Genomic DNA, 112944 nt, shown 5'->3' on the forward strand with positions numbered 1-112944 from the left:
GTCGGCGACGGCGACGGCCCACGGCTGCAACTGCTGGCCCCGGCCCGGCCGGACTCGGCGATCGCGCGGTTCCTCGACCGCAGCGGTCCCGGCCTGCAACAGCTGGCGTACACGGTGGCCGACGTGGAGGCGACCGCCGCGGCCCTGCGGTCCCGCGGTTTGCGCCTTCTGTACGACGCCCCCAAACGCGGCACCGCCGGATCCCGGATCAACTTCGTCCACCCGAAGGACGCCGGTGGCGTGCTGGTCGAGTTGGTCGAGCCCGCCGGAGGGGGTACCCCGGTCGGGTGAATCGACCTGACGCGGCCCCGGTCTCCTGGCAGGATCGGGGCCATTGAGCAGGGCCGACGACATCGGCGGCAGGATCGGGATCACCCGAAGCCCCGACTGTCCAGGTGGCGGCGGGACGACACCGGACCGACCGGTGGGCCGGGGCCGTCACCCGAACGGTCCGGGGCCGCGCCACGCTCCAGGTCGAAGCTGATCTACTATGCGGTTCGGATGCCCCCTCGGCTCTTGCATGTCCGCCCCCTTCTCGCCAGGATGGCGCAATGCCCCAGCAGCAGGATCAGAACCTGGCCTTCTTCGAGACCGCGAATTCGCAGCACGACTTCACGGTCGTCCTCCGCGGCTACGACCGTCACCAGGTCGACGGACACATCGGCCGGCTGCTCGCCGCGCTGAACCAGTCCGAGCAGGCCCGCGGCGAGGCCGAGCAACGGATGAACGACGCCCAGCGGCGTCTGCGCCAGGCCGAGCAGCGGCTGAACGCGCTCGAGCAGAAGCTGGCCGACAGCAACAAGCTGCTGGAGGAGAACAACCGGCCGACGCTCTCCGGACTGGGCACCCGGGTGGAGCAGATCCTGCGTCTCGCCGAGGAGCAGGCGAACGACCACCGGAACGAGGCGAAGCGGGAGTCCGAGGGCATTCTCTCCGCGGCCCGCCTCGAGGCCCGGGAGATCACCGACAAGGCCCGCGCCGAGGCCGCCGCCATGAAGGCGACCGCCGAGCGCGAGGCCGGCCAGGTGCGCACCCACGCCGAGCGGGAGGCCGCCGAGACCCGGGTGCAGGCCCGCCGCGAGGCCGACACGCTGCGGTCGGACGCCGACCGGGAGACCAAGCAACTCCGTACCGTCACCGCCCACGAGGTCGCCGAGCTCAAGTCGACCGTGGAGCGTGAGGTCGCGTCGCTGCGCGCCACCGCCGAGCGGGAGATCACCCAGGCCCGGGCCAAGACCGCCCGGGAGGCCGAGGAGAAGCGCGCCGAGGCCACCAAGCTGCTCACCGACGCCCGCGACAAGCGTGACAAGGACCTCCAGGCGCTGGCCCTGGAGATCGCCGAGCGCCGGGAGAAGGCGGAGCGCGAGGAGTCGGAGCGGCACGCCGCCCAGGTCGCCGCGACCCAGAAGATGGTGTCCGAGGCCGAGGAGCGGGCCCGTGCCGCCGAGGACCGCGCCAAGGAGATCGAGCAGCGCGCCGAGGCCCGCCGGATCGAGTCCGAGCGGTACTCCTCGGAGACCGTGGAGAAGGCGCGCGCCCTGGCGGAGAAGACCGTCACCGAGTCCCGCACCGAGGGCAACCGTCTGCTCAGCGATGCCCGTACCGAGGCGGAGCTGACCACCCAGGCGGCGCGCCGCGAGGTCGAGGACCTCACCCGTCAGAAGGACGCGGTCACCAACCAGCTCGGCCAGATGCTGTCCGGTCTCTCCGGCCTGGTTCCGGGGGTCGGCGGTGCCGGCGCTCCGGCGGCCGCCGCCGCCGCTGCCGTGGCCGCCGCCGCCGCGCCTGCTCAGCGGGCCGCTGAGCCGGAGGCCGAGGAGACCGAAGAGGCGGAGACCGGTGACGAGCCGGTGGCGGCCCAGACCAATTCCTGACCCGGCTCTCAGTTTCCTCCGCTTGCGGAGCGGTCCCGGATACGCGACCGTGAACCCGTCGGGCGGCACATGACGAAATCAGGCCGTACCGGAGTTTCTCCGGTACGGCCTGACTCGTTTCGCGCTTGCCTGGGTTTGCAGACCGAGGTCAGACAAATCGCAACTACACGCATGGTCTCTTCCAACCCGGTGTGTATCGACACGCCACGGGACGATGCGTATGTGAGGATGGACAGCATGTCGCACGGCGGTGAAATCTTCGGTCTCGGCGGAGAGGCGGCCACCGAGCCCAGCTTCGAAACGGCCCTCCGGGGCTATGAGAAGAAGCAGGTCGAGCGATACGTCACCCGGGCGGAGAACGAGATAGCCGCCCTCCTCAACGACCGCGAGCAGGCGTATTCGCAGATCCAGGCGCTGAGCGCGCAGATCAAGGGTCTGCAGGCGGAGCTCACCCAGGCCCGGCGCGAATCCGGGATCACCGGCGAGGTGTCGTTCCGGCACCTCGGCAAACGGGTGGAGCAGATCCTGCTCCTCGCCGAGGAGCAGGCCGAGGCGATCAAGGCGTCCGCCACCGACGACATCGCGAGCCGGCTCGCCGAGGCGGAGCGGATCCGGGCCGAGGCCGAGGCGCACGCCCACAACGGCATCCGGGACTTCGAGATCACCCTGGCCGCGCGCCGCGCCGAGGAGGAGAAGGCCGACACCGCGAAGCGGGTCGCCACCGACAAGGCGATCGCCGCCGCGCGGCAGGCCACGGAGCAGAAGCGCGTGGAAGCCGAGGCGACGCTGGGGCGGGCCCGCAACGAGGGCAAGCACATCACCGAGAAGGCCACTCAGGACGCCCAGCGGGCAAAGGCCGAAGTGGACGGCTACGTGCAGTCCACCCGGATGCAGGCCGAGCAGGAGCTCAAGGCGCTGCGGGAGAAGACGCAGCAGGAGATCATCGCGCAGCGCACCGAGGCGGAGCGGGAGCAGGCCGACCTCAAGGCGGCCGTGGAGCACGAGCTGGCGCTGCGCCGGCACTCGGTGATCGAGGAGCTGGGCCAGATGCGGGCCGGCGTCGAGAAGCAGTGCTCCGACCTGCGCAGCGAGGCCGACAAGTACGCCGAGGAGGTGCTGCGCCGCTCCGACGACCAGGCCACCGCCGTACGCAAGGAGATCGCCGGGCAGCAGGAGAAGATCGCGCAGGCCGGCCGTGATCTGGAGGCCGCTCTGGTCGAGACGTCCGGCGCCGAGAAGCGGCGGAACGCCGCGCAGGAGGCGGCGAAGGCGGCCGAGAAGGAGACCGAGCAGGTCGCGCTTCGCCTCGCCGAGGCGAAGCAGGAGCTGGAGGCCGAGCTGAACCGGGCGGCCGAGGCCAAACGCTCCGGCGAGGCCGCCGAGCGGCACGCCGCCGAGGTGCGCCGCCAGGTGCAGAAAGAGGCGAAACGGGTGGCCGAGCTGGCCGCCGCCGCGGTGCTGGCCGCCGCCGCCGAGCCCGAGGACGACGAGAAGCCCGCCGATCCCGCCGGTTCGGAGCCGCCCGCCAAGGTCACCGCCTCGGCGAAGGTGACCGTCCCGCAGGCGAGCCGGGTGCCGGCCGAGGCCGATTGACTACCGGTGGCAGGGGTGGCCCAGCGGCGATAGCCTCAGTTGATGTCCGCCGAGCCACCCGTGCCCGAGGAGACTCCGCCCGTCGAGGAGCAGCCGCCGCAGGTTGAGGAGCGGCCGCCCTTCGGCACGCCCGGTCCCCCGCTGAACCGGCGCAACCCCTTCCTGGTCGGCTTCCTCTTCGGGCTGGGCCTGATCCTGGCGTACACGCTCTTCCTCGGCGTACGCAATGCGGCCTCGATCCTGGTTCTGATCTTCATCGCGCTGTTCCTGGCGATCGGTCTGAACCCGGCGGTGACCCGGCTGCGCGGCTGGGGCCTGCCGCGCGGCGCGGCCGTGGCGGTCGTCGCGCTCAGCGTGGTGCTGCTGCTGGTCGGCGGCCTGGTGGCGTTGATTCCGCCGCTGGTCACCCAGACCACCGAGCTGATCAACAACGCACCCGAGGTGGTGGAGGGCCTGCGCCGCAGCCGGACGGTCAATGATCTGGTGCAGCGCTACGACATCGCGACCAAGGTGCAGGGCGCGGTGAACGCCGGGACGGTCGGCAACGCCCTGGGCGGGGTGGTCGGCGGTGCCCGGCTGCTGTTCGGCACGATCTTCAACATCCTGACCGTGCTGGTGCTGACGATCTACTTCATGGCCGCCTTCGACCGGATCAAGGCGACCGGTTACCGCCTCGTGCCGGCCAGCCGCCGGGAGCGGGTCGCGCTGCTCACCGACGAGATCCTCAGCAAGGTGGGCGCCTACATGGTCGGGGCGCTGGCGATCGCCGTACTGGCCGGGGTGTGCAGTTTCGGGCTGGCGCTCGCGCTCGGCCTGGCCTATCCGTTCGCGCTGGCCGTGGTGGTGGCGGTCTGCGACCTGATCCCGCAGATCGGCGCGACCATCGGCGCCGTCGTGGTCAGCCTGGTCGGCTTCGCCGAATCGGTGACCGCCGGCATCGTCTGCATCGCGTTCTTCATCGTCTACCAGCAGGTGGAGAACTATCTGATCTACCCGCGGGTGATGCGCCGGTCGGTCCGGGTGAGCGACGTCGCGGCGCTGGTGGCGGCCCTGGTCGGGGTGGGGCTCTTCGGCGTCGTCGGCGCCCTGGTCGCCATCCCGATGGTGGCCGCCATCCAGCTGATCATGCGCGAGGTGGCGATCCCTAGCCTTGAGGACCGTTGAAAGCGGCCACTGTCCGGTCGGCATAGGCGCTGGCGTCGCCGGTCTCCATCGGGCCGTCCCAGGTGGTGGGCAGCGGCGTGGGCACCTCTGGCGCGACCCGGCGGACGATCTCGTCGAGCACCTTCTCGGCGTCGCCGACCCACAGGTGCTTGGCGCCCGGCACCGGCACCACCTCGGCCTGCGGGATCGCGGCGAACCGCTCGGCCGCCTCGGCGGGGCGCAGGTAGTCGTCGAACTCGGGGATCAGCGCGGTCACCGGCTTGCCACCGGCCGCCCAGGCCTCCAGGTGCTCCGGCTTCGAGAAGCGCAGCGGCGGGGAGAGCAGGACCGCGCCGGCGATCGCCGGGTCCAGCCCGTACATCAGGGTCAGGTCGGTGCCGAAGGACCAGCCGACCAGCCAGATGTTCGGCAGGTCGGCGAACTCCGCGAACTCGATGGCGGCGGCCACGTCGTAGCGCTCGTCCACCGCCTGCGAGAACGTCCCGCCGCTGGTGCCCCGGACGCTGCTGGTGCCGCGGGTGTTGAAGCGCAGCACGGCGATCCCCGCCAGGGCGGGCAGCCGCCAGGCGGCCTTGCGGTAGACGTGACTGTCCATCATGCCGCCGTGGGTGGGCAGCGGGTGCAGGCAGACGAGGGTGGCCACCGGCTCGCGATCGAGCGGCCGGGCCAGCTCACCGACGAGGGTGACACCGTCCGCGGTGTGCAGCTCGATGTCCTCCCGGTGGGCCGGGAGGATCGAGTTGGCACGGATGTGGTTGCTCATACCGGGATCATCGCCCATGGCGGGGCGCGTTGCGCGATCGCTCCACCCCGGGGGCCCGGCGGTCACGGGCTCGCCAGCAGCCGCTGTGCCAGTGGCGGCGGTCGGTCAGGTCACCGCGGTCGTCCACCGGCCAGGCCACCACGTGCGCCACGCCGGGCCGGATCTCCTGGACGCACCCCGGGCATCGGTAGATCTTCACGGCCGCCGCACCGAACACGTTCCGCACCATGTAGTCACCGTCCTGCCACTGCTGGACGCGGTCCTCGGTGATGCCGGGACGGTCGGGCAGGTCCTCGTCCTTCATGGCGGACCGGGGGCGATTACGGCGGGGGCTCACAAGCTCAAGCGTACGTAGTGACTCACTGGTAACAATCACCCTAGACTCGCGGACATGACGGCTACTCACGTTCCCGGCCTGCCAGTGATCGAGGACGGCTGGCTGATCTCGACCAACCCGGCCACCGGCGAGGAGGCCGGCCGCGTACCGGTCGCCGACGAGAAGGCGGTGCTCGCGGCGGTCGAGCGCGCCCGCGAGGCGGCCCTCTGGTGGCAGGGCCTCGGCTTCGCCGGCCGCCGGACCCGCATACTGCGCTGGCGTTCGCTGATCGTGCAGCGGATCGAGGAGCTGGCCGAACTGACGCACCGGGAGTCCGGCAAGCCGGTCACCGACGGGCTGATCGAGGCCACCGCCGCCGTCGAGCACCTGGACTGGGCGGCCCGCAACGCCAAGCGGGTGCTCGGGCCGCGCCGCGTCCGGACCCGGCTGCTGGTCGCTGAGCACTCCGGCCACCTGGAGTACCAGCCGTACGGCGTGGTCGGCGTGATCGGCCCGTGGAACTACCCGATCGTGACCCCGGTCGGCCCGATCAGCGGCGCGCTGGCGGCCGGCAACGCGATCGTCTTCAAGCCGAGCGAGTACACGCCGGTGGTCGGGCAGTGGCTGGCCGATTCGTTCGCCGAGGTGGTGCCGGAGCACCCGGTGCTCCAGGTGGTGCACGGGCTCGGCGACGTCGGCGGCGCGCTGTGCCGGTCCGGGGTGGCCAAGATCTCCTTCACCGGCTCGACCGCCACCGCCAAGAAGGTGATGGCCGCCTGCGCGGAGAACCTGGTTCCGGTGGTGCTCGAGGCCGGCGGCAAGGACGCGCTGATCGTCGACGCCGACGCGGACGTGGAGGCGGCCGCCGAGGCCGCCGTCTGGGGCGCCATGACCAACGCCGGGCAGACCTGCATCGGCATCGAGCGGGTCTACGCCGTCGAGCCGGTCTACGACCGGTTCGTGGACGCCGTCGTGGCGAAGGCCGGCAAGCTGCGCACCGGCGAGGAGATCGGCCCGATCACCATGCCGAAGCAGCTCGACATCATCCGCGACCACATCGAGGACGCGCTGGCCAAGGGCGGCCGGGCGGTGCTCGGCGGCGCGGAGGCGGTGCAGGCCCCGTACGTCTCCCCCACCGTGCTGGTGGACGTGCCCGAGGACTCGTCGGAGATCCGTGAGGAGACGTTCGGCCCGACCCTCACCATCACGAAGGTGCGGGACGCCGACGAGGCCGTCACGAAGGCCAACGACACCCCGTACGGGCTGGGCGGCGCCGTCTTCGGGAAGAAGAACGCGATCCGGATCGCCCGCCGGCTGCGATCCGGCATGGTCGCCGTGAACGGGACGCTCACCTTCGTCGGCATGGGCAACCTGCCGTTCGGTGGCGTCGGCGAGTCCGGCTTCGGGCGCATCCACGGCGACGACGGGCTGCGCGAGTTCGCCCGGGCCAAGGCGATCACCGTACGGCGGGGCCCGTCCCTGCTCCCGGCGATGACCTTCGAGCGCACCCCGGCCCAGGTGAAGCAGATCGTGAAGGCCCTGCGCCTGCTCTATGGACGGAAGCCTTAGCCTCGAAGGGGTGGCCGATCATCCCGCAGTCGAAGTCCAGGATCTGAATGTCACCTACGGCTCGACCCCGGTGCTGGTCGACGTGGGGCTCACCGTCCCGGCCGGCGCCGGTGTCTGCGTCACCGGCGAGAACGGCATCGGCAAGTCCACGCTGCTGCGCTGTGTGAGCAGCCTCCAGCGCCCGGACTCGGGCGTGATCCGGGTGTTCGGCGGCGAGCCGGGCGACCGTCCCGACTTCTGGCGGGCGGTGGCCACCACGGTCGAGCCGCCCACCTGGTACCCCGGCCTGACCGTCCACGAGCACGCCGAACTGGTCTGCCGGGCGCACGGGCAGGATCCGGCCGAGGCGGGCATCGACGAGGCGCTGGAGCGGCTCGGGCTGGGCGGGCACGCCGACGCCATCCCGCCGTCGCTCTCCTCCGGCCAGAAGCAGCGGCTCACCCTGGCGCTGGTCCTGCTGCGCCCGAGCGCGCTGCTCATCCTGGACGAGCCGGAGCAGCGCCTGGACCCGGACGGCCGGGCCATGGTCGCCGGCATGCTCGCCGACTACCTGGCGGGCGGCGGTTCGCTGCTGCTGGCCAGCCACGACGACAAGTTCGCGGTCGCCTCGGGCGCCGAGATCGTCTCGATGGACATGCTGTGACCGTCGTCGAGCTGCGGCCGGTGCGCCGCTGGATCCGCCGCACACAGTCCGCGCACCGGGATCGCGGGGAGACCGCCACCACGGCGTACGTCGTCGTCTTCTCGATCCTGGTGCTGGCCGCCATGGCCCAGGAGACGCTGGCCGCGGTCTTCAGCCCGCTGGTCCCGGACCTCACCGGCTCCGGGGCGCTGGCCTGGGCCGCCGTGTGCGCCGGCCTGCTCTTCGCCACGCTGCGCCGGCTGGGCCCGGTCACGGTCAGCCGCCCGGCCGCGTACTTCCTGCTCACCGCGCCGGTGAGCCGCCGCCGCCTGCTCTCGCCCGCACTGGCCGTCGCGACCGTCGGCGCGGCCCTGGCGGGCGCCGCCGCGGCGCTCGGCATCCTCGGGAACGCCGCGTCCACCGGCTCGATCGTCCTGGTGGCGACCGGCGCCGTCCTGGGCGTGCTGCTCGCGGTGGCCGCCGCGGCCGCGCAGGCGCGGCTGCGGGCGTCCCGGATCGCCGACACGGTCGCGCGGGTGGCGATCGCCGCCGGGCTGGCCACGCTGGTCGCCGAGGAGGCCGGGTGGACGCCGGCCGCTCCGGGCGGGTGGCCGCCGGCCGTCGTCGTGGTCCCGCTCACCGGGCTGCTCGCGGTGGTCGCCGCCGCCGGCTTCCTTCTGGCCGTACGGGACCTCGCGCGCACCCCGAACGACCAGATCCTGGACTCGGCCAAGACGGCGGGCACCCTGGCCGACTCGGTGTACGGCGTGGAGCCGTCCTTCCTGGCCGACATGCTGGAGCGCCGCTACTGGGCACACCGCCGCCTGCGGTCCACCCCGCTGCCCCGCCGGCTGCCGCCGCTGACCGCCCAGGACCTGCTGCTGGCCCGGCGCCGGATCCCGCGACTGCTCTGGGCGGTGGCCGCCACCACGCTGCCGCTGCTGCTGTCCGGCGCCCCGCCGTGGCTGCTGGCCGGCACGCTGGTGATCGGCACGGTGCTCGCCGCCCGGACCACCACGTCCGCGGTGAAGACCGACGCCACCAACCCGGTCCTGCTGCGCCTGCTGGGCCTGACCTCACGCCGGGCGATGTGGCAGCGGCTGTGGGTGCCGGCCGCGCTGGGCACGGTCTGGGCCACCGTGGCGCTGGGGCTGCTCCAGCTGACCGGCGCGCTCCCGCCCGGCCAGTGGTGGCCGCTGGGCCTGGCGCTGGGCCCGATCGGCGCGGTGGCCGCTCTGCGGGCGGCCCGGGCCGGTCTGGTCCGCAACGACCTGCTGCCGGTGGACACGCCGATGGGCTCGCTCCCGACCGGCCCGATCCTGAACGCCTTCGCCGGTCTGGACCTGCTGCTCCTGGCCCTGCCCACGGTGGTCGCCCTGGCGACGGCCGCCCCGGCGACCCTGAGCCTGCTGATCTTCCAGGTGGGCCTCGGATACCTGGGCGTGTATGCCTACCTGACGTTCACCACCTCACCCGACCGGGTCGAGCTGGCGGCCCGGTCTTAGAAGAGGGTGAGTTCGTCGCGCTTCATGCCGCGCAGGGCGTCGTAGTCGACGACGACGCAGCGGATGCCCCGGTCGGTGGCCAGCACCCGGGCCTGTGGCTTGATCTCCTGGGCCGCGAAGACGCCCTTGACCGGGGCGAGCAGCGGATCCCGGTTCATCAGTTCGAGGTAGCGGGTGAGCTGCTCCACCCCGTCGATCTCCCCGCGCCGCTTGACCTCGACCGCCACCGATCCGCCCTCGGCGTCCTTGCAGAGCAGGTCGACCGGCCCGATGGCGGTCATGAACTCCCGGCGGACCAGGGTGAAGCCCTCGCCGAACGTCTCCGGGTGCTTGGCCAGCAGCTCCTGGAGGTGCGCCTCGACGCCGTCCTTCTGGAGGCCGGGGTCGACGCCCAGCTCGTACGAATAATCCTGGAAGACCTCCTCCAGGGTGATCCGCAGCTCTTCGCCGGCCTTGTTCACCACCTTCCAGACGCCCGGCGCCTCCTGCAGCTTGCAGGGCGGGCTCATCCAGTTGAGCGGCTTGTAGGCACGGTCGTCGGCATGGATCGACACCGACCCGTCGGCCTTGACCATCAGCAGCCGCACCGCCGGGGGCAGGTGGGCGGAGAGACGGCCGACATAGTCCACGGAGCACTTCGCGATGACCAGACGCACCCAGCGACGGTACCTGAGGCGTACCGGCGCCGGGCGAGCGGCACGAGCACGGCGATGCCATGCTGAGATCGTGCTCGAAGCATTGACCGGTACCGGTCTGGCCGCATCGGCCGGCCTGAACGCCTACATCCCCCTGCTCACCATGGGCCTGCTGGCCCGTTACACAGATGCCATCGAGCTGCCGTCCAGTTGGGCCTGGGTGTCGAACGGCTGGACCCTGACGATTCTGGCGGTTCTGCTCGCCATCGAGGTGGTCGCGGACAAGGTGCCGATGGTCGATCACGTCAACGACGTGGTGCAGACGTTCGTCCGGCCGACCGCCGGTGGTCTGGCGTTCGGGGCCGGCTCCTCCTCGGAGACGGTGACCGTCGCCGACCCGGGCGCGTTCTTCGGGTCACACCAGTGGGTGCCCATCGCGGCGGGTGTGGCGATCGCGCTCTGTGTCCACGGTGTGAAATCGGCGTCCCGGCCTGTGGTCAATGCGACCACCGGCGGGCTCGGCGCCCCGGTCGCCAGCACGGCCGAGGACATCGGCAGCGTCATCATGTCGGTGCTGGCCATCGTGCTGCCGGTGCTCGTGCTGGGTGTTCTCGGGGTGCTGGTGTGGGCGGCGGTCTGGGTGGTGCGCCGGCGTCGCCGCCGCAAGCGTGAGCGGATCGGGAGTGTCGAGACCCGTCACCTGTTTGGTTGACTTCTCGGGTGCCCGCGATCGCCGTACCCGCCTTCGCCCTCGCCTGGTGGTTCGCCTGTTACCTGATCGGCCGTGATCCGGACCGGGCCAGCCTGCGCTGGCAGGCGACGGCCCTCGTGTCCTACGCCCTCGGGGTGGCCGCCTGGACGCTGGCCCCCGGCTCCGACGCCGCCGAGGTGCTGCTCTGCATCCCGGCGCTGTGCTGGGCCGGCGCGGTGGTGTCGCTGCTGCCGCTCACCCCGGCCGAGCGCCGCCCGGTGGACCGCGGCGCGCTGGCCCTCGGCGCCGCGTTCCTCCTGATGATCATCTTCCTGCCGCAGGCGGGCCGCCTCGTGGTGCTGGCCCCGCTCATCGGTGGGCTGACACTGCTGTGGCGGTTGCGCGCCCAGGTGGTGCCGCGGATGATCCCGGTCGCGCTGACCGTGATGGCGGTGCTCTGCACGGGCGCGCTGGGCCTGCTGCTGTTCACCGCCGGGGGCGCCCGTGCCGCGATCGCCGCCCTGGGCCTGGACCTGCTGGTGGTCGGCTACCTGGTGGCGGTGTCGCACGCGGCCGAGGCCGGTGAGCGGTTGCGGCCCGATCTGCGCCGTGCGATGGCCGCCGGGCTGGCCGTGCTGGTGCTGGCCGGGATCCCCGCGGCGGCCACCATGTTCCTGGTCCCGGAGCACGACGGGGTGGCCGCGCTCCAGTTCCTGGTGCTGGCGGCCGGGGCCACCCTGGCCGGGCTGGGCGCCCAGGTGCGCCGGCTGCTGGACCGGCTGGCGCTGGTCGGCGAGGACCGGCTGCGCTCGGACCGGGCGGCCCTGTTCCTGAACGCGGACGCGCTGCTGCGCCGCCGCGAGCGCCGGCGGCTGCACACCGTCGGCGAGACCGAGTTCCTGCGGATGACCCGGCGGGCGCTCACCGACTTCGGCGACCTGAACCGGCTGGCCCGCAGCCCGCTGACCGATCTGCCGTCGGTGGAGCGGCGGCTGGCCGGGAAAGAGGACCAGCCCCGGGCGCGGGCCCGGGAGCTGCGGGCGGTGCTGCGGGAGTGCGTCTCGGCGCTGCGCCCGCCCGGCCCGTTCGGCACGACCGACGACTGGCGGTACTACAACGTGCTCCAGTTCTGCTGCGTGCTGGGGCTGAACCCGTACGCCCGGCGCCCGAAGACCGAGGGGATGAGCCGGGAGGCGCGGCTGGCCGTGGACTGGTTCCGGCGGTATGTGCCGGAGGCGGTCACCAAACAGTGGGTCCGGGAGGCCGCGATGATCGTGGCCGAACGGCTGTGGTCCGAGGTCGCCACCAGGCAGCCGGAGCTGCCCGCCACGCCGGGCGAGATCACGACACGCAACCGGTAAGCGGATAAAAGCCGTAAAGATGGCTAAAATCGCCCACCATGGACGCCGGGGTAACGCGTGGGTAGCCACCGCAACGCGCTGGTCGCCGCGATCCGGCAGGAGCTCGCCGAGGCGCGGGGCACCGCCCGTGCCGTCCTGGCTGCCGCCGAGTCGGCCCGGGGCGAGGCGGAGCAGCGGCGACGGCTGGTCCGGGAGGCGTACGCCACCTGCCTGAGCCGTCTCGCCGAGGCCCGGGAGGCGACCCGCGCCGACATCGAGGACCGCTACCGCGGCGAGGCCACCCGCCTCGCCGGGCACCTGCGCGGGCTGGCCACGGTCAGCGCCACCGGGGCCGCCGGGGCGCCCTGGAAGCTGTGGGCGCCCAGCGAGCCCACGCCCGGCCGGTCACCCGGCCTGCTGCGGATCGGCACCATCAGCTTCGACGGGGCGGCCCCGCTGCCCGGCCTCGTCCCGCTGCTCGACGTGGCGCACCTGCACCTGAGCGGGCCGCCCGCGATCCTGGACGAGGTGATCAGCGGGCTGCTGCTGCGGGCCCTGGGCAGCACCCGGCCCGGCGAGGTCGAGCTGACCGTCTACGACCCGGAGCGCCTGGGCGGCACGCTGGGCGCGTTCGCGCCGCTCGGGCCACGGATCGTCGGGCCGGGCGGGCTGACGGCGCTGCTCGACGAGATGGTCGAGCACATCTGCTCGGCGGCCGTACGGGAGTCCTGGCGCCTCGTGGTGCTGCTCGCCGACCGGGCCACCACCGACGAGATGACCCGGGCACAACGGGCCCAACTCGACCGCATCGTGCGTACCGGGGTGGGCCGTGGGGTGCACCTGGTGGTCCGCGGGCTGGAGCTGGAGGACCATTCGGCGGTCGAACGGATCGTCGTGGTCCGGGACCGGGTCGCCACCTGCGCCTCGCTGGGCCGGCTGGAGATTCAGCTGGACCCGCCGCCACCCGCCGAGCGGATCGCCGCGTTCTGCCGGGAGACCGCCGGGCGGCTGTGCGAAGGCCCGCCCCCGGCCCGGCTCGCCGACCTGGAACCGGCCCGCACCTGGGCCGAGTCCTCCCGGTACGGCCTGATCGCCCCGATCGGCGACAGCACCGACAGCTGCCTGGTCGAGGTGCCGCTCGGTGAGGACACGCCGCATGCCCTGATCGGCGGCCCGGCCGAGTCCGGCAAGACCAACCTGATCCACACCTGGCTGGGCTCGCTCGCCACCCGGTACGGCCCCGAGGAACTGGCCCTCTACCTGCTCGACTTCACCGAAGGCGAGTCCTTCGCCCGGTACGTTCCCGGCCCCCGCGACCCGAGCTGGCTCCCGCAGGTCCGGCTCACCGGGGTGAACGTGTCCGGCGACCGCGAGTTCGGCCTGGCCATGCTCCGCCACCTCGGCGAGGAGCTGCGCACCCGGGCCCAGGCCGCCAAACGTCACGACACCGACCGGCTGTCCGGGCTGCGCGGCGCCGACCCGGGCGGGCACTGGCCCCGGATCGTCGCGGTGATCGACGAGTTCCCGGCACTGCTCGGCGGCCGCGACGGGCTCGCCGACGAGGCCGCCGAACTGCTCGAGGACCTGGCCCGGCGCGGCCGCCCGCAGGGCATCCACCTGATCCTGGCCTGCCAGGAGGTGTCCGGCATCCAGGTGCTGTGGGGCCGTCCCGGGCTGATCGCCCAGTTCACCCTGCGGATCGCCCTGCCCAAGGCACGGCGGGTCCTGGCCGACGACAACCTGGCCGCATCGGTCATCCCCCGCCACCACGCCGTCGTGAACCCCGAATCCGGCCTGGCCGGGGCGAACCGGGTGGTGCGGCTGCCGGACGCCGGGGACCGGACCGCCTGGCGGGCCGTCCAGCGCCGGCTGTGGCGGTCCCGGCCCTCCGGCTGCGAGGAGCCGCGGCTCTTCGACGGGAACGCGGTGCCGCGGCTGCCGTCGGCGTACCGGCCGTCCGGGCGGGTGCCGTCCGCCGACGCCCCGGTCGGATCCTCACCGGGCGCGGTGCTCGGCGAGCGGATCGACGTGGCGGCCCATCCGGCCCGGCTGCGGCTGGGCCGGATGCCCGGCCGCAACCTGGCGGTCCTCGGCACCCGTACGGACGAGGCGTGTGACGTGCTGGCGGCGGCCGCGCTGTCGCTGGCCGCCCAGGGGCCGGCCCACTTCAGCATCGTCTGCCTGGAACCGGCCGCCGAGCGGGCCGCGGCCCGGCTGGTCGCCGAACTGCCGGCCGCCGACTGGTACGACTCCTCGGACGTCCACTTCGGCCCACCCGCCTCCGACGTGCCCCGCTACGTGATCGGCTACGGGCTCGACGCGGCCGGGCCACCGCACCGGCCGGCCCTGCGCACACTGCTCACCGACGGCCCGGAACAGCGGATCCACGTGCTCGGCTGGTGGCGGGGCGTCAACCGGCTCCGGGACGACCTGGGCGGCCGGTTCGACCCGATCGGCGCGTGGGTGGCACTCGACGTCCACGGCTCCGAACTGGCGCCGCTCCACCCGCAGCCGGGCGGGCCGCTCTGGTACCCGCGTCCCCGCCGGGCCCTCTTCTTCGACCGCTCGGTGCACCGCACGCCCGAGGTGATCATCCCGTACGAGGTGAACAGTGACCACACGTGACCGCCAGCCGCTCGGCCGGGACTACCAGCTCATGGTGAGCGCGCTCGCCGACGTGACCCGCCGCCGCGACGCCGAGGTGGCCGAGGCCGAACAGGCCTACCAGGACAGCGCCACCCGGGCCGCCGGCGAACTGGCCCGCGCCGAGAGCGACGCCCTGGCCGCCGACCGCTGGGCCGGCGCCGCCGCCGCACAGGTCCTCGACGTCGACCGGGAGGCCGGCCGCCTCTGGGAACAGCTCCGCCGCGCCGGCGGCCTCCGGATCCGCGCCCTCGGCGAACTCCCCGAACCCGCCCCGGTCGAGGCCATGCCCCGGATCGCCCTGCAACGCCGCCCGGAACCCGGCGAGGACGTGATCGCGCCCGGCCGGCAGTCCCCGCGGGTCCTGCTCTCCCGCGCGGCCGACCGCATCGACGTCACGATCCGCCCGGCCGGCAACGGCGTCCTGCCCCGCTGGGTACTCCCGCTGCTCCCCCTGGCTGGCGGGCTCGCCGCCGCCCTCACCGGCCTGATCGCGGCCGGCCTGGTCACCTTCGGCGACGAGGTGGTCTGGGGCGGCCCGGTGATCCGCGGCCTCGGCTGGCTCACCTTCCTGGTCGCGCCCTCCGCGGGCGTCCCGCTGGCCGCCTACACGGCCCACAGCCGCCTGCACGCCCGCCTCGACATCGGCGGCATCGGCCTGACCCTGCTGGGCGGCATGGTCGCCGCCACGGCCCTCTCCCTCTCCTTCGCCACCACCCGCTGAAACCCCATTTCCGGTACGCGCGACGTCGTCCCGCCTCATCTGTCCCGTCCCGTCCGGTCGGCGCGATCTCGCTGCCCGCTCCGTCCTTTGCCGCGCCCGCCGGGCGTAGATCGGTGGCCGGCCCGGCCCCCTCTTTGCCGCCGGTCACGGCCAGGGCGTCGACTCCCGCCCTCGGCGGTCCGGGTCACGCTGGGCGGTTGGCCGCGGTGTCGCTTCCCAGGCACCCGGCTTGCCACTCGCGGCCGTTACGCCGGTCACCGTGGGCGGGTGGTCACGGTGTTGCTCGCCAGGCATCCAGAGTGCCTGCTCTCGGCCGTAGCGCCGGTCACCCCGGGCAGGTGGTCGCGGTGCTGCTTCCCAGGCATCCGGGTTGCCGCTCGCGGCCGTTACGCCGGTCGCCCTGAGCTGGTGGTCACGGTGCTGCTTCCCAGGCATCCGGGTTGCCGCTCGCGGCCGTTACGCCGGTCGCCCTGAGCTGGTGGTCACGGTGCTGCTTCCCAGGCATCCGGGTTGCCGCTCGCGGTCCTTGCGCCGGTCACGGTACTCGTCATCCGCGGTCCCGCTAGGCTCAGCGGCCGCACACGACCGTCCTCCCGGCGGGCGGGGTTTACACGGTCGGGCTTCACCACAGGTGGGTGCACACGGTCGGGCTTCAGCGTGGGTGGGTGCACACGGTCGGGCTGTCGAAGCCGTGGTGGCCGCACACGCAAGCCGCTGCGTGCGCGGCCACCACCGCTATAGAGCAGGTAGGCGACCACGACATCACCAGCGTGTGCGCACACCCCGCCCATCGCCGTGACGGCCGCCCACCCGGCGGCTTTTGCGCCCGCTCACCCCACAAACCCGCCTGGCCGACACTCCGTGTAAGCGAGAGGCCCCGCCCACCGGCCCTTGTGGAGGATCGAGATGGGCGGAACAGCACCGATGTACCACGCGCCTCCACGCACTCACCGCCATGGTCACGGTGGGTGACTCCGGACGGAATCCCGTGGCGCGACCGGCGTCAACCGCAACCACCCACCAACCATGACCGGCGTGACGGCCGGAAGCAGCGTCCCGGATGCCTGGCGATCACCACCGCAACCACCCACTCCGGCGCGACCGGCGTCACGGCCGCAAGCAGCACCCCGGATGCCTGGCGATCACCACCGCAACCACCCACTCCGGCGCGACCGGGCGGCACCTGCGGGAGTGTCCGACCGATCTACGCCCGGCGGGCGCGGCACAGGCCCGAGCGGGCAGCAAGCACGCGCCGACCGGACGGAACGGCCCTGATGAGACGGGGACGGCGTCACGCGTACCGGGAAGGGGCGGAAGCGACCGACGGACCTCGACCACGAAAGGTCTCCCGGTGCGCTTGTCGAGGTGTGTCCGTACCGCGAGCGTGCCGGGCCCCGCTCAGCGAGACCCGGCACTCAGATTGCGACTGAAAAGGATCAGTAGGAGTAGAAACCCTTACCGGTTTTGCGGCCGAGGTCGCCGGCCTGGACCATGCGCTGGAGCAGCTCCGGCGGGAAGAACTTCTCGTCGGCGGTGTCGCGGTAGATGTTGCTCGCCGCGTTGAGCATGACGTCGAGGCCGGTCAGGTCGACGGTGGCGAGCGGGCCCATCGCGTGACCGAAACCGAGCTTCATGACGGTGTCCAGGTCGGCCGCGGAGACGACACCCGACTCGACCAGCTTGATCGCCTCGACGAGGATCGCCGAGAAGAGCCGGTTGGAGACGAAGCCGGCGACGTCGCGCTTGACCTCGACGCAGGTTTTGCCGACCTCTTCGGCGTAGGACCGCGCGGCCGCGAGGGTCTCGTCCGAGGTCTGGTAGCCACGGACCAGCTCGACCAGCTTCATCATCGGGACCGGCGAGAAGAAGTGGATGCCGACGACCGATTCCGGCCGGCTGGTGACGGTGGCGATCTGGGTGATCGGGATGGCCGAGGTGTTGGTGCCGAGGATCGCGCCGGCCTTGCAGATCTTGTCGAGGGCCTTGAAGACCTCGTGCTTGGCCTCGATCTTCTCGTAGATGGCCTCGACCACGACGTCGGCGTCGGCGGCCGCGTCCAGGTCGGTGGTCGGCGTGATCCGGGCGAGGGTGGCCTCGACATCCGCCTCGGCGATCTTGCCCTTGGCCGCGAACCGGCTCAGCGAGTCCCTGATCGCGGACATGCCGCGGTTGAGCGAGGCGTCGTCGACGTCCCGCATGGTGACCTGCCATCCGGCCTGCGCCGATACCTGGGCGATGCCGGAACCCATCAATCCGGAACCGATGACCGCGAGACGACCCGCCATGCTCACTCCTTCGTTAGCGCCGAGGCGCCGTCAGCTTAACGCAGGTTCAGCACCGCCCCCGATCAGGGCGAATCGCCGGAATACCGGGAATCACGATGCCAGACTGTGCGTATGGCCACGAGCGACGGCTGGTACCTCATCGGACCGTTGATCGCCTTCGGTCTGGTCGGCTTCCTCGGCGCGGTGTTCTGGCGCATGGGCCTGCAGCCCACCGACTCCCCCGGAAGGCCGGGCCGGGACAGGTACGCGGACGGCCTGGCGATCTTCGGAGAGCGGGACGACTACGGCCTGCTCTTCCCGGCTGCCGTCACCGAACACCCGGAGGTGGCCGACGAGATCCGGCGGCTCCTCGCCGATGCGGGAATCCGTGCCACCACGGCGATCCGGCGCGACGGGCGGGTGAGTGTCCTCGTCTTCTGCGAAGAGGTCGAGGAGGCCCGCCGGCTCGTCGGCTCCTTCTAGAAGTCGAAGGTCGGCTCCGGCACGTCGGTGCGCTCCACCTCGACACCCAGCCGGGCCAGGTCGGCCACGAAGTCCGGATAGCCACGGTCGATGTGGTGCACCTCGCCCACCTCGGTCACCCCTTCCGCGCAGAGCCCGGCGATGACCAGCCCCGCCCCGGCCCGGATGTCGGTGGCGCGGACCGGCGCCCCGGAGAGCCGGTCGCGGCCGTTGACGACCGCGTGGTGCCCGTCGGTACGGATGTCCGCCCCCAACCGCACCATCTCGTTCACGAACATGAACCGGCCGTCGAAGATGTTCTCCGTGATCAGCGACGAGCCCTCGGCCACCGAGGCCAGGCCCAGCGCCATCGGCAGCAGGTCGGTCGCGAACCCCGGGTAGGGCAGCGTCACGATGTCGACGCCGCGCGGCCGCTCGCTGGTCCGCACCCGGAAGCAGTTGTCCCCCGGCTCGATCGTCGCGCCCGCGGTCGCCAGCTTGTCCAGCGCGATGTCCAGGAACTCCGGCCGCACCCCGCGCACGGTCACGTCGCCACGGGTCATCACCGCCGCGTACGCCCACGTGCCGCCGACGATCCGGTCGCCGACCGTGGTGTGCCGGACCGGCTTCAGCGGACCCTGCACACCCTCGATCACCAGCGTCGACGTGCCGGCGCCCTCGATCCGGGCGCCCATCGCGTTGAGCATCTCGCAGATGTCGACGATCTCCGGCTCCCGGGCCGCGTTGTCGATCTCGGTGACGCCCTTGGCCAGAACCGCGGCCATCAGAATGTTCTCGGTGGCGCCGACGCTCGGGAAGTCCAGCCAGATCTTGGCGCCGTGCAGGCCACCGGGCGCCGACGCGATCACGAAGCCGTGCTCGCCGGAGATCTCCGCGCCCATCCGGGCCAGGCCGGAGACGTGCATGTCCAGGCCACGGGACCCGATCATGTCGCCGCCGGGCAGGGCGACCCGCACATACCCCCGGCGGGCCAGCAGCGGGCCGAGCACGCAGATCGACGCGCGCAGCCGCCGGACCAGGTCGTAGTCGGCCTCGCTGCCCGGCTCGGCGGGCACGTCGATGACCGCCTCGGTGCCGTCCAGCGTGACGTCGCAGCCGAGCCGGCGGAGCACCTCGGCCATGATGGCTATGTCGGTGATCCGGGGAACGTTCGCCACCACGCTGCGCCCCTCGGCCAGCAGCGCGACCGCCATCAGTTTGAGCGCCGAGTTCTTCGCGCCGCCCACCATGACGTCACCGGCGAGGCGAGCCCCGCCCTTCACCCTGATCACATCCACGCGGGCAATGGTAGGAGCCGTGGCCCACCCGCGCCTCGTAGGGTGGGGCCCATGGCTGTGCATCTCACCCGCATCTACACCCGGGCCGGCGACACCGGGCAGACCCAGCTGGTCAACAACGAGCTGGCGCCGAAGACCGCGCCACGGATCGCCGCCTACGCGGACGCCGACGAGTGCAACGCCGCGGTCGGCGTGGCGCTTGCGCTCGGTGAGCTGCCCGAGGACGTACGCGCGGTGCTGTCCGCAATCCAGAACGACCTCTTCGATCTGGGCGCCGACCTGGGCAACCCGGTGGCCGAGAACCCGCCGTACCCGCCGTTGCGGATCACCGAGGCGTACGTGACCCGCCTGGAGAAGTGGTGCGACGACTACAACGAGCGCCTCACCCCGCTGGACAGTTTCATCCTCCCGGGCGGCACCCCCGGAGCGGCCCTGCTGCACGTCGCCCGGACGGTGGCCCGCCGCGCCGAACGCACCGCCTGGGCCCTCTACGAGCAGGAACCCGACCGCACCTCGGACCTGCCCCTGAAATACCTGAACCGCCTCTCCGACCTGCTCTTCATCCTCAGCCGGGCGGCCAACCCGTCCGGCGACGTCAAGTGGGTCCCCGGCGGCGAAAACGCTCGATGACCGGCGGCCTGCACCACGTCGAGATCTGGGTGCCCGACCTCGCCGGCGCGCTGCGGCCGTGGTCCTGGTTGCTCGGCGAGTTGGGCTGGACACCGTTCCAGGAGTGGCCGGCCGGCCGCTCCTGGCGGCACGGCAGCCTGTACCTCGTGTTGGAGCAGTCCCCCGCCCTCTCCGGAGACGCCCACGACCGTCTCCGGCCAGGCCTCAACCACCTGGCCTTCCACGCCGGCCCACCCGACGAGGTGGACCGCCTCGCCACCACCGCGCCCGCACACGGCTGGTCCCCGCTGTTCGCAGACCGCTACCCGCACGCGGGCGGCGCGGACTGCTACGCGGCCTACCTCGAAGACCCGTGGGACTACGAGGTGGAGTTGGTCGCTTCCGCCTAGAACCTTTCCCCGGTACGCGGCGAGCCGCCCCAAAAGCACCGGCGACCGCCCCGCCCGCTCCACGCGAGCATCTGCCGGGTCCCGACCGTGCCGCGCCCGCCGGGCTGAGATCGACACTCCCGCAGGCCCGGCCCGACGCTCCCCACCCACCTGCGGCCGCTTGCGCCGGAAACAGGTGCCCGTTTCGCCCGCTTTGCATGCCGACGTTGCGCGATCTTGGTCGATTTGGCACCCGAAACGGTGGTAAATCGACCAAGATCGCGCCGGGTGACGCGCCACGGCGGCTAGCGCAACTCGCCTTCGATGGTGGTTACCGCGTGGCCGCTCAGTAGGGTGCGGTCGCCGCGCAGGGCGACCCGGACCGTGCCGCCGCGTGGGGAGGCCTGGTAGCCGGTCAGGTCGGTGCGGCCGAGGCGGGCGGCCCAGAACGGGGCCAGGGCGGTGTGTGCGCTACCGGTGACCGGATCCTCGTCGACGCCGACGGCCGGGGCGAAGAAGCGGGACACGAAGTCGTAGGCCGGATCGTCGGACGCGGCTGTGACGATGACGCCGCGGCGGCTCAGCCGGGCCACCGCTTTCAGGTCGGGGGCGACGGCCCGAACCACCTTCTCGTCGGCGACCTCGACCAACAGATCGTCTGTGGAGGGCCCCGTGTGGTGCACCGAGACGATCTCGGCACCGAGGGCGGCGACAAGCTCCGGGTCGATCGGGCGTTCCGCCAGCGGGGCGGTCGGGAAGTCGAGGGTGATCAGACCGTCCGGAGTCCGCACGGCGGTGAGGATGCCGCTGCGGGTCCGGTAACGGATCGGGGTGGCCGGGTCGATCACGTGGCTGATCGCCAGGGTGGCGTGCCCGCACAGGTCGACCTCGGCGGCGGGGGTGAACCAGCGCAGGGCCCAGTCGGCATCCGACCCGGGCGGCAGCGGGTGCGCGAAGGCCGTCTCGGCGTGGTTGACCTCGGCCGTGACCTGGCGCATCCACTCCTCGGAGGGGAAGGCGTCACCGTCCAGAATCATCACCCCGGCCGGCGCGCCGGTGAACGGGCGGTCGGTGAAGGCATCGACGATTCGGATCCGCATGGACTCAAGCTACGCGATGCGGCGGACGCGGTGGGGGCTCAGCTCTCCAGCGGGCGGGGGCCGAAGACCGTGCGGCCGCGGAGGCTGCCCGGGTCGCGGGGTGGGCCGGCCTCGAGCCAGGACAGGAAACCGGTCACTGTGGTCTCCGCCATGGCGATCTCCACCTCGGCCTCCGGTGTCCGGCAGCGCAGGACCACCCAGTGCGCCGGCATGGTGAGGCGCTCCGGTCCGGCCGGCAGGCGCCGCTCCTCCACCGTGAGGGCCCGCCGGTCGAGCACCCGCTTGGGGCGGATCGCCAGGCTGAACATGCGGTGGAACCGGAGCTCGTCGCCGATGAACTGGCCGAGCCCGGGCGACCAGCCCCGGCCGGGCACCATCGTGGTGGTGCGCACCTGCACGCGAATGGTTCCGCCGCCGACCATGAGCAGGCGGCGGCGGAAGAAGATGGCGAAGAGGAGCGCGAGCAGCGCGACGACGCAGATCCCGGAGCCTTCCAGAATCCGCATCGCCGGTGTCAGCGAGACTCGGGGGTGGCGGCTGTGGCGCTCTCGGCGAGCACCGTCACACCGTTGGCGTCGATGGAGAGGAACCCACCGGCCACGTCGTAGGTCAACTGCTCACCACCGGCGAGCTTGACCCGGACCTGGGAGGGCTCGGTCAGCAGGCCCAGCAGCGGCGAGTGACCGGGGAGCACACCGATCTCGCCCTCGGTGGTGCGCGCGACGAGCATCTCGGCCTCGCCGGCCCAGACCTTCTCCTCGACGGCGACGACCTCGACGTGCAGCTGGTTGGCCACGCTGTCTCCCTTTGACGCTGCGATTCCGTTCGGGTGAAGTCTAATCGGCGGCGAACACCGATGTGGTACGGGGTGGGCAGGTCAACTCTCGCGGGCCACGTATTCCGGATGATCAAGGAGGAAGGCGCCGATCCGGTCCTCCTGAACCGCCTTGAAGAACTCCTCGCTGGACGGGTCCAGCTGCTCTCCGAGGTACTTCCCGTTGGAGTAGAGGCCGCCACCGGGGAGCTTGACCAGCGTCATGTCGTCGGTGTCGATGCTCTGGAGGGCCAGACCCCAGTCGATGACGCTGTTGCCGCCGCCGTCGAAGGTGAGCGAGTCACCGGCCGCGTCCAGCACCTTGAGCAGCTTGGTGGGGTCGGTCACCACGTCCTTGCTCATCGCCTGCTCGGCCATCGCCTTGATGAACTGCTGCTGGTGCCGCTGACGGTCGTAGTCGCCGTTGGGCAGTCCGTACCGCTGGCGCACGTAGTCCAGCGCCTCCCACGCCTGGAGGTGGTAGGTGCCCTTCTCGTAGACCTTCCGCGGACCGGTGTACGGATGGTCGCAGCCACCGTTCTGGCAGCCCGCGCGCTTGGGCCGGGCCGTGCCGTCGGGCTGGAGGTGCTCGGACTCGACGGTCTGGTCGATCGTCATGGTGACGCCGCCCATCGCCTCGACGATCTTCTTGAAGCCGCCGAAGTTGATGATCGCGCCGGCGTCGAAGCTCCGGATCCCGGTGACGTCGCCGACCGTCTCGGCGAGCAGTTGGAAGCCCTGCCCCACGTCGTGCCCGCCGTTGCCGGTGGCGCTGCCGAACGACATCGCCGAATTGATCTTCGCGGTGGTGCCGTTGAAGCCGGTCTTGGAGAAGGCCGGGATCCGCACGTACAGGTCGCGGGGGATGGAGAAGAGGAACACCTGGTCCATCGTCGCCGGGATGTGCGCCACGATGATCGAGTCGGAGCGCGGGGCCTGCGTGTCGTCGCGCGGGTCGATGCCGGCGAGCAGGATGTCGAGCGGGCCCTCGATGTCGGCCGCTTTCCTGGTGGCGCCGGGCGCCGGGTCGCCGATCAGGGTGCCGGGCGCATCGATGCCGTTGGTGTATCTGGCGAGCAGGGCCTTGCCGGAGACCAGCACACCACCGCTCACGACCATCAGCATGCAGCCGGCCCCGGCACAGAGCCGGGCCCACAGCGGCGCACGCCGGCCCTGGAAAGACTTCGCCACAGGAATCCCAACTCTGCATCCCCGGCGTGGCCAGGGGATCAGCGAATGCGCGGCCCAGCATACCCGCGCGACCTGATGACGGCCGGGAACCGGGAATCCCCGGAAAGCGCGAAGGGCCGCGCCGGCATATGCCGGCGCGGCCCCACAGCGTGCGGGCTGGATCAGCCCTTCATCAGCTCGTGCGCGTTCTTCTCGAGGTCCTCGAGGCCACCGCACATGAAGAAGGCCTGCTCGGGGAAGTTGTCGTACTCACCCTCGGCGATCTTCTTGAAGGCCTCGATGGTCTCCTTGAGCGGAACCGTCGAGCCGGGAACACCGGTGAACTGCTCCGCCGCGTAGGTGTTCTGCGACAGGAACCGCTCGATACGACGGGCCCGGGCGACCGTGACCTTGTCTTCCTCGGACAGCTCGTCCATACCGAGGATGGCGATGATGTCCTGCAGGTCCTTGTACTTCTGCAGGATCCGCTGCACCTCACGGGCGACCGTGTAGTGCTCGGCGCCGACGAACTCGGGCGCGAGGATCCGCGAGCTGGAGGCCAGCGGGTCCACGGCCGGGTAGATGCCCTTGTCGGAGATCGACCGCTCGAGGTTGGTGGTCGCGTCCAGGTGGGCGAACGTGGTGGCCGGCGCCGGGTCGGTGTAGTCGTCGGCGGGCACGTAGATCGCCTGGAGCGAGGTGATGGCCTTGCCCCGGACCGAGGTGATCCGCTCCTGGAGCTGACCCATCTCGTCGGCCAGGGTGGGCTGGTAACCCACGGCCGACGGCATACGGCCGAGCAGGGTGGAGACCTCGGAACCGGCCTGGGTGAACCGGAAGATGTTGTCGATGAAGAGCAGCACCTCCTGGTTCTGGACGTCCCGGAAGTACTCCGCCATGGTGAGGGCGGTCAGGGCGACCCGCAGACGGGTGCCCGGCGGCTCGTCCATCTGGCCGAAGACGAGGGCGGTCTTGTCGAGAACGCCACCCTCCTCCATCTCCAGGATGAGGTCGTTGCCCTCACGGGTGCGCTCGCCGACGCCGGCGAACACCGAGGTGCCACCGAAGTTACGGGCGACCCGGATGATCATCTCCTGGATGAGCACCGTCTTGCCCACGCCGGCGCCGCCGAACAGGCCGATCTTGCCACCACGCACGTACGGCGCGAGCAGGTCGAGCACCTTGATGCCGGTCTCCAGCATCTCGGTCTTCGGCTCGAGGTCCGCGAAGGGCGGGGGCTGGCGGTGGATCGACCAGCGCTCCTGGATGTCCAGCGTCGACGGGTCGACGTTGAGCACCTCACCGAGGGCGTTGAACACGTGGCCCTTGGTCACGTCACCGACCGGCACCGAGATCGGCGCGCCGGTGTCGCTGACCTCGGCGCCCCGGACCATACCGTCGGTCGGCTGCATCGAGATGGCGCGGAGCAGGTTGTCACCCAGGTGCTGGGCGACCTCCAGGGTCAGCTTCTTGGTGCCGCCGGAGAGGGTGACCTCCACGTGCAGCGCGTTGAAGATGGCCGGCATGGCGTCACGGGGAAACTCGACGTCGACGACCGGGCCGATGACCCGGACGACGCGGCCGACAGCGGTCTCCGCCTTGGTGGGCTCAGCTACAGCAGTCATCACACATCACTTCCCGCCGCGGCCAGCGCGTTGGCGCCGCCGACGATCTCACTGATTTCCTGGGTGATCGCAGCCTGCCGCGCGGAGTTCATCTCGCGCGTGTACCGCTTGAGGAGGTCGTCGGCGTTGTCCGACGCGCTCTTCATCGCCCGACGGCGCGAGGCCGACTCACTGGCCGCCGAGTCCAGCAACGCCGCGTAGAGACGCGTGTTGAGGTACTTCGGCAGCAGCGCGTCGAGCAGCTCGTCCGCCTCCGGCTCGAACTCGTAGGCCGCCTTGAGCTCGGAGGACTTCTCCTCCTGCTGCTCGACCTGTACCGGCGCGAGAGGCTTCGCGTTGGCGGTCTGCGTCATCAGAGACTTGAACTCGGTGCTCACGATGTGCAGCTCGTCGACGCCCTCGATGTTCTCCGGGCCGAACGTGCCGTCCGCGTCGGAACCGGCCTCGAACGCCTCGATCAGGGCGTCGCCGATGCGCTTGGCGTCGGCGAACGACGGGCGCTCCGAGAAGCCGGTCCAGCTGGCGGCCACCGGCCGGCCGCGGAACCGGTAGAAACCGAAGCCCTTGCGGCCCACGATGTACACCGCGACCTCCTTACCCTCCGACTTCAGCTGAGCGATCAGCTGGTCGGCGGTACGGATGGCGTTGGCGTTGTAGGCGCCGGCCAGGCCCCGGTCACTGGTGATCAGCAGGACACCCGCCCGCTGGACACGCTCACGCGCGACCAGCAGGGGGTTGTCGACCGACGCGTTGGTCGCCAGGGCGCCCAGGACCTTGGTGATCGCCTGCGCGTACGGCCGGGAGGCGTTCACCCGCTCCTGCGCCTTGGCGATCCGGCTGGTGGCGACCAGCTCCTGCGCCTTGGCGATCTTCTTGGTCGACTTGACGGTTCGGATACGCCGCCGCAGCGCCTGTACCTGACCGGCCATGCCTAGCTACCGCTCTCGGTGGAGCCGCCCTGGAACACCTTCTTGAACTCGACGACGCCGGCCTTCAGGCTCTCGACGTTGTCGTCGCTCAGCAGGTTCGTCGACTCGATCGCGGTGTAGACGTCACTGTTGTGCTGCTTGAACCACTGCAGGAACTCCTGCTCGAAGCGGCGCACGTCAGCGACCGGAATGTCGTCGAGCTGCCCGGTGGTGCCGGACCAGATCGAGATGACCTGGTCGACCGTCGAGTACGGCGAGTACTGCGGCTGCTTGAGCAGCTCGACCAGGCGGACGCCCTTCTCGAGCTGGGCACGCGACGCCCGGTCCAGGTCGGAGGCGAAGGCCGAGAAGGCCTCCAGCTCACGGAACTGGGCCAGGTCGAGACGCAGCCGGCCGGAGACCGAGCGCATCGCCTTGACCTGCGCCGAACCACCGACCCGGGAGACCGAGGTGCCGACGTTGATGGCCGGGCGCACACCCGAGGCGAACAGGTCCGTCTCGAGGAAGATCTGGCCGTCGGTGATCGAGATGACGTTGGTCGGGATGAAGGCCGAGATGTCGTTGGCCTTCGTCTCGATGATCGGCAGACCGGTCATCGAGCCGCCACCCAGCTCGTCGGAGAGCTTGGCGCAGCGCTCCAGCAGGCGGGAGTGCAAGTAGAAGACGTCACCCGGGTACGCCTCACGGCCCGGCGGGCGGCGCAGCAGCAGCGACACGGCACGGTACGCCTCGGCCTGCTTCGTCAGGTCGTCGAAGACGATCAGGACGTGCTTGCCGTTGTACATCCAGTGCTGTCCGATGGACGAGCCGGTGTACGGGGCGATGTACTTGAAGCCGGCCGGGTCGGACGCGGGCGCGGCGACGATGGTCGTGTACTCCAGCGCGCCCTGCGCCTCCAGGGTGCCCCGGATGCTGGCGACGGTGGTGGCCTTCTGGCCGATCGCCACGTAGATGCAGCGGACCTGCTTGTCCGGGTCGCCGGAGTCCCAGTTCGCCTTCTGGTTGATGATCGTGTCGATCGCGACCGTGGTCTTACCGGTCTTGCGGTCGCCGATGATCAGCTGGCGCTGGCCACGGCCGATCGGCGTCATGGCGTCGATCGCCTTGATACCGGTCTGCAGCGGCTGCTTCACCGGCTGACGGGCCATCACGTTCGGCGCCTGGAGCTCGAGCTCGCGGAAGCCTTCGTTCGCGATCTCACCGAGACCGTCGATCGGCTTGCCCAGGGCGTCGACCACGCGGCCCAGGAAGGCGTCGCCGACCGGGACGGAGAGAACCCGGCCGGTGCGCTTGACCGGCTGGCCCTCCTCGATGTTGGCGTAGTCGCCCAGGATCACGGCGCCGATCTCGCGGACGTCGAGGTTCGCCGCGACACCCAGGGTGCCGTCGGCGAATTCGAGCAGCTCGTTCGCCATCGTCGAGGGGAGACCCTCGACGTGCGCGATGCCGTCACCCGCGTCGGAGACGATGCCGACCTCTTCACGGGTGAGGTCGGTCGTAGCGGACGAGACGTAGCGCTCTAGCGCCCCCCGGATCTCGTCCGAGGAGATGGTCAGCTCGGCCATCCTCTGCCTTCTCTGTCTAGCTCGGGACGTCACCGCCGCCGAGGGGGCTTCTCGATGGAAATCGAGGGGAAACGACTATTTAGCGAACGCCTGCTTGGCCTGGTTCAGCTTGCGCAGGACCGTGCCGTCGTAGAGGTCGGAGCCGACCCGGACGCTGACACCACCGAGAACCGACGGGTCCACGTCCACCTTCAGCGAAACCTCGCGGCCGTAGAGGGCGGACAACTTCGCGGTCATGGACTGCTCGTCGGCGTCGGTGAGCGGCTTGGCAACCGTCACGTACGCCACCTCGCGGTCCCGCTTCGCGGCGGTCACCTCGACGAGCCGGGTCAGCGAGGCCTGGAAGCCACGACCACCGAAGCCGGTCAGCGCCACCTCGGCGAGCCGGCCCGTGGCGCCGTGCACCTTGCCCTTGAGCAAGTCCTGCACCAGCTTAACCCGCGGTTCGACCGGCGCACTGGCGTCACTGAGTGTGACGGCCAGCTGGGAGTCGCCGGAGACGATCTGGCCGAACCGGAACAGCTCGTCCTCGACGTCGGCCAGCTTGCCCTCGCGGTCCGCCGAGGCGAGCAGGGCGTCCACGCCCAGCCGCTCGGTGGCGTCGAGGAGCTCGGCCGGACGGGAGAAACGGCCGGCCACCAGGGCGGCCACCGCGTTCACCGTGGTCTCCGAGACCTTGCCGGAGAGCAGCGACCGCAGCAGGTCGGCACGGTCGGAACCGGGCCGGGACGGGTCGGTCAGCGCCCGGCGCAGCCGGGGCTGGGCCCGCAGCAGGCCGGCCACCGACAGGATCTCGTCGGCAACCGTCGCCAGCTGCGGGGCCGTCGCCGCTGTCGTGCTCGCGGCGAGCTGGTCCGACGCCTCGCCGTAGGCCTCGCGGCTTACGCTCGACGCCATCAGCGCTGTCCCGCCGTGTCGAGGTCGGCGATGAACCGCTCGACAGTGCCACGGGTGCGCGCCTCATCGGCGAGAGCCTCACCGACGATCTTGCTGGCCAGGTCGACCGCGAGCGTGCCGACCTCGGACCGGAGCTCCCGGACGATGGCCTCGCGCTGGGCGGTGAGCTGCTCGTTGCCGGCCGCGATGATGCGGTCCGACTCCTCGCGAGCCTTGGTCAGCACATCCTGCCGGATGCCCTCGGCGTCGGCCCGGGCCTCGTCGCGGATGCGAGCGGCCTCGGTCCGCGCCTCGGAAAGCTGCGCCTTGTACTGCTCGAGCAGCTGATTTGCCTCGGCCTGCGCGGTCTCGGCACGCTTGATGCCGCCCTCGATCGCGTCGACGCGAGCCTTGAACGTCTTCTCCATCTGCGGGAAGACGAACTTCATCAGCACGAAGCAGAGCACCGCGAACGCGACGGCGCCGACCACCATCTCCTGCCAGACAGGGACGATCGGGCTGTGCTCGGTACCCTCGGCGAGAATCACTTCGATCATGGGAACCTCCTAGTCGAGGTCGAAGATCAGTTGCCGGCCCAGATGAAGCCGAACGCGATGCCCAGCAGGGCGAGGGCCTCGATGACGGCGAAGCCGATCCAGACGTACGGCAGGGTCAGGCGGGACGACTCGGGCTGACGGGCGGTCGACTGGATGTAAGCCGAGAAGACCAGACCAACACCGATGCCGGGGCCGATCGCAGCGAGACCGTAACCGATGGCGGCGGTGCTGCCCTCAACGGCGGCGACAAGGTCCATTGCTAATTCCTCCTGGTATCTCGCGTGACTGTCACGCGGGACGACAACGGGGTGTTACTCGTTCGGTACTTGCTCAGTGCTCGTCGGCGAGCGCGCCCTGGACGTAGCTCGCGGTCAGCACCGTGAAGACGTAGGCCTGGAGGCAGATCACCAGGAACTCGAGCATGGTCAGCGCGATGGTGAGGGCCCAGGAGAGCACCGAGACCGGCGCCAGCCAGCCGTTCGCGCTGATCATCGCGAAGCCGCCGAGCGTGAAGACGAGCAGCAGCATGTGACCGGCGAACATGTTGGCGAACAGACGGACGGCCAGCGAGAACGGCCGGACGATGAAGTTCGAGAACAGCTCGATCGGGACCAGCAGCGGCAGGATGAACCACGGCGCCGGCGGGACCAGGGCGTGCTTGAAGTACTTGAAGAAGCCGTGGTGCCGGATGCCTACATAGATGAACATCACATAGCTGATCACCGCGAGAACCGCCGGGAAGGCAATGTGCGAGTTCGGCGACATCTGCACGAACGGCACGATGCCCCAGAAGTTGTTCAGGAGGATGAACATGAACAGCGTCGTGAGGTACGGCGCGAAGCGGATGCCGGCCGGGCCGATCATGTCGACCGCCACGTTGTTCCGCACGAAGCCGTAGATGCTCTCCGCGAGCCACTGCCCCTTTGTCGGGACGAGCTGCGGCTTCCGGTTCGCCGCCAGGAAGAAGACGATCAGAATGGCGACCGTGAGCCAGACCAGCAAAGTGATCTTGGTGAACCAGTAATTGTCGTGAGCGCCCCACGGCAGGATGCTGGGCAGGTAGAAGTCCTCGACGCTCGGCGGGAACGGAACATCCGCTGCGAGGACGATCGACTGACCGGTCACCGTAGCCCTTTCCTGTCAGGCGCCGAGACGGCGCACGATGAGGTACACACCACCGGCGACGCCGAGAACCGCGCCGATTCCGGCGAAGATGCCCTCGGTTTCGAAGACGTAGTGGTCGACCAGCCAGCCGATCCCGCCCCACACGAGAATGCCCGCGATGAGGTAGGAGACCGCGGTCATGCCCACACCCGTGTCGGGAGGTGGGTCCGAACCGTTGTCACCGCGCGATTCGTGGGGAGGTTTCTGGCCGGTCATGACGGCCCGAACGATATCAGCAGGAAACACGAAGCTAAGCGGGACCCCCCGCACAACCGCAGTTGTCCAGGCGTCAGGGGTCTCGCAACTGTCTGGACACGGTACTCCTGTCGCGCCAAAACGGAACACGGCACGTGCTCCGGGGTCACCGGATCGTGGCGGCTTGACCGTTTCCCACCAACCTGACCAGGGACTATGCGGTGCTCTAGATCACTTTCGCGAAGTCCGCCGGTACATCCACCAAGCCTGAACCCCGGTCCAGACCACGACCCCGGCGACGATCCCGTATCCGAGCGGAAGACGTCCCGGCCAATCGGACGTGACCCCGAATGCCAGGATTATCCCTAACAGGGTGTATTTCACCACATAGGTAAGCAGCCCGAGAGGCATCAGCAGAGCCGGCCGTACGGTGTCCGCCCACGCGATCACCAGCGTGGACATGCTGTAACTGACGGTCACGACCAGAACCCCGGCGGCCGCGCCCAGGGCGCCCTGCGGTCCGCCGTAGAGGAAACCGGCGGAGGCCGCGCAGAGCATCAGCGCCGCCGAGACCGCCGACAGGAACGGCAGGTGCTCCACCCGCCAGCGCGGATCCGCCGCCACCTGATTCACCACGACCTCCCTCGGCGCCCGCTCACCGAATTCCGGCTCGATGGGCGGCGCGCCACGCTACCACCCACGTCACCTATCCGCCCCAAAACGCCCGTTCAGGGGACCGTTCCGGAATTCTCACCGGGAATTCGCCAGCAATTCGGCGTCGAGTGGATAGGGCGGAAAAGCGCCGACGATTTCCTGGACCTCGGCCGCCACCTCGCGCAGCGCCGCCGCGCCGGCCCCGGTGTCCGGGTCGATGGTCACCGCCCGGCCGATCAGACCGGCGATCCGCCGCATCTCGCCCTCCCGCATCCCCTGCGAGGTGACGCTCGGCGTCCCGATCCGGACACCGGAGGCCACGGCGGGACGCTCCGGGTCGTACGGAACCGCGTTCTTGTTGAGCGCGATGCCCGCACGGGCGCAACGCGCCTCGGCCTCCCGGCCGGTCACGCCCAGATCGCGCAGGTCCAGCACGGCCAGGTGGGTGTCGGTGCCACCGGTGACCGGGCGCATCCCCTCGGCGGCGAGCCCGGCGCACAGTGCCCGCGCGTTGCGGACGGTCTGGTTCGCGTACCCCCGGAAGTCGGGGGTGCCCGCCTCGCGGAAGGCGACCGCCTTGGCCGCCACGGCGTGCATCATCGGGCCGCCCTGCGCGAACGGGAAGACCGCCTTGTCGATCCGCTGGGCCAGCTCGGCCCGGCACAGGATCATGCCGCCGCGTGGCCCGCGCAGCGCCTTGTGGGTGGTGCCGGTGATCACGTCGGCGAACGGCACCGGCGAGGGCACCGCCCGCCCGGCCACCAGGCCGATGAAGTGCGCCGCGTCGACCAGCAGGTACGCGCCCACCTGGTCGGCGATCTCCCGGAACCGGGCGAAGTCGATCAGGCGGGGGTAGCTGGTGGCGCCGCAGATGATCAGCTTGGGCCGGTGCGCGAGGGCCAGGTCGCGGACCTCGTCGTAGTCGATCTCCTCGGTCTCCGGCGTCACCCGGTACGCGATCGGGTGGAACCACTTGCCGGAGAAGCTGGCCTTGCTGCCGTGGGTGAGATGCCCACCGTGCGGCAGCCCCATGGCCAGGACCACGTCGCCCGGCTCGGCCAGCGCCGCGTAGGCCGCCAGGTTCGCCGACGTGCCGGAGTGCGGCTGGACGTTGGCGTGCTCGGCCACGAACAGGTCCAGGGCCCGCTCCACGGCGAGCCGCTCGGCCCGGTCCACCTGCCCGCAGCCGCCGTAGTAGCGCTCCCCGGGGTAGCCCTCGGCGTACTTGTTGGCGAGTGTGGAACCGAGTGCCGCGAGCACCGCCGGTGAGGTGAAGCTCTCGCTCGCGATCAGCTGGAGCGTGTCCCGCTGGCGGGCCACCTCTTCGACGAGCACGTCGGCGATCTCCGGATCCTCGCGTTCCAGCGCTGCGAAGTCCGGCCCCCAGAAGGTGCTCACCCTGGCCTCCCGAGCTCGAGGAGCCTGCCGGTCCCGAGCATATTGCTTCGGAGGGTCACTTTGTGGGCACACTCAGCAGTCATGTTGTGCTTGGTCACCGGAGCCACCGGATACATCGGCGGGCGGCTCGCTCCCCGGCTGCTCGACGCCGGGTACGACGTCCGCTGTCTCGCCCGCGGCGCCGGCCGTCTCCGGGACGTGCCGTGGGCCGGTCGGGTAGAGGTCGCCGAGGCCGACCTGTCCGACCCGGCCACCCTGCCGGCCGCGTTCGAGGGCGTCGACGTGGCCTACTTCCTGGTCCACTCGCTCGGGCGCAAGGACTTCGAGCGGCTCGACCGGGAGGCGGCCGGCAACTTCGCGGCGGCGGCGCGGGCGGCGGGCGTACGCCGGATCGTCTATCTCGGCGGCCCGGAGCCGCCGGCACATGAGCGACCCTCCGCTCACCTGCGTTCCCGGGCCGAGGTGGCCCGCATCCTGCTGGACAGCGGGGTGCCGACCGTGGTGCTGCGGGCGCCGGTGATCATCGGCTCCGGGTCGGCGTCCTTCGAGATGCTGCGCCATCTCACCGAACGGCTTCCGGCGATGGTCACGCCCCGGTGGGTGAGCAACCGGATCCAGCCCATCGCGGTACGGGACGTGCTGCGCTACCTGATCGGCGCGGCGGCCCTCCCGCCGGAGGTCAGCCGCGGCTTCGACATCGGCGGCGCCGACGTGCTCACCTACGCCGAGATGATGCAGCGGTACGCCCGGGTGGCCGGGCTCCCCCGCCGGGTCATCCTGCCCACCCGGGTGCTCAGCCCGTGGCTGTCCGCCCACTGGGTCGGCCTGATCACGCCGGTCCCGAACGCCATCGCCCGCCCGCTGGTGGCCAGCCTCGTCCACGAGGCGGTGGCCCGCGAGAACGACCTGGCCGCCCTGCTGCCGGGCCCCGAGCCGATGGGCTTCGACGAGGCGGTGCGCCGGGCCCTCGGCAAGATCCGCGACGCCGATGTGGAGACCCGCTGGTCCAGCGCCGCCGGCCGGGACGCCGCCGCCGAGCCGCTGCCCACCGACCCGGAGTGGTCCGGCGGCACCGTCTACGTCGACGAGCGGTCCCGCCCGGTGGACGCACCACCCGACCGGTTGTGGCGGGTCATCGAGGGCGTCGGCGGCGAGAACGGCTGGTACTCGTTCCCGCTGGCCTGGTCGGTGCGCGGCTGGCTGGACCGGCTGGCCGGCGGCGTCGGGCTGCGGCGCGGCCGGCGCGACCGGCACCGGCTCCGGGTCGGCGAGGCCCTGGACTGGTGGCGGGTCGAGGAGATCGAACCCGGCTCGCTGCTGCGGCTGCGCGCCGAGATGCGGGTGCCGGGGCGGGCCTGGCTGGAGATGCGGGTGTGCCGCGGCGAGGACGGCCGGAGCGTCTACCGGCAGCGGGCCGTCTTCCTGCCGCGCGGGCTGGCCGGGCACCTCTACTGGGCGTCGGTGCTGCCCTTCCACGGCATCGTCTTCAACGGCATGGCCCGCAACATCACCCGGACCGCGGAGACACGCTAGGCCTTTCTAGGCCGCCGCGCGGCTCAGACGATCGCGTACGGCCAGCCAGTCCTCGGTCTGCGGCGGCTCCTGCACCAGGATCGTCGCGACTCCGGCGTCGTCCAGGCGGTGCAGGGCGGCGTACAGGTCGGCGGCGTACTCCCGCGGGTCGGCGGAGAGGACCTCGGTGCCGTCGCTCCCCTCGTACACCAGGGTGGCGATCGGCTCGGCCAGGCCGGACCGGTCCACGTCCCGGACGTCCTTGCACAGGATGGCCCGGGCGCGCGGCGCGTAGTGCCGCCGGCTCATGCCCGGCGAGGGGCGCGCCACGCCGTCCGCGGTCTCCGACTCCGGCAGGGCGATCGTCCCGGAGGCGTCCCGCAGGATCCGCAGGCCGAGAGCGCCCGGCCGGAGCAGTCGTGGCACGTCACCGGTCACGTCCAGGACCGTCGACTCGATGCCCCACGAGCAGGTGCCGCCGTCGAGGACCAGCGGAACGTCGGGCAGGCTGCGGACCACGTGGCCGGCGGTGGTCGGCGAGATGCCCTCGGACCGGTTCGCGCTGGGCGCGGCCAGTGGCAGGCCGGAGGCCCGCAGCAGGTCGAGGGCGACCGGGTGGGCCGGGACCCGGACGGCGACGGTGTCGTCGGACGCGCCGATGCCGGGCAGGTGCGCGGCCCGCCGCACGACCAGGGTCAGCGGGCCGGGCCAGAACCGGGCGGCCAGCTCGTCCGCCCGGTCGGGCCACTCGTCGGTCAGTTCCCGGGCCGCGGCCACGTCGGCGACGTGCACGATCAGCGGGTTCCAGGTGGGACGGTTCTTCAGCCGGTAGATCTCGGCGACCGCCTTCTCGGAGAAGGCGTGGGCGCCGAGCCCGTAGACGGTCTCGGTGGGAAAGGCCACCACCGAGTCGGCGCGCAGGATCTCGACGGCCCGGCGCAGTCCGTCGGCGTCGGGCTGAATCACCGTGCTCATGGGAGGAGCAAGGCGGCGAGCGGCATCGTGGTGTCCTCGATCTCGTCGGCCACCCGCTGGAAGGTCTGGTCGCCACGGCCCCACGGGTCGTCCAGGTCGTCGGCGGCCTGCGGCGCCTCCGGCCCGCGCAGCGTGGAAACCTGCTCGACGATCGCGACACCGCGGGCGTGCACCGCCTCCGGCTTCGCCTCGGCCGGCGGCAGCCCGGCGGCGTTGACCGCGCCGAGCAGGCGACCGAACTCGCCCAGTACGAAGGTGCGCTCGGCCGCCTCGGGACGCAGCGCCACCACGTAGTCGTACTGGTCGGCGGTGGCCGTGAGGATCAGGTCGGCGTCGTCGATGAAGTCGCCGCGCAGCTTGCGGGCCAGGAAGTCCTCGTCGGTGCCGCGGCGGGCACGGACCAGCCGGGCGGCCGGCGGGTTCATCTCCTCGCCCTCGTGCCAGCCGCCGGTGCCGGCGCTCACGCTGCGGATCAGCGTGCCGCCGTCGGCGTCGCCGGCCCGGTCCCGGACCGCCCGGGCCAGCAGGCGCTCCGCCATCGGGGAGCGGCAGATGTTGCCCATGCAGACGTGCAGAACGGTGAACGGAGGCAAATCAGGCCTGCCCATCGATGATGTCCGGAACCACGTCACGAAGCTTCTCGAGCGGGATGGCGCCGGCCCGCAGCACCCGGGGCAGATCGCCGGTGACGTCGACGATCGTGCTCGGCGCCGGGTCGGCGGCCGGGCCGGCCTCCAGGTAGACGCGAACCGTGTACTCCAGCTGGTCGCGGGCCTCCTCGGCGGTCAGCGGCGCGGGCGAGCCGATCTTGTTGCCCGCGGTGACCGCCATCGGGCCGACCTCGCGCAGCACCTCCAGCGCCACCGGGTGCAGCGGCATCCGCACCGCCACCTGGCCGCCGGTGTCGCCGAGATCCCAGGTCAGGCTGGGCGAGTGCTCCACGATGATGGTGAGCGCGCCCGGCCAGAACGCGTCGGCCAGCTCCCGGGCCGCGCGGGGCAGCGAATACACCAGCCCGTCCAGGGTGTGCCGCGAGCCGACCAGCACCGGCGGCGGCACCCGGCGGTCCGAGCCGCGGGCGTGGTGCAGCTGGTTGACGGCGTGCGGGGTGAACGCGTCGGCGCCCACGCCGTAGACCGTGTCGGTGGGGATCACCACGAGCTCGCCACTCTTGGCCGCCTCGACCGCGGCGGCGATGCCACGGTCCCGGTCCGTGACGGTGGAGCAGTCGTAGAGCATCACGGGATGCAGTCTGCCATGCGCCTAGCCGGTCTCCCACCGGCGGCGGGCGGTCGCGTAGCGGGGACGCTCGGTGAGATCGTCGTGCGCGGCCACCTCGACGAAGCGGCCGTCGGCCCGCAGCAGCGCGGGCACCGACTCACCGTGCGCGTCGTCGTGCTCGATCCCGACCGAGCCACCCGGCTTGAGCAGGGCCGCGGCCAGCTCGATGACCGGCCGGATCACGGTCAGGCCGTCGCCGCCGCCGAAGACCGCCTCGGCCGGGTCGTGACCGGCGACCTCCGGCGGGACCGGGGTGCCGTCCGGCACGTACGGCGGGTTGCACAGCAACACGTCCACCGCACCGTGCAGTTCGGACAGCAGTCCCGGGTCGGTGACGTCCCCGGCCACCACCTCGATCACCGGATGGGCGGCGGTGTTGCGGCGCAGCCAGGTCAGCGCGGCCGGTGAGCGTTCCACGGCGATCACCCGGCCGGCCTTCGTCTCGTCGGCGATCGACACCGCGATCGCGCCGCTGCCGCTGCACAGGTCGACCACGACGGCGCCCGGGTCGGTCCGGGCTACCCCCCAGCCGGCCAGCAGCTCGGTCTCCGGGCGCGGTACGAAGACGCCGTCCCCGACCGCCAGCTCCACGTACCGGAACGCGGCCGTGCCGAGCAGGTGCTGCAACGGGATCCGGCCGGCCCGCGCGGCGACCAGCTCCCGGAACCGGTCCACCTCCGCGGCCCGGATCGAGTCGATCAGCAGCAGGCGCCCGCGCGGCACCCCCAGCACGTGCGCGACCAGCAGCTCCGCGTCGACCCGTGGGGAGGAGACCCCGGCCGCGGCGAGGTCGGCGGTGGCCGATGTCAGGACCGGCGCCAGACGGGCCCGATCCGTGCCTTCGCGGGGGTGTTCGTGTCGCGGTGTCACGGCATAATCATGGGACGTCGCGCACGCGGGGTAGCGGGCGACCCGCCGAGGCCGTGGGAGGCGCCTGGTGAGTTGGTTGGACCAGCTCGCGGAACACGTCGAGGACCTGCGCCGCGCAGGACACCTGCAACAGAACGGGCAGTCCGCGCAGGCGCTGCCGATCCTCGACGCCGTGCTCTCCTCCGCCTCCGACCCGACCACCCGGGCGTACGCGCTGGTCCAGCGTTTCGGCGCGCTGATCAACCTGGGCCGGGTGGCCGAGCTGGCGGTCGCGATGGCCGCCGCCGCCGAGGCGGTCCGCGAGGTGCCCGACCCCTATCTGCGCGGCCAGATGCACGCCTTCGCGGCCCTCGGCGCCCACCTGCAGAGCAACCTGGACCGCGGCGTCACCCACCTGGTGCAGGCGTCGCGGGCGCTGGCCGCCGTCCCGGAACGCGACTCGGAAACCGCGTGGGGCTGGCACGATCTCGCCATGGCGTACTCGTACCTGGGTTTCCACGGCCAGGCGCTGATCGCCATCGAGCAGGCCCGGGAGGTCGGCGCGGCGGCCGGCCTGGCCTCCGAGGTGTTCGCGGCGCCCGGCATCCGGCTGCGCAACGCCGTGGCGCTGGACCATCAGGGCGACACCGACGGCTGCCTGCGGGTGCTGCGCGACATCGACGCCGAGCTGTCCCGTTACGTCGCCACCGACCAGCTGCGCCCGGGCAGCCGGGCGGTCTACGGCTACGCGCTGGCCCGCCGCGCCGCCCTGGGCGAGCCGACCGGCGCCGACGCCGCCCGCTGGCTGACCGGCGGCGGCGACAGCGTCCGGACCCGGGACCTGCGGCATCTCGGCGCGGTCTGCCTGACCATCGCGGGCGGCCGGCCGGAGCGGGCGCTGTCGATGCTCCAGGCGGTGCCGGTCTCGGCCGAGGTGCTGGGCGCGCCCGAGCCGGCCCGGCTGCGCAGCATCTGCCACGCCAGCGCCGGCGACCACGCCGCCGCGCACGCCGCCGACCGGTACGCGTTCCGTCTCGCCGCCCTGCGCATCGACCAGCTCCGCGACGGCTATCTGGACGGTGTCGCCGCCCGGCTGGACGCCCAGGAGACCCACCGCGACCCCGGCCGGTACGGCGACGAGACCCTCACCGACCCGCTCACCGGGCTGCCCAACCGCCGCCAGCTGGAGCGGTATGTGGACACCCTGCTGTCCCGCGGCGAACGGGCCGCGGTCGGTGTCTGCGACGTGGTCGGGTTCACCTCGGTCAACATGCGGCACGGCCGGCACTGCGGAGACCTGGTCCTTCAGCGGATCGCCGGGGTGCTGCACCGGGTGATGCGCCGCGGCGACTTCGTGGCCCGCTTCGCCGGCGACGAGTTCGTGCTGGTCCTGCCGGGCGCCGGCCCGCACCAGGCGGCCGAGGTGTCCCGCCGGATCGGCGCGGCCGCGACCGCGGAGAACTGGCAGGCCCTGGTCCCGGGCACACCGATCGGGCTGGCCTCGGGCTGGTCCGAGATCGGCTCCCACGGCCGTGGCCTGAGCGCCGCGCTGGCGGCCGCCGCGGCGAGCCGAAAGCCGACGTGACCGTGATCGAGCTGGGCGACGTCAGCAGGATTCCGGCCGAGCCGCCGGACCCGGAGCCGGCGCCCGAGTTCCAGCGGGGCACCGTCCGCCGTCTCGTGCTGATCGGCCTCTCCCTGCTCTGCGCCGTGCTGCTGAGCGCCTCGGTGCCGCCCGGCCCGGCCGGGTTCCGCCGGCTGTGGTCGGTCCCGTTCGGCCAGGCGGACACCATGGCGATCCGCGGCGATCTCGCCTTCGTGCACCGCGCCCGCCCGGGCGGCGCCGAGCTCACGGCGTACGACCTGGCGACCGGTGAGGTCCGCTGGGTCCGGGTGACCGGCGGCCAGGTGAGCTGGCTGAGCGGCGGGCAGAACGAGGAGGTGCTGCTCATCCCCGGGAACGAGCAGACCGTCGAGGTCCAGTACGACGACGGCAGCCGGGGAGTGGAGATCTACGGCGGCACGGTCACGGCCCTCGACCCGGCGACCGGCACGCCGCTGTGGAAGCACGCCGGTTTCCAGGAGTGGGCCGACACCCGCGGCACGGTCCTGCTGTACGAGTACGACCGAGACGGCCTGGCCGCGGTCCGGGTGGTCCGGGCCCGGGACGGCGAACTCCTCTGGGAGCGCCGCCTGGAGAACGCACAGTCCGCGATGCTCCAGGTCGACGGGTCGGCCCCGGCGCACGTGGTGCTGATCTCGGCGGACGGCGGGACGACCGTGCTGCGCTACGCCGACGGCGGCACCGTGGTGGGCCGCCGCCTGCCGTGGACGCCGCTGCGGCCGTCCACCGGCCGGGGCAGCTCGCTCTTCACGGCGACCGGTCTGGTCCTGGTCACCGAGAACCTGGCAGAGCATCACGCCAAGGTCACCGCGTACCGGGTGGGCACCCTGGAGAGGCTGTGGGAGCGGGAGAGCGACGAGAACCCGTACGTGCAGGACTGCGGCCCGGTGCTCTGCCTCGTCGCCGGCACCGACATCATCGCCCTCGACCCGGCCACCGGCACCGAGCGCTGGCGCCGGCCCGGCCAGGTGAACGTCGGCTCCCTGCCCGGTGACCGCATGCTGATCAGCGACGCCGGTGACAACGCCCAGCAGACGGTCCTGCGCTCGGCGGACGGCCGGGTGCTCGGCTCCGGCGGCCGCGGCACCGTGGTCCACTACAACAGGGAGGACGGCAGCATGCTGCTGTCCCGGGCGCTGCCGCCGGACTACAACCAGGCCGTGCTGCGCCGGCTCGACCTGGTCACCGGCCGATCCGCGGTGCTCGGCATCATCCCGATCAGCCGGGACGGCTTCTGTGACGGCGACGGCCGCTACATCGGCTGCCGCGACGGGAACGACATCACGTTCACTGCCGTCGGCTGAGCTCCGGGTCCCCGGCCAGGCGGGCCGCCCGGTCGGAGGCGGCCAGCGCTTCCAGCACGCCGTCCAGCTCACCGCCGAGGACCAGGTCCAGGTTGTACGCCGTGTAGCCGATCCGGTGGTCGGTGATCCGGTTCTGCGGGAAGTTGTAGGTGCGCACCCGCTCGGAGCGGTCGACCGTACGGACCTGGGCCTTCCGGGCGTCACCGGCCGCGGCGTCGGCCGCCTCCTGGGCCTGTGCCAGCAGCCGGGACCGCAGGATGCGCATCGCCGACTCCTTGTTCTGGAGCTGGCTCTTCTCGTTCTGGCAGCTCACCACGGTCCCGGTGGGCAGGTGCGTGATCCGGACGGCGGAGTCGGTGGTGTTGACCGACTGCCCACCCGGGCCGGACGACCGGTAGACGTCGATCCGCAGGTCACCGGCCTGGATGTCGATGTCGACCTCTTCGGCCTCGGGCAGCACCAGCACGCCGGCCGCCGAGGTGTGGATGCGGCCCTGCGACTCGGTGACCGGGACGCGCTGCACCCGGTGCACGCCGCCCTCCCACTTCATCCGGGACCAGACCCCGTGGCCGCCCTCCGGCACGCCCCGGGTCTTCACCGCGACCGAGATGTCCTTCACACCGCCGAGGTCCGACTCCTGTGAGTCGATCACCTCGACCACCCAGCCGCGGCGTTCCGCGTACCGGGTGTACATGCGCAGCAGATCGCCGGCGAACAGCGCCGACTCCTGGCCGCCCTCGCCCGCCTTGATCTCGATGATCACGTCCTTGGCGTCGCTCGGGTCGCGCGGGATCAGCATCTCGCCGAGCTTCTCCTCCAGCGCGGGCAGCGTGGCGGCGACCGCCTCGACCTCGGAGGCGAACCCCGGGTCCTCGGCGGCCAGCTCCTTCGCGGCGGCCAGGTCGGCGCGTGCGGCCTCCAGCTCCTGGTGCGCGGCGTTCAGTGGGGCCAGCTCGGCGAACCGGCGGCCGACCCGCCGGACCAGCGCCTGGTCGGAGTGGATCGAGGGGTCCTCCATCCGCCGCTCCAGGTCCGCGTACTCGGCGAGAAGCGTGCTCAAACGGTCGTTGCTCATCGAATCTCTCCAAGTCGTCAGAAGAAGCGGACCACACGCGAACGGCGCCCGCCCCGGAAACCGGGACGGGCGCCGTTGACGCGGTTACTTCTTCTTCGCGGCAGTGACCTTGGCGTACTTGGCCTGGAACTTCGCGACCCGGCCCGCGGTGTCGAGGACGCGCTGCTTGCCGGTGTAGAACGGGTGGCAGGCGCTGCAGGTCTCGACGCGGATCTCCGCGCCCTTCGCGGTGCTGCGGGTGGTGAAGGTGCTGCCGCAGGAGCAGACGACCTCGGTGGTCGTGTACTCGGGGTGGATGCCGCTCTTCATGTCTTCTCGGTCCCTCTCGATGATCGGGTCGCCGGGTCGCCCCACTGGTGTGGCAAGGCGTGAACCGGAACCCCTACTGGCCGATGTACCAGTCTGCCATGCCTCCCGTACCGGCCGGAAATCAGGAGGCGCAAGCGGATTCATGCTGGTTAACGTGTGCGTCCCTCCGTTCATTCCAGCCCCCGGGAAGGCACCCCATGACGCTGCTCCACGACGTCCTCGATCCGGTCGAACTGACCGAGGCGATCGGAAACGGACTGATCCGGACGCAGCGCCATCCCAGCCTGCCGTTCGTGATCTACAACTACACCGAGGCCTGCCAGTACAGCGGCGCCTGGACGCCGATCACGCTGGCCTGCCGTGGACTGGTGGTGGACGCCGGCGGCCGGATCGTGGCCCGGCCGTTCCGCAAGTTCTTCAACCACGACCAGGCGCAGGCTCCGGCGCTCGATCCGGGCGCCCGGGTCACGGTGACGGACAAGGCCGACGGCAGCCTCGGTGTGATCTATCACGACGGCTCCGGCTACGCCGTCGCCACGCGTGGGTCCTTCGCGTCGGATCAGGCACTGCACGCCACAGACCTTCTGCGTACGCGGTACGCGTCCTTCGTACCCCCGATGGGTTTGACCGTGCTCGTGGAGATCGTCTACCCGGGCAACCGGATCGTCGTGGACTATCAGGGCCTCGACGACCTGGTGCTTCTCGGGGCGGTCGACATCGCCACCGGCCGCAGCTTCGGCCCGGAGGCGGTGCCTGGCTGGCCGGGCCCGGTGGTCGAGACGTTCGGTTACGCGACGCTGACCGAGGCGCTGGCCGCTCCGCCGCGCGACGGCCGCGAGGGCCTGGTCGTGCACTTCACGGACGCCGACCAGCGGGTGAAGATCAAGTACGCGGACTACGTCCGGCTGCACCGTCTGGTCACCGGGCTCACCCCGCGCAGTGTGTGGGAGCTCCTGGTCACCGGCGGCGACCTGGACGCCATGCTGGAGCCGCTGCCGGACGAGTTCCACGTGTGGGCGCGGGGCGTCGTGACGGAACTCACCGCGGAGGTCGAGGCACGGGCGGCCGCGGTCGAGGCCACCTACGACGAGATCGTCGCCGGGCTGCCGGACGGCTGGGGCCGTAAAGAGTTCGCGATCGAGGCGATGCGCAGTGGGCACCGCGCCGAACTGTTCCTCCGGCTGGACGGCAAGGATTACCGTCCCGGCCTGTGGCAGCGGGTCCGGCCGGCCGGTTGAGGGATATGGGATGACACGACTTCTGATCACGCGCGGCCTGCCGGCCTCCGGCAAGACGACGTTCGCGCACAAGCTCCAGCCCGGCGTGGTCCGGGTGAACCGCGACGACCTGCGCCGCATGCTGCACGGCGGCCGGCTCTACACGCAGGTGGCCGAGGGCCAGGTCACGCACGCCCAGCGGGCCGCCGTGGAGGCACTGCTGCGGGCCCGGGCCAGCGTGATCGTCGACGACACGAACCTGCGTGCCAAGACGGTCCGCGAGTGGGCCGAGATGGCGGCGCGGTTCGAGGCGTCGTTCGAGGTGCACGACTTCACCGACGTGCCGGTCGACGAGTGCGTGCGGCGTGACGCCGAGCGCCCCGAGGGCGACCGGGTCGGCGAGGACGCGATCCGCCGCCTGCACGACCGCTATCTGGCCGGGAAGAACCTGCCGCTGCCGGTCCCGTTCGTCGAGCGGGGCGGGCCGGGTGTGGTCTACCGGCCCGATCCGGAGCTGCCCGAGGCGGTGCTGGTCGACATCGACGGGACAGTGGCGCTGATGAACGGCCGCAGCCCGTACGACTGGCGCCGGGTCGGCGAGGACGAGCCCAACCCGGCGGTGATCGCCGCGGTCCGGGCGATGCACGCCGCGGGGCACGCGATCGTCTTCTGCTCCGGGCGGGACGCGGTGTGCCGCCCGGAGACCGAGGCCTGGCTGGACCTGTACGTCGGGGTCCCGTACGAGGCGTTGTTCATGCGTGCCGAGGGCGACAGCCGGAAGGACTCGATCGTCAAGCGGGAGATCTTCGACCGTGAGGTCAGGGAGCGCTGGCGGATCGTCGGAGTGTTCGACGACCGTCAACAGGTGGTACGCATGTGGCGGCAGCTCGGCCTGACCGTGTTCCAGGTGGCGGAGGGAGATTTCTAGGGTGAAATACCCGCGGACGTTCCATCTGCCCGGCTCACCGGGAGCGACCGCCGACGACCGGATTCAGCATGATCTGTCCTGGTTGGATGGCGAGCTCGTGGTGACCGAGAAGATGGACGGCGGGAACCTCACCTTCACCCGGGACACCATGTTCGCCCGCTCGCTCGACTCCGGCACCCACCCGTGGGACCGTCCGGCGAAGGCGCTGTGGGCCATGACGGCGTACCGGATACCCGACGAGTGGCGCGTCTGCGGTGAGTCCATGTGGGCCCGCCGCAGCGTCGCCTACACCGATCTGCCCGGTGTCTTCCTGGTCTTCGGGATCTGGGACGAGACGGACACGCTGCTCGGCTGGGACGACACCGTCGATTGGGCCCGTCGCCTGGAGCTGCCCGTCGTCCCGGTCCTCTACCGGGGCGGCAGCCTCTCCGAGGCCCGTGCCGCCTGGGCCGCCCAGCGCACCGAGGACGACTCGGAGGGCTTCGTGGTCCGCGCCACCGGCCGCATCCCAGCGTCCGAATTCGATCACAAGGTCCTGAAGTGGGTCCGTCCCGGCCACGTCCGTACGCCCGCCTCCTGGCGTCACCGCGACGACTTCCCGGTCAACGAGTTCGCCTGAGACTCATCCCCGGTAGGGGCACCGCGAGCCGTGGCGGGCCAGGTCGGCGGCCTCGTCGTCCAGGTAGAAGGCTGGCCGCTCGTCGAACTCGTCGTAGTAGCGGTGGAAGACCGGGGTGATGCCGCCGGAGATGGGCGGGACGATCCAGCTCCAGTCGGCGGGGACACGGCGCCCGGCCTTCTCCTCGTTGCGCAGGTGGGTGATGAAGCGCTGCGACTCGGTGTGGTGGTCGCTGATCTTGACGCCGGCGCGCTCGAAACTGTGCAGGACGGCCCGGTTCAGCTCGACCAGCGCCCGGTCCCGCCACAGCGTGGACTCCCGGCTGGTGTCCAGGCCCATCCGTGCGGCGACCACCGGCAGCAGGTTGTAGCGGTCGGCGTCGGCGAGGTTCCGGGCGCCGATCTCCGAGCCCATGTACCAGCCGTTGAACGGGGCGAGCGGATAGTGCACGCCGCCGACCGTGAGCCGCATGTTGGAGATCGCCGGTACGGCGTGCCAGCGCAGCCCCAGCTCGGCGAACCACGGATGGTCGGGGTGGCTGAGCGGCACCTCCCGGATGGCGCGCTCGGGCAGCTCGTAGAGGCGCACCCCGTCGCCGGGCGTCTCGATCACCAGCGGCAGCACGTCGAACGCCTCGTCCTTGCCCTGCCAGCCGTAGCCGCGGACGGCCTCGGTGAACTCGATCATCCGCGGGTCGCCGACCGTGCCGCCGGCCTCGGTCCGGTACCCGGCGTAGCGGATGAGCTGCTCGTTCCAGATCCGGGCGTGCTGCTGGCCAGGCTGGGCGGGGGCGAAGACGCTGATCACCGGGCGAATCTGCCCGCTGCCGGCGGCCTGGAGGTGCTGCACCAGCAGCGAGTAGATCTCGTCGGCGGTACGGGCGCGCCGGCGGTCCAGCACCAGGAGGCTGCGCCAGTAGAGCCGCCCGATGCACCGGCTGGCGTTGCGCCAGGCCATCTTCGCGCCGTGGGCCAGCTCGTCCGTGGTGTGCACGTAGCTCCCGGTCGCGGCGATCTGCGCGCGGACGATGGCGAGTCGCGGCTCGACCGGTCCGAGGCGGGGGTTCTCGGTGTAGCAGCGCCGCAGGAAGTCCTCGGCCTCGCCGGGATCCACGGGTGAGCTCGGGTCCCAGGGTTCCGCCGGTTGGTCCCGGTAACCGGGCACGATCATCGAGCTCCTCCGGATTGTCGAGGGATGGGGATACCGGAGGTTCGCACGACCCCGTAGCGGGCGAATCAGACAAGGTGTGCGACAAAAGCGGAGCGGCCCACCCGATTGGGTGGGCCGCATCACATTTGCTCTGTTATTCGCCAGGCGTCGACTTGGCGATCTGCATCAGGAACTCGATGTTGGTCCGGGTCTGCTTGAGCCGGTCCATCAGGAGGTCCAGAGCCGCGCCGGACTCCAGCGAACTGAGCACCTTGCGGAGCTTGTGGATGATCGCCAGCTCCTCCTTGCCCAGCAGGATCTCTTCCTTACGGGTGCTGGAGGCGGAGACGTCCACGGCCGGGAAGACCCGCTTGTCGGCGATCTTCCGGTCCAGCTTGAGCTCGGCGTTACCGGTGCCCTTGAACTCCTCGAAGATGACCGTGTCCATCATCGACCCGGTCTCCACCAGCGCGGTGGCGAGAATGGTCAGCGAACCGCCGTTCTCGATGTTGCGCGCCGCGCCGAGGAACCGCTTCGGCGGGTAGAGCGCGGTCGAGTCGATACCACCCGACATGATCCGGCCGGAAGCCGGAGCGGCCAGGTTGTACGACCGGCCGAGCCGGGTCACCGAGTCGAGCAGCACGACCACGTCGTGGCCCAGCTCGACCAGCCGCTTGGCCCGCTCGATGGCGAGCTCGGCGACCGTGGTGTGGTCCTGCGGCGGACGGTCGAACGTGGCCGCGATGACCTCGCCCTTCACCGTGCGCTGCATGTCGGTGACCTCTTCGGGCCGCTCGTCCACGAGCACGACCATCAGGTGGCACTCGGGGTTGTTGCGGGTGATCGCGTTGGCCAGCGCCTGCAGGACCATCGTCTTACCGGCCTTCGGCGGGGAGACGATGAGCGCGCGCTGACCCTTACCGATCGGCATCACCAGGTCGATGATGCGGGTGGTGAGGATGTGCGGCTCGGTCTCCAGCCGCAGGCGCTCCTGCGGGTAGAGCGGGGTGAGCTTGTAGAACTCGGGACGGCGGCGGGCCTCGTCCGGCTCCATCCCGTTGATGGTGTCGAGCCGGACCAGCGGGTTGTACTTGTCCCGCCGCTGCCCGTCGTTGCCACCCTCACGCGGGGCGGAGCGCACCGCACCGGTGACCGCGTCACCGCGGCGCAGACCGTACTTCTTGACCTGCGACATCGAGACGTAGACGTCGTTCGGCCCGGAGAGGTAGCCGGTGGTGCGGACGAACGCGTAGTTGTCCAGCACGTCCAGGATGCCGGCCACCGGGACGAGCACCTCGTCCTCGGCCACGTGCGGCTCCCGGCCCTCCCGCTGGCCGCGGTCGTCACGCTGGCCGCGGTCGTCACGCTGGTCGCCGTCACGGTCCCGGCCCCGGCGGCGGTCCCGGAAGCGGCTGCGCCGGCTCCGGCGGCCACCCTCGTCGTCGCTGTCGTCGTCGTGACCCTGGTCACCACGACCCTGGTCACCACGACCCTGGTCACCACGACCCTGGTCACCACGGCTCTCGGCACGCTGACCACGGTCGTTGCCGCGGTCCTCGCGCTGCTGGTTGTCACGCTGGCCGTCACGCTGGCCACGCTGCCGGTCCCGGCTGCGCTCACCGCGTTCCGGCCGGTCGCCGCGCTCGGGACGCTCGGTGGTCTCGACCGCGGGCGCGGGGGCCTCGGCCGGGGCCGGAGCGGCCTCCACGGCCGCCGCCTCCGGCTCGCGCGGGGCGGTTTCCCGGGGCTCCCGGGAAGCACGCTCACGGCGGCTCCGGGCCGGGCGCTCGGCCGGAGCCGACTCAGCGGGTGCGGCTGCGGTTTTGGGCGCCTCGACCGGGGCGGCCTGGGCCGGGGCCGGCTGCGCGGGGGCGGCGGCAGCCTCGGCGCTGTTGGTGCGCGGGCGCGGGGCCGGCTCGGCCGCGGGCGATCCGCCGCTCTGGCGCTCGGTGATCGCGGCGATCAGCTCGCCCTTGCGCATCCGGGCGGTGCCGGAGATGCCGAGGGAGGCGGCGAGGCTCTGCAACTCGGGCAGCAGCATCGCGGACAGCCCGGTGCCGCCCCGGCGGCGCTTCGTAGCGGTCGCGGTGGTGCCGGCGCCGTCAGCGACGTCAGAAACACCCGACGTCACGTCGGTGGTGTCGCTCAATGGATTCCTTCCGTCGGAAAAAGCCCGAGTTCACCCGGAACTGCAGCCTGGGCCGGGTGCCCTCGGAACCCGCTTCGCAACAGCGGCGCGGGAGTTAGTGCAGCACGGCAGCTCGACCGGTATCCCTGCCCGTCAGGCTTGACGGGTAGGTCTCGGCGAGTGCAGCGATCCATGGATGCTGCCCGGCGTTTGCCTTGATGAGAGTTGAGAAAGGCCGTAGGCCAGAAACCTCGGGGGTGCGCCGAACCGCAGAGATCGCTTGCTTCGCGGCTGTGCTAGGTCTTGAGCGTAGTCAACTCGTGCGACCTGCGGCAACAGGACCCCGCTCGGCGTGTTCCACCATACCCCCTTTCACACGAGCACCGGCGTCATCCACGCCCAGCACTTCGCTGTGCCAGTGCGCACCCGGCACGAAATCGGCCGGGACCTCGGTCAACGCGAGCACGGTCGGGCCCGCTCCGCTGACCACGGCGGCCACCCCGGCCGCCCGGAGGGCCGCCACCAGGGACGCCGATCCCGGCATCCCCGGAGCGCGGTAGTCCTGATGCAGCCGGTCCTCGGTGGCCGGGAACAGCAGGGACGGATCCATGGTGAGCGCGTGCGTCAGCAGGGCGGCCCGCCCCGCGTTGAACGCCGCGTCGTGGTGCGGGACCTCCGGCGGCAGCGCGGCGCGCGCGGACGCCGTGTACCCCAGCTCGGAGGGGATGAAAACGGTGGGGCGCACACCGGCGGCCGGGGTCAGCGAGACGGCACGGGCGCCGTCCGGCTCGGTCCACGCGACGGTGAAGCCGCCGAGCAGGCAGGGCGCCACGTTGTCCGGGTGGCCCTCGAGCCGGGCCGCGATCCGCAGCGCGGCCGCGTCGTCGATCAGCTCGAGACCGCCTCTGATCAGGCCGCGGGCCAGCTGCACGCCGCCCACGATGGCCGCCGAGGAGCTGCCCATGCCACGGGCCTGCGGGATCCGGTTGACGCACTCGACGGCGACGCCCGGCGGCCGCTCGCCGGCCTCGTCGAAGGTCGCCAGCATGGCCCGCACCACCAGGTGGTCGGGGCCGGTCGGCAACTCGCCCGCGCCCTCGCCGTACACCGTGACCGTGTAGGAGTCGCCGGTCACCCGGGCGGTCAGGTCGTCGTACAGCGTCAGCGCCAGGCCCAGGGCGTCGAAGCCGGGGCCGAGGTTGGCGCTGGTCGCCGGCGTGCTGACGGAGACCGGTTCGGTGACGAAGGACAAACCCATCGCCACATGCTAGGGGCTGATCATTCCGGGGTTGGCTCCCCGGTCCCGGTAATCCCGAATGTCGGCTCGGTGGAGGGGCGGAGCCGCCGGGTGGCCAGCCACCATCCGATCGCATAGGTCAGGGTGATCGACGCGCACCCCGCGATGATCCACCGCTGGTCGACCCGGTCGATGACGGCGCCCGCGGCCAGCTGGCTCACCGCGATGGCGACCGTCGCCAGCATCATGTCGGTGGCGAAGACGCGGCCGCGCAACTTGTCGGGCACCTCGCCCTGGAGCGCGAAGTTGGACAGCACCCAGTTGCTGCCGCCGGCGAAGTGCGCCACGAAGACCAGGGCCAGCGTGAGCGGGAACCACGGCGCGAACGCGACACCCAGGTAGCCGACGCCGTACAGGCCCATGGACAGGGCCAGGCCGGGCAGCAGCCAGGACGGGCGGGTCAGCACCGGGCGCATCACCAGCGGCCCGATCAGGGCGCCCAGGCCGCGCAGCGCGAACAGCAGGCCGACGCCCAGCGCCCCGGCCCCGTGCGCCGCCGCGATCAGCGGGAACACGGTCAGCACCCCGTTGCCGAGGCCGACCGCCGACTTCACCGTCACGAGAGCCCGCAGGCGGGGGCGCAGGGCGATGTGCCGCAGCGACTCGAGCAGGGCGGTCATGGCCCGGGCCGGCTCGCCGTCGCCGCTGCGCGGCGCCTGCATCGGACGCCGGATCAGGGCGGTCAGCAGGCTTCCGGTGAGCAGGCAGACGGCGGTCACGGCAAAGCAGGCGTACGGGCTGAAGACGCTGCTCACCACGCCACCGAGGGACGCGCCAACCACGGTCATGGTGCCCCACGCGGAGCCGGCGACGGTGTTCGCGGCCGGCAGGTCGGCGGGGTCCACCAGGTTGGGCAGGGCGGCCGACGCGGCCGGCGAGTAGAACGCCTTCGACACCGCGATGGCCCCGACCGCCACCAGGGCGAGCGGGGCGGTCGCCGCGGAGCGCACCGCGAACAGCAGCAGCACCGACACGAAGGCCGCGGCGTTCGAGACGATCAGGATCCGGCGGCGGTCCACCCGGTCGGCGACCGTGCCGGTGAAGGGCAGCAGCAGCGCGAGGATGCCGGTGTCCACGGCCAGCACCAGAGCGCCCAGCTGGCCACCGCCGGTCAGCTCCGGCAGCAGCACGAGCAGCGGCACCATGACGAACCAGTCCGCCCCGAAGACCACCAGCTCAGCGGCGAACAACCGGCGGAAGTCCCGGTTACGGGTAAGGACCGAGAAGTCTGCTGGCACGTACCGAAGTGTAGATACGCCGATGCCCGGCCGCGGTGGGCCGGGCATCGGTTCGGATCTCGCCTACTCGGCCGGGTTCGCCGGCTTCCGCGGCATCTTCAGCACCTCGAACTGGTCGGTCAGGCCGCGCAGCGCGGACTTCCCACCGGTCTCCGGGACCTCGTGCGCACCGCCGCTGGAGTCCGGCGCCACACCGGCCGGCACCAGGTCGTCGACGGGCTTGTCGGCGGCGTGCTTCGGCTCACCGGCGGCCTGTCCCTTGATCAGCCGCTTCGCCTGCCGCTTGGCCCGGCTCTTCTCCTTCCGGTTCTCCACCATGGTGTAGAGGGTCGGCACCAGGATCAGGGTCAGCAGGGTCGAGCTGACCAGGCCGCCGATCACCACGATGGCCAGCGGCTGGGAGATGAATCCGCCCTCGCCGGTGAGGCCCAGCGCCATCGGGATGAGCGCGAAGATGGTGGCGATCGCGGTCATCAGGATCGGCCGCAGCCGGTGCCGGCCACCCTCGATCACCGCCTCCTGCACGCCGTACCCGGCGGCCCGGTAGTGGTTGATCAGGTCCATCAGCACGATGGCGTTGGTCACCACGATGCCGACCAGCATGAGCACACCGATCAGGGCCGGCACGCCGAGCGCGGTGCCGGTGATCAGCAGCAGGATGATCGCGCCGGTCGCCGCGAACGGGATGGACACCAGCAGGATCACCGGCTGGATCAGGCTGCGGAAGGTGGCCACCATGATCACGAAGACGATCGCGATGGCGGCGAGCACGGCCAGGCCGAGCTGCCCGAACGCCTCCTGCTGGTCGGCGCTGACGCCACCGACGGCCCACTCGGCGCCGGCCGGCAGGTCGAGCTCCTCCAGGGCGGCGGTCAGGTCCTGGTTGATCTCGGTGAGGTTGTCGCCGGTGACCGTGCCGGTCACGGTGACGGTACGGCTGCCGTCCACCCGGTTGATCTCGACCGCGCCGTCCACCTGCTTGACGTCGGCGACCTGGTCCAGCGGGACCACGCCGCGCGGGGTGGTGAGCGGAACGGCGCGCAGTGCGGCCGTGTCGGTGGGCGCCGTGCCGAACGAGATCACCACGTCCTGGGTGGTGCCGTCGACGTTGATCTGACCGGCCGGGGCGGACTGGAACAGCGCCGCCACGTTCTGGGCGATCTGCGCCTCGGTGAGGCCCACCTGCGCGGCGGCCTTGCGGTCCACCACCACGTCGAGACGCGGCACGCTCTCGGCGAGCGAGGTGTCGATGTCGGCGACCCCGGCCACCCCGGCCATCGCGGTACGGACCTGCTCGGTGGCCGTGGTGAGGACCTCGTTGTCGGGGGCGGTCACCGAGACGGACAGCTGGCTGCTGCCGAGGCCGGAGCTCTCCTGACCGATCTTGATCTCACCGGCGCCGGACAGCGCGTCGAACTTCCTGTCCAGCTCGTCGGAGATCTCCGCGGCGTCCGCGTCCTCCTCCAGCGCCACGTTGTAGCTGGCGGTGCCGGCGCCGCCGCCACCCGCGAACGGGTTGGCCGAGCTGCCGCCGACGGTCACCTGGTACGTCTTGACGCCGTTCTGGTCGGCGAGGATCGCCTCGACCTGCTTGGCCGCCTCGTCGGTGGCCGCCAGGCTGGTGCCGGCCGGCATCTCCTGGCTGATCGTGATGCTGTCCTGCCCCGACTCGTCGAGGAAGTTGGTCTCCAGCCGGGTGCTCAGGGCGAACGTGCCGATCAGCACCGCGATGCCGATGAGCACCGTGGTCCAGCGCTTCGTGGTGGCGAACCGGATCACCGGCAGGTAGCCGCGCTGGAGCGGGCTGCGCAGCTCCTTCTCCTCGGCGGCCTTGCGGATCGCCTCGGTGTCGGCGCCGGCCGGCGGCGGCTTGAGGAACCAGTACGCCAGCACCGGCACGATCGTCAGCGACACCACGAGGGAGGCCAGCAGGGCCACCGTCACGGTGATCGCGAAGGACGAGAAGATCTGCCCGACCAGGCCGCCCACCAGGGCGATCGGCGCGAACACGGCGACCGTGGTGAGGGTCGAGGCGACCACCGCGCCGGCCACCTCACGAACCGCCGTGAGGATGGCGTGGACCTTCTCCTCGCCGTACTCGAGATGGCGTTTGATGTTCTCCAGGACGACGATCGAGTCGTCCACCACCCGGCCGATCGCGATGGTCAGCGCGCCCAGGGTGAGCAGGTTGAGGGTGTAGTCGCCGACCCAGAGCGCGATCAGCGCGATCAGCACGGACAGCGGGATGGACACCGCGGTCACCAGGGTGGACCGGACGCTCATCAGGAAGATCAGGATGACCACGACCGCCATCAGCAGGCCGAGCAGGCCCTCGGTGGTGAGGCTCTCGATCGAGCGCTCCACATACGGCGCCTGGTCGGTGATGACGGTCAGCGTCGCGCCGGACGCCTTCTCCAGGTCGAGCAGCATGTCCCGGACCTCGTGCGAGATGTCCACCGGGTTGCCGTCCGGCCGTGCGGTGACCGCGATGCCGAGGCTGTTCACCCCGTCGGTCCGGGTGTACGACTCCGCGGGCGGCAGCTTGCTCTCCACGGCGGCCACGTCACCGAGCCGCACCGGCCCGCGCGAACCGGTCAGGTAGACGTCCTTGAGCTGGTCGACGGTGGTGATCGGGGTGCCCACCTGCACGGTCAGCGACTTGTCGCCCTCGACCACGGTGCCGGCCGGGATGGAGACGCCGTTGGCCTGGAGCACCGTGGTGAGCGAGGCGGGGCTGACCCCGGCCGCGCCCATCTTCGCCATGTCCGGAGTGATCACCACTTCCAGGGCGCGGGCGCCGGTGACCTGGGTGTCGCGGACACCCTCGATGCCGTTGAGCTCGGGCACCACGGTCTCGTTGAGCGCGGCGAGCAGCTCGGCCTCGTCCTTGTCACCGGACGAGGCGGCCAGCACGATCGCCGGGATGTCGTCGGTGCCGCCCGCGAAGACGGTCGGGTCGACGTTCTCCGGCAGCTGCTGCTGGATCCGGTTCACCGAGGTGGTGACCTGGTTGACGGCGGACTCGATGTCCGTACCGAACTCGAAGAGCACGACGACGCTGGACACGTTCTCGCGCGAGGTCGAGGTCACGCTGTCGATGCCGTCGATGCCCTTGACCGCGTCCTCGATCGGCTTGGTCACCTGTTCCTCGACCGCTTCCGGCGAGGCTCCGGGCAACACCGCGCTCACGAACGCGGCGGGCAGCTCGATCGAGGGGAAGAGCTGCTGCTTGAGGGACGGGATGGCGTAGAGCCCGAAGCCGCTGATCACGATGGCGATCAGGGCGACGAGACCTCGGTTGGCAAGACTTAACCGTGTCAGTGCTGACATGGGGGCTCCCCCGAGAAAGGTTCGGTCGATACTGATAGTTTGCATGACGCGAACAAATGGTTTTCGCCGGGGTTCCACTGGTACCGTCCGAGGTCGGATGGACCCGTACCGGCCATCAGCACGTCACAAGAGGAGCACGCGGTGGGCGAGAAGGAACAGCTCATCGCGGACATCATGGGCGCGCAGATCCGGATGGAGCACCTGTTCGCCGGAGACCGGTCGGATCCTCTCTTCTCCTCGCACCTGACCATGTCGCAGCTGAAGATCATGCTGCTGCTGGCCCGGCGCGGCACGATCGCCGGCGGCGAGCTGGCCCGGCTGGTCGGCGTGGGAGCGGCCGCGCTCAGCGGCATGATCGACCGGCTGGTCGTGCAGGAGCTGGTCACGCGCACGGAGGACGTGCACGATCGGCGGGTTCGCCGGATCGGGCTGACCAAGGCGGGCACCGAGCTCATCGACGGCATCATCACGGCGGGCGCGGCGAAACAGCGCGAGCTCCTCAGCCGTCTCTCAGCCGAGGAGCTCGCGATCGTCGCTCAAGCGATGGAACTGCTGCTCCGGGAGGCGGCCGCGTGCCCGCCCCCGGAGCCCGAGGACTAGGCCAGGTCCAGCGCCTTCGCCGCGATCAGCGCGTCGTTCGCGATGACGGTCGGCGACGGGGCGGTGGAGATCGCCCACTCCGGGTCCTTCAGGCCGTGCCCGGTCACCGTGCAGACCACCCGGGAACCGGCCGGGATCTTCCCGGCCTCCGCCTGCTGGAGCAGACCGGCCACGCTGGCCGCGCTGCCCAGCTCGACGAAGACACCCACCTCGCGGGCCAGCAGGCGGTACGCGTTCAGGATGTCCCGGTCGGTGACCGCCGAGATCAGGCCGCCCGAGGCGTCCCGCGCGTCCAGCGCCTTGGTCCAGCTGGCCGGGTTCCCGATCCGGATCGCGGTGGCGATCGTCGACGGATTCTCGACCACCTTGCCGTTCACGATCGGCGCGGCGCCCGAGGCCTGGAAGCCGTACATCTTCGGCAGCCGGGTGCTGTTCCCGGCCGCCCGGTCCTCCTGATAGCCCATCCAGTAAGCGGAGATGTTGCCGGCGTTGCCGACCGGCAGGCAGTGGATGTCCGGCGCGTCACCGAGCGCCTCGACGATCTCGAAGGCGGCCGTCTTCTGGCCGTGCAGCCGGAAGATGTTCACCGAGTTGACCAGCGCGACCGGGTAGTCCTGGGACAGCTTCGAGGCGAGCGCCAGGCAGTCGTCGAAGTTGCCGTCCACCTGGAGCAGCCGGGCGCCGTGCACGAGCGCCTGGGCCAGCTTGCCCAGCGCGATCTTGCCCTGCGGCACGAGCACCGCGCAGGTGATGCCGGCGCGGGCCGCGTACGCCGCCGCGGAGGCGCTGGTGTTGCCGGTCGAGGCGCAGATGATCGCCTTGGCGCCCTCCTCGACGGCCTTCGACACGGCCATCGTCATGCCCCGGTCCTTGAACGAACCGGTCGGGTTGGCGCCCTCCACCTTGAGGTAGACGTCGGCGCCCGTGCGCTGGGACAGCACCGGCGCCGGCACCAGCGGGGTGTTCCCCTCGTGCAACGAGACCACCGGGGTGGCGTCGGTGACCGGCAGCCGGTCCCGGTACGCCTCGATCAAGCCCCGCCACATGGCCGTACTCCTCACTCGCGTGTCAATCTTCGGGAATTTCCGGCCATTATTCAGGACGGTGGCAGACAGCCTCTACGTTGTTCCCGTCCGGGTCGCGAACGAAGGCGCCGTAGTAGTGCTCGTGGTACTCCGGGTGCAGGCCCGGCTCGTGCAGCACCTCGGCCCCGGCCTCGACCGCGGCCCGGAAGAAGGCGTCGACCGCGGACCGGTCGGCCGCGGCGAAGGCGATGTGGCTCTCGCGGAAACCCTCGCCCTCGTTGAACTCGCCGATCCAGAAATCCGCGTGGTCCGAGCCGTACCCGATCGCGACCTTGAAGTCCATCAGCCGGCTGCCGCCCAGCGGCGCCAGCACGGCGTCGTAGAAGGCGGCGCTGCGCGACAGATCGGCGCATTGGAACCCGACGTGGTCCAGCATCAGCCGGCCCCTCCCTCGACACGCAGCACACTGGCGATCGACCGGACGATGTCCAGCCGGGACAGCGAGTCCACGGTCGCGGCGAGGGCCGCGTCGGGCGCGCTGTGGGTGACGATCACCAGCTTCGCGTCGTCCGCCCGGCCGGACTGGCGGACCGTCGCGATGGACACCTCGTGCTGGGCGAACACCCCGGCCACGCTGGCCAGGACGCCCGGCTTCTCGGCCACGTCCAGGCTGATGTGGTAGCGGGTGAGCGACTCGCCGATCGGGCGGACCGTCAGCTTGGCGTAGTTGCTCTCGCTCGGCGCCCGGGCCCCGGTCAGCCGGTTGCGGGCCGCCGCCACGATGTCGCCGAGCACCGCGCTGGCGGTCGGGCGGCCACCCGCGCCGCGGCCGTAGAACATCAGCGGCCCGGCCGCCTCGGTCTCCACGAACACCGCGTTGAAGGCATCACCGACGCCGGCCAGCGGGTGGCTGAGCGGGATCATCGCCGGGTGCACCCGGACGCTCACCGAATCGGCGCCGCGCTGCGCGATGCAGAGCAGCTTGATGGTGCAGCCCATCTCCTTGGCGCTGGCCATGTCGCCGGCGGTCACCGCGGTCATGCCCTCACGGAACACGTCGGCGGCGGTGACCCGGGTGTGGAACGCCAGCGAGGCGAGGATGGCGGCCTTGGCGGCGGCGTCGAAGCCCTCCACGTCCGCGGTCGGGTCGGCTTCCGCGTACCCCAGCTCGGTGGCCTCCTCGAGGGCCTCGTTGAAGCCCGCGCCGGTGGCGGCCATCGAGGAGAGGATGAAGTTGGTCGTGCCGTTCACGATGCCGGTGACCGCGGTCACGCGGTCGCCGTGCAGCGACTCGCGCAGCGGGCGCAGCAGCGGGATCGCCCCGGCCACCGACGCCTCGTAGTAGAGATCGGCGCCGCCCTCGGCGGCGGCGTCGTGCAGCGCGCCGCCGTCCTCGGCGAGCAGCGCCTTGTTGGCCGTGATGACGCTCTTGCCGGCCCGGAGCGCCTCGACCAGCCAGGTCCGGGCGGGCTCGATGCCGCCGACGACCTCGATGACCACGTCCACGTCGTCGCGCTTGATCAGGCCGAGGGCGTCGGTCGTGAACAGCGACGGGTCGACCGGCAGGTCGCCGCGCTCACGGCCGGGACGCCGCACCGCGATGCCGGCGATTTCCAGAGGGGCGCCGATCCGGGCGGTCAGGTCCTCCTGCTGCTCGTGCAGCAGACGGACGACCTCGGAACCGACGATGCCGCACCCCAGCAGGGCGAGGCGGACCGATTTGGCGGGGCTCATCCAACATCCAATACAAGCAGGTCGTCCTCGGTCTCCCGCCGCACGATGACGCGTGCCGCGCCGTCGCGCACCGCCACCACGGGTGGCCGAGGAACGTGGTTGTAGTTGCTGGCCATACTCCGGCAGTAGGCGCCGGTCCCGGGGACCGCAATAAGATCTCCGGGCTGCACGTCGGCGGGCAGGAATTCATCCTTCACGACGATGTCCCCGGACTCACAATGTTTTCCCACCACTCGGGCCAGCATAGGGGTCCCGGCGCTGCTGCGATTGGCGAGCGTGGCGGAATAGGAGGCGTCGTAAAGGGCGGTCCGGATGTTGTCGCTCATGCCGCCGTCGACACTCACGTAGGTCCGGATGCCATCGACGTCCTTGACCGTCCCCACCTCGTACAACGTGAAGACCGACGGGCCCACGACGGCCCGCCCCGGCTCGATCGACAGGTGCGGCTTGCGCAGCGACGCCAGCTCGCACTCGGACTCGACGATCTTGTTGATCCGCTTCGCCAGGTCTCCAGGGGTCGACGGATCGTCCTGAGTGGTGTAAGCGATACCGAATCCACCGCCGAGGTCCAGCTCCGGCAGCTCCACGCCGCGCGCGTCCCGGATCTGCGCCTGGAGCTCCAGGATCCGCCGGGCGGCCACCTCGAACCCACTGGTGTCGAAGATCTGCGAGCCGATGTGCGAGTGCAGGCCGCGCAGGTCCAGCGCGCCCTCGTCGAGGATCTGCGCGGCGGCCGCGAACGCCGCCCCGCCGGCCAGCGAGAAGCCGAACTTCTGGTCCTCGTGCGCGGTCGCGATGAACTCGTGGGTGTGCGCCTCGACGCCGACGGTCACCCGGATCAGCACGCCGGGCCGCTTGTTCAGCTCGCCGGCCAGGGCGGTCAGGCGGTCGATCTCATGGAACGAGTCGACGATGATCCGGCCCACCCCGGCCTCCAGGGCCCGGCGCAGCTCGCTCTCCGACTTGTTGTTGCCGTGGAAGCCGATCCGCTCGGCCGGGAACCCGGCCGCCAGCGCCACCGCCAGCTCGCCACCGGAGCAGACGTCGAGGAAGAGCCCCTCCTCGTCGATGATCCGGACGACGGCCTTGCAGATGAACGACTTGCCGGCGTAGTAGACGTCGGCCCCGGCGAAGGCGGCCGCGAAGTCCCGGCAGCGGGCCCGCAGATCGTCCTCGTCCAGCAGGTACGCCGGGGTGCCGTAGTCGGCGGCCAGGTCGAGGACGTTCACGCCGCCGATCTCCAGGGACCCGGCCGCGGTACGGTTCACGGTCCGCGGCCACAGCTGCGGCACGAGGGCGTTCACGTCCTCCGGGCTACGCAGCCAGGCCGGCCCGCGGCTGCCGAGGTCACCGTGCAGGGCCCCGGCCTCGTGTGCGCGCATGCTCTACATCCTCTCCGGCGCGGAGACCCCGAGGAGGGCCAACCCGTTGGCGATCACCGTACGAGTGGCGTCGTTGAGCCACAGCCGGGCACGGTGTCCGTCGGTGACCGGGTCGTCGGCGTTCTTGGGCGTGATCCGGCAGGCCGGCTCATCGTAGAAGCGGTGGTAGGCGCCGGCGATCTTCTCCAGCAGCCGGGCGACATGGTGCGGCTCCCGGTGCTCGGCCGCGAAGGCGACGGTCTCCGGGTACTCGCCGAGCGTCTTGAGGAGCTCGTTGTCCTTCTCGTTGTCGAGCAGGTCGGCACGGAAGTCGCCGGGCTCGCCGCGGGTCACACCCAGCGACTCCGCCTGCCGGGCGGCGCTGGCCGTCCGGGCCGCGACGTACTGCACGTAGTACACCGGGTTCTCCCGGCTGGCCCGGGTCCACAGGTCGATGTCGATGTCGATCGGGGAGTCCGAGGAGTAGCGGGCCAGCGCGTACCGGGTGGCGTCGACGCCCAGCGCCTCGACGAAGTCCTCCAGGGTGACCACGGTCCCGGCCCGCTTGCTCATCCGCACCGGCTCGCCGTCACGGACCAGGTTGACCATCTGGCCGATCAGGATCTCCAGGTTCTTCGCCGGGTCGTCGCCGAAGCACGCGGACATCGCCTTCATCCGGCCGATGTAGCCGTGGTGGTCGGCGCCCAGCATGATCACGACCCGCTCGAAGCCGCGCTTGCGCTTGTCCAGGTAGTAGGCGCAGTCGGCGGCGAAGTACGTCCAGTCGCCGTCGGACTTGCGCAGCACCCGGTCCTTGTCGTCACCGAAGTCGGTGGTGCGCAGCCAGGTCGCGCCGTCCTGCTCGAAGATGTGCCCCTGCTCGCGCAGCCGGTCCAGGGCCTCCTGGAGCTCGCCGCGGTCGTGCAGGTCCTTCTCGTTGAAGTAGGTGTCGAAGTGCACGCCGAACTCGGTCAGCGACTTCTTGATCTCGGCGAACATCAGGTCGACGCCGACCCGCCGGAAGGTCTCCTGCGCGGCCTCCGGATCCTGGGACAGCACCTCCGGCTCGACCTTGACCACGTCGGCCGCGATCTCGGCGATGTAGGCGCCGCCGTAGCCGTCCTCCGGCGCCGCCTCGCCCTTGGCGGCGGCCAGCAGCGAGCGGGCGAACCGGTCGATCTGCGAGCCGGCGTCGTTGAAGTAGTACTCCGTGCCGACGTCGGCGCCGGCGGTGCGCAGCACCCGGGAGAGGGCGTCGCCCACGGCGGCCCAGCGGACCCCGCCGATGTGCACCGGACCGGTCGGGTTGGCCGACACGAACTCCAGGTTGACACGCTCTCCGGCGAGCCGGTCGGTACGCCCGTAGGCTGAACCGGCGAGCACGATGTCGCGGGCCAGCACGCCGGCCGCGGCGGCGTCGAGCCGGATGTTCAGGAAGCCGGGACCCGCGATCTCCACCGATTTGACGCCGTCCCGGCGGCCCAGCTCCTCGGCCAGCGCCGCGGCCAGCTCACGTGGGGCGACCCCGACCTTCTTGCCCAGTTGGAGGGCGAGCGTCGAGGCGTAGTCGCCGTGCTCGGGGTTACGTGGCCGCTCCATCGTCGTCGTGGCGGGCAGCGCGCCGACGTCGAGTCCACGCGTCTCGAAAACGGCACGAGCGGCTGAGAGAACCGTGTCAGCAAGGTTGGCGGGAGTCACTCAACCATGCTATCGGGGGTAGACTTCGTCGTTCGGCGGCCACCCGAGCCCCGCCCCTCCCCATTCAGACGAATCGACGAGGCACGATGAGCATGAGCACGCCGGGGCCCGAACGGGTCCCGTCCACCGTCAAGGTCGACAAGACCACCGGCCAGGGCAAGCCGCCTGCGGCGAGGTCCGGCGCGAGCCGGCCAGGGGGCAACCGGCCCGCCGGAAAGGGCGGGAAGGGCGGAAAGGGTCGCAAGCCGGTCACTCCGGTCAAGGTGGCCGGCGGACGCAACTGGGGACCGATCGCGGTCGCCGGTGTCGTCGTCCTGATCGCGGTCGGCATCATCGGCTGGGGTGTCGTCGCATCGATCCAGCAGGAGAAGAAGCAGTCCGTGCCGTGGGCCGACCGGGCCGCCGCGATCGCCGGCATCACCAACTTCCGCGAGTCGAACCCGGATCTGGTGAAGGGCAGCCAGCACAAGAACGGCAAGCTGTCGTACGAGCAGCAGCCCCCCGTCGCCGGTGAGCACAACCCGAGCTGGCAGAACTGCAACGGCGTCGTCTACTCCGAGCCGATCGCGAACGAGCACGCGGTGCACAGCATGGAGCACGGCACCGTCTGGGTGACCTACAAGCAGGGCCTCCCCGAGGACCAGGTGGAGAAGCTGGCCGACCGGGTCGAGGGCAAGGAGAAGCTCATGCTGAGCCCGGTGCCCGGCCTGAGCAGCAACGTCTCCCTCCAGGCCTGGGGCTACCAGCTGAAGGTCGACTCGGTGGACGACCCGCGGATCGACGAGTTCATCCAGTCGCTGCGGATCAACGCGTCGATCGAGGGCCCGACCGCGGCCTGTGACGGCGGCGTGTCGGCCACCGGCGTCGTCCCGCAGAGCTGACCTTGTCCACGGAGAAACGCCGCTTCGGCTACTGGCTGCCCGCGACCCTGGTGGTCGGCCTGCTGCTGGGCGTGGCGATCGGATTCCTGATCCCCCGCGGCGAGGACCTGCCGGCCGACGACTCCGCAGAGGCCGGCTTCGCCCGGGACATGTCCACCCACCACTCGCAGGCCGTGGAGATGGGCATGATCGCCTACACCCGCGCGACCAACGACGAGGTCCGGATGATGGCCCGCGACATCGCTCTCACCCAGCAGGGTCAGATCGGCATGTTCCAGGCGTGGCTGCGCGAGTGGGATCTCCAGCCGACCGGCTCGAAGCCGGCCATGTCGTGGATGCCGGGCGGGGCGGAGAGCGTGAAGGACGGCCTGATGCCCGGCATGGCCACCCCGGAGGAGCTGAAGCAGCTCCGGGAGGCCACCGGTCTCGACGAGGACCGCCTCTTCATGAAGCTGATGATCAACCACCACCTGGGCGGCATCCACATGGCCCAGGAGGTGGTGGAGCTGAGCGACGACCCGGAGGTCGTCGAGTCGGCGAAGCTGTCCATCAACAGCCAGCAGCGCGACCTGACCGACATGCAGGATCTCCAGAAGCGGCTCGAAACCGCCTCCTGACCTGTGCTTACCGATGGGCCGCCGGCATCACGCCGGCGGCCCGCCGTGTTTTCGCGATACCGATTGGCCGGGGCCTCCGGAGCCCTGCTAGGCTCATCCTCACTGAGCCCCCGTAGCTCAGGGGATAGAGCGTCGCCCTCCGGAGGCGAAAGCGCAGGTTCGAATCCTGCCGGGGGCACTTAACAAACCTGCGCACCACCGTAAGGCCCGCTGCCGTCGCAGCGGGCCGTTTGCGTTGTCACAGCCGGCAGGATCGGCTGAACGCTCATGTCCGCTCACTTAGGACGTGTTCCGGGGAGTTGGACCAGTACAGTGCGTAGTTGTCGACGCGGTCCGCCCCGGCTGCGCGGGAGGTAGGTCGACGCGCCGCGTAGAGCGCCTGGAGGAGTCCAGCGACCGGCGCGGACGGACGTGGCCGACCACCACCATCCCGCCCGTCCGCGGGCATCCGCGCAGAAAGACTCGTCATGCCGACCAGCACCGTCGTCGTAGGATCCACCGTCGGGCTGCACGCCCGGCCCGCCGGCATCATCGCCGCCGCCGTCAACGAGATGGGCGAAGAGGTGAGCCTGGCCATTCCCGGTGGTGATCCGGTCGATGCCGGCTCGGCGATGCTCATCATGGCTCTCGGCGCCGCCCTGGGAGACAGCGTCGAGGTCTCCAGTCCGTCGCAGTCCGCGCACGACAGGATCGCCGCTCTCCTCGCCCAGGACCTGGACGCCTGACCGCGGCCGGCGCATGAACGGGCACAGGTCCTCCGCCCTGGGTGATGGCGCCGATGGTCGCCACCGTGGCCGAGGCGGCGACCTTCGCCGGCCGGGTCCGCCGGTACGGCCTGACCGCCGCGCTCAGCCGGCTGACGGAATGAGCAGCCGGCCGGTCGCGCCGAGGGCGGCGGCCGCCTGGGAGACCTGGCCGGCGTCGGTGACGAAGGAGGCACCCGGGTCGTCGCCGGATCCGAGGGCCACGCGTGCCCCGGCCCCGGCGACGCGCCGCTTCGCCGACAGGTGGATCGCGTCCACGCCGGCGGCCGTCAGCGCCGGGATGTCGTCCAGGCGGACGCCGCCCCCGGCCATGATCTCGATCCGTCCCGCGGACTGGTCCGCCAGGCCGGCGAGCTCGCCGGCCGCCTGACCGGCGGCGGCCTTGCCGCCCGATGTCAGCACCCGGTCGACCACGCCGAGGTCGAGCAGCTCCGCCAGGGCGTGGGTGACCGAGGCGACCTGGTCGAACGCACGGTGGAAGGTCACCGTCACCTGTGGGGCGCTCTCCCTGGCGGTATCCGCCAGCAGGCGCAGCGCGGCCGTGTCGACGTCGCCGTCGCCGGTGAGGGCACCCACCACGACCCCCTGGGCGCCGGCGCGGCAGACCGCCCGGACCTCCGCCGCCGCGGTGGCCAGGTCGTCGGCGTCGTAGACGAAGTCCCCCGGCCGCGGGCGGATCAGGACGTGCACCCCCTGCCACGGATGGCCGGCGTCCGGCACGGGCGAGGCGAGTTCCGCGAGGCCGGCCAGCGTCGTGTCCAGTAGCCCGGCCGACGGGGTCAGGCCGCCGACCTCGAGGGCCGCACACAGTTCGACCCGGTCGGCGCCGCACCGGTACGCGGTACGCGCGCCCTGGGCGGAGGTCACCGCGATCTCCAGAGCCGTCACAGTGGCCGCCTTTCACGAAGATCCGATGCCCAGCAGCCTAGTACCCATGCCGGTCAGGTGCGGCATTTGAGCAGGTCAGGGCAGGTTCAGCCGGCCAGCCAATCGGTTGCGGCCGCCAGATCGGACCGGGGGAAATGGCGCACCTCGCCGGGGATGGTCCGGCCGAAGACCGTCAGCGCACGGGTCACCCACTCGGCGTCGGCGACCAGCGCGATCCGCTCCCACAGCGAGTGGTGCCGCAGGGCCGTCCCGAGCCCGAATTTCAGGTCCTCCCAGAACGCCCCGGGCTGGAACCACCCGCAGTCGTCGTCGACGACCACCAGTAGACGGACCCGCCAGCCCTCCTTCAGCGCGGCCCGGGTCCGCGGGAGGAAGACCGTACGGTATTCCTCCCGCGTCACCGATCCGGCGAACCGGAAGCCCAGTACGGTCTCCGGCAGGTCCGGCAGAACCTCGATCATTACTTCTCCCCGGCCGCGACGACGTCCTTCTCGATCTCGTCGGTGTCGGCCTGCAACTCCCGGGTGGCGGTCTTCTCGGCATTGGCCATCGCCTGCTCCACCTTCGAGCCGATGTCCGCGACGGCGATCACGACCAGGCCGGCCTGGCCCTCGTCCAGGTATTCGCCCAGTTCCTTGAGGTCGTGCCGGCTCAGCCCGGCCGCGGCGTGACCGGCCAGCGCCCCGAGGGCCACGCCGCCGGCCGTGCTGGCCGCCAGCAGCCCGCCGCCGATCGCCGCGAACGGGAACAGCGCCACGACGAGCCCGGTGGCCAGGCCGAAGCCGCCGCCCACCACACCGCCCACACGGGTCGGCGTCTCGTGCTGTTTGACGATCGTGGTCTTGCCGTTCGCCTTGCGCTCGATGACCGCCGCGTCGTACGCGTCGATCAGGTTCGCTTTGCGGTGCAGCTCCTTCACCGCGTCGTAGTCGGCCCGCGCCTGGGCCACACTCGAGTACGCCCCGACATAGACCAGGAACGTGTCCACTGCCATCGCTGGCTCCCTTCCTACGGTTCTCCGCAGGATGCCGCGTTCCGGCGATGGCCCGCCTCACCCCGGGTAGATGAGAGATCCGGCCGGAGGAAACAATTCCTTGAAAATCTCGAAAAATGTACGAAAAAGAAGCCGTCACGCACCGTAGGAATGGTCGCCCCGAATGATCCGGGCCAGATACGACTCACTGCTCAGCTCGCCCGGGTCGTACCGCAGGCGCAGCTTGTGCGCGAACGCCCCCTCCATGATCGTCTGAAACATCTCCGGCTCGTACGGCCGCAGCATGACCGACCGCAGCGCGTGCGGCGGCGTCGCGTTGAGCCGTAGGCCGGCGTCCCACTCGGCCCGGAACCGGTCGTCGAAGTGCCACAGCATCTCGAAGACGTGGTGGTGCAGCAGCGGGTCGATCAGTTCGCCGCGCTTCTCCCACCACAGGAACGACGCGGCCCGCCACAGGTGCATGACGTAGCTGTCGGCACGGGCGGCCAGGAACCAGTTCGACAGGTAGGGACCGGTGTAGTCGAACGCGAAGACGCTCCCCTTGGCGAGCGCCCGGTCGACGTGCGGGCGCAGCGGCTCGGAGACGAGGCAGGTGGCGTCCACCCAGACTCCGCCGAACTTCTCCAGCAGCAGCATCCGCAGCAGTTCGGAGAAGTGCCCGTGATCGTCCTTCAGCGCGGCGGCCAGGTCCTCCGGCACGTCCACGTAGTTGCCGATGTCGTCCCGGGACAGCGCGTGCACGCCCGGGTTGTGTGCCCGCAGCGCCGCGAGGCAGGCCCGGACCACCGGCGGCGCGGCGTCGAAGCCCTGCGCCCAGTACACGAAGATCGGCTGGTCGAAGCGGCTGCGCACCGGGCGGTCCAGCCGCTGCGCCGCCTGCGTACGGATCTGCCCGAGGTGCCCGGCCAGGAAGATCCCCAGCTCCCGGCGCGCGCCGAAGGCCGGTACGTCGGAGTCCAGCACGGCCGGCCCGTCGAACGGCAGCTCGGTGTCGTGGACCAGGGCCGCCGCCGAGGCGCGCCGGCTGTCGTCCCGGCGCCGGAGCCGGTCGTACGCGGCGGCCAGCGCGTACCCCCGCTCGAAGTCCTCCGGGCTCTTCGCCGCCGCGCTGCGCAGCAGTTGCTCGGCCGCCGCCCAGCGTCTCCCGGCCAGCGCGATCAGGCCCAGCCGGTACGCCGCCTCGCCGTCCGGATCGCCGGCCTTGACCACCCGGCGCAGTTCGGTGCCGGCGGCCGTCAGGTCGTCCTCGGCCAGCGCGATCCGGGCGAGCGCCGGCGGATCGTCCCCCGCGGACGATCGCAGGAACGCCGCCTCCCCGGCGGTGAGCCGGGGCAGACCACTGGCCGGGGCTGTGGGCAGCAGCGTCCGGCGTGACGGCGACGCGTCCGGCTCGCCGGTCCACTCGTAGGTGAACCAGGGGTCGTCCGGGGTCGAGCCGTCGAAGTGGGGCACCGGGGCGGCGGTCTCGGTGACCGCGTAGTGGTACCAGACGACCGCGCCCTGCCCGGCGGCCATGCCGGCGCACAGCCGGACGACCGCGTCCCGGGCGCCCGCCGGGACGGTGAAGGTCACGCTGATCCGGTGGTGCCCGTGTTCGTTGCGGGCGGGCGCCGAACGGGCCGGGGCGACGGCCGCCGCGTCGTCGGCCGTCCACTCGGCGGCCAGCCGCAGCGCGGACCGGTGCAGCCGGCCGCCGAGCGGCTCGGCGAGAAAGACCGAGACACTCGCCGTGTAGGTGCCGCCGGGCCGCAGGGTGATCCCGGCGGGCACCGCGAACGTGCCGTCGTCGCCGTCGGCCAGTCCGGTCACCCGCAGGCCGGTCACGCCGGGCCGGCCGGGCACCTCGACGGCCTCGGCCGTGGCGGCGGAGACCGGCACGGCCGCCGGATCGCCGCGGAATCCCGGATCCGGCACCAGGTTGAGCACGGACGGCGGGGCCGGGGCCGGTTCGGGTAGCGGTGGCGGCGGGGTGAGCCGGAACGCGGCCCGGAACCGGGTCAGCATGCTCTGGTCGGTGGGTGCGGTCGCCGTCATCGATGTCCCTTCGCAGCGTGCCGCCGCAGTTTAGTCGGACATCCGACGCAGTCCGGCAGCCCGCGGGATCCCCGTCCTATATCGGCAGCACCACCCCGGACGGCCGGTTCCCCACGCAGGTCACCGTCATCCGGTAGCGCGCCAGGCCACCGGCGAAGACCACGACCGCGGTGAACGACGGGCCCCGGTCGACCCGCTCCACGGTGAATCCGGGCCGCGGCTCCCAGGACAGCAGCTCGGCGCCCGCCGGGACGCACCGGGCCAGCACCGACCCGCCCGGCGACTCCAGCCGGGTGCTCTGCGGTTCGCCCGGCCCGGACGGTTCGACAACGGTCACGCTCGGTTGCGGACCGGGCTCCGACGGTGCTCCCGAGCCGTCCGGTCCGGCCGGCAGACTGGGCCAGACGGGCTGGCCGCTACTGGTCACCGCCGCTTTCGTGGGCCGGGTGGCGGATTCGGCGGGGCGCGTGACGGCCGGGCCACCGGCGCCGCTTCTGGTCACTCCGGGTGAGGCGGCGGGCGGAGCGGCCACGCCGGGCACGCCGGCCGGGCCGCCCTCGCGCCCGGTGAGCAGCATCGGCACGGCGGCGAGCAGGGCCACGGCCAGGGCGCCGACCAGGAGCCGGGCACGCTTCAGACCCCATTTCGGTACGGGTGGGACAGGCGCCGTCCACTCGTCCACGGGTGGCTCGGCCCGCCGGGTGACCTCGTCGAGGACGTCCTGGGAATCGGGTGCGGGTCCCCGTACCTCCTCGGTCTTCGGCACGCCGGCGGCCTCGGCCGCGTCGCCCAGAACGCCCGCCACGTCGGCCGCGTCCGGGCGTTCGGACGGCTCCTTGGCCAGGCAGCGGCCGACCAGGTCGATGATCTCGGCAGGCACGCCGGGCAGCTCGGGCAGCGGCATCGGCTCCTGGTAGACGTGCGCCTCGAGCATCTGGGTGGTGGTCTCCACACTCCACGGCGCGCCCCCGGTGAGCAGCCGGTAGAGCAGCACGCCGAGCGCGTAGACGTCCGAGGCGGGCTCGATCGCGCCGCCGGTGAGCCGCTCCGGCGCCAGGTAGGCGGGCGTGCCGAGCAGGGCGTCCTCGGGCGAGGCGGGCCCGGCCACGGCGGCGATGCCGAAGTCCACCACCTTGGCGCCGGCCGGGGTGACCATGATGTTGGCGAGCTTGACGTCCCGGTGCACGAGCCCGTCGGCGTGCGCGACGGCCAGCGCGGTGGCCACCTCGCCGCAGATCCGGAAGACCGTGCGCGGTGGCACGCGGCCGCGCGACACCCGCTGTTGCAGGGTCGGCCCGTTGATCAACTCCATCACCACATAGGGGACCGGCTGCCCGTTCTCCTCGCATTCCCCGAAGTCGTAGATCTGCGCGATGTTCGGGTGCGAGAGGGTCGCCGCCGCCCGCGCCTCGTGCAGGATCCGCAGCCCGAACCGGGGGTCGCCGGCATAACGCCCGGCCAGCACCTTCACCGCGACCGGGCGGTTCAGCACCTCGTCCAGGGCGTGCCAGACAACGGCCATGCCGCCGCGGCCGAGTTCATTGATCAGCCGATACCGGCCACCGAGTTTCCGCTCCACCTCCACCCGAGGCAGTCTGCCGAAATGCTCGGGAATTCGCACATCCGAGCCGCGTTTCGAATGCCATTCACCTTTCACATTCGGATATCGTTCGGGCATGGCGGTCTCCACGGCGGACAGAATTCTCGGCCGGGTTCTCGGGCAGACTCCGGCGCTCCATTCGTATTCGATCTCCGAAGTACGCACGCCGATGCGCGACGGCGCCGAACTGATCGGTGATCATTTCGCGCCGGATTCCGCCGGCGCCCGGGGGACGGTGCTCATCCGTACGCCGTACGACCGCGGCTTCCCCACCTCGGCGCTCAACGGGCGGCTGCTGGCCGCCCGCGGCTACCACGTGCTGGTGCAGAGCGTGCGCGGCACGTTCGGCTCGGGCGGCGGGTTCCGGCCGATGGCCCAGGAGACCGAGGACGGTCAGGACACCGTCGCGTGGCTGCGCGGACAGTCCTGGTTCGACGGGCGGCTGGCCACCCTCGGCGCCTCCTACCTCGGGTGGACGCAGTGGACGCTGTTGCAGGACCCGCCGCCCGAGCTGCGCGCCGCGGTGATCTACGTGGCGCCGCACGACTTCCGCGACGCGGTGTGGGGCACCGGGGCGTTCACCCTGGGCGACTTCCTCGGGTGGAGCGACCAGATCGCCCACCAGGAGGACGGCGGTGAACTGCGGCGACTGCTCACGATGGCGTGGGCGCCCCGCCGGGTGGCGCCCGGCCTCACCGGGCTGCCGCTGCCGCACGCCGCGGTGCCGGTCCTGCGCGGACGCGCACCTTGGTACCGGGAGTGGCTGTCCCACCCGGACGGCGACGACCCGTGGTGGGAGCCGTACCGGGCCGGCGCCGCCCTGGCGAAGGCGGACGTGCCGGTGCTGCTGATCGGCGGGTGGCAGGACCTGTTCCTCGACCAGACCCTCCAGCAATACACCGCCCTCGCCACCCGCGGCACCGACGTGGCCCTCACGGTCGGCCCGTGGACGCACTTCCAGGTCGCCACCCGGGCCGCCGGCCTGGTCGCCCGGGAGAGCGTGGCCTGGCTCGACCAGCACCTCGCCGGTGGGCCGGCCGCCCGGAGACAACCGGTCCGGGTCTACCGCACCGGGCAGGACGCCTGGCACGAGATGCCGTCCTGGCCGCCGCCGGCCGAGCCGGTCGCCTTCCACCCGCGCGCCGACCGTGGCCTCACCACAGCGGCGCCCGAACGGCCGGAGGGCAATGCGGCGTTCACCTACGACCCGGCCGACCCGACCCCCTCGGTCGGCGGGCGAACCGTGACCGGGGCGGCCGGGATCCGCGACAACCGGCGGCTGGAGCGCCGTTCCGACGTGCTGACCTTCACCACCGAGCCGCTGCCGACCGCGGTCGACGTGATCGGCTCACCCGTCGTGGAGCTGGCGGTCGCGCTGGACAACCCGTACGGCGACGTCTTCGCCCGGATCTGCGACGTCGACGAGCGGGGGCGATCGCTCAACATCACCGACCGGCACCTGCGCCTCGACCCGGCGACGCCGGCCGGGCAGGTCCAGCAGGTCACCCTGACCCTGGATCCGTGCTTCCACCGGCTCCGGGCCGGTCACCGGCTGCGGTTGCAGATCTCCGGCGGCGCGTTCCCCCGGTTCGCCCGCAACCTGGGCACGCCCGGCGCTCCGGCCGAGGGCCGCCACATGGCCCCCTGTCTGCACACCGTCCACCTGGCCGGCACCCGGCTGCTGATCCCGGTCACCGCCCGGCCGTAGGGTCGCCTGCATGACCGACACCTGGCGGCATCTGCCCGCACCGGCCCGCCCGATCGCCGCCACGGCCACCGCCGCCGTCGCCGCGGTCGCCGCGAAGGACACGACGGCCCTGGACGACGCGGTGGCCGCCCTGGCCGGGCTCGATCCGGCGCAGAGCGGACTGGTCCTCGGCACCGCGGTGCGCCTGCTGCTCGAGGACGGTCATCCGGACGGGCTCACCGCCGACGACGTACGGGCCGCGCTGACGAGCTGTGTCCGGTCCTGGCCCGGGCAGGCCGACCCGCAGGTGCTGCTCTGGCTGCTGGCCGGGGCGCTCGGGGTGCTGGACGAGGACGGGACACCGCCCCCGAAACCGGACGCGCTGGCCCGCAACGCCGCCCTGCTGCTCGCCGACCTGCTGGCCGGCCGTCCACTCGCCCCGTGGTGGACCGCGACCCTCGCCGAGATCGAGAGGGCCCAGCTCAACGATTAACTTTTTGCGCAAACGGCAAGTTCGGCTCTACCCTCGCCGCCATCGTCTCCGAGATCTGAAAGAAGTCGATGACAGCAGTAGTGACCGAAAGCGCCGAATCATCCGGGCGGATGTCCCACCGCGAGGTGATCCAGGCACTGTCCGGCCTGATGCTGGGCATGTTCGTCAGCATCCTGGCCTCCACCGTCGTCGCCAACGCCCTGCCCCGGATCATCGCCGACCTGAACGGCAGCCAGTCCGTCTACACCTGGATCGTCACGGCCGAGCTGCTCGCCATGACGGCCACCGTCCCGCTCTGGGGCAAGATGGCCGACCTCTACAGCAAGAAGCTGCTGATCCAGCTCTCGCTCGGCCTGTTCGTGGCCGGCTCGGTGATCGCCGGTCTCACCCCGAACGTCGAGATCCTGCTGGTCAGCCGGGTCATCCAGGGCATCGGCGCGGGCGGCATGAGCGCCCTCGCGATGATCGTGATGGCCGCCATGATCCCGCCGCGCGAGCTGGGCCGCTACTCCGGCATGTTCGGCGCGGTCTTCGGCGTCGCCACCATCGCCGGCCCGCTGATCGGCGGCGTCCTGGTGGACACCTCGTGGCTCGGCTGGCGCTGGTGCTTCCTGATCGGCGTGCCGTTCTCGCTGATCGCGATCGCGCTGCTCCAGAAGACGCTGCACCTGCCGGTGTCCCGTCGGCAGGTCAGCATCGACTGGCTGGGCGCGCTGCTGATCACGGCCGGGGTCAGCACACTGCTGATCTGGTCCACGCTGGCCGGCAACCGGTTCGACTGGGCGTCCTGGCAGACCGGGGCGATGGTCGCCGGTGGGCTGGCGATCCTCGCGCTGGCGGTACTGGTGGAGTCACGGGCCAAGGAGCCGATCATCCCGCTCGGCATCTTCCGGCACCGTACGGTCACCCTGGCCATCGTCGCCAGCGTGCTCGTGGGTGTGGCGATGTTCGGCGGCACCGTCTTCCTCTCCCAGTACTTCCAGGTGTCGCTCGGCAAGTCGCCGACCGTCGCCGGCCTGATGGGCCTGCCGATGGTCTTCGGCCTGCTGGTGTCGTCCACCGTGGCCGGCGGGCTGATCACCAAGTTCGGGAAGTGGAAGATCTACCTGGTCGCCGGCTCGATCGTGATGACCGCCGGCATGCTGCTGCTGAGCACCATCGACGCGCACACCGGCGTGCCGGTCATCTCCGCCTTCATGGCGGTCCTCGGCATCGGTGTCGGCATGCTGATGCAGAACCTGGTGCTGGCCGCGCAGAACGACGTGCCCGCCGCCGAGCTCGGCGCCACCACCTCGGCGCTGACCTTCTTCCGGAGCATGGGCGGTTCGATCGGGGTGAGCGCCCTCGGTGCGGTGCTGACCCACCGGGTCACCACGCTCTTCACCGAGAAGTTCGGCGCCGCGGCCTCCGGCAGCGGCGAGGTGCCCGACCTGAAGACGCTGCCGCCGCAGGTCAAGGCCGTGATCGCCGAGATCTACGGTACGGCCACCGCCGACCTGTTCCTGGTCGGTGCCCCGATCGCGTTCCTCGCCGTGATCGCGGTCCTCTTCATCAAGGAGAAGCCGCTCTCCACCCTGAGCGGGGACGAGCGGCTGAAGCAGGAATCCGCCCCGCACTAGCCGCCCACCGGTGGGGGCCGTCCGCGATCGGCCGGCCCTCCCCGGACGGGTGAAATCAGGACGGGCGCAGGCCCACCGAGGTCCGCGGGCTCGGCGGCTCGGCACAGCCCAGCAGGCCGACCAGCCCGGAGACCCACAGCTGCCGGTAGACGGTGGCGCTCGGGTGGCTGACCACCAGCTTCACGCCGCTCGCCGCGGCCGTGTGGAAGCAGGCGACCAGGATGCCGATCCCGATGCTGTCGATCAGCATCACCCGTTGCAGGTCCAGGCAGATCCGGCTCGGCGTCATACCGGTCAGGACGTCGTTCACCGCGTCCCGCATGACGTGTGCGTTATCCAGATCGATCTCGCCGCTAGGTGCGATCTCGACGGTGCCGTCAGCCAGCTGGCGGGTCGTGATCGGCAGATACACAGCTGCCCTCTTTCTGGCGCACAGCCGGGGCTGACGCCGACATGCCGCGGGACACTCGGTGCGCCGGCCGGAGAAGGGCCGTGCGCTGGAGGCGATCATTGGAGGACGCCGACCGGAACCCGCGTACCTTCAACAATCCGCTGGTCTGCAAGTTACGCCACGTAGGCGCGGAACGCCAGAGTAGTTCATATGGCCGGAATGCGCTGGAACGGCCGCCGCGTGGCGGCCACGTTGACTGTCCACTGACTCGGACCGAAACTCACCGTATGCGTTGGAGCTCCGGCCGGAATGGTTGACGCCCTTCCGCGCGCCACGCCGGCGCCGGGATCCGTCTACCTCGACAGTGTCGACGGTGAGCGTGCCCGCGAGGTCCTGAATCGTTTCTACCACCCTTCGCCGATCGGGGCCGATCTCGAACTGGACGCCGAGGTGATCCAACTCGGACCGCTCACCGTGGGTCACCTCACGTTCGCCCGTAGCGCAACTCTGGAGGTCGCCGAGGCCGGCGCGTACCACGTCACGCTGCCCACGGCGGGGCTCGTACGGATGCGGCGCGGCGGGCGGGAACTGACCGCGACCCCGGCCACGGCGCTGGCGTTCCGCCCCGGGGACCGGATCCGCCTGCGGCACGAGCCGAACAGCGCGGAGCTGGGCGTACGGATCGAGAGCTGGGCCCTGGAGGCGGAACTCGCCGGGCTGCTGGGTCACCCGATCGAGGGACCGATCGACCTGCCGCCCGCGTTCGACCTGACCGAGGGGCCGGCGCACAGCTGGAGCCGGCTCATCCGGCTGCTCCGCGACGAGCTGGAGCACGAGAGCAGCCTGATCTACGAGCCGGTCATCGCCGAGCAGCTGTGCGGCAGCGTGCTCAGCGGGCTGCTGCTCAGCGTCCCGCACCGGTACCACGACGAGCTGGTGGCGCCGCCCGCCGCCGGACCACCCCGGCCGATCCGCCGGGCCATGGCGGCGATCACCGACGAGCCGGAGCACGCCTTCACGGTCGGCGAACTGGCCGCCATCGCCGGGATCAGCGTCCGCTCGCTCCAGTCCGGGTTCCGGCGGCACGTCGGCTGCGCGCCGCGGGCCTACCTCCAGGACGTCCGGCTCACCCGGGCGCACGAGGCGCTGCGGCACGGCGATCCGGCCGCCGTCACGGTGGCCGAGGTGGCGCACCGCTGGGGGTTCGCCCATCTCGGCCGGTTCGCGTCGGCGTACCGGAAGCGTTTCGGCGTCTCGCCGTCGGAGACCCTGCGGTCCGGGAACACCTGATCGGGTGTCACTCCCCGGGGTCGCAGCGGCGCGGCTGTGGCACCCCCCCGGTGCTCCGTGGCGCCGCGGCGGCCCCGAACAGGTGACCCCGCAGCGGTGTCCAGTCGCTCCAGGCCGCCAGGCGCGGCGGCACCGTGGCCACCTCACCGTCTCCGGCCCGGCACTGCTGCCGCAGGAACGCGACCACACGCTCGGCGGCCGCCTCACCGTTCTCGGCCAGGCTCCGCAGCACCCGGGGATCGGCCGTCTCCACGTCGCGCAGCAGTTCGGCCAGGCCGGACAGGGCCTGGACCACCGCGGACGCGTCCCGCTCGGCGTCCCACAGGCTGGTCACGCCGGCGCTCCCCCGAGCCGGGCCGGCTTCGCTCCGGCTGCGGTGCAATCCGTCGTGCCTCTGGCTGTGCAGTCGGTCATGCAATGCATCCCCTCACCCCGACACGCGCCCGGCGGTCGTCGCGGGCCCGCGACAGCCGCCACCGGGCCGTCCCCCCGGTGCACGTGACAAGCCGAAAATGTATTCGGCTCGCTACTATGCGTCCATCCGTAACGCGCAGGCTCTGTCCAGTTAGCGCTCAGTTCGACCGGCCCTCGTTGCCACCGGCGTAGAACGTCCGGAATCGGGTATGCGCCGATCCCAACGATTCGTGGAGAGGGCCATGATGAGCGGCACCGAGACCCGGCCGAACACACCGAACTGGCGGACAGGCGCCGAGCAACCCTGGGATCCGGAGGATCTGGCCGTCGCGCAAGGTAAGTACCCGACGCCGGAGAACGTCGCCCGCGCCAAAGCCGAGCTCGAACGCGACGGCGCCGCCGCGATCGAGCGCACGGTTCCCTAGCCGGCCACGGTGACCGTGGTCCGTTCGGTGACCGCCCGCTCGGCGGCGACCAGGAGCGCGGTCACCTCAGCGCCGAACCGCACGTCACAGGACGGCCGCTCACCGCCCTCCGCCGCCGCCAGCAGCCCGGCGAGGGCGCGGCGCAGCGCGTCGACCGGCGCCCACTCGACCTGCGGGACGGTCCACACACCAGCCTCCCCGGCGAAGACCGCCTCCTCGCGGGCGGACGCGGGCGGGGCGTCGACGGCGAGCGTCAACCGGCTCACCGCCCCGCCGGTGTGCCGCAGCATCAGGTGGGTGAGGTCACGCCCGCCGGCCATCCCGGCCACCTCGGCGACCGGGCCCAGCACCGGGAGCACCAGGGCCAGCGCGTGCGGGCCGACGTCCCACAGGCCGCCCCGCTCCTTCCGCCACGGCGACGCCCCGAACGGGTTGTCCGGCGTGAAGATCGAGCCCAGGTGGTCGACCCGCGCCTCGGTCCAGCCACCGGCGGCGACCGCCCCGGCCAGGAAGTCGTCCAGCGCCGGGGTGAACCGGCGGGTGAAGAAGACCACCGACGCCACGTCCGCGGCCGCGGCCACGAGCGCCTCGGCGTCCTCGGTCCGGGTGGCGATCGGCTTGTCCAGCAGGAGATGCCGTCCGGCGGCGGCCGCCTCGACGGCGAGCGGCGCCTGCACGTCCGGCGGCAGGGCGACCGCGACCGCGTCCACGTCCGCGATCAGGGCGGACGCGTCGGTGTAGACGGGGACGCCGTACCGGCCGGCCAGGGCGGCCGCCTTCTCCGGATCACGCCCCCACACGCCGGCGAACTCCACACCGGGTGAATCGGCAAGCGCCGGGGCGTGTGCCAACTGAGCCCACGGGCCCGTACCGAAAAGTCCGAAGCGCACCGGATCGACCGTCCTCACGTCACTGATCTCCGGGCCGGAAGTTACCAGGCCGGAAGGCCCTCAGTAACCTGGCCGGGTGAACGGTCCCCTGTCGGTGGCGACTATCGTCGCCGCCCTTGTCCTGGCGGCGTGGTATCTGCTGCGGGCCGCGCTCGACCGCGCGCCCAGCCGGTTCGACCTGCTCGCCGCCGTCGTGCTCGCGGCGCTGGTCGTGGTTCTCGTCGTGGTCGCCGTGGCCGGCCTCTTCGACGGCGGCCGCCCGGCCGACACCGAGACCTTCGCCGGCTATCTGATCACCACGATCGCCTTCGTCCCGACGGCGCTGGTGCTCGCCAAGATGGAGCCGACCCGCTGGGGCAGTGTGATCCTCGGGGTCGCCTGCCTCGTCCTGCCCGTTCTCGTGCTGCGCCTGCAGCAGATCGCGTCGGTGACCGGTGCCTGAGGAAACCACCGCTGCCCGCCCCAGCGACGCCGCGCTCGGCTCCGGCGCCGGCCGGGTGCTGCTGCTCGTCTACGGGATCTTCGCCCTCTCCGCGAGCGCCCGCGCGCTGGTGCAGATCACCACCCACTTCGACGAGGCGCCGCTCGCCTACCTGCTGTCCGCCATGGCCGGCCTGGTCTACATCGCGGCGACAGTGGGCCTGGCCCGGGGCGGCCCGCGCGGCCGCCGGATCGCCCTGATCAGCTGCACCATCGAGCTGATCGGCGTGCTGGTGATCGGCACGCTCAGCATCCTCGACCAGGGCGACTTCCCCGACGCCACCGTCTGGTCCAACTTCGGCAGCGGCTACGGCTACGTCCCCCTCGTCCTGCCCTTCGTGGGCCTCTGGTGGATCTGGCGCCATAAACCGGCCGAGTGACTTACTCCCCGATCACGTGGGGGATGAAGTTGCACGTGTTGCCGGTTACCAGACCGGCGGTGCCGAGGCCTTCGCGGATGCCCATGCCGGCCGGTTCGCCGTCGATCAGCCAGGAGCCGATCACCGGGTGGACGGTGCCCTCCAGGCCGTCGAAGGACGGCAGCTCGCACAGTTCCTGGACGATGTAGCGGCCGTCCGCGCCGTACTCCGACGGGGTCGAGATGAGCGGAACGCCGTCGCGGACCAGGGTGACCGAGCCACCTTCGCGGCCCCAGACCGGCTTCTTCGCGTACGACCTCAGCGACCCGGCGCCGGACGACTCGGCGAAGTAGGACGGGAGCAGGTACCTCGACCGTTCCGGATCGTCGCCGAAGAGCTTCCACAGCACCGGGAGCAGCGCCTTGTTGCCGAGCAGCGCGGCCTTGTACGGCGGCTCGATCCACACCGTCCCGCGCTTCTCCGGGTCGGCCATGTTCCGGAAGAACGCCTTGCCGCCCTCCTCGTGCCAGAACCACTCCCACGGGTAGAGCATGAAGACGACGTCGATCGGCTCGGCCCGGTGTTCCTGGCCCGGCCCGGGGACGAAGAGCACCCGGTCGCCGGCGACGTCCCACCCGATCTGGCTCATCGCGATCAGTTCGACCGGGAAGCCGGCCTCCTCCGCGGTCGCCATCAGGTACGCCACGTTCATCCGGTCCTCGCCGGACGTCTCGCTCGTCTCGTACGCGAAATAGATCTTGGGTTTTTCCGGGAGCCAGGGACGCGCCTCGCGCAACTTGGCGATGTTGCGCCGCCACGCGCCCGGATCGCCCGGCTCGCCGGGCTGGTCCTCCCAGCCGACCAGGCGTTCGTGGATCGAGTTCCACTGCCGCCACTCGTGCTGGGCCACACCGGTCTGGTCCATCCAGTGCCACTGGATGACCGCGCCCTCGACCAGGGATGTCGGCGTCTGCGCGTTGAATTCGAGCAGCCGCGGGACCGTGCCGGCGCCGTTGTACCAGAGGTCGAAACGGCCGTAGACGGTCGGCGACCAGTCCGGCGTCTGCATCGGCAGGCGGCCGTCCGGATCCTTGTCGCGGTGCGTCCAGGTCTCGGCGTCACCGTCGAACCAGGTCCGGAGGATCTGCTCGTGGGTGTACTCGGGGATCCCGATACGGGTCAGGAAGCACGAGTCCGCGGTGCAGACCGAGGAGAAGAAGCCCTGGCGGCGGCCCTCGGCGGTGTGCCGGGGGCACTGACCGGCCATCCAGTCGCCGGCTTCCAGGCACATGGCGTAGAGGGCGGTGGTGGCCGCCTCCAGCTCCTCGATCTCGGCCGCGGTGAACTCGTAGTACGGGCCTTCCTGCCAGTACGAGTACGCCGTCCCGTCGGGCAGGACGTCGTCGTTGTACGTCAGCCCGAGACTGAAATTGGTCAGCTGCCAACCGTCCCGGACCGGACCGTACGGGATCCGCCGCACCTCAGCCCCCGGACCTGCTCGACGAACCGCTGCCGCCCTTGCCGACGACGCTGGTCTTGACGGTCCCGTTGCTGATCCGCCCGCTCGACGGCAGCCCGAACTTGGCACGCGAAGCGGCGTCGTTGTACGCGAACTTGGACCCGCCGGAGGGCAGCTTCTGGCCGACCGGGTAGCCCGACCGGTAGCCGGCGGAGTGCCAGATGAAGAAGCCGCTGCCACCCCCGCCGCCACCGTCGTCGTCGTCGCAGTTGTCCTCGTCGACGATCACTCCGTTGGCGTCGGCGCAGTAGAAGCCCTCGTCGACGTAGTCGTCGTTGTCGCACGCCGCCGTACCCCCCGCGGCCAGCAGGAGGAAGGTGCTGGTCAACGACACGGTCCGGGAACTCATGCGTCGGTTCATGATTACTTTGTAACTGTTCTCAGCAAGTTGCCAGCAACCACGATTCCTCAGTCCCTCGGTCCGCCGGCCACGTAAATCACCTGTCCGGAGACGAATCCGGCACCCTCACTCGCCAGGAAGGCGACAGTGTTCGCCACGTCCTCCGGACGGCCGGCCCGGGCCACCGGGATCTGGCTCACCGTGTGCTTCTCGAAGTCGGCGAAGTCGACGCCGATCCGGGCGGCGGTCGCCTTGGTCATGTCGGTCACGATGAAGCCCGGCGCCACCGCGTTCGCCGTGATGCCGAACTTGCCCAGCTCGATCGCGAGGGTCTTGGTGAAGCCCTGGAGCCCGGCCTTGGCGGCGGCGTAGTTGGCCTGGCCGCGGTTGCCGAGGGCGGAGGTGCTGGAGAGGCTGACGATCCGGCCGTACTCGGCGGCGACCATGTGCTCCTGGACGGCCCGGCTGAACAGGAACGCGCCGCGCAGGTGGACGGCCATCACCGTGTCCCAGTCGTCCTCGCTCATCTTGAAGAGCAGGTTGTCACGCAGCACGCCGGCGTTGTTGACCAGCACGGTCGGCGCGCCCAGCTCGGCGACGGTCCGCTCGACGGCGGCCACCACCTGGTCCTTGTCCGCCACGTCGGCACCGATGGCGATCGCCCGGCCGCCCGCCTCCTCGATCGCGGCCACCGTCTCGGCGCCGGACTTCTCGTCCAGGTCGACGACCGCCACGGCCAGGCCGTCGGCCGCGAGCTTGCGGGCGATCGCGGCGCCGATGCCGCGGGCGGCTCCGGTCACGATCGCGACACGAGAGGGTACGGACTGCGACATTGCGGCCTCCAGCAGGGTGATCTCCGTGACTGGAGGCCGAGCCTAAACCCCGTCAGGTGGTTCTGCGCATCCGGATCCACCGGTATCCGTACCCGCTGACCTTGATCTTGTCGAGTCCGTCCGGTTCCGGGTACTCCTGGTCGGCCAGCACGTCGTTCGGGAACTCCGCCTCCCCGGCCAGGCCGCTGAGATCGACCACCGCCTCGGCGTCGCTCAGATTGTGCACGAACAGCATGGTGCCGGTGACGTCGTCGGCGCGATGCGCCAGCACGCCGCGCGGCGCGGGCACGTCGACGTGGGTGCAGCGGCCGCTGCCGACCTCGGGGGCCTCCCGGAGCGTACGGATCATCCGCTCGAACCAGGACAGCAGCGACGCCGGATCGTGCCGTTGCAGGGTCACGTTGACCTTCTCGAACCCGAACTCACCACCGGAGATCACCGGCCGGATCAGGTCGTCCTCCCCGGCGCTCGAGAAGCCGCCGTTCGGCAGCAGGGACCACTGCATCGGGGTACGGATGGCGTTGCGGCCCGGCAGCGCGAGGTCGTCGCCCATCCCGATCTCCTCGCCGTACCGCAGCACGGGAGTGCCCCGCAGGCTGAACTGGAGCGAGTAGGCGAGTTCCAGCCGGCGCCGGTCGTTGCCCAGCATCGGGGCCAGCCGACGGCGGATGCCCCGGCCGTACAGCCGCATCTCCTCGTCCGGCCCGAACTGCTCGAACACCTCGCGGCGCTGCTCGGCGGTGAGCCGGGACAGGTCGATCTCGTCGTGGTTGCGCAGGAAGGTGGCCCACTGGCCGCCGGCCGGCAGCTTCGGTGTGTCGCGCAGCGCGTCGATGACCGGCTCCGGGTCCCGCCGGGCCAGGGCGAGCACCATCTTCGCGTTGAGCATGAAGTCGAACAGCATGTGGATGCGGTTGCCGGAGCCGCTCTCGTCGCCGAAGAAGGCGACCAGCCGCTCCGGCTCCACGTTGGCCTCGGCCAGCAGGATCGCGTCGCCGCGCCGCCACTGCACGTGCTGGCGCAGTTCGGTGAGGAAGTCGAAGTCCATCGGCGAGGACGGGTTGCCCGGCTCGGTCTCCTCGATGATGAACGGCACCGCGTCCATCCGGAATCCGGCCACCCCGAGCTGCAACCAGAACGCGCAGATCTTCTTGATCTCGGCCCGGACCTCGGGATTCCGGACGTTCAGGTCGGGCTGGAACCGGTAGAACCGGTGGTAGTACCAGAGCTTCGCCGTGCGGTCGTAGGTCCAGGTGGCCTCCTGCTCACCGGGGAAGACCATGCCCTGGTCACGGTCCGGCGGAGCGGTCTCGCTCCAGACGAACCAGTCACGGTACGGCGAGTCCGGCGACGAACGCGCGGACCTGAACCACGGGTGCTGGTCCGAGGTGTGGTTCACCACCAGGTCGATGATCACCTTGATGCCCCGGTTGGCGGCCTGATGCAGCAGTTCGGCGAAGTCGCCCAGGCTGCCGAACCGGGGGTCCACGTTGTAGAAGTCGGACACGTCGTACCCGTCGTCGCGGCCGGGCGACGGGTGGACGGGGTTGAGCCACAGGCAGTTGACGCCGAGCCGGGCCAGGTAGTCGAGCCGTCCGATCAGGCCGCGGATGTCACCGCAGCCGTCGCCGTCGGAATCGGCGAACGAGTCGATGTCGAGGCAGTAGACGACGGCTTTCGAGTACCACCGGTCATTCATGCGCCCTTACATGTCCGTGGCCCCGGCCGGCCAAACGTTCCCGGAGGCCCAGCAGCAGCACGCCGCCACCGAGCACCAGGAACGGCAGCAGGAACAGCACCACGGCGGACAGGACGCCACCGACCGACGGGCCGGAGTAGCGCCACTCGGTGACCACCTGGTCCACCGCCTGGAGGACGAACGAGATCATCAGGACGACGGCGGACAGCACCGCGATCCGGCCGCGCACCCGGCGGCCGGCGGTCCACGCCGCGGCGGCCAGCGCCAGGGCCGGCAGCCCGTAGTAGGCCAGGTCCCAGAACAGTTCGAAGAGCCGCGGGTCGAACCACGGGCGTTCCTGGGCGCGGGACCGGGCGAGCGCCTCGGTAGCCGCCGCGACCACCGTCCCGGCGGCGACGAGGGCCAGACCACGGCCGCTCAGAACGGCCCGGACCGGGCGGTCGGAGAACGCGAACAGGCCGGTCACCACGATCGCCAGGCCGAACTGCCAGAGCAGGAACATCGCGAACACCGGCCCGATCGCGGTCCACAACAGCATCGCGCCGGCCTGCACCAGCACGCCGGCGGCCGCGAGCGCCACCGTCGCCCGCCGCAGGCCCAGCACCGCCGCGGTGACGACCAGCAGCCAGATCGTCGTGCGCGCCGCCGGGTCGGCCAGCATCAGGCCGTCGACGCCGAGGGCGCGCATCGGGTCGCCCCGGCCCCACAGCATCAGGCCGGCCGCCAGCCGGCTGACCGCGCCACCGGCCAGCACCAGCGCGACGAACAGGCCGGTGACCGCGGCGGCGGGGCGCCACCCCGTACCCCTCTGGGTGTGGAAGGAGTGACCCAGCCGGGCGGTGAGGCCCGCGCGCAGCAGGTCCAGCGCGTCGGCCGGGGAGGGGAAGCGGCGGCCGGGCTCGGCGCCGGACATCAGCACGCCGACCATCTCCTCCTCGTAGGCGGCCCGGTGGCCGGACGGATAGACCCGCAGCAGGCGGCGGTAGCGGACTTCCAGGGTGGTCACGCGGGTGCCCCTCCGATCTCGGCGCGGCGGGCGCGCAAACGGCGCTCGGCGATTGTCGCCTGGCTGCGCAGGCGGGCGGTCTCGGCGGCCAGGCTCTTCGCCCCGGCCGCGGTGAGCCGGTAGTAGCGCCGCAGCCGGGACTGCACGACCTCTTCCCGGTCGACCTCGATCAGGCCCTCGGCGCGCAGCCGGTCGAGGGCGGCGTAGAGCGTGCCGGCGCGCAGCCGGACCCGCCCGTCGGTGATGGTGGCCACGTCCTCGATCACGGCGTAACCGTGCCGGGGCTCCTCGGCCAGGGCGGTGAGCACGAGGAACGTCGGCTCCCGCATCGGGCTCTCACTCATGCCGGAAGCATATACCGATGACAGGTATATACGGGGGGCGGTTCACAGGCCACTTCCCGGGTAACTCTCAGCAACCGGCTGCACTGTGTAGAGGGTTCCCCACGCTCAACTCATGGAGGCGCGCACATGGCCGACGGTGATCTCGGCAATCTCGGCGGACTGACCGGCTGGGTCGCCTCGGTGATCGAGTCGCTCGGCGAGGTCGGGGTCGGCCTGCTGGTCGCCCTGGAGAACCTGATCCCACCGATCCCCAGCGAGATCGTCCTGTCGATGGCCGGGTACCTGGCCGGTGAGGGCCGGGTGAATCCGCTCCTGGTCTGGGTCACCGCGACGCTGGGCGCGCTGCTCGGGGCGGTGGCGCTCTACTGGCTGGGCCGTGGGCTCGGCGAGGAGCGGCTGAAGCACTGGCTGGACCGGATCCCGCTGGTCGACCCGGACGACCTGAACCGGGCGGACCGCTGGTTCGAGCGGCATGAGCGGGCCACCGTGCTGTTCGGCCGGTGCGCCCCGGTGGTGCGCAGTCTGGTCTCCATCCCGGCCGGCGCGAACCGCATGCCGATGGGCTGGTTCATCCTCTGCACCGTGATCGGCAGCGGAATGTGGAACGCGCTGTTCATCGGCGCCGGGTACGCGCTCGGCTCCCGCTGGCGGGACGTGGAGAGGTACAGCCACTGGTTCGACTACGTGATCTGGGCGTTCTTCGCCGTCGCGATCGCGTCCTGGGTGGTGAAGAAGGCGCGCAGGCGGCGGCAGCGCGCCGCCGCCCGCACGTGAGAGCTCCCGCTACTTCCGGAACTGGATCCAGTTCACGTTCACGAAGTCGGCCGGCTGACCACTGGTGAAGGTCAGGTAGACGGTGTGCGATCCGGTCACGTTCGACACGTTGGCGGGGACCGAGGTCCAGGTCTGCCAGCCGCCGGTGTTGGCCAGGGCGAAACTGCCGATCGGGGCGTTGCTGCGACTGTCCAGGCGTACCTCGACCAGACCGCTGACCGCGGTTCCCGCACCGGACGCGACCCGGCCCACGAAGTCCTTCACCCCGCCGGTCCCGAAGTTGACATTGTTGAACTGGAGCCAGTCACCGTTCGCGACGTAGCTGACGTTCTGGCCGCCCTCGGAGCAGGTCTCCAGCTGGACACCGGCGGAGCCGTTGAACGACTCGGCCTCGATCCGGGAGTAGGCGTCCCGGCTGGTCCCGCTGGTCGGGGTCGGGGTGGGGCTGGTCGTCGGCGTGGTGCCGCCGCTCGACTGGTAGACCGCCACGTAGTCGATCACCATCGGCACGCCGGACTGGGTGGCCGAGGTCGGGCCGCCCCCGAACGCCGCCGGGAACCCGCCGCCGATCGCCACGTTCAGGATCATGAAGAACCCGTGGTGCAGGGCGTTGTTCCAGGTGGTGGAGTCGACCGCGGTGGAGGTCAGGGTGAAGTAGTTGGACCCGTCCAGGTAGAACCGCAGCTGCTCCGGGGAGGTGCTCCGGTCGTACTCCATGGCGTAGGTGTGGAAGGCGCCGAGACAGCCGCTGCAGGCCCGCTCACCGCTGGTCAGCCCGGTGGTCTCGTTGCACGGCCCGCCGGGGTTGCTGCCGCAGTGCAGGGCCGAGAAGACGCTGGAACGGCCGTTGATGTTCTCCAGGATGTCGATCTCGCCGATGCTCGGCCAGTTGGTCGCACCGACCGGGCGGGCCGCCGCGCCGAGCGCCCAGAACGCCGGCCAGTAGCCGGCCGCGGCCGCGCCGGTCACGTTGGGCTGCTGGATCCGCGCCTCCATCCGCAGCTTCCCACCGGACGGGGCGGCGAAGTCGGTGCGCTGGGTCTCGACCCGGCCGGAGGTCCAGTTGCCGGCGGAGTCCCGGATCGGCTTGATCACCAGGTTGCCGCCGCCGTCCTGGTAGACGTTCGCGGTCGAGTCGGTCATCGTCTCGATCTCGCCGGTGCCCCAGTTGGACGCACCGCCGGGATAGCCGGTGCCGGTGGAGTAGAGCCAGTTGGTGCGGTTGAGGCCGGTGCCGGACGCGCCGGTGAAGTCGTCGCTGAAGACCAGGCTCATCCCCGCCGGGGCGGAGGGGACGGCGGCCTCGGCCTGGGCGACGAAGGTCACCGAGGCGCCGACCGCGAGCATCGCGGTGGCCACGGCGAGTATGCGTCGGGGAGCTTTCATGGGGGACGCGCCTTTCGCGGGGGGATATGTCGGGAGAGAGCGCTCTCACAGATTGCACGCTTGTTTCCGGGAGTTGTCAACATGGAAGTTCACCGATCGTTTCCGGGGACAGGGCGCCGGGTATCCCGGTGCCCATGACAAGCGCCACCGAGGGCACGGCGATCTCTCCCGAACTCGCCGCCAGGGCCGAACGCGAAGACCTGCTCACCCTCGGCGTCGAGGAGGAGTACCTCCTGGCCGACGCGATGGAGCCGCACGCCGTGGAGGCCGTCGAGAAGGTCTTCGCCGAGATTCCCGTGGAGCTGCGGGACGTGGTGCAGCACGAGTACCAGCGCAGCCAGATCGAGGTGGCCGGCCCGCCGCAGCTGGAGCTGGACGACCTCGCCACGGCCCTGCGCCGGCTGCGCACCGAGGTGGCCGACGCCGCCGCGCGGGCCGGCGCGCGCCTGCTCGCGGTCGGCACCGGGCCGGCCGCCGGGCCCTGCATCCGGATCGTCGACGATCCGCGCTACCACCGGATGCGGGAACACTTCGGCGACCTCTCCCCCGGCCAGGGCATGTGCGGCACCCACGTGCACGTCAGCATCCCCGACCCGGAGACCGGCGTCCGCGTGCTCAACCACCTGCGCCCGTGGCTGCCGGTGCTCCAGGCGGCCACGGCCAACTCACCGCTCTTCGCCGGCCACGAGACCGGGTACGCCAGCTGGCGCTCGATGATGTGGGAGCGGTGGCCCACCGTGGGGCCGACGCCGTACCTGCGGTCGCACGAGCACTACCTGACCCTGGTCGCCGACCTCCAGCAGAGCGGCGCCATGCTCGACGAGGCGATGCTCTACTGGTACGCCCGGCTCTCCGCGCACTACCCCACCGTGGAGATCCGGATGGGCGACGTGATGCCCACGACCGACGACGCCGTGCTGCTCGCCGCGCTGGCCCGGGCCCTGGTCGCCACCCTGCTCCACGAGGTGCGTGCCGGTGTGGAGGCGCCCGACGTACCGCACCCGCTGCTGATGGCGGCACACTGGCGGGCCGCGCACGACGGCCTCGAAGGGCTGAACATCGACATGGCCACCCGGCAGCCGCGCCCGGCCTGGCGCCTGCTCCGGCAGCTCTTCGACTACGTGCGACCGGAGCTGGAGCGGCACGGCGACCTGGCCACCGCCACCCTCCTGATGGGACGGCTGCGCGAGCACGGCACCGGCGCGGCACGGCAGCGCGCGCTGCTGGCCCGGGGCGCTTCGGTGGCCGATGTGGCGACCTGGTTGGCCGCCGCCACCCGTGGAGAGGACGCTACATCATCGATCTGACGGATGTTTGCTCTGCGTAGTCGCACGACATGAGCTGGAAATATCACCGCGTGTGCCGACAAGGTGACTGATTCGGTATCGCGCTTGATCTTGCGGCACGGTAGGCATGACGGATGCCGCCGCACTCTTCGCTCTCACCAGCGCCGACGTCTCAAGGGGACAGACCGGTGGGGCGGCACCGGGTGCCAGAGGCGCCGACCGTCCCCCTACCCCGGATCCCGGTTCCCCGGATCCCGGTCCCCCGGGTCGCCTTCCTGGACGGCGGCGGCTCCGCACGGCACCGCGCCGGGGCGGACGAGTCGTACGGATCCTCCCGGACGGCCGCCCGCCGGACGCGCGCCGCGGAGGCCAGGCACGCGCAGAACCGGCGCGGGTCCACGACGGACCGGGCGTCCACCGGCACGCACCGCGCGCCCAACAGCCTCCCGGTGGAGGCGTGGGTGCAGGCCGCCCGCAACCGGCCGCAGGTGCTGCTCGGCACGCTCGTCGCCGCTGGCCTGCTGCTCACCGCCGTGCCGATCCCGCAGTCCGGCGGGGAGAGCAACAGCGTGATGACGGCCGCCGCCGAGGCGGTCGGCGTGATCAGCAAGAGCGAGAAGAAGAAGCCGGAGAAGAAGGCCGAGCCGGACCCGGTCCAGGCCCTTCCCGCGAACGTCGACCCGTCGGTGGCGCCCTCGCCGTCGGCGCCGACGGCCACGCCCACCGTCCAGCCCACCGGGAAGCAGCCGGAGCAGGTCGTGGTCCCGGTCGGCGACGGGCCGTTCAACTCACTGCGCACCACCGGATCGCAGCTGGTGATGCTGAGCTTCGACGACGGGCCGGACCCGGAGGAGACGCCGAAGATCCTGGCGATGCTGGAGAAGTACCAGGTGAAGGCGGTGTTCTGCCTGGTCGGCACGCAGGCGCGGCGGCATCCGGACCTGGTCCGGCAGATCGCCGCCGCCGGGCACGTGCTCTGCAACCACACCTGGAGCCACGACCTGCGGATCGGCAAGAAGAAGCCGAAGCAGATCCTCGCTGATCTGGAACGGACGAACGCGGCGATCCGCGCGGCCGTGCCGGATGCCGAGATCCCCTACTTCCGGGCCCCCGGCGGCAATTTCACCGACCGGCTGGTCAAGACGGCGTACGGCGACGGCATGACCTCCCTCTACTGGGAGGTGGACCCGCGCGACTGGGAGCACCCCGAGGGCGAGACCTCCGAGCAGCACGTGAAGCGGGTCGTCGCGCAGGTCAAGAAGGAGACCCGGCCGGGCGCGATCGTGCTGTCGCACGACTTCAACCAGCCGGACACCACGGCCGCGTACGCCGAACTGCTCCCCTGGCTGGTGGAGAACTTCCAGGTCGGCGTCCCGGGCGCGGCGTCCGAGCCGACCCCCGCCCCGTCGGAGCCGGCGCCCACGCCCTCGACCACCCCGGCCGAGACGCCGTCGGCTACGCCGAGCGCTTCCGCGGCTCTGTGACCGGCGGCTGGCAGGCCGGGCACCAGTAGAGGTTGCGCCCGGCCATCGGGCCGCGGGCGATCGGGGTGCCGCAGACCAGGCAGGGCTGGCCGGGGCGACGGTAGACATACACCTCGCCGCCGTGCCGGTCCACCCGCGGCGCCCGGCGCATCGCCTCCGGGGTGTGCTCGGTGTGCACCGTGTCGATCCGGCCGCGGGCCACGCCCTCCTTCATGAGCGCCCGCAGATCGTCCCAGATCGCCGTCCAGCGGTCCGGGCCGATCGCGACGCCCGGGGTGGCCGGCGACAGGCCGGCCCGGAACAGCACCTCGTTGGCGTAGATCAGGCCGCAACCGGCCACGATGGACTGGTCCAGGAGCAACGCGGACAGCGGTTTGGTGCTGGACCGGATCCGGCTGTACGCGAACGCCGGGTCGGCGTCGTCACGCAGCGGGTCGGCGCCCAGACGGGCCCGCAGCAGGTCGGCCGCGGCCGGGTCGAGGACCTCGCAGGCGGTCGGGCCACGCAGCTCCAGCCAGTGATCAGAACCGGTCAAGACCATGCGCAGCTGGCCGACCGGGGCGGGGGCGGGCAGCTCGCCGTCGGCGAACTTGCCGTACAGCCCGAGGTGGACGTGCAGGATGCGATCGCCCTCGTAGTGGTGCAGCAGATGTTTGCCGCACGCCTCGGTGTCGAGCAGCACACGCCCGTCGATGAGGGCGGCCCCGGCGGTGAAGCGGCCCTGCGGGCTGTGCGCCCGCACCGGATGCCCGGCGAAGAGCTCACGATGGCGGGTCGCGAGGCGGTGAATGGTATGTCCCTCCGGCACGCACCAAAGGTAGCCGGGCATTATGCCGTGAGCGGATTCGCCCTGAGGCGAATCGCTGGGATCCGGGAAGCGAGTGGGAGAAGGTGGGTTCATGAGCATTGAGACGACCATGCGGGGCGGCGGCGCGTCCTTCGACGACCAGGTGTTCGACCGGCTGCTGCGGGAGCGGATCATCTTCCTCGGCAGCGAGGTGAACGACGAGGTGACCAACCGGATCTGCGCGCAGATGCTCCTGCTCGCGTCCGAGGACTCCGAGCGCGACATCGCTCTCTACATCAACTCTCCGGGCGGCTCGATCAGCGCCGGCATGGCGGTGTACGACACCATGCAGTACATCAAGAACGACGTGGCCACCATCGCGATGGGCATGGCCGCGTCGATGGGCCAGTTCCTGCTCTGCGCGGGCACCCCCGGCAAGCGGTACGCACTGCCGCACGCCCGGGTCATGATGCACCAGCTCTCCGGCGGAATCGGCGGCACCGCCGCGGACATCGCCATCCAGGCCGAGAGCATGCTGCACATCAAGCAGGTGATGAACGAACGGATCGCCTTCCACACCGGGCACACCCCGGAGGAGATCGAGCGCGACTCGGACCGGGACCGCTGGTTCACCGCGATCCAGGCCAAGGAGTACGGCCTCGTCGACCACGTGATCGCCAAGGCGACCGACGTGAACGCGGTCTCCTCGCTGATCTGAGGAAGACCGTCACCCGCGCCGCCCGTGTCAATTCCGGGCGGCGCGGGTACATAACCACGTCAGAACCTGACAAGGAGGTGCTGACGTGCGGATCCCTACCTTCCCGCGCCATTCCACGGACGAGGACACGGCCACCGGGCGGACCCCGGTGACCCCCCGCCGGGACGACGGCGCGACCACCACGACCCTGCCCCCGGTCCGCTCCGAGACCGAGCGCGCCCGAGCCGTCTCCGAGCCGGTCGCGGTCCCGTCGCCCGCTCCGCGGGCCCGAACCGGTTTCCTGGCCACCCTGGGCCTCATCCTCTCGGTGGCGGGCGCGATGCTCGTGCTCTCCGGCCCCCTTCTGGGGTACGGCGTCGGCGTCGCCGCGGTAGCCCTGATCATCTCGCTCGCCGGCGTCTTCGGGACCCGCAAGCGGCACGTGGCCGGCAAGACCAGCGCGCTGATCGGGATGGCCCTGTCCATCGGCGCGATCGTGCTGGGCGTCCTCGCGCTGACCGGTCAGATCTGGTGGCTGGGCACCGGCACCGACTCGGCGACGGAGCTGCGGACATGGCTCGACACACAGTTTGCGAACCGGACCTGACGGGTACTGCTCTGACATGTCCTTCAGCGGTTCGCGGAGGACGCCGAGGCCCCGGCATGGGTGGCGGTTCGCCGCCCCGCCGGGGCCTTTGCAACGAATCGCCGCGGGCCGCCGCGATCACGCAACGATCGGCCGCGTCACGCATGGTTGATCAGGGGCATCCGACGGGCCCCGCGACCTACCGTTTTCTTCCATGACGTTCAAGCGCCGCTACCTGATGTGCCGGCCCACCCACTTCGCCGTCACCTACCGGATCAATCCCTGGATGGACCCGACGGCGCCGTACGACAACGCGCTGGCCATCAGCCAGTGGGAGAACCTGCGGCAGACCTTCCTCGGTCTCGGCCACGCCGTCGAGCTGATCGATCCGCTACCCGGGCTGCCCGACATGGTCTTCGCCGCCAACGGCGCCACCGTGGTCGACGGCCGGGCCCTGGGTGTGCAGTTCCGCGACGCCGAGCGGGCCGACGAGGCCCCGGCGTACGCCGCCTGGTTCCGTGAGAACGGCTTCGACGTGCTCGAACCCAAGCACACCAACGAGGGCGAGGGCGACATCCTGCTCGCCGGGGACGTGCTGCTGGCCGGCACCGGCTTCCGGACCTCGCACGCCTCGCACGCCGAGACCCAGGAGTTCCTCCAGCGGCCGGTGATCACCCTCCAGCTCGTCGACCCGGCGTACTACCACCTCGACACCGCCCTCTGCGTGCTGGACGAGACCAACATCGCGTACCTGCCGGAGGCGTTCTCGCCCGGTTCGCAGGCCGTGCTCCGGCAGCTCTTCCCCAACGCGATCATCGCCACGCCCGAGGACGCCGCCGTGCTCGGCCTGAACGCGGTCAGCGACGGTGAGACCGTGGTGCTGGCCGAGCAGGCCACCCACCTGGCCGGCGCGCTGCGGGCGGCCGGATACCGGACCATCGGGGTCGACATGTCCGAGCTGCGCAAGGCCGGCGGCGGACCCAAGTGCTGCACGCTGGAGGTCCGGCGATGATCGACTGCACCGAGTGGCAGCCAGCCGCAGCAGCGGACGGCCTTTCCGACGAGGGCCGGGAGAGCATCGCAAAGGGGTACAGCAAGTGACGACCGTTGAATTCCGTACGCCGGGGGCGCTGGCCGACGCCGAGCGCTGGACCGCCCACAACTACCACCCGCTGCCGGTGGTCGTGGCCGAGGCCGAGGGCGCCTGGGTGACCGACGTCGACGGCCGCCGCTACCTGGACTTCCTGGCCGGCTACTCGGCCCTCAACTTCGGGCACCGGCACCCCGGCCTGATCGCCGCCGCGCACGCCCAGCTCGACCGGGTCACCCTCACCAGCCGGGCCTTCGTGCACGACCAGTTCGCCACGTTCTGCCGCGGGCTGGCCGAGCTGTGCGGCAAGGACCTGGTGCTGCCGATGAACACCGGCGCCGAGGCCGTGGAGACCGCGATCAAGGTGGCCCGCAAGTGGGGTTACCGGGTCAAGGGTGTGGCCGACGAGCGGGCCGAGATCATCGTGGCGGCGAACAACTTCCACGGGCGTACCACCACGATCGTCAGCTTCTCCACCGATCCGGAGGCGCGGGCCGACTTCGGGCCGTACACGCCCGGGTTCGTCGTGGTGCCGTACGGCGATCTGGACGCGGTCCGGGCCGCGATCACGCCGAACACGGTGGCGGTGCTCATGGAGCCGATCCAGGGCGAGGCCGGTGTGCTGGTGCCGCCGGCCGGGTTCCTGGCCGGGCTGCGTGAGCTGTGCGACACGAACAACGTGCTGATGATCGCCGACGAGATCCAGTCCGGGCTCGGGCGTACCGGGAAGACCTTCGCCATCGAGCACGACGGCGTGGTCCCGGACATGTACGTGCTCGGCAAGGCCCTCGGCGGCGGCATCGTGCCGGTCTCCGCGGTCGCCGCCGACCAGGCCGTCCTCGGTGTGCTGCGGCCCGGCGAGCACGGCTCCACCTTCGGCGGCAACCCGCTCGCGTGCGCGGTCGGCGCCGAGGTGGTCCGGCTGCTGGCCACCGGCGAGTTCCAGGAGCGCTCGGCCCGCCTCGGCGCGCGGCTGCACGCCGGCCTGGAGGCGATGATCGGCCACGGTGTGGTGGCGGTCCGCGGCCGTGGGCTGTGGGCCGGCGTGGACATCGACCCGGCGCTGATGACCGGCCGGCAGGCGTGTGAGCGGCTCGCCGAGCGGGGCGTGCTGGCCAAGGACACCCACGGGTCGACGATCCGGCTCGCGCCGCCGCTCGTGGTCACCGAGGAGGACCTGGACCACGCCCTGGCGCAGCTGGCCGCCGTACTGAAGGGTTGATCCGAGCATGTGCCGCCGCCCATTGGGCGGCGGCACATCGCTATCTGCCGACCGGCCGGAACGCCATGGTGGGAGCCTCGCTCATCACCGACTCGGGCTGGACCACGCCGCCGCTCGCCCACATCTTCGACCGGCCCACGTGCACCTGGGCGTAGAGCTCGACGATGTCCTCCGGGCCGAGCACCCGGCGCTCGTCGCGGCGCAGCGTGATCCGCTGGTCGTCGTCTGACGAGCCGCCCGGGCGGACCCCGGTGCCGTTGGTGCTGACATCCTGGGCGGTCACCTCGCCGCCGCGCAGCGACAGCCGGACGTGCCCGCGGCTGATCCACTTCCGGGCGTCCTCGGTGAGCCACTGGCCCAGCATGACCCCGCCGCCGCCCTCCGGCGCCCGGCCGATCACCACGGCCTTGTCCTCGGACACCACGAAACGCTGACGGATCACGCCGTCGATGCGCACCGAGAAGACCTCGGTGGCCGGGCGCGCGCCCATGTCCTTGAGCCGGTCACCGTGCCGGGGGCAGGTCGGTGCGCCGGCCCGCAGGGCGGGCGGCGGCTGAGACACCGGGCTGGTGAAGGTACGCATGTCGGCGAACGGGCTGTCCGGGTCGCCGCCGTCGCCGTAGGTGTTGCAGTTCATCTGTGGGCAGCGCCACACCCGGGCGAGGAGCCGCTCACCGAGCGGGGACCGCGGCACCGGCGGCGCCGCCTCACCCCGGCCGACCCGGGCCACCAGCACCGGGCCACCCTGGTTCGACACCAGGGCGAGCAGCCGGCCCGGATCGGTCACCCACGGCCGGCGGTCCCGGAACCGGTCCTCCCGGTCACGGGTGAGCACCGGCAGACCGAGCATCTCGGCCACCTCCAGCACCCGGTCGTCGATCTGCGGGACCACCTCGACCTTGCCGTCGTCCGCCCAGCGGCGCACCACCATGCGCTCGTTCGACGTCAGGTCGGCGTCGGAGAGCAGTGCCCGGGGCGCGACCGCGTAGACCGGGACGCTCTCCTCCGACACATACCGCCCCAGGGCGTCGATCAGCAGACCTAGGCGGACCAGGCTGGCCGGACGGCCCCCGTCGAGGTCCGCGTAACGGACCACCTCTGACAGATCCACCACACCCCGGGCCAGTGCCGGATCGGTGGTGAGCCGGGCCTCGATGGCATCGAGGACCTTGCTGACCTCGAATCTCACGAGTCCTCCCCTGTTACGTACGCGTGCGGCCCCTCCGAACCATCATGCCCCGCCCATGATCGCCGGAGAAATCGGGCCGGTATTTGTCGGACCCGGCCGCTATGGTGGGCGCCGCTCAAACGAATCGACAAGGAGACACACATGAGGTTCCAACGGCTGGCCGTCGTCACAGTGACGATCGCGGCCCTCGCCGGGATGGGTGGCTGCGGTTCGGCCTCCACCGACTCGAAGCCCGCCGCCACGCAGGCCGCCGCCGACCCGCTGGCCGAGTTCGTCGCCGCGTCGAAGAAGCTCGGCACCGAGACGATGAAGATCAAGATGGCGATGCCGGGCGGCATCGAGGGCAGCGGCGTGTCCGACCTCGCCGGCAAGAAGGTCGACATGGTGATGAGCATCGACGCCGCCGGGCAGTCGATGAAGATCGCGGTCCGCCTGGTCGGCGACGAGATGTTCATGAAGTACGAGACCGGCGCGGGCGCCAAGTGGTGGCGTCTCGACGTGTCGAAGCTTCCGGCGAGCAGCTCGATGAACCCGAAGAACATGGCGGACGCGTCGGCCATCGCGCAGGCCGCGGTCAAGGTGGAGAAGAACGGGGACACGTTCTCCGGCACGCTCGACATGACCAAGTCGCCGACCTCCGACCCGGAGTCGCTGAAGGCCCTGGGCGACAAGGCGACCGCCATCCCGTTCACCGCCAAGGTCGACGGTGAGGGCCGGCTCACCGAGCTGGTCATCGACATGAGCTCGATGGGCGCCGGCGCCGGCAAGATGACGACCACCTACTCCGACTTCGGCACCCCGGTGTCGGTGGAGGCCCCGCCGGCCGCCGAGGTCACCGAGATGCCGGCCGAGATGCTCAAGTCGCTGAGCCAGACGGCCTAAGCGTCGGCGCGCCCCGGCCGCGTCCACAGTGGCCGGGGCTCCGGACGGTTCTCGTCGATCCACGCGTCGATACGGGCCCACCAGTCGTAGAGCCAGTCGATCCGCTCCTGTTCGCCGGTGGGCACCTCCTCCGGCGGCACACTCCAGAACCGCATCACCAGCCGCTTGTCCATCGGCAGCTCACGCCACACGTCGGCGACGCTCGTCATCCGGTCCAGGCCGGTGTGCGCCACGAAGATCACCCCGGCGTCCGGGGCCGCGTCGATCGCGGCGAAGAGCCCGCCCGGCTTCGGCGGCAGCAGGTTGTTCAGATTCTCCGCCCTGGCCGCCAGGTCGTGCAGACCACGGGACCACAGCCGGGCGATGGCACTGGCCCTCCGGCGGAGCGTGAAGTTGCCGCCCTCCGGGAAGATCACGAAGGCGTCGTTGTCGTCCAGCCCGGTGGCCAGCTCGCCGATCTGCTGCTCCAGCGTCGCCGTCCCGGTACGGCCCGGCGAGATGAACCGGTTCGGCAGCCGGTTGAGCAGCACATCCACCGCCGGATCCCACTGGAGGGCCGCCTTCAGCACGATCCGCGGCTCCCGGGCGAACCAGTTGACCAGCGCGTGGATCAGGGTGAAGGAGTCACCCGGCCCGGCGTGCCGGCTCACCACGATCTCCGGGCGGCCGGGCTGCGCGGTGTCCGGGTCGGTGCCGACCACGTCGATCGTCAGGTGCAGCGACCAGCGGGCGAACCAGAAGAGGCTGCGCAGGAACCAGCCGGTCAGCACGTAGTGCGCCCGCTGGAAACCAGGACCGCGGATCTTCCAGCCGAAACCCGACGCCACCCAGAGCACCGCGAGCCCGGCCAGCGCCACGGCGTCCCACACCAGGTAGACGATGAGCAGGAAGACCACCCGGGGCACCCGCAGCCGGCCCGGCACCACCGGCGAGACGGCCAGCGCGATCAGCAGCCAGACCGGCAGGGTGGTGAGCAGTGTGAAGGCGAGCAGGACGACGGCCGGGGCGATCACCATGCGGCGGACCCAGACCGGGGGCATCAGCGGCCCGGCCCCGGCAGCGGATTCACGTTGGCGTTCAGGTAGCGGCGGGACGCGGTGTAGGCCCGGCTGATCCGGCGCCCCACCGCGGCCATGTCCCGGTACGCCCACGGCGAGTCGTCCCGGTTCTCCCCGCCGCCGCTCGGCAGCACGTGGACGCGGACGTCGTCCGGCAACGACGCCAGCTCGCGGGCGAACCGGTGCCGCCGGGCGATCTCGAACGCCACCTGCGCCACCTCCCACGGCCGCTTCGGCACGCTGAGCTGGCGTTCCACCCGGCCGACCTGGAGCACGAAGATGAGTTTCGCCCCGAGCCGGACGGCCTCGCCGATCGGGATCGAGTTGACGATCCCGCCGTCCACGTAGTGCTCGCCGTCGATCTCCATGGGTGGCAGCAGCCCCGGCACGGCCGACGAGGCGACCACCGCGTCGACCAGCGGGCCACTGTCGAACCAGTGCTCGGCGGCCCGCTCGATGCTGGCCGCACAGCAGTGGAACGGCACCTTGAGATCGGCGAACGTGGCGTTCTCCCCCAGCTCGCTCTCCAGCAGGCGGCGCAGCGGGCGGGGCGAGTGCAGATGGGTACGGGCGGCGAACCGGCGCATCTGGCGGCCGAGGGAGTCGCCGTACACCGCGGCGGCCTCCGGCGACGTCCAGAGCCGGACCAGGCGCTCGGTGACGTGCTCGGCCGGGTCGGCGGCGACCAGGGCGCCGTTCACCGCGCCGATCGACGTGCCCACCACCAGGTCCGGGCGGAATCCGGCCCGGAAGAGCGCCCGCAGCATGCCGACCTCGACCGCGCCGAGCACGCCCCCGCCGCCGAGCACGAAAGCCACCGGACCGTCGACCATGTCACCATCCTCGCACGATCTTGCAGCCTTGCCCTGACACCGATGTCAGGGCTTACCGTCGGCTCATGCTTATCGGAGAGCTGGCCGACCGGGCCGGCACCAGCCCGCGGACGCTGCGCTACTACGAGGAGCACGGGCTGATCCGTCCGCGCCGGGACGCCAACGGCTACCGGCAGTACGACGACGCGGAACTGCGCGTGGTGCACGAGATCCGCACGCTGCTCGCCGACGGATTCGGCGTGGACGACATCAAACCGTTCGTCGCCTGCCTGCGGGCCGGCAACAGCGCCGGGCACGTCTGCCCGGAGTCGGCGGTCGTGCTGCGGCGGCGACTGGCCGAAGTGGACGACCTGCTGGGCCGCCTCACCGACGTACGGGAGCGGCTCCAGGACCAGTTGAAGGAGATCCGATGCCAGATGACACCCTGACCACCGTCACCGACGCCACCTTCGCCGAGATCGTGCTGTCGGCGAAGGTCCCGGTGCTCGTCGACTTCTGGGCCCAGTGGTGCCCGCCGTGCGGGCCGCTGAAGCGGGTGCTGAGCGAGCTGGCCGGCGAGTTCGGCGACCGGGTGCTGATCGTCACGCTGGACGTGGACGCCAACCCGTCGACCACGATCGCCTACCGGGTGCACTCGATGCCGACCCTGCTGTTCCTCCGGGACGGGACGGTCACCCAGACGATCGTCGGCGCCCGGCCGAAGTCGGTGCTCCGGCCGGCGATCACCAACCTCATCACGCCGTACGCGAACGTCTAGTCCAGCTCGGGCATCGCGACCGGCTGTGGCCGGGGACGGCAGGTGCCGCACTGCACCGCGTCCTCGACCACCAGCGCCTCGGCCCGGTCGCGGCGGGCCGACCGGGTCACCTCCAGCAGGTACGGCCCGAAGCGCGCGTGCTCGGCGCACACCCCGCGCCCGCAGAACCGGCAGATCGCACGCGCCCCCTCGGCGCAGAACCAGCACAACATGGGCGGCCACTCCTTCTCACGTCGGGGAGGCCGCCCATGGTCAGTTGCTGGACGGCCCCGTGGTCGTCGGCTCGGGCTCCGGCGCGGTGGTCGTCGGGTCCGGGTCCGGTGCGGTGGTTGTCGGGTCCGGGTCCGGCGCGGTGGTCGTCGGCTTCGGCGTGGTCGGCTTCGGCGTGGTGGGTTTCGTGGTCGTCGGCTTCGTCGTGGTGGGCCGGTTGGTCGGCACCGTGATCGTCGGGTTGCCGGTGGTGGGCTGGGTCGTCCGGGTCGTCGTCGGGTTCGTCGTCGCCGGGTTCCCGTCGTCCAGCGGCTGGTCGTCCGTACCGGGAACGGTAGTCGGGTCGGTCGACGGCGCCGGGATGGCCGGCGCCTCGGCCGGGGCCGATTCCTCGGTCGGGTCCGGGGTCGGCTCGGCCTCGGTCGGCGGGGTGACCGGCACGCCGTCGCCGCAGTTCAGCGGCTGGTTGTCGGCCTCGTTACGGGAACCGCCGACGTTCACGGCGCCTTCCGAGACCGCGACACCGGCGGTGTCCACTGAATACCACGCCCGGCCGTCGCTGGTCACGTCACCCTGGGTGCGCAGCACGGTCAGATCCAGCGGCTCGTACGCTCCGCTCGGGCTGCTCGTGTCGGCCAGCAGCCGCCCGTTCTCCAGGTTGAGCCGGCCGGACGGGGTGGACCGCCGCCCGTTCTCCACGCCCACCGCGGTGATCCCGGTCCGCGAGCCGCCGCACAGCACCACCGCGGCGCCGCCCGGGAAGGTCAGCAGGGCCACGCCCCGGCCCGGCACCTCGATCTCGGCGCCGACCGCGAGGTAGCGGCGGTCGTCCGGACCGAGCGCGATCGACTCCCGGTCGGCCACCGCCGTGGCGGAGCCGCGCTGCACGGACAGCAGCACCCGCTCGGCGGGCATCTCCGCCCAGGCCGGTCCGGAGCTCACGTTCACCAGCAGGCTGCCGAGGGCGAACACCAGCAGCAGGCTCACGAAGCCCCACATCCGGCGTTCGAAGTGCCGGTCCACGTCGTACTGCTCGTCGGCGTCCGGCGGGCCGGGCGGTACGGCGAGGGGCGGGTGCGCGGCGCCGGGCCGGGCCACCGCCGGGATGCTGGGCCGCAGCGACGGCATCGGGACGCCGGGGCCGTACGAGCCGATCAGCGGGGGCAGGTCGGAGGCGTCCGGGATGACCCACAGCCGGACCGGGGTCCGGGCCTGGGCCACCATGCCGGGGCTGCCGTCGCCGACCGGGCCGACCAGGGTGCCGCGGCGCAGTTCGACGCCGTCCGGCATGGCGATCACGCCGGATTCGACGACCACCGCGTGGGTCGGGCCGGGCAGGATCACCGGCGCGCCCGGGTCCAGGTCGGCCGGGTGCGCGGCGGCGATCAGGGCCAGCCGCTGGTCCTCCTCCAGCGCGGCGAGCGCCGGGGTGTCGGCGAACAGGGCCTCGGCCTCGGCGCGCTCCTGCGGCGGCGGGCCGGGCATCGGGCCGACCACGGTGGCCACCGTGGAGGTGGGCAGGGTCAGCAGGGTCACGCCGGCGGTGTGCCAGTCGAGCTGGGCGCTGCGGCCGGTGAGCGCGGTGGCCAGGCCGACCACGCCACCCGGGCCGACGTGGTGCCGGATGGTGCCGCCCGGGTCGCCGGGCCGGCGGCCGTGCAGCGCGCCCTCGGCCACCACGTAGACGGCGCCCTGGGTCTCCCCGGCGAGCACCAGCTGACGGCCGGTCGGCGGACGGTACCACCGGGCCCGGGCGGCGAGCGCCTGCAACGACGGCTCGGGCAGGCCGCCCAGTTCGGAGGCGCGCAGGGTGGCCACCCGGCGGGGCAGGTCGGCCTCCCGGTCGCGCTCGGCCATCTGCTGGCGCGCCCGGCGGACGGCCCGGACCAGGCGGCCCAGCAGGAAGTAGAGCGGCGGCGCGACGACCCCGAGGACGATCACCAGGAGCAGCAGCGCGCCGGCGAAGCCCTCGTACCAGAGGCCGACGATCAGGCCCTCGATCCGGTCGGTCCACAGTCGATAGCCCAGTCCGATGGCGCTGACCAGCCACAGCAGCGACAGGAAGCCGTAGAGGGCGACGAGCCGGCCCTCCCGGTCCAGCGACTTCCAGCCCGGTCCGCGACGGCGCAGGCGGCCGCCCATCCAGGACAGTGCGCGGGCCCGGACGTCCGGGATCTCCAGCCAGTCCATCAGCAGGTACTTGCCGTCCAGCGGCAGCAGCGGGCTGAGGTTGAAGAACGTGTGCAGGTAGAACAGGAACGCCAGCTTGAAGGTCACCCCGGCGACGGCCGGGATGACGAGACCGGTCAGCTGGAACAGCCCGGCCAGGCCCAGGGCGGTGGCCGGGCCGGCCGCGGTGACCGCGATCCGGGCGCGGCGGCCGGCCATCCAGACGTCGCTGGCGTCGACGAAGACCGAGGGGACTCCGAAGTAGAGCATCAGGCCGGCGGCCGGGACCTCCCGGCCGACCCGTTTCGCGGCGAGCGCGTGCCCCAGCTCGTGCACCGTCAGGACCAGCACGTTCAGTGACACCAGGGCGAGCGCGCCGAGCAGGTACGAGTCGCCCACCAGGAAGAGGGACCGGCTGCCCCGCTGCCAGGTGCCCGCGAACAGCAGCAGGCCGACGGCCGCCACCACCGCGCCGATCCACACCGCGACCCGTGTGAAGAGCAGCCGGCCGACGGTGGTGTAGAGGGTGGTGACCAGGCTGTCGACCGGGAAGGACAGGACCACGCGGCCGCGCGCGGCGGCGGCCAGCGAGTCGCCCATCCGCCGGGGCAGCGGGTCCCGGCGCAGGTCGCGCAGCGGGCGGAAGGCGTCCATCGGCAGCTCTTCGAGCATCCGGTTGGCGGCCAGGTCGGCGACGACCCGGCGGACCTGGTCGGGCGCGAGGCGGCCGGCGATCCGGGCGAACTCGGCGACCAGCCGGGCCACCGTGCTGTCGCCGTCCATCATCAGGGCGAGCTGGTACTCCTCCGGGGTCAGCCGAAGGTACGAGCTACGGCCGCCGTCCTCGGGCGAGCGCAGCATCACGTACCGTCCGCCGCGCACCGCCGTACGATGCCGGACCTCGATGCCGGAGCGCAGGATCGGGCGTGCGCTGGCCGGGTTGAGCCGGTCCGCGACGGTGTGCCAGAGGCCGGTGTCGGCGGGGCCGGCGGGCACTCCCGGAGCCCGGCCGGCCAGGGCTTCCCAAACGTTGGTCCGGGTCTCGACGTACGTCAACTCAGGAGGCCCTTCACTCCGCCGGTCGTGGTGGGGGGTTGCTCGCCGGCGACTGGCGAAGGCGTCGCCGATGGCGAATGGAGATTAGGCGGTCGCCTGCACAAACGCGAGCCCTGGGCGGGGAAACCGTCCTGTTGGTCGCTAAGGTCCCGAATCCCGGCATAGACACAATCACGGCGGGTGACGGACCCACCCCCGGGTACGTCACCCGCCGTGGCGGGAAGAGCTGATGCCTACTGCGTCTCTTGCAGGGTGACGGTGACCGTCTGCTTGCTGCCGTTGCGGGTGAAGTCGAGCGTCATCTTCTCCCCGACGCTGCCCGCCTGGACCACCGCGACCAGATCGTCGGAGTCGTCGATGGCCTTGCCGTTCGCCTCGGTCACCACGTCGCCGGTCTGGAGCCCGGCCTTGTCCGCCGCGCTGCCGCCGGTGACGCTGCTGATCAGGGCCCCGCCGTTCTCCGCGTCGGTGACGCTGACGCCGAGCGCCGGGTGGCTGACCTTCTTGCCCTGCATGAGCGACTCGGCGACCTGCTTGGCCTTGTTGCTCGGGATGGCGAAGCCGAGGCCGATGTTGCCGGTGCTGGAGCCGGAGGTGGCGATCGCCGAGTTGATGCCGATCACCTCGCCGTTCGTGTTGACCAGCGCGCCGCCGGAGTTGCCCGGGTTGATCGGGGCGTCGGTCTGCAGGAGGCCGGTCATCGTGGTGGTCCCGGACTGCTGCTGCTGTTGCTGGCCGCCGAACGGGCTCTGCTGCTCCTCGCCGCCGGACTGGATGGTGCGGTCCTTGGCGCTGATGATGCCGGCGGTGACCGAGCCCTCCAGGCCGAGCGGGCTGCCCAGGGCGAGCACGGTGTCGCCGACCTGGATCTGCGCGCTGTCGCCGAAGGTGGCGGCCTTCAGGTCGGAGACGCCGGTCGCCTTGATCACCGCGAGGTCGGTGCGCTCGTCGGTGCCGACGATGGTGGCCTGGGTCTTGGTGCCGTCCGCGAAGATGACCGTCACGTTCGAGCCCTGGGCGGTCGAGACCACGTGGTTGTTGGTCACGATGTAGCCGTCGGCGGTCAGCACCACGCCGGAGCCCTCGCCCGAGCCGGTGGTGATCGACACGACGCTGTCCTGGACGGCGGCGGCGATCTGGGCCAGCGACGACCGGTCCACCACCCGGGTGACCGACGAGTTGCCGCTCTGCACGGTGTTGACCGTGTTGTTGCCGTCGAGGGCCAGCGCGGTGGCGGCGCCGACGCCGCCCGCGGTGAGCGCGATCAGCAGCGCGGCCGCTCCGGCGAGGAGGACCTTGCGGCCGGAGCCCGGCCGGCGCGGGGCGCCGGTGGTCTGCGGCGCGGCCCAGGCCGGCGGGACGGTGCCGTCGCCGGCCGCCTGGGCCGCCGCCGCCGCGTGCCAGGCGTGGTACGCCGACTGCTGCTGCGCGTAGTCCTGGTAGCCGGCGGCCTGCGGCGAGTACCCCTGCGGGGCCTGGTAGCCGTAGTGCGGGTGGCTGTAGGGAACCTGGCCCGGCTGCGCGGAGACCGGCTGGGTGGACACCGGCTGCGCGGAGACGGGCTGCCCGGAGACGGGCTGCTGCTGCTGTTGCCAGGGCGACTGGGCCCAGGCGCTGTGCTGCTGGGGTGCCGCGGACTGGGGAGCACCGGACTGCGGAGCAACCGGCGGCTGCGCAAGAGTCGGCTGCTCAGACTCCACCCGCTCCGTGCTGCTGTGGTCAGCAACGGCGTCCGCGGGCCGCGGGTTGGTCTCGTTCTCGTTCATGTGAATAACTCTGCCCCGTCGTACTCGTACCGAACTGTGTTACTCCTGGACGTTTTCTGTGAACCCTTTATCCGCATTTATGGTAGGCAATGACACCCGGAACGTCGCTCCGGCACCGGGCTCCGACAGCACCTCGACGGATCCCTCGTGGGCTCGCACGATGGCGGCCACGATGGCCAGCCCCAGGCCCGTTCCGGTGGCCGCGCGCTCGGTGTTGCGGGTCCGCGCCTCGTCCACCCGGTAGAACCGCTCGAAGACCCGGGCGCGCTGCTCCTCGCTCATGCCGGGCCCGGTGTCGGACACCTCGACCACGGCCCGGCCCTCCTCCCCGGCATACAGCCGGAGGGTCACCGAGGCGCCGGGCGGTGTGTGGACCAGCGCGTTCGTCATCAGGTTGCCGATCACCTGGCGCAACCGGGCGTCGTCACCGTACGCCACCAGGCGCTCCGGCGAGTCCCGCACCTCCAGGGCGATCTCCTTGTCCGGGGCGGTCGCCTGCGCGGCCTGCACCGCGTCGACGGCCAGCACCGGCAGCTCCACCGGCGCGAGGGTGAGCGGCCGCTCCCGGTCCAGCCGGGCGAGCAGCAGCAGGTCCTCGACGAGCAGGCCCATCCGGGCGGCCTCGTCCTCGATCCGCCGGACCAGACGGGCGACCTGCTCCGGGTCGGAGACGGCGCCCTGCCGGTACAGCTCGGCGAAACCGCGGATGGTGGTCAGCGGGGTGCGCAGCTCGTGCGAGGCGTCCGCGACGAACCGCCGCATCTTCTCCTCGGACTGCAACGCCCGGGACTCCGACGCGAGGGCCCGGGCCTCGGAGCGCTGCGCCGCCTCGGCCGCCTCCATGGCCGCCTGCTCGGACTGCGCCCGGGCCAGGAAGGCCGCCTCGATCTGGGCGAGCATCGTGTTCAGCGCGCCGGAGAGCCGGCCCAGCTCGGTGGTGGGATGGCCGCCGGACTCCTCCGGGTCGGGCACCCGGCGGGTGAGGTCGCCGGCCGCGATGGCCGCCGCCGTGCGCTCCACCTGGACCAGCGGGATCAGGCTCTGCCGGACCAGGGCGGCGCCGACCGTGGCGAGGGTGACCAGCACCCCGACGCCGACCAGCACGTCCACCCAGATCAGCCGGGCGATCACGTCGTCGATGCCGGCCATCCGCTGGCCGACGTGCAGGACGCTGTCGTCGGGCAGGCGGCGCACCAGCATCCGCCACATGTACTTCCCGTTGCGGCCCTTGACGGTGTACGCCTTGCCGTCGTGGGCGGCGATCACGTCGACGCCGCTGAGCAGCCGGGGCGTGTCGTCGGCGGAGACGCCCGCGCCGACCGTGCCGACCGCGGCCTCCCCGCTCACCGAGGTGAAGGCGACGATGTAGTCGGGTGGCGCGAAGACCGCGCGGTAGTGCAGGTTCGCCATGTCGACGGCGGCGCTGTCGGCCATCACGTCGAGCTGCTTGTCGAGCCGGCCGACCATGTAGGTGTTCAGCGCGTAGGTGCTGGCGGCGCTGATCAGGGTGAGCGCGGCGAAGACCAGGACCAGCACCGAGGCGACCAGCTTGGTCCGCAGGGAGATCCGGCGCAGCGTGGGGTGGCGCGGGATCCGCTCGCGGACCCGCTCGGTCAAAGTCATCCCGCGGCCTAGACGGCTGGCTTGCGCAGCACGTAGCCCACGCCGCGCAGGGTGTGGATCAGGCGCGGCTGGACGTTGTCCACCTTGCGGCGAAGGTACGAGATGTACGACTCGACGATGTTGTCGTCACCGCGGAAGTCGTACTTCCACACGTGGTCCAGGATCTGCGCCTTGGAGAGCACCCGGTTGGCGTTGAGCATCAGGTAGCGCAGCAGCTTGAACTCGGTCGGCGAGAGCTGCACCCGGGAGCCGGCCCGGTAGACCTCGTGCGTCTCCTCGTCCAGCTCCAGGTCGGCGAAGACCAGGCGGGACGGCTGCTCGTCGGTGGCGTTGGTGCGGCGCAGCACCGCCCGGATCCGGGCGGTGAGCTCCTCTAGGCTGAACGGCTTGGTGACGTAGTCGTCGCCACCCAGGGTCAGCCCGCGGATCTTGTCGTCGGTGCCGTCCCGGGCGGTCAGGAACACCACGGGGGTCCGCTGGCCGCCCTCACGCATCAGCCGGATCACCTCGAAGCCGTCCAGATCGGGCAGCATCACGTCGAGGACGACCAGGTCGGGCGTCGAACTGCGGGCCGCGCTCACCGCGGCGCTGCCGCTCGTCGCGGTGGTCACCTCGAACCCGGCGAAACGCAGGCTCGCGGAGAGCAGCTCCAGGATGTTGGCGTCGTCCTCGACGACGAGGAGCTTCGCCTCGCTCTGCTTGGGCTGGGTCTGGATGGCCATGGGGTCATTCTTTCCCGGACCGCTGCGGCCTGCCTGCACACTCGCTGAAAATTTTCTGTGAGCGCCGGACCCGGTCACGCGGCCAGGCGATAGCCCGCCCCACCGAGGCTGGACTGGGCCGCCCGGGCCAGCGCCCGCCGGTCCGCGCCCGGCTCCGGGCGCATCGCGGGGGCGGCCACCAGGGTCACCGTCAGCCGGCGGACCCGGGCCACCCGGCGCACCGACTCCCACAGGGTGTCCACCGCGACGAAGGCCGCCTCGGTCGAGTCGTAGCCGATCGAGACCGGCACCACCGGGGCGCCCGCGTCGATCGCCGCCTGGAACAGCGCGGGACGGAACCTGCCCTGGTCGGGGCCGCAGAACGTCGTACCCTCCGGAAAGAGGGCGACCGACCGCCCGGCCCGCAGCGCGGCGGCCACCTCGGCCACCGAGCCCGGCAGCGCCCTCGGCCGGGTCCGGTCGACGAAGATCGCGCCGGCCCGCCGCGCGGTGCCGCCGATGCCCGGCCAGGCCGCCACGTCGTGCTTCGCCACCGGCGCCGCGGGCACCATCGCGCCCAGCGCCACCACGTCCAGCCAGGAGACGTGGTTGGCGACCAGCAGGCTGCCGGGGCGCGGCCGGGGACCGCGCCAGACCGCCCTGACCCCCAGGGCCGCGAGGATGGCGCGGCACAGGGCCCGCAGCGCGGCGCCACCCAGCAGACCCGCGGGCAGCAGACCCAGCAGGAGTACGGCCCAGAGCACGGTCACCCGCACGGCGGCCGCGACCGCGCCGGCCCGCCGGAAGCCGGCGTCCCGGCAGTGGTCGCCGCAACCGGAGGCCGGCTGCCACAGCGTCCCGTGCTCGCCCACCACGGCCGCCGTGGTCATCGGGACGCGCCCAGGAAGTGCCGGCGGTACCGCGGGTCCAGCCGGTCCAGCGAGAAGAGCACGTAGAAGTCGGCACAGTCGAAGTCGGCGTCGTAGGCCGGCTCGCCGCACACCCAGCTGCCCAGCCGCAGGTAGCCGCGGAGCAGCGGCGGCACCGCCACCTTCGGGTCGGCCACCACGCCGTCCGGGACGGTCCACGGGCGGCGCGGGCGGACCCGCATCGCGGGCGGCGACAGGTGCCGGCCGTTGATCCGCTCGCGCACCCCGGCGGCCGTCACGCCGCCGTCGCCGAGCGGCACCGAGGCGCAGCCGCCCAGCCAGCGCAGGTTGTTCAGGTGCAGGTAGCGGGCGATGCCGGCCCACATCAGGTTGACCACCGCGCCGGAGCGGTGATCGGGGTGCACGCAGGAACGGCCGATCTCCACGAGATGGTCGCGCAGCGGGCGCAGGGCGCTCAGGTCGAACTCGGCGTCGGCGTACCGGCGGCCGGCCAGCTCGGCGGCGCGCGGCGGCAGCATCCGGTAGGTGCCGACCACCTCGCCGGTCGCGTCGTCCCGGACGATCAGGTGGTCGCAGTGGGCGTCGAACTCGTCGGCGTCGACGCCGTCGGCGGTGCCCTGGAGACGGGCGCCGAGCTCGCCGGCGAAGACGTCGTGGCGCAGGCGCTGCGCGGCCTCGACCTGACCCGGGTCGTCGGCGAGGAGCAGGGTGTAGCCGCTGGTCCCGGTGGGTGCGGCGGCGGTCATCAGAACTGCCATGTGATCTGTGTAAGCCCGATGTCTGCCGATGGCGTGTCCGATTCGGTGGCGATGTGTGACCGCTGGATGAACGACGTGTGCGAAGGTCTGGGGATGATCGTTCCGGCTCGTTTCAACGGCCCGCCCGGCTCCGGAAACGGCGGCTGGTGCGCGGGCGCCTTCGCGGCCGCCGCCGGCGCCCGGCCCGGTGGACCGCCCCATCAGGTGACCCTGCGGGTGCCGCCGCCCCTGGAGACCCCGCTGGAGTTGCGCGACGGGTCGGTCTGGGCGGACCGGACCCTGGTCGCCGAGGTGACCGAGGCCGCCGGCGCCGGTCCCGGGGTCCCCGGTGTGCCGTTCGACGAGGCGGTGACGGCGTCGCGCGGCTATCCCGGTTTCACCGCCCACCCGTTCCCGGGCTGCTACGTCTGCGGGCCGGACCGGGCGCCCGGCGACGGGCTGCGGATCTTCCCGGGGCCGCTGCCCGGCGACCGTACGGCCGCCCCGTGGACGGTGCCCGGCGAGGTCACCCCGGAGACCGTCTGGGCCGCGCTGGACTGCCCCGGCGGGTGGACGGCGATCGGCTCCGGCGGCCGGCCGTACGTGCTGGGCCGGATCACCGCGGCCGTCGGCGCGCTGCCCGGCCCGGGGACGGAGTGTGTGGTGGTCGGCGCGCTGTCGGGTGTGGACGGCCGCAAGGCGACGGTGGACTCGGCCCTGTACGGTCCGGACGGGGGACGCCTGGCATACGCGAGGGCCACATGGCTCGCCCTGGTCTAGTACCTTGATCGCTTCCAGCTGACGGGGGAAGGAGCCGCGACAATGAGCCGGCCCAACCATACGGAGATCAGCGTCGAGCACCTCACCAAGCAGTACTCGAAGGTGCGGGCCGTCGACGATCTCTCCTTCACGGTGCACGCCGGCCGTGTCACGGGCTTCCTGGGCCCGAACGGGGCGGGCAAGACCACCACGTTGCGGATGATCCTGGGCCTGGTCACGCCGACCTCCGGGACCGCGACCATCGGCGGCGTCCGGTACACGGACCTGCCCGATCCGATCCGCCACGTGGGCGCGATCCTGGAGGCCTCCAGCGCGCACCGCGGCCGCAGCGCCCGCAACCATCTGCGGGTGATCTGCCGCGCCGCCGGGCTGCCCGACCGCCGGGCCGACGAGGTCCTCGAGATGGTCGGTCTGCAAACCGTGGGCGGCCGCAAGTTCAAGGGCTACTCGCTGGGCATGAAGCAGCGGCTGGGCATCGCCGCGGCGATGCTCGGCGACCCGCGGGTGCTGATCCTGGACGAGCCGACCAACGGCCTCGACCCGGAGGGCATCCGCTGGATGCGGGACCTGCTCAAGGCGTTCGCCGCCGAGGGCCGTGCGGTCCTCGTCTCCAGCCACCTGCTCGGTGAGATGCAGCAGCTCGCCGACGACGTGGTGATCATCGCGGCCGGCCGGCTGATCCGGCAGGGCCCGGTCAGCGACGTGCTCGGCGAGACGGCCGGCGTGGCGAAGGTTCGGGTCCGCACGCCGCAGGCGGAGCAGCTGTCCGCCGCGCTGCGCGACGCCCAGCTGGAGGTGGCCGTCCAGCCGGACGGTTCGCTCCAGGTGCTCGGCGCGGATCCGGCGAGGGTCGGCAACATCGCCTTCACCACCGGTGTCGAACTGCACGAGCTGATCGGGGAGGGCGTCGACCTGGAGCGGGCCTTCCTGGAGCTGACGGCCGGAAAGGCGGGCGCCCGATGAACCTCATCAGTGCCGAGCTGCTGAAACTGCGGACCACCGCGCTCTGGTGGATCTTCGCGATCATCCTGGTGCCGCTCTGGGGTCTCGCGCTGGGCTTCAACTGGCTGAGCATGAACGCGGCGCTGAGCCTGAGCGAGGGCGACATCCAGGAGGCCGGGCTCGGCGACCTGGACCGGCTCGTCTCCGGCCTCTACACCAGCGGCCAGTTCTCCGGCGTGCTGCTCGTGCTGCTGCTCAGCGCGATCCTGGTGACCAGCGAGTTCTTCCACCTGACCGCCACGTCGACGTTCCTCACCACTCCCCGGCGGGAGCGGGTGATCGTCGCCAAGATGGTCGTCGCGGTGATCATCGCGGTGGCGGTCTGGCTCTTCACCACCGTGCTCAACCTGGCCATCACCCCGATCGTGCTGGGCAGCATGGACCAGCCGACGCACCTCGGCGAGCCCTTCGTCTGGCAGGCGATCGGGCTCAACGGGCTGGCCTTCGTGCTCTGGTCGCTGGTCGGCGTCGGCGCCGGGGTGCTGATCCGCAGCCAGATCGGCACGACGATCACCCTGTCCGTGGTCTACGTGATCGGCACCCAGGTGCTCAGCATCGTCTTCTACCTGCTCGACGAGTTCGTCTGGGACGGGTTCATGGCTCTCCGGGTGCTGGTCCCGACGTTCGCCTCGGACCTGCTGATCTCCGGGCCGCAGCTGCCGGAGGACCCGCCCCGCTGGGTCGGCGGTGTGATCCTGATCGGTTACGCGGCCCTCATGTCGGTGATCGGCACACTGGTCACGAAACGACGGGACATCGCGTAACCACAGTCTGCGAACGACGCACGGCCGGACTGTCCGGTCGTGCGTTTTTCGTTGGGACGACCAGCGGAAACGTGGTTCTGGGAGGTCTCCGGTGCGCCGGTCGGCGAGAAAACGGAGGGTGTAGTCTCGCCCCGTCGCGACGGTGCGGCGGGTGCCGGAGCCGTAGGTCACAGGGTGGACGTCCGCACCGACAGCGCCCATCCACGGCGTAGCCTGGACACCGAATCCTACCCGTCCCGCGTGACGGAGCAGTCACGTGATGACAAAAACGGTGAAAGAGGCGAACGCGGCAGTGTCGACGCAGCAGACTTCGCAGGACAATCCACTCGCGGATTTCGGTCCCAACGAGTGGATCGTCGATGAGATGTACCAGCGCTACCTGGCCGACCCGACCAGTGTCGACCCCGCCTGGCACGATTTCTTCGCCGACTACAAGCCGGCGACCTCCCAGGGACCGATCGCGACCCCGGACCAGGCCACCGCGGCGAACGCCACGGCCACCGCCGCCAAGGCGGGCACCGACGCGCCGGCCGCCACCACGGTCGCGCCTCCGAAGCCGGTGACCCCGCAGGCCGCCCCGAAGCCGGCCGCCAAGCCCGGGCCGAAGCCCGCCGAGGCCGCCCCGGCCGGCGCCCGGACCACCACCCTGCGCGGTGTGGCCGGCAAGATCGTGCAGAACATGGAGGCCTCGCTGCAGGTCCCCACCGCCACCTCGGTGCGCGCGGTCCCGGCGAAGCTGATGGTCGACAACCGCATCGTCATCAACAACCACCTGTCCCGCGGCCGCGGTGGCAAGGTCAGCTTCACCCACCTGATCGGCTGGGCACTGGTGCGGGCGGTCATCGCCCACCCGGAGATGAACAACATCTACGCCGAGATCGACGGCAAGCCCACCCTGGTCCAGCCGGAGCACGTCAACCTCGGCATCGCGATCGACCTGGTCAAGAAGGACGGGTCCCGCACGCTGGTGGTGCCCTCGGTCAAGAACTGCGAGACGCTCGACTTCCGCGGCTTCTGGCAGGCGTACGAGGACATCGTCCGGCGCGCCCGCCGCAACGAGCTGACCATGGACGACTACACCGGCACCACGATCTCGCTGACCAACCCCGGCGGCATCGGCACGGTCCACTCCATCCCCCGGCTGATGAACGGGCAGAGCGCCATCATCGGCGTCGGCGCCATGGAGTACCCGGCCCCCTACTCCGGGATGAGCGACGAGACGCTGTCCGACCACGGGGTGAGCAAGGTCACCACGCTGACCAGCACCTACGACCACCGGGTCATCCAGGGCGCGCAGTCCGGCGAGTTCCTCAAGGTGATGCACGAGCTGCTGCTCGGCCAGCACGGCTTCTACGACGAGATCTTCACCTCACTGCGGATCCCGTACGAGCCGGTCCGCTGGGTGCGTGACGTCGCCCGGACCTCCGAGGGCCAGATCGACAAGGCCGCCCGGGTGGTCGAGCTGATCCACGCGTACCGGGTGCGCGGTCACCTGATGGCCGACACCGACCCGCTCGAGTTCACCATCCGCAAGCACCCCGACCTGGACGTGCTCCAGCACGGCCTGACCCTGTGGGACCTGGACCGCACCTTCCCGGTCGGCGGCTTCGCCGGCAAGCAGCGGATGAAGCTGCGCGACGTCCTCGGCGTCCTGCGCGACACCTACTGCCGCCGGGTCGGCATCGAGTACATGCACATCCAGGACCCGGAGGAGCGCCGCTGGGTCCAGGAGCGCATCGAGGTCAAGTACACGAAGCCGGACACCGACGAGCAGAAGCACATCCTGCACCGGCTCAACGCCGGCGAGGCGTTCGAGACCTTCCTCCAGACGAAGTACGTCGGCCAGAAGCGGTTCTCGCTGGAGGGCGGCGAGTCGCTGATCCCGCTGCTCGACGCCGTGCTCCAGGCGTCCGCCGAGGGCGGGCTGGACGAGATGGTGATCGGCATGGCCCACCGCGGCCGGCTGAACGTGCTCACCAACATCGTCGGCAAGCCGTACGAGAAGATCTTCAACGAGTTCGAGGGTCAGATGGACCCGAAGTCGGCGCACGGCTCCGGTGACGTCAAGTACCACCTCGGCCAGACCGGGAAGTACACCACGCCCGACGGGCAGTACTCGACCACCGTCAGCGTCGTCGCGAACCCGTCCCACCTGGAGGCCGTCGACCCGGTCCTGGAGGGCATCGTCCGGGCCAAGCAGGACCGCCTCGACCTGGGCCTGCACGGTTACACGGTGCTGCCGCTGCTGGTGCACGGCGACGCCGCGTTCGCCGGCCAGGGCGTGGTCGCCGAGACGCTCAACCTGTCGCAGCTGCGCGGTTACCGGACCGGCGGCACGGTCCACGTGATCGTGAACAACCAGGTCGGCTTCACCACCGCCCCGGAGTACAGCCGCTCGTCGATGTACTCGACCGACGTCGCCCGGATGATCCAGGCCCCGATCTTCCACGTGAACGGGGACGACCCCGAGGCCGTGGTCCGGGTCGCGAAGCTGGCCTTCGAGTACCGTCAGGCGTTCAACAAGGACGTCGTGATCGACATGATCTGCTACCGGCGCCGCGGTCACAACGAGGGCGACGACCCGTCGATGACCAACCCGCGCATGTACCAGATCATCGACACCAAGCGCAGCGTGCGGAAGCTCTACACCGAGGAGCTGATCGGCCGCGGCGACATCACCGTGCAGGAGGCCGAGGAGCAGCTGCGCGACTACCAGGGCCGGCTCGAGGAGGTCTTCAAGGCCACCCGGGACGCGGCGGGCAGCCCGCCGCGGCCGCGGTTCATCGCCGAGGAGCCGGAGCCCGAGGTGGCGAGCGCCGTCGACGCGAGCGTGGTGCGGGCCGTCGGCCAGTCGCACGTCGAGCTGCCCGAGGGCTTCACCCCGCACAAGCGGGTCCAGCAGCTGCTCGACCGGCGGGCCAAGATGTCCACCGACGGCGGCATCGACTGGGGCTTCGGTGAGCTGATCGCCTTCGGCTCGCTGCTCGCCCAGGGCGTCACCGTCCGGCTGGCCGGCCAGGACTCGCGCCGGGGCACGTTCACCTCGCGGCACGCGGCCATCGTCGACTCGAAGACCGGCAAGGACTTCCTGCCGCTGTCGTCGCTGATCACCGGGAACGCCCGGTTCTTCGTCCACGACTCCCTGCTCAGCGAGTACGCGGCGATGGGCTTCGAGTACGGCTACTCGGTGGAGAACCCGGACGCGCTGGTCCTCTGGGAGGCCCAGTTCGGTGACTTCGTCAACGGCGCCCAGTCGATCGTGGACGAGTTCCTCTCCTCCGGCGAGGTGAAGTGGGGCCAGCAGTCGTCGCTGGTGCTGCTGCTCCCGCACGGCATGGAGGGCCAGGGCCCGGACCACTCGTCCGGCCGCCCGGAGCGGTTCCTCCAGCTCTGCGCGCAGGACAACATGCGGGTGGCGAACCCGACCACCCCGGCGAACTACTTCCACCTGCTGCGCCGCCAGGCCCTGTCCACCAAGCGCAAGCCGCTCGTGGTCTTCTCGCCGAAGTCGCTGCTGCGGCACAAGATGGCGATCTCCGGGGTGAACGAGTTCACCCAGGGCGCTTTCCAGCCGGTCCTCGGCGACGCCGGCAACAACGGCCAGCAGCTCGACGCCGCCTCGGTGAAGCGGGTGCTGCTCTGCTCCGGCAAGGTCTACTACGACCTGCTCCAGGCGCGCGGTGACCGGGGCATCACCGACACCGCGATCATCCGGATGGAGCAGATCTACCCGCTCCCGGTCGAGGAGCTCAAGGCCGTCCTGGCGCAGTACCCGAACGCCGAGGACTTCGCCTGGGTGCAGGAGGAGCCGGCCAACCAGGGCGCCTGGTCGTTCGTCGCGCTCAACCTGCTGGAGCACCTGGAGGGTGTCCGCCTGCGGCGGATCTCCCGCCCGGCCGCGGCCGCCCCCGCGGTCGGCTCGGCGAAGATGCACGACGCCGAGCAGGCCGCGCTGGTCGAGGCCGCGCTGCCGCGCCCGTAACGCACGTCGAGTGAGGGGGCGCTCCGCCGCGGCGGGGCGCCCCCTCCTAATATCCGGGGCATGTACTTCACCGATCGGGGCATCGAGGAGCTGGTCGAGCGGCGCGGCGAGGAGACCGTGACGCTGGAGTGGCTCGGCGAGCAGCTGCGCACCTTCGTCGACATGAACCCGGAGTTCGAGACCCCGATCGAGCGTCTCGCCACCTGGCTGGCCCGCGGCGACGAGGACGACGAGGACTAGATCACCGGCAGATCCGGGACCTTTGACCCGGCCGGGGGCATTCCCGGCCGGTAGTTTGAAGACGTGGCACGCAGCGTCTACGTAGCGGGCTTGGGCCCGTCCGTCGGTAAGGGGACCGTGGCACTCGGCATCGTCGAGGCTCTGTCCCGCCAGGTCGCCTCGGTGGCCGTCTTCCGTCCCATGATCTCCGGTGGCAACCCCGATCCGTTGCTCTCCGTGCTCCACGAGCGCTATCCGGGACCGAACCCCGCGGACGCGTACGGCGTCACCCTCGCCGAGGCGTCCGCACTGGTCGCCGACGGCCGCTGGGAGGAGCTGATCGGCCGGATCGTGGAGCGCTACCGGGAGGTCGAGCGGCACGCGAGCGCCGTGGTGATCATCGGGAGCGACTTCACCGACAACCCCGGCGAGGGGCAGGACGAGCTGCCCCGGGAGTTCGCCTTCAACGCCCGGCTGGCGAACGAGTTCGGCAGCGTGGTGGTGCCGGTGGTCAGCGGCGAGGGCCGGTCCCGGGATTCGCTCGCGGCGGCCGTGCGCAGCGCGTACCACTCGCTTGTCGATCTTGGCACGACGGTGGTGGCGGTGATCGCCAACCGGGTCCCGGCAGCGGCTCTGGGTGGTGAGCCCGAAGGGCTGCCGGTGCCGTTCTGGGCCCTTCCGGAGGTCCCCGCGATCGCCGCGCCGACCGTCGGTGAGGTGGCCGCCGCGCTGGACGCCGACGTGATCGCCGGTTCCGCCGGATCGCTGGAACGGGACGTGCTGGACTACGTGGTCGGCGCCGGGCAGGTGCCGACCGTGCTGGGCGCGCTGACCGACGGGGCGCTGCTGATCACCGCGGGCGACCGGGCGGACCTGCTGGTCGCGGCGAGCGCGGCGCACGCGGCCGGCAACGTCACGCTGGCCGGGCTGGTGCTGACCCTGGGCGAACCGGCCGACGAGCGGGCGCTCCGTGTCATCGAGCGCCTCAACACCGGCCTGGCCATGCTGGTCACCAAGACCGACAGCTACCACACGATCGCCGCGGCCGACCGGATCACGGCGCAGCTCAGCACCCCTCGCAAGATCGACGCGGCACTCGGGATCTTCGAGGAGAACGTGGACACCGCCGAGCTGTCCCGGCTGCTCGACGTGGCCCGGTCGAGCCGGGTCACCCCGCTGATGTTCGAGAACGATCTGATCGAGAAGGCCCGCACCGACCGCCGTCACCTGGTGCTGCCGGAGGGCACCGAGGAGCGCATCCTGCGGGCCTCGGAGACGCTGCTGCGGCGCGGGGTGGCCGACCTGACCCTGCTGGGCGACCCGGAGGAGATCAACCGGCGGGCCCGGGAGATCGGCGTGGACATCGCCGGCGCGCGGCTGGTGGACCCGGCCACGAGCGAGTGGCGGCAGGATTTCGCCACCCGGTACGCGGAGATCCGCAAGCACCGCGGCGTCACCCTGGATCTGGCCTACGACGTGGTCACCGACGTCAACTACTTCGGCACCCTGATGGTGGCCGGCGGTCTGGCCGACGGCATGGTCTCCGGCGCCACCCACACCACGGCCGCGACGATCCGCCCGGCCTTCGAGATCATCAAGACGGTGCCCGGCCTGACCGTGGCGTCCAGTGTGTTCTTCATGCTGCTCGCCGACCGGGTGCTGGTCTACGGCGACTGCGCGGTCAAC

At 71.5% G+C, this 112944-nt stretch carries 108 protein-coding genes and 1 tRNA gene (2 of these 109 only partly in view); 48 read left to right on the forward strand and 61 right to left on the reverse strand.

Translation table 11 applies throughout. The features are described 5' to 3' along the window. The 4 genes from mce to BJ964_RS05030 all read left to right on the forward strand — a co-directional run. A protein-coding gene (gene mce / locus BJ964_RS05015) for a methylmalonyl-CoA epimerase (protein WP_188119578.1) crosses the window boundary here: on the forward strand, nucleotides 1–291 show its 3' portion. The gene continues 192 nt to the left of window position 1, outside the view; only the last 291 of its 483 coding nucleotides appear in the window; the start codon falls outside the window, past its left edge; it ends in the stop codon at nucleotides 289–291. A gap of 260 nt (nucleotides 292–551) precedes the next feature. Then, on the forward strand, nucleotides 552–1874 hold the full coding sequence (locus tag BJ964_RS05020; protein ID WP_188119579.1) for a coiled-coil domain-containing protein: 1323 nt from the start codon (nucleotides 552–554) through the stop codon (nucleotides 1872–1874). A gap of 237 nt (nucleotides 1875–2111) precedes the next feature. Then, nucleotides 2112–3467: a coiled-coil domain-containing protein gene (locus tag BJ964_RS05025; protein ID WP_188119580.1), complete on the forward strand. Its 1356-nt coding sequence runs from the start codon at nucleotides 2112–2114 to the stop codon at nucleotides 3465–3467. Nucleotides 3468–3509: 42 nt separating this feature from the next. Continuing rightward, nucleotides 3510–4631 carry an AI-2E family transporter gene (locus BJ964_RS05030; protein WP_188119581.1) on the forward strand — a complete coding sequence of 374 codons (1122 nt, stop codon included), beginning with the start codon at nucleotides 3510–3512 and terminating at the stop codon, nucleotides 4629–4631. On the opposite strand, the gene BJ964_RS05035 is transcribed toward BJ964_RS05030, so the two are convergent. Next, nucleotides 4612–5394: an alpha/beta hydrolase gene (locus BJ964_RS05035; protein ID WP_188119582.1), complete on the reverse strand. Its 783-nt coding sequence runs from the start codon at nucleotides 5392–5394 to the stop codon at nucleotides 4612–4614. The two genes, BJ964_RS05030 and BJ964_RS05035, sit on opposite strands and share 20 nt — an antisense overlap. 7 nt (nucleotides 5395–5401) lie before the next feature. Next, on the reverse strand, nucleotides 5402–5698 hold the full coding sequence (locus BJ964_RS05040) for a hypothetical protein (protein ID WP_188119583.1): 297 nt from the start codon (nucleotides 5696–5698) through the stop codon (nucleotides 5402–5404). Nucleotides 5699–5785: 87 nt separating this feature from the next. On the opposite strand from BJ964_RS05040, the gene BJ964_RS05045 reads away from it, so the two are divergent. From BJ964_RS05045 to BJ964_RS05055, 3 genes are read left to right on the forward strand one after another with little or no spacing between them, the layout of a single operon-like run. Further along, a complete protein-coding gene (locus BJ964_RS05045) occupies nucleotides 5786–7279 on the forward strand; it encodes an aldehyde dehydrogenase family protein (RefSeq protein ID WP_188119584.1) in 1494 nt (497 codons plus the stop codon). After that, nucleotides 7263–7922: an ABC transporter ATP-binding protein gene (locus tag BJ964_RS05050; RefSeq protein ID WP_188119585.1), complete on the forward strand. Its 660-nt coding sequence runs from the start codon at nucleotides 7263–7265 to the stop codon at nucleotides 7920–7922. Before BJ964_RS05045 ends, BJ964_RS05050 begins: the two co-directional genes overlap by 17 nt. Beyond that, on the forward strand, nucleotides 7919–9406 hold the full coding sequence (locus BJ964_RS05055; RefSeq protein ID WP_188119586.1) for a DUF6297 family protein: 1488 nt from the start codon (nucleotides 7919–7921) through the stop codon (nucleotides 9404–9406). Before BJ964_RS05050 ends, BJ964_RS05055 begins: the two co-directional genes overlap by 4 nt. On the opposite strand, the gene nucS is transcribed toward BJ964_RS05055, so the two are convergent. After that, nucleotides 9403–10062: an endonuclease NucS gene (gene nucS, locus BJ964_RS05060; RefSeq protein ID WP_188119587.1), complete on the reverse strand. Its 660-nt coding sequence runs from the start codon at nucleotides 10060–10062 to the stop codon at nucleotides 9403–9405. The two genes, BJ964_RS05055 and nucS, sit on opposite strands and share 4 nt — an antisense overlap. Nucleotides 10063–10132: 70 nt before the next feature. Between nucS and BJ964_RS05065 the strand changes: the two genes are divergently transcribed. From BJ964_RS05065 to BJ964_RS05080, 4 genes are read left to right on the forward strand one after another with little or no spacing between them, the layout of a single operon-like run. Further along, the gene (locus BJ964_RS05065) at nucleotides 10133–10753 is read left to right on the forward strand and encodes a DUF4126 domain-containing protein (protein WP_188119588.1); all 621 of its coding nucleotides are present in this window, start codon (nucleotides 10133–10135) and stop codon (nucleotides 10751–10753) included. A gap of 8 nt (nucleotides 10754–10761) precedes the next feature. Continuing rightward, nucleotides 10762–12093, forward strand: a complete 1332-nt coding sequence (locus BJ964_RS05070; RefSeq protein WP_188119589.1) for a hypothetical protein — start codon at nucleotides 10762–10764, stop codon at nucleotides 12091–12093. 57 nt (nucleotides 12094–12150) lie between these two features. Continuing rightward, nucleotides 12151–14697, forward strand: coding sequence for an FtsK/SpoIIIE domain-containing protein (locus BJ964_RS05075; protein ID WP_188119590.1), 2547 nt, complete (start codon nucleotides 12151–12153; stop codon nucleotides 14695–14697). Continuing rightward, nucleotides 14684–15439 carry a hypothetical protein gene (locus BJ964_RS05080; RefSeq protein ID WP_188119591.1) on the forward strand — a complete coding sequence of 252 codons (756 nt, stop codon included), beginning with the start codon at nucleotides 14684–14686 and terminating at the stop codon, nucleotides 15437–15439. The genes BJ964_RS05075 and BJ964_RS05080 overlap by 14 nt, the downstream gene beginning before the upstream one ends. 1436 nt (nucleotides 15440–16875) lie before the next feature. On the opposite strand, the gene BJ964_RS05085 is transcribed toward BJ964_RS05080, so the two are convergent. Then, on the reverse strand, nucleotides 16876–17724 hold the full coding sequence (locus BJ964_RS05085; RefSeq protein ID WP_188119592.1) for a 3-hydroxyacyl-CoA dehydrogenase family protein: 849 nt from the start codon (nucleotides 17722–17724) through the stop codon (nucleotides 16876–16878). 111 nt (nucleotides 17725–17835) lie between these two features. On the opposite strand from BJ964_RS05085, the gene BJ964_RS05090 reads away from it, so the two are divergent. Further along, nucleotides 17836–18186, forward strand: a complete 351-nt coding sequence (locus BJ964_RS05090) for a hypothetical protein (protein WP_188119593.1) — start codon at nucleotides 17836–17838, stop codon at nucleotides 18184–18186. On the opposite strand, the gene murA is transcribed toward BJ964_RS05090, so the two are convergent. Then, nucleotides 18183–19472, reverse strand: a complete 1290-nt coding sequence (gene murA, locus BJ964_RS05095; protein WP_188126793.1) for a UDP-N-acetylglucosamine 1-carboxyvinyltransferase — start codon at nucleotides 19470–19472, stop codon at nucleotides 18183–18185. The genes BJ964_RS05090 and murA overlap by 4 nt on opposite strands. A gap of 42 nt (nucleotides 19473–19514) precedes the next feature. Between murA and BJ964_RS05100 the strand changes: the two genes are divergently transcribed. After that, on the forward strand, nucleotides 19515–20093 hold the full coding sequence (locus BJ964_RS05100) for a cob(I)yrinic acid a,c-diamide adenosyltransferase (protein ID WP_188119594.1): 579 nt from the start codon (nucleotides 19515–19517) through the stop codon (nucleotides 20091–20093). Next, the gene (locus BJ964_RS05105; protein WP_188119595.1) at nucleotides 20090–20482 is read left to right on the forward strand and encodes a VOC family protein; all 393 of its coding nucleotides are present in this window, start codon (nucleotides 20090–20092) and stop codon (nucleotides 20480–20482) included. The genes BJ964_RS05100 and BJ964_RS05105 overlap by 4 nt, the downstream gene beginning before the upstream one ends. Before the next feature lie 284 nt (nucleotides 20483–20766). Here the strand turns inward: BJ964_RS05105 and BJ964_RS05110 are convergent, their stop codons facing one another. The 14 genes from BJ964_RS05110 to BJ964_RS05175 all read right to left on the reverse strand — a co-directional run bounded on the left by BJ964_RS05110 (nucleotide 20767) and on the right by BJ964_RS05175 (nucleotide 32508). Further along, complete coding sequence (locus BJ964_RS05110) at nucleotides 20767–21561, reverse strand: PhzF family phenazine biosynthesis protein (RefSeq protein WP_188119596.1); 795 nt, start codon at nucleotides 21559–21561, stop codon at nucleotides 20767–20769. A 38-nt stretch (nucleotides 21562–21599) separates the two neighbouring features. Next, nucleotides 21600–22067, reverse strand: a complete 468-nt coding sequence (locus BJ964_RS05115) for a DUF2550 domain-containing protein (RefSeq protein ID WP_188119597.1) — start codon at nucleotides 22065–22067, stop codon at nucleotides 21600–21602. A gap of 8 nt (nucleotides 22068–22075) precedes the next feature. Beyond that, on the reverse strand, nucleotides 22076–22357 hold the full coding sequence (locus BJ964_RS05120) for a F0F1 ATP synthase subunit epsilon (RefSeq protein ID WP_188119598.1): 282 nt from the start codon (nucleotides 22355–22357) through the stop codon (nucleotides 22076–22078). 81 nt (nucleotides 22358–22438) lie between these two features. Next, a complete protein-coding gene (locus tag BJ964_RS05125) occupies nucleotides 22439–23566 on the reverse strand; it encodes an LCP family protein (RefSeq protein ID WP_456048984.1) in 1128 nt (375 codons plus the stop codon). Nucleotides 23567–23727: 161 nt separating this feature from the next. Then, nucleotides 23728–25170 carry a F0F1 ATP synthase subunit beta gene (gene atpD / locus BJ964_RS05130; RefSeq protein ID WP_223149479.1) on the reverse strand — a complete coding sequence of 481 codons (1443 nt, stop codon included), beginning with the start codon at nucleotides 25168–25170 and terminating at the stop codon, nucleotides 23728–23730. Beyond that, a complete protein-coding gene (locus BJ964_RS05135; RefSeq protein WP_188119600.1) occupies nucleotides 25170–26099 on the reverse strand; it encodes a F0F1 ATP synthase subunit gamma in 930 nt (309 codons plus the stop codon). Before BJ964_RS05135 ends, atpD begins: the two co-directional genes overlap by 1 nt. 2 nt (nucleotides 26100–26101) lie before the next feature. Next, the gene (atpA, locus tag BJ964_RS05140) at nucleotides 26102–27664 is read right to left on the reverse strand and encodes a F0F1 ATP synthase subunit alpha (RefSeq protein ID WP_188119601.1); all 1563 of its coding nucleotides are present in this window, start codon (nucleotides 27662–27664) and stop codon (nucleotides 26102–26104) included. Nucleotides 27665–27739: 75 nt separating this feature from the next. Then, nucleotides 27740–28561, reverse strand: coding sequence for a F0F1 ATP synthase subunit delta (locus BJ964_RS05145; RefSeq protein ID WP_188119602.1), 822 nt, complete (start codon nucleotides 28559–28561; stop codon nucleotides 27740–27742). Then, nucleotides 28561–29094: a F0F1 ATP synthase subunit B gene (locus tag BJ964_RS05150; RefSeq protein ID WP_188126795.1), complete on the reverse strand. Its 534-nt coding sequence runs from the start codon at nucleotides 29092–29094 to the stop codon at nucleotides 28561–28563. The genes BJ964_RS05145 and BJ964_RS05150 overlap by 1 nt, the downstream gene beginning before the upstream one ends. 29 nt (nucleotides 29095–29123) lie before the next feature. Beyond that, entirely contained in the window at nucleotides 29124–29354 is a 231-nt protein-coding gene (locus tag BJ964_RS05155; protein ID WP_188119603.1) for an ATP synthase F0 subunit C, read from the reverse strand. Between the two features lie 73 nt (nucleotides 29355–29427). Then, nucleotides 29428–30222 (reverse strand): F0F1 ATP synthase subunit A, encoded by a 795-nt coding sequence (atpB, locus tag BJ964_RS05160; protein ID WP_188119604.1) that lies wholly within the window; start codon nucleotides 30220–30222, stop codon nucleotides 29428–29430. Between the two features lie 15 nt (nucleotides 30223–30237). Further along, entirely contained in the window at nucleotides 30238–30402 is a 165-nt protein-coding gene (locus tag BJ964_RS05165) for an AtpZ/AtpI family protein (RefSeq protein WP_229806573.1), read from the reverse strand. A 285-nt stretch (nucleotides 30403–30687) separates the two neighbouring features. Continuing rightward, on the reverse strand, nucleotides 30688–31080 hold the full coding sequence (locus BJ964_RS05170; protein WP_407650789.1) for a hypothetical protein: 393 nt from the start codon (nucleotides 31078–31080) through the stop codon (nucleotides 30688–30690). Between the two features lie 126 nt (nucleotides 31081–31206). Beyond that, nucleotides 31207–32508, reverse strand: a complete 1302-nt coding sequence (locus BJ964_RS05175; RefSeq protein WP_188119607.1) for a serine hydroxymethyltransferase — start codon at nucleotides 32506–32508, stop codon at nucleotides 31207–31209. A gap of 81 nt (nucleotides 32509–32589) precedes the next feature. On the opposite strand from BJ964_RS05175, the gene BJ964_RS05180 reads away from it, so the two are divergent. Further along, a complete protein-coding gene (locus tag BJ964_RS05180; RefSeq protein WP_188119608.1) occupies nucleotides 32590–34041 on the forward strand; it encodes an SDR family oxidoreductase in 1452 nt (483 codons plus the stop codon). 6 nt (nucleotides 34042–34047) lie between these two features. Here the strand turns inward: BJ964_RS05180 and BJ964_RS05185 are convergent, their stop codons facing one another. Genes BJ964_RS05185 through prmC form a run of 4 tightly spaced genes read right to left on the reverse strand, consistent with a single transcriptional unit; the run spans nucleotide 34048 to nucleotide 37146 of the window. Next, nucleotides 34048–34995, reverse strand: a complete 948-nt coding sequence (locus tag BJ964_RS05185; RefSeq protein WP_188119609.1) for an L-threonylcarbamoyladenylate synthase — start codon at nucleotides 34993–34995, stop codon at nucleotides 34048–34050. After that, nucleotides 34992–35588, reverse strand: coding sequence for an arsenate reductase/protein-tyrosine-phosphatase family protein (locus BJ964_RS05190; RefSeq protein ID WP_188119610.1), 597 nt, complete (start codon nucleotides 35586–35588; stop codon nucleotides 34992–34994). Before BJ964_RS05190 ends, BJ964_RS05185 begins: the two co-directional genes overlap by 4 nt. 1 nt (nucleotide 35589) lies before the next feature. Next, nucleotides 35590–36234, reverse strand: coding sequence for an L-threonylcarbamoyladenylate synthase (locus tag BJ964_RS05195; RefSeq protein WP_188126796.1), 645 nt, complete (start codon nucleotides 36232–36234; stop codon nucleotides 35590–35592). A 24-nt stretch (nucleotides 36235–36258) separates the two neighbouring features. Then, on the reverse strand, nucleotides 36259–37146 hold the full coding sequence (gene prmC / locus BJ964_RS05200) for a peptide chain release factor N(5)-glutamine methyltransferase (protein ID WP_188119611.1): 888 nt from the start codon (nucleotides 37144–37146) through the stop codon (nucleotides 36259–36261). A gap of 67 nt (nucleotides 37147–37213) precedes the next feature. On the opposite strand from prmC, the gene BJ964_RS05205 reads away from it, so the two are divergent. Both BJ964_RS05205 and BJ964_RS05210 read left to right on the forward strand, forming a co-directional pair. Further along, on the forward strand, nucleotides 37214–38710 hold the full coding sequence (locus BJ964_RS05205; RefSeq protein WP_188119612.1) for a GGDEF domain-containing protein: 1497 nt from the start codon (nucleotides 37214–37216) through the stop codon (nucleotides 38708–38710). Beyond that, nucleotides 38707–40053, forward strand: coding sequence for an outer membrane protein assembly factor BamB family protein (locus tag BJ964_RS05210; RefSeq protein WP_188119613.1), 1347 nt, complete (start codon nucleotides 38707–38709; stop codon nucleotides 40051–40053). The genes BJ964_RS05205 and BJ964_RS05210 overlap by 4 nt, the downstream gene beginning before the upstream one ends. Here BJ964_RS05210 and prfA read toward each other — a convergent pair. Then, nucleotides 40037–41128, reverse strand: coding sequence for a peptide chain release factor 1 (prfA, locus tag BJ964_RS05215; protein ID WP_188119614.1), 1092 nt, complete (start codon nucleotides 41126–41128; stop codon nucleotides 40037–40039). The two genes, BJ964_RS05210 and prfA, sit on opposite strands and share 17 nt — an antisense overlap. Nucleotides 41129–41212: 84 nt before the next feature. Next, nucleotides 41213–41437 carry a 50S ribosomal protein L31 gene (gene rpmE, locus BJ964_RS05220; protein WP_188119615.1) on the reverse strand — a complete coding sequence of 75 codons (225 nt, stop codon included), beginning with the start codon at nucleotides 41435–41437 and terminating at the stop codon, nucleotides 41213–41215. A 197-nt stretch (nucleotides 41438–41634) separates the two neighbouring features. Between rpmE and BJ964_RS05225 the strand changes: the two genes are divergently transcribed. The 3 genes from BJ964_RS05225 to BJ964_RS05235 are packed head-to-tail and all read left to right on the forward strand — an operon-like array spanning nucleotide 41635 to nucleotide 44201. Beyond that, nucleotides 41635–42675: an RNA ligase gene (locus BJ964_RS05225; RefSeq protein ID WP_188119616.1), complete on the forward strand. Its 1041-nt coding sequence runs from the start codon at nucleotides 41635–41637 to the stop codon at nucleotides 42673–42675. A 10-nt stretch (nucleotides 42676–42685) separates the two neighbouring features. Next, nucleotides 42686–43582: a phosphatase domain-containing protein gene (locus BJ964_RS05230; protein WP_188119617.1), complete on the forward strand. Its 897-nt coding sequence runs from the start codon at nucleotides 42686–42688 to the stop codon at nucleotides 43580–43582. 1 nt (nucleotide 43583) lies between these two features. Further along, a complete protein-coding gene (locus BJ964_RS05235; RefSeq protein ID WP_188119618.1) occupies nucleotides 43584–44201 on the forward strand; it encodes an RNA ligase family protein in 618 nt (205 codons plus the stop codon). A gap of 3 nt (nucleotides 44202–44204) precedes the next feature. Here BJ964_RS05235 and BJ964_RS05240 read toward each other — a convergent pair whose 3' ends face one another. From BJ964_RS05240 to BJ964_RS05260, 5 genes are all read right to left on the reverse strand, one after another. After that, entirely contained in the window at nucleotides 44205–45371 is a 1167-nt protein-coding gene (locus BJ964_RS05240) for a nitric oxide synthase oxygenase (RefSeq protein WP_188119619.1), read from the reverse strand. A 133-nt stretch (nucleotides 45372–45504) separates the two neighbouring features. Further along, entirely contained in the window at nucleotides 45505–47499 is a 1995-nt protein-coding gene (gene rho / locus BJ964_RS05245) for a transcription termination factor Rho (RefSeq protein ID WP_188119620.1), read from the reverse strand. A 292-nt stretch (nucleotides 47500–47791) separates the two neighbouring features. After that, nucleotides 47792–48736 carry a homoserine kinase gene (gene thrB / locus BJ964_RS05250; protein WP_188119621.1) on the reverse strand — a complete coding sequence of 315 codons (945 nt, stop codon included), beginning with the start codon at nucleotides 48734–48736 and terminating at the stop codon, nucleotides 47792–47794. A 20-nt stretch (nucleotides 48737–48756) separates the two neighbouring features. After that, nucleotides 48757–50013 carry an MFS transporter gene (locus BJ964_RS05255; protein ID WP_188119622.1) on the reverse strand — a complete coding sequence of 419 codons (1257 nt, stop codon included), beginning with the start codon at nucleotides 50011–50013 and terminating at the stop codon, nucleotides 48757–48759. A 63-nt stretch (nucleotides 50014–50076) separates the two neighbouring features. Continuing rightward, entirely contained in the window at nucleotides 50077–53343 is a 3267-nt protein-coding gene (locus BJ964_RS05260; protein WP_188119623.1) for an efflux RND transporter permease subunit, read from the reverse strand. Nucleotides 53344–53484: 141 nt separating this feature from the next. On the opposite strand from BJ964_RS05260, the gene BJ964_RS05265 reads away from it, so the two are divergent. After that, entirely contained in the window at nucleotides 53485–53943 is a 459-nt protein-coding gene (locus tag BJ964_RS05265) for a MarR family winged helix-turn-helix transcriptional regulator (protein WP_229806574.1), read from the forward strand. Here the strand turns inward: BJ964_RS05265 and thrC are convergent. From thrC to argS, 5 genes are read right to left on the reverse strand one after another with little or no spacing between them, the layout of a single operon-like run. Next, entirely contained in the window at nucleotides 53940–54989 is a 1050-nt protein-coding gene (gene thrC, locus BJ964_RS05270) for a threonine synthase (protein ID WP_188119624.1), read from the reverse strand. The genes BJ964_RS05265 and thrC overlap by 4 nt on opposite strands. A gap of 46 nt (nucleotides 54990–55035) precedes the next feature. Further along, nucleotides 55036–55404: a VOC family protein gene (locus BJ964_RS05275; protein WP_188119625.1), complete on the reverse strand. Its 369-nt coding sequence runs from the start codon at nucleotides 55402–55404 to the stop codon at nucleotides 55036–55038. After that, nucleotides 55404–56702, reverse strand: coding sequence for a homoserine dehydrogenase (locus BJ964_RS05280; RefSeq protein WP_183216833.1), 1299 nt, complete (start codon nucleotides 56700–56702; stop codon nucleotides 55404–55406). Before BJ964_RS05280 ends, BJ964_RS05275 begins: the two co-directional genes overlap by 1 nt. Further along, nucleotides 56699–58084 carry a diaminopimelate decarboxylase gene (lysA, locus tag BJ964_RS05285; protein ID WP_188119626.1) on the reverse strand — a complete coding sequence of 462 codons (1386 nt, stop codon included), beginning with the start codon at nucleotides 58082–58084 and terminating at the stop codon, nucleotides 56699–56701. The genes BJ964_RS05280 and lysA overlap by 4 nt, the downstream gene beginning before the upstream one ends. Before the next feature lie 3 nt (nucleotides 58085–58087). Continuing rightward, a complete protein-coding gene (gene argS / locus BJ964_RS05290) occupies nucleotides 58088–59761 on the reverse strand; it encodes an arginine--tRNA ligase (RefSeq protein WP_188119627.1) in 1674 nt (557 codons plus the stop codon). Nucleotides 59762–59847: 86 nt separating this feature from the next. On the opposite strand from argS, the gene BJ964_RS05295 reads away from it, so the two are divergent. The 4 genes from BJ964_RS05295 to BJ964_RS05310 all read left to right on the forward strand — a co-directional run bounded on the left by BJ964_RS05295 (nucleotide 59848) and on the right by BJ964_RS05310 (nucleotide 61984). Continuing rightward, the gene (locus BJ964_RS05295) at nucleotides 59848–60642 is read left to right on the forward strand and encodes a DUF3105 domain-containing protein (protein WP_188119628.1); all 795 of its coding nucleotides are present in this window, start codon (nucleotides 59848–59850) and stop codon (nucleotides 60640–60642) included. Nucleotides 60643–60644: 2 nt separating this feature from the next. Beyond that, a complete protein-coding gene (locus BJ964_RS05300) occupies nucleotides 60645–61259 on the forward strand; it encodes a DUF305 domain-containing protein (protein WP_188119629.1) in 615 nt (204 codons plus the stop codon). 106 nt (nucleotides 61260–61365) lie between these two features. Then, nucleotides 61366–61437, forward strand: a tRNA-Arg gene (locus tag BJ964_RS05305). A 289-nt stretch (nucleotides 61438–61726) separates the two neighbouring features. After that, nucleotides 61727–61984, forward strand: coding sequence for an HPr family phosphocarrier protein (locus tag BJ964_RS05310; RefSeq protein ID WP_188119630.1), 258 nt, complete (start codon nucleotides 61727–61729; stop codon nucleotides 61982–61984). A gap of 123 nt (nucleotides 61985–62107) precedes the next feature. On the opposite strand, the gene BJ964_RS05315 is transcribed toward BJ964_RS05310, so the two are convergent. The 5 genes from BJ964_RS05315 to BJ964_RS05335 form a co-directional block, all read right to left on the reverse strand. Continuing rightward, nucleotides 62108–62911, reverse strand: coding sequence for a copper homeostasis protein CutC (locus tag BJ964_RS05315; RefSeq protein ID WP_188119631.1), 804 nt, complete (start codon nucleotides 62909–62911; stop codon nucleotides 62108–62110). Nucleotides 62912–62997: 86 nt separating this feature from the next. Continuing rightward, the gene (locus tag BJ964_RS05320) at nucleotides 62998–63372 is read right to left on the reverse strand and encodes a SpoIIAA family protein (RefSeq protein ID WP_188119632.1); all 375 of its coding nucleotides are present in this window, start codon (nucleotides 63370–63372) and stop codon (nucleotides 62998–63000) included. Next, nucleotides 63372–63905: a hypothetical protein gene (locus BJ964_RS05325; protein WP_188119633.1), complete on the reverse strand. Its 534-nt coding sequence runs from the start codon at nucleotides 63903–63905 to the stop codon at nucleotides 63372–63374. The genes BJ964_RS05320 and BJ964_RS05325 overlap by 1 nt, the downstream gene beginning before the upstream one ends. Nucleotides 63906–64040: 135 nt before the next feature. Beyond that, complete coding sequence (locus tag BJ964_RS05330; protein ID WP_188119634.1) at nucleotides 64041–65939, reverse strand: capsular polysaccharide synthesis protein; 1899 nt, start codon at nucleotides 65937–65939, stop codon at nucleotides 64041–64043. A 76-nt stretch (nucleotides 65940–66015) separates the two neighbouring features. Continuing rightward, complete coding sequence (locus tag BJ964_RS05335; protein ID WP_229806575.1) at nucleotides 66016–67524, reverse strand: serine/threonine-protein kinase; 1509 nt, start codon at nucleotides 67522–67524, stop codon at nucleotides 66016–66018. Nucleotides 67525–67615: 91 nt separating this feature from the next. Here BJ964_RS05335 and BJ964_RS05340 point away from each other — a divergent pair, with 91 nt between their 5' ends. The 3 genes from BJ964_RS05340 (at nucleotide 67616) to BJ964_RS05350 (ending at nucleotide 71338) form a co-directional block, all read left to right on the forward strand. Further along, the gene (locus BJ964_RS05340) at nucleotides 67616–69247 is read left to right on the forward strand and encodes a CocE/NonD family hydrolase (RefSeq protein WP_188119636.1); all 1632 of its coding nucleotides are present in this window, start codon (nucleotides 67616–67618) and stop codon (nucleotides 69245–69247) included. 10 nt (nucleotides 69248–69257) lie between these two features. Then, a complete protein-coding gene (locus BJ964_RS05345; RefSeq protein WP_188119637.1) occupies nucleotides 69258–69719 on the forward strand; it encodes a hypothetical protein in 462 nt (153 codons plus the stop codon). A gap of 110 nt (nucleotides 69720–69829) precedes the next feature. Continuing rightward, complete coding sequence (locus BJ964_RS05350) at nucleotides 69830–71338, forward strand: MDR family MFS transporter (RefSeq protein WP_203832624.1); 1509 nt, start codon at nucleotides 69830–69832, stop codon at nucleotides 71336–71338. A 55-nt stretch (nucleotides 71339–71393) separates the two neighbouring features. Here the strand turns inward: BJ964_RS05350 and BJ964_RS05355 are convergent, their stop codons facing one another. Continuing rightward, nucleotides 71394–71750: an STAS domain-containing protein gene (locus BJ964_RS05355; RefSeq protein WP_183216858.1), complete on the reverse strand. Its 357-nt coding sequence runs from the start codon at nucleotides 71748–71750 to the stop codon at nucleotides 71394–71396. A gap of 288 nt (nucleotides 71751–72038) precedes the next feature. On the opposite strand from BJ964_RS05355, the gene BJ964_RS05360 reads away from it, so the two are divergent. Continuing rightward, nucleotides 72039–73019, forward strand: coding sequence for a helix-turn-helix transcriptional regulator (locus BJ964_RS05360; protein ID WP_188119639.1), 981 nt, complete (start codon nucleotides 72039–72041; stop codon nucleotides 73017–73019). 7 nt (nucleotides 73020–73026) lie between these two features. On the opposite strand, the gene BJ964_RS05365 is transcribed toward BJ964_RS05360, so the two are convergent. Further along, nucleotides 73027–73353 carry a hypothetical protein gene (locus tag BJ964_RS05365; RefSeq protein WP_188119640.1) on the reverse strand — a complete coding sequence of 109 codons (327 nt, stop codon included), beginning with the start codon at nucleotides 73351–73353 and terminating at the stop codon, nucleotides 73027–73029. 322 nt (nucleotides 73354–73675) lie between these two features. Between BJ964_RS05365 and BJ964_RS05370 the strand changes: the two genes are divergently transcribed. Then, nucleotides 73676–73858 (forward strand): hypothetical protein, encoded by a 183-nt coding sequence (locus BJ964_RS05370; protein WP_229806615.1) that lies wholly within the window; start codon nucleotides 73676–73678, stop codon nucleotides 73856–73858. On the opposite strand, the gene BJ964_RS05375 is transcribed toward BJ964_RS05370, so the two are convergent. Beyond that, nucleotides 73855–74748 carry a Gfo/Idh/MocA family protein gene (locus BJ964_RS05375; RefSeq protein ID WP_188119641.1) on the reverse strand — a complete coding sequence of 298 codons (894 nt, stop codon included), beginning with the start codon at nucleotides 74746–74748 and terminating at the stop codon, nucleotides 73855–73857. The genes BJ964_RS05370 and BJ964_RS05375 overlap by 4 nt on opposite strands. A 76-nt stretch (nucleotides 74749–74824) precedes the next feature. Here BJ964_RS05375 and BJ964_RS05380 point away from each other — a divergent pair, with 76 nt between their 5' ends. Together BJ964_RS05380 and BJ964_RS05385 are read left to right on the forward strand one after the other, a co-directional pair. Then, nucleotides 74825–75190 (forward strand): hypothetical protein, encoded by a 366-nt coding sequence (locus BJ964_RS05380; RefSeq protein WP_188119642.1) that lies wholly within the window; start codon nucleotides 74825–74827, stop codon nucleotides 75188–75190. Continuing rightward, nucleotides 75183–75608: a hypothetical protein gene (locus BJ964_RS05385; protein WP_188119643.1), complete on the forward strand. Its 426-nt coding sequence runs from the start codon at nucleotides 75183–75185 to the stop codon at nucleotides 75606–75608. The genes BJ964_RS05380 and BJ964_RS05385 overlap by 8 nt, the downstream gene beginning before the upstream one ends. 1 nt (nucleotide 75609) lies before the next feature. On the opposite strand, the gene BJ964_RS05390 is transcribed toward BJ964_RS05385, so the two are convergent. From BJ964_RS05390 to BJ964_RS05415, 6 genes are read right to left on the reverse strand one after another with little or no spacing between them, the layout of a single operon-like run. After that, nucleotides 75610–77067, reverse strand: coding sequence for a glutathionylspermidine synthase family protein (locus tag BJ964_RS05390; protein WP_188119644.1), 1458 nt, complete (start codon nucleotides 77065–77067; stop codon nucleotides 75610–75612). A 1-nt stretch (nucleotide 77068) separates the two neighbouring features. Next, entirely contained in the window at nucleotides 77069–77467 is a 399-nt protein-coding gene (locus tag BJ964_RS05395) for a hypothetical protein (RefSeq protein WP_188119645.1), read from the reverse strand. A gap of 47 nt (nucleotides 77468–77514) precedes the next feature. Then, a complete protein-coding gene (gene fabG / locus BJ964_RS05400) occupies nucleotides 77515–78279 on the reverse strand; it encodes a 3-oxoacyl-ACP reductase FabG (RefSeq protein WP_188119646.1) in 765 nt (254 codons plus the stop codon). A gap of 52 nt (nucleotides 78280–78331) precedes the next feature. Continuing rightward, on the reverse strand, nucleotides 78332–79978 hold the full coding sequence (locus tag BJ964_RS05405; RefSeq protein WP_188119647.1) for an alpha-amylase family protein: 1647 nt from the start codon (nucleotides 79976–79978) through the stop codon (nucleotides 78332–78334). Beyond that, entirely contained in the window at nucleotides 79971–80984 is a 1014-nt protein-coding gene (locus BJ964_RS05410) for a hypothetical protein (protein ID WP_188119648.1), read from the reverse strand. The genes BJ964_RS05405 and BJ964_RS05410 overlap by 8 nt, the downstream gene beginning before the upstream one ends. Then, complete coding sequence (locus BJ964_RS05415; RefSeq protein WP_188119649.1) at nucleotides 80981–81328, reverse strand: PadR family transcriptional regulator; 348 nt, start codon at nucleotides 81326–81328, stop codon at nucleotides 80981–80983. The genes BJ964_RS05410 and BJ964_RS05415 overlap by 4 nt, the downstream gene beginning before the upstream one ends. Before the next feature lie 126 nt (nucleotides 81329–81454). Here BJ964_RS05415 and BJ964_RS05420 point away from each other — a divergent pair, with 126 nt between their 5' ends. Then, nucleotides 81455–82102 (forward strand): DedA family protein, encoded by a 648-nt coding sequence (locus tag BJ964_RS05420; protein ID WP_188119650.1) that lies wholly within the window; start codon nucleotides 81455–81457, stop codon nucleotides 82100–82102. Between the two features lie 9 nt (nucleotides 82103–82111). On the opposite strand, the gene BJ964_RS05425 is transcribed toward BJ964_RS05420, so the two are convergent. Beyond that, the gene (locus BJ964_RS05425) at nucleotides 82112–83488 is read right to left on the reverse strand and encodes a carbohydrate-binding protein (RefSeq protein ID WP_188119651.1); all 1377 of its coding nucleotides are present in this window, start codon (nucleotides 83486–83488) and stop codon (nucleotides 82112–82114) included. 134 nt (nucleotides 83489–83622) lie between these two features. On the opposite strand from BJ964_RS05425, the gene BJ964_RS05430 reads away from it, so the two are divergent. Together BJ964_RS05430 and BJ964_RS05435 are read left to right on the forward strand one after the other, a co-directional pair. Continuing rightward, nucleotides 83623–84795 (forward strand): carboxylate-amine ligase, encoded by a 1173-nt coding sequence (locus BJ964_RS05430; protein ID WP_188119652.1) that lies wholly within the window; start codon nucleotides 83623–83625, stop codon nucleotides 84793–84795. Nucleotides 84796–84977: 182 nt separating this feature from the next. Beyond that, nucleotides 84978–86258 carry a polysaccharide deacetylase family protein gene (locus BJ964_RS05435; protein ID WP_229806576.1) on the forward strand — a complete coding sequence of 427 codons (1281 nt, stop codon included), beginning with the start codon at nucleotides 84978–84980 and terminating at the stop codon, nucleotides 86256–86258. Here BJ964_RS05435 and BJ964_RS05440 read toward each other — a convergent pair. Beyond that, entirely contained in the window at nucleotides 86230–87066 is an 837-nt protein-coding gene (locus BJ964_RS05440; RefSeq protein ID WP_188119653.1) for an Fpg/Nei family DNA glycosylase, read from the reverse strand. The two genes, BJ964_RS05435 and BJ964_RS05440, sit on opposite strands and share 29 nt — an antisense overlap. Before the next feature lie 91 nt (nucleotides 87067–87157). On the opposite strand from BJ964_RS05440, the gene BJ964_RS05445 reads away from it, so the two are divergent. The 4 genes from BJ964_RS05445 to rocD all read left to right on the forward strand — a co-directional run bounded on the left by BJ964_RS05445 (nucleotide 87158) and on the right by rocD (nucleotide 90640). Beyond that, nucleotides 87158–87763, forward strand: a complete 606-nt coding sequence (locus BJ964_RS05445; protein WP_188119654.1) for an ATP-dependent Clp protease proteolytic subunit — start codon at nucleotides 87158–87160, stop codon at nucleotides 87761–87763. 85 nt (nucleotides 87764–87848) lie between these two features. Beyond that, nucleotides 87849–88349 carry a Bax inhibitor 1 family protein gene (locus BJ964_RS05450; protein ID WP_188119655.1) on the forward strand — a complete coding sequence of 167 codons (501 nt, stop codon included), beginning with the start codon at nucleotides 87849–87851 and terminating at the stop codon, nucleotides 88347–88349. A 193-nt stretch (nucleotides 88350–88542) separates the two neighbouring features. Next, the gene (gene ddaH / locus BJ964_RS05455) at nucleotides 88543–89340 is read left to right on the forward strand and encodes a dimethylargininase (protein WP_188119656.1); all 798 of its coding nucleotides are present in this window, start codon (nucleotides 88543–88545) and stop codon (nucleotides 89338–89340) included. Nucleotides 89341–89425: 85 nt separating this feature from the next. Continuing rightward, on the forward strand, nucleotides 89426–90640 hold the full coding sequence (rocD, locus tag BJ964_RS05460; protein ID WP_188119657.1) for an ornithine--oxo-acid transaminase: 1215 nt from the start codon (nucleotides 89426–89428) through the stop codon (nucleotides 90638–90640). A gap of 40 nt (nucleotides 90641–90680) precedes the next feature. On the opposite strand, the gene BJ964_RS05465 is transcribed toward rocD, so the two are convergent. After that, nucleotides 90681–91829 carry an FHA domain-containing protein gene (locus tag BJ964_RS05465; protein WP_188119658.1) on the reverse strand — a complete coding sequence of 383 codons (1149 nt, stop codon included), beginning with the start codon at nucleotides 91827–91829 and terminating at the stop codon, nucleotides 90681–90683. 141 nt (nucleotides 91830–91970) lie between these two features. Between BJ964_RS05465 and BJ964_RS05470 the strand changes: the two genes are divergently transcribed. Beyond that, nucleotides 91971–92711: a hypothetical protein gene (locus BJ964_RS05470; RefSeq protein WP_188119659.1), complete on the forward strand. Its 741-nt coding sequence runs from the start codon at nucleotides 91971–91973 to the stop codon at nucleotides 92709–92711. On the opposite strand, the gene BJ964_RS05475 is transcribed toward BJ964_RS05470, so the two are convergent. Together BJ964_RS05475 and BJ964_RS05480 are read right to left on the reverse strand one after the other, a co-directional pair. After that, nucleotides 92708–93727 (reverse strand): 1-acyl-sn-glycerol-3-phosphate acyltransferase, encoded by a 1020-nt coding sequence (locus BJ964_RS05475; RefSeq protein ID WP_407650790.1) that lies wholly within the window; start codon nucleotides 93725–93727, stop codon nucleotides 92708–92710. The genes BJ964_RS05470 and BJ964_RS05475 overlap by 4 nt on opposite strands. Nucleotides 93728–93750: 23 nt before the next feature. After that, entirely contained in the window at nucleotides 93751–94602 is an 852-nt protein-coding gene (locus tag BJ964_RS05480) for a patatin-like phospholipase family protein (protein WP_188119661.1), read from the reverse strand. A gap of 65 nt (nucleotides 94603–94667) precedes the next feature. On the opposite strand from BJ964_RS05480, the gene BJ964_RS05485 reads away from it, so the two are divergent. Continuing rightward, a complete protein-coding gene (locus BJ964_RS05485; protein ID WP_188119662.1) occupies nucleotides 94668–95030 on the forward strand; it encodes a MerR family transcriptional regulator in 363 nt (120 codons plus the stop codon). Continuing rightward, nucleotides 95012–95359 carry a thioredoxin family protein gene (locus BJ964_RS05490; RefSeq protein WP_203832625.1) on the forward strand — a complete coding sequence of 116 codons (348 nt, stop codon included), beginning with the start codon at nucleotides 95012–95014 and terminating at the stop codon, nucleotides 95357–95359. Before BJ964_RS05485 ends, BJ964_RS05490 begins: the two co-directional genes overlap by 19 nt. On the opposite strand, the gene BJ964_RS05495 is transcribed toward BJ964_RS05490, so the two are convergent. From BJ964_RS05495 to BJ964_RS05525, 7 genes are all read right to left on the reverse strand, one after another. After that, nucleotides 95356–95571, reverse strand: coding sequence for a hypothetical protein (locus BJ964_RS05495; protein WP_183216903.1), 216 nt, complete (start codon nucleotides 95569–95571; stop codon nucleotides 95356–95358). The two genes, BJ964_RS05490 and BJ964_RS05495, sit on opposite strands and share 4 nt — an antisense overlap. A 40-nt stretch (nucleotides 95572–95611) precedes the next feature. Next, a complete protein-coding gene (locus BJ964_RS05500) occupies nucleotides 95612–98794 on the reverse strand; it encodes a cyclic nucleotide-binding protein (protein ID WP_188119663.1) in 3183 nt (1060 codons plus the stop codon). Between the two features lie 233 nt (nucleotides 98795–99027). After that, nucleotides 99028–100560, reverse strand: coding sequence for a S1C family serine protease (locus BJ964_RS05505; RefSeq protein ID WP_188119664.1), 1533 nt, complete (start codon nucleotides 100558–100560; stop codon nucleotides 99028–99030). A 39-nt stretch (nucleotides 100561–100599) separates the two neighbouring features. Then, nucleotides 100600–102183, reverse strand: coding sequence for a sensor histidine kinase (locus BJ964_RS05510; RefSeq protein WP_188119665.1), 1584 nt, complete (start codon nucleotides 102181–102183; stop codon nucleotides 100600–100602). Between the two features lie 8 nt (nucleotides 102184–102191). Further along, nucleotides 102192–102905 carry a response regulator transcription factor gene (locus BJ964_RS05515; RefSeq protein WP_188119666.1) on the reverse strand — a complete coding sequence of 238 codons (714 nt, stop codon included), beginning with the start codon at nucleotides 102903–102905 and terminating at the stop codon, nucleotides 102192–102194. Nucleotides 102906–102979: 74 nt separating this feature from the next. Beyond that, nucleotides 102980–103774: a lysophospholipid acyltransferase family protein gene (locus BJ964_RS05520; RefSeq protein ID WP_188119667.1), complete on the reverse strand. Its 795-nt coding sequence runs from the start codon at nucleotides 103772–103774 to the stop codon at nucleotides 102980–102982. After that, nucleotides 103771–104532: a GNAT family N-acetyltransferase gene (locus BJ964_RS05525; protein WP_188119668.1), complete on the reverse strand. Its 762-nt coding sequence runs from the start codon at nucleotides 104530–104532 to the stop codon at nucleotides 103771–103773. The genes BJ964_RS05520 and BJ964_RS05525 overlap by 4 nt, the downstream gene beginning before the upstream one ends. 93 nt (nucleotides 104533–104625) lie before the next feature. Here BJ964_RS05525 and BJ964_RS05530 point away from each other — a divergent pair, with 93 nt between their 5' ends. The 6 genes from BJ964_RS05530 to pta form a co-directional block, all read left to right on the forward strand. Continuing rightward, a complete protein-coding gene (locus BJ964_RS05530) occupies nucleotides 104626–105291 on the forward strand; it encodes a hypothetical protein (RefSeq protein ID WP_188119669.1) in 666 nt (221 codons plus the stop codon). A 42-nt stretch (nucleotides 105292–105333) separates the two neighbouring features. Then, nucleotides 105334–106254 (forward strand): ABC transporter ATP-binding protein, encoded by a 921-nt coding sequence (locus BJ964_RS05535; protein ID WP_188119670.1) that lies wholly within the window; start codon nucleotides 105334–105336, stop codon nucleotides 106252–106254. After that, nucleotides 106251–107057, forward strand: a complete 807-nt coding sequence (locus BJ964_RS05540) for an ABC transporter permease (protein WP_188119671.1) — start codon at nucleotides 106251–106253, stop codon at nucleotides 107055–107057. The genes BJ964_RS05535 and BJ964_RS05540 overlap by 4 nt, the downstream gene beginning before the upstream one ends. A gap of 292 nt (nucleotides 107058–107349) precedes the next feature. Beyond that, nucleotides 107350–111039 carry a multifunctional oxoglutarate decarboxylase/oxoglutarate dehydrogenase thiamine pyrophosphate-binding subunit/dihydrolipoyllysine-residue succinyltransferase subunit gene (locus tag BJ964_RS05545; protein ID WP_188126801.1) on the forward strand — a complete coding sequence of 1230 codons (3690 nt, stop codon included), beginning with the start codon at nucleotides 107350–107352 and terminating at the stop codon, nucleotides 111037–111039. Between the two features lie 60 nt (nucleotides 111040–111099). Then, a complete protein-coding gene (locus BJ964_RS05550; protein ID WP_188119672.1) occupies nucleotides 111100–111279 on the forward strand; it encodes a DUF6104 family protein in 180 nt (59 codons plus the stop codon). 63 nt (nucleotides 111280–111342) lie between these two features. After that, nucleotides 111343–112944 carry the 5' portion of a phosphate acetyltransferase gene (pta, locus tag BJ964_RS05555; RefSeq protein ID WP_188119673.1) on the forward strand. The gene runs 468 nt beyond the window's last position, so the window shows 1602 of its 2070 coding nt (coding positions 1–1602); its start codon is at nucleotides 111343–111345; its stop codon lies beyond the right edge, outside the window.

It is taken from the genome of Actinoplanes lobatus, from assembly GCF_014205215.1.
GTDB lineage: Bacteria > Actinomycetota > Actinomycetes > Mycobacteriales > Micromonosporaceae > Actinoplanes > Actinoplanes lobatus.

Excerpts from the sequence above, each read along its gene's own strand:
- BJ964_RS05020 (WP_188119579.1), top strand. The coding sequence starts at position 552 with ATGCCCCAGCAGCAGGATCAGAACCTGGCCTTCTTCGAGACCGCGAAT.
- BJ964_RS05025 (WP_188119580.1), top strand. The coding sequence starts at position 2,112 with ATGTCGCACGGCGGTGAAATCTTCGGTCTCGGCGGAGAGGCGGCCACC.
- BJ964_RS05030 (WP_188119581.1), top strand. The coding sequence starts at position 3,510 with ATGTCCGCCGAGCCACCCGTGCCCGAGGAGACTCCGCCCGTCGAGGAG.
- BJ964_RS05035 (WP_188119582.1), bottom strand. The coding sequence starts at position 5,394 with ATGAGCAACCACATCCGTGCCAACTCGATCCTCCCGGCCCACCGGGAG.
- BJ964_RS05040 (WP_188119583.1), bottom strand. The coding sequence starts at position 5,698 with ATGAAGGACGAGGACCTGCCCGACCGTCCCGGCATCACCGAGGACCGC.
- BJ964_RS05045 (WP_188119584.1), top strand. The coding sequence starts at position 5,786 with ATGACGGCTACTCACGTTCCCGGCCTGCCAGTGATCGAGGACGGCTGG.
- BJ964_RS05050 (WP_188119585.1), top strand. The coding sequence starts at position 7,263 with ATGGACGGAAGCCTTAGCCTCGAAGGGGTGGCCGATCATCCCGCAGTC.
- BJ964_RS05085 (WP_188119592.1), bottom strand. The coding sequence starts at position 17,724 with ATGGCGGGTCGTCTCGCGGTCATCGGTTCCGGATTGATGGGTTCCGGC.
- BJ964_RS05090 (WP_188119593.1), top strand. The coding sequence starts at position 17,836 with ATGGCCACGAGCGACGGCTGGTACCTCATCGGACCGTTGATCGCCTTC.
- BJ964_RS05100 (WP_188119594.1), top strand. The coding sequence starts at position 19,515 with ATGGCTGTGCATCTCACCCGCATCTACACCCGGGCCGGCGACACCGGG.
- BJ964_RS05105 (WP_188119595.1), top strand. The coding sequence starts at position 20,090 with ATGACCGGCGGCCTGCACCACGTCGAGATCTGGGTGCCCGACCTCGCC.
- BJ964_RS05110 (WP_188119596.1), bottom strand. The coding sequence starts at position 21,561 with ATGCGGATCCGAATCGTCGATGCCTTCACCGACCGCCCGTTCACCGGC.
- BJ964_RS05115 (WP_188119597.1), bottom strand. The coding sequence starts at position 22,067 with ATGCGGATTCTGGAAGGCTCCGGGATCTGCGTCGTCGCGCTGCTCGCG.
- atpD (WP_223149479.1), bottom strand. The coding sequence starts at position 25,170 with ATGACTGCTGTAGCTGAGCCCACCAAGGCGGAGACCGCTGTCGGCCGC.
- BJ964_RS05135 (WP_188119600.1), bottom strand. The coding sequence starts at position 26,099 with ATGGCCGGTCAGGTACAGGCGCTGCGGCGGCGTATCCGAACCGTCAAG.
- atpA (WP_188119601.1), bottom strand. The coding sequence starts at position 27,664 with ATGGCCGAGCTGACCATCTCCTCGGACGAGATCCGGGGGGCGCTAGAG.
- BJ964_RS05145 (WP_188119602.1), bottom strand. The coding sequence starts at position 28,561 with ATGGCGTCGAGCGTAAGCCGCGAGGCCTACGGCGAGGCGTCGGACCAG.
- BJ964_RS05155 (WP_188119603.1), bottom strand. The coding sequence starts at position 29,354 with ATGGACCTTGTCGCCGCCGTTGAGGGCAGCACCGCCGCCATCGGTTAC.
- BJ964_RS05165 (WP_229806573.1), bottom strand. The coding sequence starts at position 30,402 with ATGACCGCGGTCTCCTACCTCATCGCGGGCATTCTCGTGTGGGGCGGG.
- BJ964_RS05180 (WP_188119608.1), top strand. The coding sequence starts at position 32,590 with ATGTTGTGCTTGGTCACCGGAGCCACCGGATACATCGGCGGGCGGCTC.
- BJ964_RS05185 (WP_188119609.1), bottom strand. The coding sequence starts at position 34,995 with ATGAGCACGGTGATTCAGCCCGACGCCGACGGACTGCGCCGGGCCGTC.
- BJ964_RS05195 (WP_188126796.1), bottom strand. The coding sequence starts at position 36,234 with ATGCTCTACGACTGCTCCACCGTCACGGACCGGGACCGTGGCATCGCC.
- prfA (WP_188119614.1), bottom strand. The coding sequence starts at position 41,128 with ATGAGCAACGACCGTTTGAGCACGCTTCTCGCCGAGTACGCGGACCTG.
- rpmE (WP_188119615.1), bottom strand. The coding sequence starts at position 41,437 with ATGAAGAGCGGCATCCACCCCGAGTACACGACCACCGAGGTCGTCTGC.
- BJ964_RS05225 (WP_188119616.1), top strand. The coding sequence starts at position 41,635 with ATGACGCTGCTCCACGACGTCCTCGATCCGGTCGAACTGACCGAGGCG.
- BJ964_RS05230 (WP_188119617.1), top strand. The coding sequence starts at position 42,686 with ATGACACGACTTCTGATCACGCGCGGCCTGCCGGCCTCCGGCAAGACG.
- BJ964_RS05240 (WP_188119619.1), bottom strand. The coding sequence starts at position 45,371 with ATGATCGTGCCCGGTTACCGGGACCAACCGGCGGAACCCTGGGACCCG.
- thrB (WP_188119621.1), bottom strand. The coding sequence starts at position 48,736 with ATGGGTTTGTCCTTCGTCACCGAACCGGTCTCCGTCAGCACGCCGGCG.
- BJ964_RS05260 (WP_188119623.1), bottom strand. The coding sequence starts at position 53,343 with ATGTCAGCACTGACACGGTTAAGTCTTGCCAACCGAGGTCTCGTCGCC.
- thrC (WP_188119624.1), bottom strand. The coding sequence starts at position 54,989 with ATGTGGCGGGGCTTGATCGAGGCGTACCGGGACCGGCTGCCGGTCACC.
- BJ964_RS05275 (WP_188119625.1), bottom strand. The coding sequence starts at position 55,404 with ATGCTGGACCACGTCGGGTTCCAATGCGCCGATCTGTCGCGCAGCGCC.
- BJ964_RS05280 (WP_183216833.1), bottom strand. The coding sequence starts at position 56,702 with ATGAGCCCCGCCAAATCGGTCCGCCTCGCCCTGCTGGGGTGCGGCATC.
- lysA (WP_188119626.1), bottom strand. The coding sequence starts at position 58,084 with ATGCGCGCACACGAGGCCGGGGCCCTGCACGGTGACCTCGGCAGCCGC.
- BJ964_RS05295 (WP_188119628.1), top strand. The coding sequence starts at position 59,848 with ATGAGCATGAGCACGCCGGGGCCCGAACGGGTCCCGTCCACCGTCAAG.
- BJ964_RS05310 (WP_188119630.1), top strand. The coding sequence starts at position 61,727 with ATGCCGACCAGCACCGTCGTCGTAGGATCCACCGTCGGGCTGCACGCC.
- BJ964_RS05320 (WP_188119632.1), bottom strand. The coding sequence starts at position 63,372 with ATGATCGAGGTTCTGCCGGACCTGCCGGAGACCGTACTGGGCTTCCGG.
- BJ964_RS05325 (WP_188119633.1), bottom strand. The coding sequence starts at position 63,905 with ATGGCAGTGGACACGTTCCTGGTCTATGTCGGGGCGTACTCGAGTGTG.
- BJ964_RS05330 (WP_188119634.1), bottom strand. The coding sequence starts at position 65,939 with ATGACGGCGACCGCACCCACCGACCAGAGCATGCTGACCCGGTTCCGG.
- BJ964_RS05340 (WP_188119636.1), top strand. The coding sequence starts at position 67,616 with ATGGCGGTCTCCACGGCGGACAGAATTCTCGGCCGGGTTCTCGGGCAG.
- BJ964_RS05345 (WP_188119637.1), top strand. The coding sequence starts at position 69,258 with ATGACCGACACCTGGCGGCATCTGCCCGCACCGGCCCGCCCGATCGCC.
- BJ964_RS05350 (WP_203832624.1), top strand. The coding sequence starts at position 69,830 with ATGTCCCACCGCGAGGTGATCCAGGCACTGTCCGGCCTGATGCTGGGC.
- BJ964_RS05360 (WP_188119639.1), top strand. The coding sequence starts at position 72,039 with ATGGTTGACGCCCTTCCGCGCGCCACGCCGGCGCCGGGATCCGTCTAC.
- BJ964_RS05370 (WP_229806615.1), top strand. The coding sequence starts at position 73,676 with ATGATGAGCGGCACCGAGACCCGGCCGAACACACCGAACTGGCGGACA.
- BJ964_RS05395 (WP_188119645.1), bottom strand. The coding sequence starts at position 77,467 with ATGAACCGACGCATGAGTTCCCGGACCGTGTCGTTGACCAGCACCTTC.
- fabG (WP_188119646.1), bottom strand. The coding sequence starts at position 78,279 with ATGTCGCAGTCCGTACCCTCTCGTGTCGCGATCGTGACCGGAGCCGCC.
- BJ964_RS05405 (WP_188119647.1), bottom strand. The coding sequence starts at position 79,978 with ATGAATGACCGGTGGTACTCGAAAGCCGTCGTCTACTGCCTCGACATC.
- BJ964_RS05415 (WP_188119649.1), bottom strand. The coding sequence starts at position 81,328 with ATGAGTGAGAGCCCGATGCGGGAGCCGACGTTCCTCGTGCTCACCGCC.
- BJ964_RS05420 (WP_188119650.1), top strand. The coding sequence starts at position 81,455 with ATGGCCGACGGTGATCTCGGCAATCTCGGCGGACTGACCGGCTGGGTC.
- BJ964_RS05425 (WP_188119651.1), bottom strand. The coding sequence starts at position 83,488 with ATGAAAGCTCCCCGACGCATACTCGCCGTGGCCACCGCGATGCTCGCG.
- BJ964_RS05430 (WP_188119652.1), top strand. The coding sequence starts at position 83,623 with ATGACAAGCGCCACCGAGGGCACGGCGATCTCTCCCGAACTCGCCGCC.
- BJ964_RS05445 (WP_188119654.1), top strand. The coding sequence starts at position 87,158 with ATGAGCATTGAGACGACCATGCGGGGCGGCGGCGCGTCCTTCGACGAC.
- ddaH (WP_188119656.1), top strand. The coding sequence starts at position 88,543 with ATGACGTTCAAGCGCCGCTACCTGATGTGCCGGCCCACCCACTTCGCC.
- BJ964_RS05470 (WP_188119659.1), top strand. The coding sequence starts at position 91,971 with ATGAGGTTCCAACGGCTGGCCGTCGTCACAGTGACGATCGCGGCCCTC.
- BJ964_RS05475 (WP_407650790.1), bottom strand. The coding sequence starts at position 93,727 with ATGGTGATCGCCCCGGCCGTCGTCCTGCTCGCCTTCACACTGCTCACC.
- BJ964_RS05480 (WP_188119661.1), bottom strand. The coding sequence starts at position 94,602 with ATGGTCGACGGTCCGGTGGCTTTCGTGCTCGGCGGCGGGGGCGTGCTC.
- BJ964_RS05485 (WP_188119662.1), top strand. The coding sequence starts at position 94,668 with ATGCTTATCGGAGAGCTGGCCGACCGGGCCGGCACCAGCCCGCGGACG.
- BJ964_RS05490 (WP_203832625.1), top strand. The coding sequence starts at position 95,012 with ATGCCAGATGACACCCTGACCACCGTCACCGACGCCACCTTCGCCGAG.
- BJ964_RS05495 (WP_183216903.1), bottom strand. The coding sequence starts at position 95,571 with ATGTTGTGCTGGTTCTGCGCCGAGGGGGCGCGTGCGATCTGCCGGTTC.
- BJ964_RS05505 (WP_188119664.1), bottom strand. The coding sequence starts at position 100,560 with ATGAACGAGAACGAGACCAACCCGCGGCCCGCGGACGCCGTTGCTGAC.
- BJ964_RS05510 (WP_188119665.1), bottom strand. The coding sequence starts at position 102,183 with ATGACTTTGACCGAGCGGGTCCGCGAGCGGATCCCGCGCCACCCCACG.
- BJ964_RS05515 (WP_188119666.1), bottom strand. The coding sequence starts at position 102,905 with ATGGCCATCCAGACCCAGCCCAAGCAGAGCGAGGCGAAGCTCCTCGTC.
- BJ964_RS05520 (WP_188119667.1), bottom strand. The coding sequence starts at position 103,774 with ATGACCACGGCGGCCGTGGTGGGCGAGCACGGGACGCTGTGGCAGCCG.
- BJ964_RS05525 (WP_188119668.1), bottom strand. The coding sequence starts at position 104,532 with ATGGCAGTTCTGATGACCGCCGCCGCACCCACCGGGACCAGCGGCTAC.
- BJ964_RS05530 (WP_188119669.1), top strand. The coding sequence starts at position 104,626 with ATGATCGTTCCGGCTCGTTTCAACGGCCCGCCCGGCTCCGGAAACGGC.
- BJ964_RS05535 (WP_188119670.1), top strand. The coding sequence starts at position 105,334 with ATGAGCCGGCCCAACCATACGGAGATCAGCGTCGAGCACCTCACCAAG.
- BJ964_RS05540 (WP_188119671.1), top strand. The coding sequence starts at position 106,251 with ATGAACCTCATCAGTGCCGAGCTGCTGAAACTGCGGACCACCGCGCTC.
- BJ964_RS05550 (WP_188119672.1), top strand. The coding sequence starts at position 111,100 with ATGTACTTCACCGATCGGGGCATCGAGGAGCTGGTCGAGCGGCGCGGC.